Origin of the sequence: Rhizobacter sp. OV335 (assembly GCF_900142965.1) — a bacterium.
Classification (GTDB): Bacteria; Pseudomonadota; Gammaproteobacteria; order Burkholderiales; family Burkholderiaceae_C; genus Rhizobacter.
This window is the reverse complement of the sequence record NZ_FRCQ01000032.1, coordinates 1-87,730: the sequence shown is the minus strand read 5'-3', so window position 1 is coordinate 87,730 and position 87,730 is coordinate 1. Positions and strand designations below refer to the sequence as shown.

At 68.4% G+C, this 87,730-nt stretch carries 77 protein-coding genes; 53 read left to right on the top strand and 24 right to left on the bottom strand.

Features of this window, described 5'->3' with window-relative positions; translation table 11 throughout:
* The 25 genes from BUE42_RS26405 to BUE42_RS26285 all read left to right on the top strand — a co-directional run.
* On the top strand, positions 1-589 hold a 589-nt coding region (locus tag BUE42_RS26405), incomplete at its 5' end, for an ABC transporter permease subunit (protein WP_143171771.1).
* A gap of 21 nt (positions 590-610) precedes the next feature.
* Entirely contained in the window at positions 611-1,501 is an 891-nt protein-coding gene (gene malG, locus BUE42_RS26400; RefSeq protein ID WP_073468270.1) for a maltose ABC transporter permease MalG, read from the top strand.
* Between the two features lie 103 nt (positions 1,502-1,604).
* Entirely contained in the window at positions 1,605-3,320 is a 1,716-nt protein-coding gene (locus BUE42_RS26395) for a molecular chaperone HscC (RefSeq protein ID WP_073468269.1), read from the top strand.
* A 1-nt stretch (position 3,321) separates the two neighbouring features.
* On the top strand, positions 3,322-4,626 hold the full coding sequence (locus BUE42_RS26390; RefSeq protein ID WP_073468268.1) for a hypothetical protein: 1,305 nt from the start codon (positions 3,322-3,324) through the stop codon (positions 4,624-4,626).
* Positions 4,627-4,690: 64 nt separating this feature from the next.
* The gene (locus tag BUE42_RS26385; RefSeq protein ID WP_073468267.1) at positions 4,691-5,080 is read left to right on the top strand and encodes a DNA-binding protein; all 390 of its coding nucleotides are present in this window, start codon (positions 4,691-4,693) and stop codon (positions 5,078-5,080) included.
* Complete coding sequence (locus BUE42_RS26380) at positions 5,077-6,372, top strand: type II toxin-antitoxin system HipA family toxin (RefSeq protein ID WP_073468266.1); 1,296 nt, start codon at positions 5,077-5,079, stop codon at positions 6,370-6,372. The genes BUE42_RS26385 and BUE42_RS26380 overlap by 4 nt, the downstream gene beginning before the upstream one ends.
* A gap of 71 nt (positions 6,373-6,443) precedes the next feature.
* Positions 6,444-7,067, top strand: coding sequence for a helix-turn-helix transcriptional regulator (locus BUE42_RS26375; RefSeq protein WP_235002618.1), 624 nt, complete (start codon positions 6,444-6,446; stop codon positions 7,065-7,067).
* Positions 7,054-7,590: a DUF6036 family nucleotidyltransferase gene (locus BUE42_RS26370; RefSeq protein ID WP_073468265.1), complete on the top strand. Its 537-nt coding sequence runs from the start codon at positions 7,054-7,056 to the stop codon at positions 7,588-7,590. Before BUE42_RS26375 ends, BUE42_RS26370 begins: the two co-directional genes overlap by 14 nt.
* A 216-nt stretch (positions 7,591-7,806) precedes the next feature.
* A complete protein-coding gene (locus tag BUE42_RS26365; RefSeq protein ID WP_073468264.1) occupies positions 7,807-8,247 on the top strand; it encodes a division/cell wall cluster transcriptional repressor MraZ in 441 nt (146 codons plus the stop codon).
* 5 nt (positions 8,248-8,252) lie between these two features.
* Entirely contained in the window at positions 8,253-9,203 is a 951-nt protein-coding gene (gene rsmH / locus BUE42_RS26360; RefSeq protein ID WP_073468263.1) for a 16S rRNA (cytosine(1402)-N(4))-methyltransferase RsmH, read from the top strand.
* Entirely contained in the window at positions 9,200-9,487 is a 288-nt protein-coding gene (ftsL, locus tag BUE42_RS26355; protein ID WP_073468262.1) for a cell division protein FtsL, read from the top strand. The genes rsmH and ftsL overlap by 4 nt, the downstream gene beginning before the upstream one ends.
* Positions 9,484-11,307 (top strand): peptidoglycan D,D-transpeptidase FtsI family protein, encoded by a 1,824-nt coding sequence (locus BUE42_RS26350; protein ID WP_073468261.1) that lies wholly within the window; start codon positions 9,484-9,486, stop codon positions 11,305-11,307. The genes ftsL and BUE42_RS26350 overlap by 4 nt, the downstream gene beginning before the upstream one ends.
* Entirely contained in the window at positions 11,307-12,863 is a 1,557-nt protein-coding gene (locus BUE42_RS26345; protein WP_073468260.1) for a UDP-N-acetylmuramoyl-L-alanyl-D-glutamate--2,6-diaminopimelate ligase, read from the top strand. The genes BUE42_RS26350 and BUE42_RS26345 overlap by 1 nt, the downstream gene beginning before the upstream one ends.
* Positions 12,860-14,275 carry a UDP-N-acetylmuramoyl-tripeptide--D-alanyl-D-alanine ligase gene (murF, locus tag BUE42_RS26340; RefSeq protein ID WP_073468259.1) on the top strand — a complete coding sequence of 472 codons (1,416 nt, stop codon included), beginning with the start codon at positions 12,860-12,862 and terminating at the stop codon, positions 14,273-14,275. Before BUE42_RS26345 ends, murF begins: the two co-directional genes overlap by 4 nt.
* A complete protein-coding gene (mraY, locus tag BUE42_RS26335) occupies positions 14,265-15,446 on the top strand; it encodes a phospho-N-acetylmuramoyl-pentapeptide-transferase (RefSeq protein ID WP_073468258.1) in 1,182 nt (393 codons plus the stop codon). Before murF ends, mraY begins: the two co-directional genes overlap by 11 nt.
* A 7-nt stretch (positions 15,447-15,453) precedes the next feature.
* A complete protein-coding gene (murD, locus tag BUE42_RS26330; RefSeq protein WP_073468257.1) occupies positions 15,454-17,343 on the top strand; it encodes a UDP-N-acetylmuramoyl-L-alanine--D-glutamate ligase in 1,890 nt (629 codons plus the stop codon).
* Positions 17,340-18,599 carry a putative lipid II flippase FtsW gene (gene ftsW / locus BUE42_RS26325; protein ID WP_073468256.1) on the top strand — a complete coding sequence of 420 codons (1,260 nt, stop codon included), beginning with the start codon at positions 17,340-17,342 and terminating at the stop codon, positions 18,597-18,599. Before murD ends, ftsW begins: the two co-directional genes overlap by 4 nt.
* Positions 18,596-19,669 (top strand): undecaprenyldiphospho-muramoylpentapeptide beta-N-acetylglucosaminyltransferase, encoded by a 1,074-nt coding sequence (gene murG, locus BUE42_RS26320; protein WP_073468255.1) that lies wholly within the window; start codon positions 18,596-18,598, stop codon positions 19,667-19,669. The genes ftsW and murG overlap by 4 nt, the downstream gene beginning before the upstream one ends.
* Positions 19,666-21,084 (top strand): UDP-N-acetylmuramate--L-alanine ligase, encoded by a 1,419-nt coding sequence (gene murC, locus BUE42_RS26315; RefSeq protein ID WP_073468254.1) that lies wholly within the window; start codon positions 19,666-19,668, stop codon positions 21,082-21,084. Before murG ends, murC begins: the two co-directional genes overlap by 4 nt.
* A complete protein-coding gene (locus BUE42_RS26310; RefSeq protein ID WP_073468253.1) occupies positions 21,084-22,070 on the top strand; it encodes a D-alanine--D-alanine ligase in 987 nt (328 codons plus the stop codon). Before murC ends, BUE42_RS26310 begins: the two co-directional genes overlap by 1 nt.
* Before the next feature lie 14 nt (positions 22,071-22,084).
* Positions 22,085-22,897 (top strand): cell division protein FtsQ/DivIB, encoded by an 813-nt coding sequence (locus BUE42_RS26305; RefSeq protein ID WP_073468252.1) that lies wholly within the window; start codon positions 22,085-22,087, stop codon positions 22,895-22,897.
* Between the two features lie 16 nt (positions 22,898-22,913).
* Positions 22,914-24,143, top strand: coding sequence for a cell division protein FtsA (ftsA, locus tag BUE42_RS26300; RefSeq protein ID WP_073468251.1), 1,230 nt, complete (start codon positions 22,914-22,916; stop codon positions 24,141-24,143).
* Positions 24,144-24,311: 168 nt separating this feature from the next.
* Positions 24,312-25,511, top strand: coding sequence for a cell division protein FtsZ (gene ftsZ / locus BUE42_RS26295; protein WP_073468250.1), 1,200 nt, complete (start codon positions 24,312-24,314; stop codon positions 25,509-25,511).
* A gap of 81 nt (positions 25,512-25,592) precedes the next feature.
* Positions 25,593-26,528, top strand: a complete 936-nt coding sequence (gene lpxC / locus BUE42_RS26290; RefSeq protein ID WP_047505748.1) for a UDP-3-O-acyl-N-acetylglucosamine deacetylase — start codon at positions 25,593-25,595, stop codon at positions 26,526-26,528.
* A gap of 28 nt (positions 26,529-26,556) precedes the next feature.
* Positions 26,557-26,799 carry a hypothetical protein gene (locus tag BUE42_RS26285; protein ID WP_073468249.1) on the top strand — a complete coding sequence of 81 codons (243 nt, stop codon included), beginning with the start codon at positions 26,557-26,559 and terminating at the stop codon, positions 26,797-26,799.
* Between the two features lie 6 nt (positions 26,800-26,805).
* On the opposite strand, the gene BUE42_RS26280 is transcribed toward BUE42_RS26285, so the two are convergent.
* Genes BUE42_RS26280 through BUE42_RS26270 form a run of 3 tightly spaced genes read right to left on the bottom strand, consistent with a single transcriptional unit; the run spans position 26,806 to position 29,640 of the window.
* On the bottom strand, positions 26,806-28,080 hold the full coding sequence (locus BUE42_RS26280; RefSeq protein ID WP_073468248.1) for a type II toxin-antitoxin system HipA family toxin: 1,275 nt from the start codon (positions 28,078-28,080) through the stop codon (positions 26,806-26,808).
* A gap of 6 nt (positions 28,081-28,086) precedes the next feature.
* Positions 28,087-28,416 carry a helix-turn-helix transcriptional regulator gene (locus tag BUE42_RS26275; RefSeq protein WP_073468247.1) on the bottom strand — a complete coding sequence of 110 codons (330 nt, stop codon included), beginning with the start codon at positions 28,414-28,416 and terminating at the stop codon, positions 28,087-28,089.
* Between the two features lie 57 nt (positions 28,417-28,473).
* Positions 28,474-29,640 (bottom strand): MFS transporter, encoded by a 1,167-nt coding sequence (locus BUE42_RS26270; protein ID WP_073468246.1) that lies wholly within the window; start codon positions 29,638-29,640, stop codon positions 28,474-28,476.
* Positions 29,641-29,716: 76 nt separating this feature from the next.
* Between BUE42_RS26270 and BUE42_RS26265 the strand changes: the two genes are divergently transcribed.
* The 5 genes from BUE42_RS26265 (at position 29,717) to BUE42_RS26245 (ending at position 35,811) form a co-directional block, all read left to right on the top strand.
* Entirely contained in the window at positions 29,717-29,935 is a 219-nt protein-coding gene (locus BUE42_RS26265) for a SlyX family protein (protein WP_073468245.1), read from the top strand.
* Positions 29,936-30,092: 157 nt separating this feature from the next.
* Positions 30,093-30,554 (top strand): CesT family type III secretion system chaperone, encoded by a 462-nt coding sequence (locus BUE42_RS26260; RefSeq protein WP_073468244.1) that lies wholly within the window; start codon positions 30,093-30,095, stop codon positions 30,552-30,554.
* Between the two features lie 245 nt (positions 30,555-30,799).
* The gene (locus BUE42_RS26255; RefSeq protein ID WP_143171770.1) at positions 30,800-33,316 is read left to right on the top strand and encodes a hypothetical protein; all 2,517 of its coding nucleotides are present in this window, start codon (positions 30,800-30,802) and stop codon (positions 33,314-33,316) included.
* Positions 33,317-33,413: 97 nt separating this feature from the next.
* Positions 33,414-34,820, top strand: a complete 1,407-nt coding sequence (locus BUE42_RS26250) for a tetratricopeptide repeat protein (protein ID WP_073468242.1) — start codon at positions 33,414-33,416, stop codon at positions 34,818-34,820.
* Complete coding sequence (locus BUE42_RS26245; protein WP_073468241.1) at positions 34,783-35,811, top strand: cupin-like domain-containing protein; 1,029 nt, start codon at positions 34,783-34,785, stop codon at positions 35,809-35,811. Before BUE42_RS26250 ends, BUE42_RS26245 begins: the two co-directional genes overlap by 38 nt.
* A gap of 9 nt (positions 35,812-35,820) precedes the next feature.
* Here the strand turns inward: BUE42_RS26245 and BUE42_RS26240 are convergent, their stop codons facing one another.
* A complete protein-coding gene (locus tag BUE42_RS26240; protein WP_200799031.1) occupies positions 35,821-37,449 on the bottom strand; it encodes a sensor histidine kinase in 1,629 nt (542 codons plus the stop codon).
* A 119-nt stretch (positions 37,450-37,568) separates the two neighbouring features.
* Between BUE42_RS26240 and BUE42_RS26235 the strand changes: the two genes are divergently transcribed.
* Complete coding sequence (locus BUE42_RS26235) at positions 37,569-38,906, top strand: MFS transporter (protein ID WP_073468240.1); 1,338 nt, start codon at positions 37,569-37,571, stop codon at positions 38,904-38,906.
* On the opposite strand, the gene ugpQ is transcribed toward BUE42_RS26235, so the two are convergent.
* The 5 genes from ugpQ to ugpB all read right to left on the bottom strand — a co-directional run bounded on the left by ugpQ (position 38,880) and on the right by ugpB (position 43,870).
* Positions 38,880-39,629 (bottom strand): glycerophosphodiester phosphodiesterase, encoded by a 750-nt coding sequence (ugpQ, locus tag BUE42_RS26230; protein ID WP_073468239.1) that lies wholly within the window; start codon positions 39,627-39,629, stop codon positions 38,880-38,882. The two genes, BUE42_RS26235 and ugpQ, sit on opposite strands and share 27 nt — an antisense overlap.
* A complete protein-coding gene (locus BUE42_RS26225) occupies positions 39,626-40,702 on the bottom strand; it encodes a sn-glycerol-3-phosphate import ATP-binding protein UgpC (protein WP_073468238.1) in 1,077 nt (358 codons plus the stop codon). Before BUE42_RS26225 ends, ugpQ begins: the two co-directional genes overlap by 4 nt.
* Before the next feature lie 11 nt (positions 40,703-40,713).
* Positions 40,714-41,565: a sn-glycerol-3-phosphate ABC transporter permease UgpE gene (gene ugpE / locus BUE42_RS26220; protein ID WP_073468237.1), complete on the bottom strand. Its 852-nt coding sequence runs from the start codon at positions 41,563-41,565 to the stop codon at positions 40,714-40,716.
* A gap of 1 nt (position 41,566) precedes the next feature.
* Complete coding sequence (gene ugpA, locus BUE42_RS26215; protein WP_073468236.1) at positions 41,567-42,451, bottom strand: sn-glycerol-3-phosphate ABC transporter permease UgpA; 885 nt, start codon at positions 42,449-42,451, stop codon at positions 41,567-41,569.
* Between the two features lie 90 nt (positions 42,452-42,541).
* Positions 42,542-43,870 carry a sn-glycerol-3-phosphate ABC transporter substrate-binding protein UgpB gene (gene ugpB, locus BUE42_RS26210; RefSeq protein WP_073468235.1) on the bottom strand — a complete coding sequence of 443 codons (1,329 nt, stop codon included), beginning with the start codon at positions 43,868-43,870 and terminating at the stop codon, positions 42,542-42,544.
* A 519-nt stretch (positions 43,871-44,389) separates the two neighbouring features.
* Between ugpB and BUE42_RS26205 the strand changes: the two genes are divergently transcribed.
* Positions 44,390-48,298, top strand: a complete 3,909-nt coding sequence (locus BUE42_RS26205; protein ID WP_073468234.1) for a DUF3683 domain-containing protein — start codon at positions 44,390-44,392, stop codon at positions 48,296-48,298.
* Positions 48,299-48,497: 199 nt separating this feature from the next.
* Here the strand turns inward: BUE42_RS26205 and BUE42_RS26200 are convergent, their stop codons facing one another.
* Positions 48,498-49,478: a Bug family tripartite tricarboxylate transporter substrate binding protein gene (locus BUE42_RS26200; protein ID WP_073468233.1), complete on the bottom strand. Its 981-nt coding sequence runs from the start codon at positions 49,476-49,478 to the stop codon at positions 48,498-48,500.
* A 62-nt stretch (positions 49,479-49,540) separates the two neighbouring features.
* Between BUE42_RS26200 and BUE42_RS26195 the strand changes: the two genes are divergently transcribed.
* The 12 genes from BUE42_RS26195 to BUE42_RS33195 all read left to right on the top strand — a co-directional run bounded on the left by BUE42_RS26195 (position 49,541) and on the right by BUE42_RS33195 (position 63,282).
* On the top strand, positions 49,541-50,002 hold the full coding sequence (locus tag BUE42_RS26195; protein ID WP_073468232.1) for an HIT family protein: 462 nt from the start codon (positions 49,541-49,543) through the stop codon (positions 50,000-50,002).
* 23 nt (positions 50,003-50,025) lie between these two features.
* Positions 50,026-50,442, top strand: coding sequence for a gamma-butyrobetaine hydroxylase family protein (locus tag BUE42_RS26190; RefSeq protein WP_073468231.1), 417 nt, complete (start codon positions 50,026-50,028; stop codon positions 50,440-50,442).
* Positions 50,443-50,461: 19 nt separating this feature from the next.
* Complete coding sequence (ubiE, locus tag BUE42_RS26185) at positions 50,462-51,193, top strand: bifunctional demethylmenaquinone methyltransferase/2-methoxy-6-polyprenyl-1,4-benzoquinol methylase UbiE (protein WP_073468230.1); 732 nt, start codon at positions 50,462-50,464, stop codon at positions 51,191-51,193.
* A gap of 396 nt (positions 51,194-51,589) precedes the next feature.
* Positions 51,590-53,005 carry a TIGR03013 family XrtA/PEP-CTERM system glycosyltransferase gene (locus BUE42_RS26180; RefSeq protein ID WP_073468274.1) on the top strand — a complete coding sequence of 472 codons (1,416 nt, stop codon included), beginning with the start codon at positions 51,590-51,592 and terminating at the stop codon, positions 53,003-53,005.
* Between the two features lie 41 nt (positions 53,006-53,046).
* Positions 53,047-53,664 (top strand): XrtA/PEP-CTERM system exopolysaccharide export protein, encoded by a 618-nt coding sequence (locus BUE42_RS26175; RefSeq protein WP_073468229.1) that lies wholly within the window; start codon positions 53,047-53,049, stop codon positions 53,662-53,664.
* A gap of 117 nt (positions 53,665-53,781) precedes the next feature.
* Complete coding sequence (locus BUE42_RS26170) at positions 53,782-55,338, top strand: XrtA system polysaccharide chain length determinant (RefSeq protein WP_073468228.1); 1,557 nt, start codon at positions 53,782-53,784, stop codon at positions 55,336-55,338.
* A gap of 19 nt (positions 55,339-55,357) precedes the next feature.
* On the top strand, positions 55,358-56,350 hold the full coding sequence (locus BUE42_RS26165; RefSeq protein ID WP_073468227.1) for an XrtA-associated tyrosine autokinase: 993 nt from the start codon (positions 55,358-55,360) through the stop codon (positions 56,348-56,350).
* Positions 56,351-56,412: 62 nt separating this feature from the next.
* Positions 56,413-57,951, top strand: coding sequence for a TIGR03016 family PEP-CTERM system-associated outer membrane protein (locus tag BUE42_RS26160; protein WP_073468226.1), 1,539 nt, complete (start codon positions 56,413-56,415; stop codon positions 57,949-57,951).
* A 7-nt stretch (positions 57,952-57,958) separates the two neighbouring features.
* Positions 57,959-60,100, top strand: coding sequence for an XrtA/PEP-CTERM system-associated ATPase (locus BUE42_RS26155; RefSeq protein WP_073468225.1), 2,142 nt, complete (start codon positions 57,959-57,961; stop codon positions 60,098-60,100).
* 17 nt (positions 60,101-60,117) lie between these two features.
* Positions 60,118-60,975, top strand: coding sequence for an XrtA system polysaccharide deacetylase (locus BUE42_RS26150; protein ID WP_073468224.1), 858 nt, complete (start codon positions 60,118-60,120; stop codon positions 60,973-60,975).
* A gap of 164 nt (positions 60,976-61,139) precedes the next feature.
* A complete protein-coding gene (locus BUE42_RS26145) occupies positions 61,140-61,928 on the top strand; it encodes a YdcF family protein (protein ID WP_073468223.1) in 789 nt (262 codons plus the stop codon).
* A gap of 19 nt (positions 61,929-61,947) precedes the next feature.
* Positions 61,948-63,282: a right-handed parallel beta-helix repeat-containing protein gene (locus BUE42_RS33195; RefSeq protein ID WP_073468222.1), complete on the top strand. Its 1,335-nt coding sequence runs from the start codon at positions 61,948-61,950 to the stop codon at positions 63,280-63,282.
* 16 nt (positions 63,283-63,298) lie between these two features.
* On the opposite strand, the gene BUE42_RS26135 is transcribed toward BUE42_RS33195, so the two are convergent.
* The 4 genes from BUE42_RS26135 to BUE42_RS26120 form a co-directional block, all read right to left on the bottom strand.
* Positions 63,299-63,631 (bottom strand): hypothetical protein, encoded by a 333-nt coding sequence (locus BUE42_RS26135; protein ID WP_073468221.1) that lies wholly within the window; start codon positions 63,629-63,631, stop codon positions 63,299-63,301.
* A gap of 181 nt (positions 63,632-63,812) precedes the next feature.
* Entirely contained in the window at positions 63,813-64,262 is a 450-nt protein-coding gene (locus BUE42_RS26130) for a hypothetical protein (protein WP_143171769.1), read from the bottom strand.
* Positions 64,259-64,927, bottom strand: coding sequence for an RHS repeat-associated core domain-containing protein (locus BUE42_RS31780; RefSeq protein WP_235002616.1), 669 nt, complete (start codon positions 64,925-64,927; stop codon positions 64,259-64,261). Before BUE42_RS31780 ends, BUE42_RS26130 begins: the two co-directional genes overlap by 4 nt.
* A gap of 26 nt (positions 64,928-64,953) precedes the next feature.
* Positions 64,954-65,967 carry a transglutaminase family protein gene (locus tag BUE42_RS26120; protein WP_083614590.1) on the bottom strand — a complete coding sequence of 338 codons (1,014 nt, stop codon included), beginning with the start codon at positions 65,965-65,967 and terminating at the stop codon, positions 64,954-64,956.
* Positions 65,968-66,258: 291 nt separating this feature from the next.
* On the opposite strand from BUE42_RS26120, the gene BUE42_RS26115 reads away from it, so the two are divergent.
* Positions 66,259-66,546 (top strand): DUF1294 domain-containing protein, encoded by a 288-nt coding sequence (locus BUE42_RS26115; RefSeq protein ID WP_073468218.1) that lies wholly within the window; start codon positions 66,259-66,261, stop codon positions 66,544-66,546.
* Between the two features lie 14 nt (positions 66,547-66,560).
* Here the strand turns inward: BUE42_RS26115 and BUE42_RS26110 are convergent, their stop codons facing one another.
* Positions 66,561-66,875 (bottom strand): hypothetical protein, encoded by a 315-nt coding sequence (locus tag BUE42_RS26110; RefSeq protein WP_073468217.1) that lies wholly within the window; start codon positions 66,873-66,875, stop codon positions 66,561-66,563.
* Positions 66,876-66,886: 11 nt separating this feature from the next.
* A complete protein-coding gene (gene gnd / locus BUE42_RS26105; protein ID WP_073468216.1) occupies positions 66,887-68,302 on the bottom strand; it encodes a decarboxylating NADP(+)-dependent phosphogluconate dehydrogenase in 1,416 nt (471 codons plus the stop codon).
* A gap of 312 nt (positions 68,303-68,614) precedes the next feature.
* On the opposite strand from gnd, the gene BUE42_RS26100 reads away from it, so the two are divergent.
* The gene (locus BUE42_RS26100) at positions 68,615-70,420 is read left to right on the top strand and encodes a hypothetical protein (RefSeq protein WP_073468215.1); all 1,806 of its coding nucleotides are present in this window, start codon (positions 68,615-68,617) and stop codon (positions 70,418-70,420) included.
* A 48-nt stretch (positions 70,421-70,468) separates the two neighbouring features.
* Here the strand turns inward: BUE42_RS26100 and BUE42_RS33190 are convergent, their stop codons facing one another.
* The 5 genes from BUE42_RS33190 to BUE42_RS26075 form a co-directional block, all read right to left on the bottom strand.
* A complete protein-coding gene (locus BUE42_RS33190) occupies positions 70,469-73,207 on the bottom strand; it encodes a hypothetical protein (RefSeq protein WP_159445500.1) in 2,739 nt (912 codons plus the stop codon).
* Between the two features lie 219 nt (positions 73,208-73,426).
* A complete protein-coding gene (locus BUE42_RS26090) occupies positions 73,427-74,392 on the bottom strand; it encodes an FUSC family protein (protein ID WP_073468213.1) in 966 nt (321 codons plus the stop codon).
* The gene (locus BUE42_RS26085; RefSeq protein ID WP_073468212.1) at positions 74,389-74,862 is read right to left on the bottom strand and encodes a MarR family winged helix-turn-helix transcriptional regulator; all 474 of its coding nucleotides are present in this window, start codon (positions 74,860-74,862) and stop codon (positions 74,389-74,391) included. The genes BUE42_RS26090 and BUE42_RS26085 overlap by 4 nt, the downstream gene beginning before the upstream one ends.
* A gap of 28 nt (positions 74,863-74,890) precedes the next feature.
* Positions 74,891-75,775 carry a tRNA glutamyl-Q(34) synthetase GluQRS gene (gene gluQRS, locus BUE42_RS26080; RefSeq protein ID WP_073468211.1) on the bottom strand — a complete coding sequence of 295 codons (885 nt, stop codon included), beginning with the start codon at positions 75,773-75,775 and terminating at the stop codon, positions 74,891-74,893.
* A gap of 4 nt (positions 75,776-75,779) precedes the next feature.
* A complete protein-coding gene (locus BUE42_RS26075) occupies positions 75,780-76,787 on the bottom strand; it encodes a LysR family transcriptional regulator (protein WP_073468210.1) in 1,008 nt (335 codons plus the stop codon).
* Positions 76,788-76,913: 126 nt separating this feature from the next.
* Between BUE42_RS26075 and BUE42_RS26070 the strand changes: the two genes are divergently transcribed.
* The 4 genes from BUE42_RS26070 to BUE42_RS26055 are packed head-to-tail and all read left to right on the top strand — an operon-like array spanning position 76,914 to position 79,210.
* A complete protein-coding gene (locus tag BUE42_RS26070; protein ID WP_073468209.1) occupies positions 76,914-77,612 on the top strand; it encodes a pirin family protein in 699 nt (232 codons plus the stop codon).
* A gap of 30 nt (positions 77,613-77,642) precedes the next feature.
* A complete protein-coding gene (locus tag BUE42_RS26065; RefSeq protein ID WP_073468208.1) occupies positions 77,643-78,050 on the top strand; it encodes a DoxX family protein in 408 nt (135 codons plus the stop codon).
* Positions 78,050-78,472 (top strand): OsmC family protein, encoded by a 423-nt coding sequence (locus BUE42_RS26060; protein ID WP_083614588.1) that lies wholly within the window; start codon positions 78,050-78,052, stop codon positions 78,470-78,472. The genes BUE42_RS26065 and BUE42_RS26060 overlap by 1 nt, the downstream gene beginning before the upstream one ends.
* A gap of 18 nt (positions 78,473-78,490) precedes the next feature.
* Positions 78,491-79,210, top strand: coding sequence for a DUF599 domain-containing protein (locus BUE42_RS26055; protein WP_073468207.1), 720 nt, complete (start codon positions 78,491-78,493; stop codon positions 79,208-79,210).
* On the opposite strand, the gene BUE42_RS26050 is transcribed toward BUE42_RS26055, so the two are convergent.
* From BUE42_RS26050 to BUE42_RS26035, 3 genes are all read right to left on the bottom strand, one after another.
* Positions 79,176-79,937 carry an OTU domain-containing protein gene (locus BUE42_RS26050; protein ID WP_143171768.1) on the bottom strand — a complete coding sequence of 254 codons (762 nt, stop codon included), beginning with the start codon at positions 79,935-79,937 and terminating at the stop codon, positions 79,176-79,178. The two genes, BUE42_RS26055 and BUE42_RS26050, sit on opposite strands and share 35 nt — an antisense overlap.
* 90 nt (positions 79,938-80,027) lie before the next feature.
* A complete protein-coding gene (gene egtB, locus BUE42_RS26040; RefSeq protein WP_083614586.1) occupies positions 80,028-81,335 on the bottom strand; it encodes an ergothioneine biosynthesis protein EgtB in 1,308 nt (435 codons plus the stop codon).
* A 45-nt stretch (positions 81,336-81,380) separates the two neighbouring features.
* Positions 81,381-82,121, bottom strand: coding sequence for a sulfurtransferase (locus tag BUE42_RS26035; RefSeq protein ID WP_073468204.1), 741 nt, complete (start codon positions 82,119-82,121; stop codon positions 81,381-81,383).
* A 52-nt stretch (positions 82,122-82,173) separates the two neighbouring features.
* On the opposite strand from BUE42_RS26035, the gene dnaE reads away from it, so the two are divergent.
* The 3 genes from dnaE (at position 82,174) to BUE42_RS26020 (ending at position 87,509) form a co-directional block, all read left to right on the top strand.
* On the top strand, positions 82,174-85,677 hold the full coding sequence (dnaE, locus tag BUE42_RS26030) for a DNA polymerase III subunit alpha (protein WP_073468203.1): 3,504 nt from the start codon (positions 82,174-82,176) through the stop codon (positions 85,675-85,677).
* Between the two features lie 120 nt (positions 85,678-85,797).
* On the top strand, positions 85,798-86,244 hold the full coding sequence (locus BUE42_RS26025) for a hypothetical protein (protein ID WP_073468271.1): 447 nt from the start codon (positions 85,798-85,800) through the stop codon (positions 86,242-86,244).
* Between the two features lie 74 nt (positions 86,245-86,318).
* Positions 86,319-87,509 (top strand): patatin-like phospholipase family protein, encoded by a 1,191-nt coding sequence (locus BUE42_RS26020; protein ID WP_073468202.1) that lies wholly within the window; start codon positions 86,319-86,321, stop codon positions 87,507-87,509.
* Positions 87,510-87,730: the final 221 nt, after the last annotated feature.

Here is an 87,730-nt window from a genome sequence, read left to right as displayed (position 1 = left end):
GTTCCTGCCGTATGCGGTGCCGGGGTTCATTTCCATCCTGGTGTTCAAGGGCTTGTTCAACAACAACTTCGGCGAGATCAACCTGATCCTCGATGCGCTGTTCGGCATCAAGCCGGCGTGGTTCTCGGACCCGACGCTCGCGAAGGTGATGCTGTTGATCGTCAACGTGTGGCTGGGCTACCCGTACATGATGGTGATCTGCTCGGGGCTGATCAAGGCGATCCCCGCCGACCTGTACGAGGCCTCGGCGGTGGCCGGCGCCGGGCCGTTCACCAATTTCTGGCGCATCACGCTGCCGCTGATCCTGAAACCGCTGACGCCGCTGCTGATCTCGGCCTTCGCGTTCAACTTCAACAACTTCGTGCTGATCAGCCTGCTCACCGGCGGGCGCCCCGACTTCCTCGACACCAGCGTTCCGGCCGGCACCACCGACCTGCTGGTGAGCTACACCTACCGCATCGCGTTCCAGGACTCGGGCCAGCAGTTCGGGCTCGCGGCGGCGATCTCGACGGTGATCTTCGCGATGGTCGCGGCGATCTCGCTGGTGCAGATGCGCTTCACGAAGATCTCGCGCGATGAATCCCGATAGCGAAGCGAGGTAACCCGAGCCATGGCCATCGTCCTCGACAAGAGCCACCGGTGGCGCGTGCTCGCCGCGCACGCGTTCCTGATCGCGCTGGTGGCGGTCGTGATCTTCCCGTTCCTGATGATCCTGTCGATCTCGCTGCGCCCGGGCAACTTCGCCGCCGGCAGCCTGATCCCCGAGACCATCAGCTTCGAGCACTGGAAGCTCGCGCTCGGCATCTCGTACACCGCGCCCGACGGGCGGCTGGTCAAGCCCGACTTCCCGGTGCTGCTGTGGCTGTGGAACTCGGTCAAGGTGGCGAGCCTCACCGCGGCGATCACGCTGACGCTGTCGACCACCGCCGCCTACGCCTTCGCGCGCATGAAGTTCCGCGGCAAGCGCGTGGCGCTCGGCGGGCTGATGCTGATGCAGATGTTCCCGGCGGTGCTCGCGCTGGTGGCGATCTTCGCGATCTTCGACCGCATCGGCAGCGTCTTCCCGTTCTTCGGCATCGACAGCCATGCCTCGCTGCTGCTCGCGTACTCCGGCGGTATCGCGCTGCATGTGTGGACGATCAAGGGCTACTACGACACGATTCCGGTGGAGATCGAGGAGGCGGCCAAGGTCGATGGCGCGACACGCTGGCAGGCCTTCCGGCTGGTGCTGCTGCCGATGGCGGTGCCGATCCTGATGGTGGTGTTCCTGCTCGCCTTCATCGGGGCCATCATCGAGTACCCGGTCGCGTCGATCCTGCTGCATGAAGAGGCCAAGCTGACGCTGGCGGTCGGGTCGAAGCTGTTCCTGTACGACCAGAAATACCTGTGGGGCGACTTTGCGGCGGCGGCGATCCTGTCGGGGCTGCCGATCACGATCGTGTTCATCCTGGCGCAGAAGTGGATGATCTCGGGGCTCACCGCCGGGGGGATCAAGGGCTGAGAAGCAAGCTCCCGTCGATCCCCTTTCGGAGTGACCTCGCAGCCGCTACGATGCGCGCGGGACGAAAACATCCGACAGAAGAATTCGACGAGGAGGGCGCGACGTGATCGTCGGCATCGATCTGGGGACGACCAACAGCTTGGTGGCCGTCTGGAGGGAAGGGCAAGCGCAACTGATCCACAACGGCCTCGGCGAGGTGCTGACGCCGTCGTGCGTGAGCCTCGACGAGGACGGCTCGGTGCTGGTCGGCCGCGCCGCGCGGGAGCGGCTGCAGACGCACCCAGAACGCAGCGCCGCGCTGTTCAAGCGCTACATGGGCAGCAACAAGACCGTGCGGCTCGGCAAGCGCGAGTTCCGGCCGGAAGAGCTGTCGGCGCTGATCCTGAAAGCGCTGAAGGCCGATGCCGAGGCTTTTCTCGGCGAGCCGGTGACCGAGGCGATCATCACGGTGCCCGCGTACTTCTCCGACGCGCAGCGCAAGGCGACGCGCGCGGCCGGCCAGATCGCCGGGCTGCGCGTCGAGCGGCTGCTCAACGAGCCCACCGCCGCGGCGCTCGCCTGCGGCATCCACCTGCGCGGTGCCGAGACCCGCTTCCTGGTGTTCGACCTCGGCGGTGGCACCTTCGACGTCTCGATCCTCGATCTGTTCGAAGGCGTGATGGAGGTGCGTGCCTCGGCCGGCGACAACTTCCTCGGCGGCGAGGACTTCGTGCATGCGCTGCGCGACCTGTTCTTCCAACGACTGGCACTGCCCGAATCGCTGCGCCGCGACGAGGCCTTCATGCAGCGCCTGTCGGGCCAGGCCGAAGCCGCCAAGCGCGCGCTGAGCACGCAGCCGCGCGCGACCCTGCGGGTGCGCCGCGGCGATGACGAGCACGTGCTGGAGATCGACGAGGCCGCGCTGGAACAAGCCTGCGCACCGTTGCTCAAGCGCCTGCGCGCACCGGTGGAGCGCGCACTGCGCGATGCGAACCTGCGCAGCAGCGAACTCGACAACGTGGTGCTGGCCGGCGGCGCCACGCGCATGCCGCTGATCCGCCGGCTGGTGACGACGATGTTCGGCCGCTTCCCCGCGATCGACTTCAATCCGGACGAGGTGGTGGCACTCGGCGCGGCGGTGCAGGCCGGGCTGAAGGCGCGCGACAAGGCGCTCGACGAAGTGGTGATGACCGACGTCTCGCCCTATTCGCTCGGCGTGGAGGTCAGTGTGCGGCTGGACGATCGATCGTCGTCGCAGGGGCACTTCGATCCGGTGATCGAGCGCAACACGCCGGTGCCGGTGAGCCGCTCCAAGTCCTATATGCCGACCACCGAGGGCCAGTCGATGATCGACCTGGAGATCTACCAGGGCGAGTCGCGGATGGTGCGCGACAACATCCACCTCGGACGGCTGCGCGTGGCGCTGCCGCACGCGCCGCTGCAGGACTGCGCGGTCGACGTGCGCTTCACCTACGACGTGAACGGGCTGCTGCAGGTCGAGGCCATGGTGCGCAAGACGCAGGAGACGACGAGCCTCGTGATCGAGGGCAACCCGGGCCTGCTGTCGCCGGCCGAGGTGGCGCAGCGGTTGAAGTCGCTGGCCGAGCTGAAGATTCATCCGCGCGACAAGCTCGAGAACCGCACGCTGCTGGCGCGTGGCGAGCGGCTGTACGAGCAGCTGCGCGGTGAGCAGCGCGAGTGGCTCGGCATGCAGATCCTGCGCTTCGAGCAGCTGCTCTCGACGCAGGACGCCCGGATGATCGCAGCGGGCCGTCGCGAGTTCGAGTCGGTGCTGGAGCGCGTCGAGCGCGACAGCTACCTCGGCGACGCGCCGCAGTGACATGACGAACCCGACAACCGGTCGCAGCATCCCGTTCCTGCATGCGCTCGACCTCGATGACGAGGCTGACGAGCGTGCCGTGCGCCGCGCCTATGCGCAGCGCCTGAGGCGCATCGATCCCGAGCTCGACCCCGACGCCTTCCAGGTGCTGCGCGGGCACTACGAGAACGCGCTGCGCTGGGCGCAGAGGCGGCGCGAGGCGGTCGACGAAGGTGCCGGGGACGAGGTCGCGCTGGTTGCTGACGCCGCCGAGGCGCCAGAGACGCCACAGGCACCCGTCACGGCGTCGGCCGTGGTGGACGAGGACGCCCGTATGCGGGCCCTCGGCGATGAGGTGTTCGGCGGCTTCGCGCAGCTCGCGGCGGCCGGGTTCACCGACGAAGCGGCGTGCCGGCGGGCGCTGAGCGCGGCGCTCGACGACGAGCGGCTGATCAACCTGGAGGCCCGCACGTTCTTCGAATGGCGTGTCGCGTGCCTGCTGATGGAAGGCTGGCGGCCCGGGCACGAGTTCCTGTTCGGGCCGGCCTGCCAGGTCTTCAACTGGGGGGATGACCGGCGCCGGCTGTCGCTGTTCGGGCAACTGGGCGAGGCCCTCGATGCGGCGATCACCGAGAAGCTGATCTTCTTCGGCCAGCCGCCGCACGAGTTCGACGTGCAGCGCGACCTGATCCGCCGCCTGCGCGAGGCGAAGCAGCCGCCGTCGGCGACGCTGGTCGAGCAGGCGCCGCGCCTGCGGATGCTGGTGCAGCGCTATCCGCACTGGCTGCGCATCGTGACCTCGCGCGAGAACATCGCGCAGTGGCAGGCCTGGCGCGACGAACTGCCGCCCGGTGCCGTGGCAGCGCCGACGCCGCAGGCGGAGCGCCCTGTGCCGAATCGCGACAAGGAGCCGTCCTCGGGCCTGTCGTGGTGGCCGTTCGCGATCCTGATCTTCCTCGCGGTCCGGGCGTTGTCCTTCCTCGGTCAAAGCGCGGAGGTGAAGGCGTTCCATCCCTGGACGCCCTCCACGTCTTCCACGCAGTGGCGCGCGCCGGGAGCCCCGCAGCCATCGCTGATCCTGCCGGAGTCGCAGATCGCGCCGGCCCTGCCGGCTTCACCGGACACGTGGCCGCCCAAGGCCGTGCCGGCGGCATCTGCGCCGAAGTCTCGCGCGCGCGAGGTGCCCAAGCCGTCGCCTTACTCGCTCAGTTCGGGCAGCAAGGCAGTGGAAGACGCGGTGCCGGACTCGGCATGGAGCCAGCGCTCGAAGTACGAGCCGGTGCCTGAGGTCGATCCGCCGGTGGCGCCGATTCAGCGTTCCCGTTGACGGGTCTCTGTCATTGATAAACATATAGTTTACTGAAAACCTCGGTGGCGATAAACTATATGTAATGACCAAGGCTTCACCTGCGCTGTCCCAGTTGCCGCCCTCCACGGTGGCGGCGCTTGAGCGCCTGGGCGCCGACCTGGCGGTCGCACGGCTGCGTCGCAAGGAATCGTTGAAGACCTGGTCCAAGCGCATCGGCGTGAGCGTTCCGACGCTGCTGCGTCTGGAGGCCGGCGAGCCCGGCGTGAGCCTGGGCGTTCTCGCCACGGCACTTTGGTTGATCGGCCGCGACGGCGCGCTGGCCGAGTTGGCGACACCCGGGCAGGACCGTGGTGCGCTCGAACTCGACGTGCGGGCGGCTGAAACGCTGGGACAGGTGCGGGCCCAGGCCACGGCCCAGGCCAAGCTGCGGCGGGCATCGAAGCGACAGGACGAAGGAGGGTCGGACGCATGAGGCACGACGAACTGCACCTGTGGTTCCTCGCGGACCCGGCCGTTCCGCGTGCCGTGGGGCGGCTGCGCCTGGTGGACGCGGGCAAGGGGGTCTCGCTGCAGTATGGGTCCGACTGGCTGGCCGACGGTTTCCCGCTCAGCGAAGACCTGCCGCTCGTGGACATCGAGCACCTGCCGCGCTGGAAGGGCATGGCCGTCGGCGCCGTCGACGATGCGCGGCCCGATCGATGGGGCGAGCGCGTCATCCAGTACATCGACAAGCCGGCGCGCCTGTCGCTGATGGAGTACCTGTTCTACGCCGGCGACGACCGCTTCGGCGCGCTCGGCGTGTCGACCTCGGCGCAGGCCTACCTGCCGCGCGCGAAGAGCCCGGTGCCGCGGCTGGCGCAGGCGCAGGCGCTCAGCGAGGTCGTCCACAAGGTCAGCGACCGCGAGCCGCTCAACGCGATCGAGCGCGGCATGCTGGCCGCCGGTGGCAGCTTCGGCGGCGCCAAGCCGAAGGCGCTGATCGACATCGACGGCGAGCAGTGGGTCATCAAGTTCTTCAACAACGAGCCGGTCGACGTGCCGCTGATCGAGCATGCGTCGATGACGCTCGCGGCGCGGGCCGGCATCACGGGCGCCGAGACCCGCGTGCTGCGGCTGGCCGGCGAGAACGCGCTGGCGGTGCGCCGCTACGACCGCGACGGCGCGCTGCGCATCCACTGCATCTCCGCCGGCACGGCCTTGCGCGCGCAGGCGGTGGCCGGGCGCGAGCCGGAACTGGGCTACCCCGCGCTGGCGCAGCTGCTGCGCCGCGCCGGCGTGGCTGATGACGGCCTCAACCTGCTCGACATGCAGGAGCTGTTCCGCCGCATGGTCTTCAACATCCTGATCGACAACACCGACGACCACGAGAAGAACCACGCGCTGCGGGTGGTGGCGCCGGCGCGGCAGGGGCGCTACCGCCTCGCGCCGGCCTACGACGTGCTGCCGACGAACTCCGGGCAGGGCTTCCAGGAATTCATCGTCGGCGCGGCCCAGCGGGATTCGACGCTGGCGAACGCGATGTCGCAGAGCGAGCTGTTCGGCTACACGCCGGCGCAGGCCGCGGCCGAGGTCGTGCGCGTGATCGAGGTGGTCGATGGGTGGCGGGCGCACTTCGCGGCCTGCGGTGTCACGGAGGCTGATCTCGATAGCCTGGCGGAGCGGATCGATGGCGAGCCGTTGTTGGGTCAGAGGCGGGACTTCGACCCCGCCATGCATGCGACATCGGCACGACCGCCGCGGCGGCGAAGCCCGTTTACCCGGTAGCGATCGAAGCGAAAGAGCATTGTCTGTACGTGTTCAGTATTTTTGGCAGGAAACCGCTGTATTTGCCTAAAATGCTGAACATGCCAGCTCACTCGGAACTCAGCCTGCCTGTCGAGCGCCAATTGTTGACCCAGCTCGGGGAACGGCTGAGGCGCGCCCGCAAGTCGCGTGCGTTGTCCTCGGTGGAGTTGGCGCGGCAGGTGGGCATCTCTCGAACGACGCTCAGCGCTGTCGAGAGCGGCGATCCCTCGCCGGCATTCGGCACTTACGTGCGTGTGTTGTCCGCACTCGGCATGGTGGCCGACCTGGCCTTGGTGGCGACAAGCCATCCAGCACCTGGCGTTGAATCCGAACCGGTTGCACCGATGGATCTCCATCGTGCGCAGGACTTGCAGAGCTTGCTGATGCACGAGGAGGCCGTCAGATTGCTGCGCGCGGATCCTTCGCTGGTCGTGCGCCTGGAGCAGACGCTTTCACGGTGGTCGATGCGCGACGATCCCAACAGCCGGCCGTTGCTGCAACGATGGATCGACATCGTGGCCGCCCGCGATTGGGCCATGGCTACCGCTGATACACAAGAGGCTCGGCAGTTGCGACAGGCCTCACCGATGGCCACGCTGCTGCCCCAGGAAACGCGGCTGGACATCATCCGCAAGGTCAAGACCTTGAAGGAGCGCGCCCGTGCAGCGTCATGAACTCGAGCACCTGATCCGGGCCGCTGCGCGCATCACGGACGAGTATGAGTTCGTCGTTGTCGGCAGCCAGTCCATTCTGGGTTCCATGGAGCGGCCGCCTGCGGATTGCGTGCTGTCCAACGAGGCAGACATTTTCCCGATGCATGCGGAAGGCAAAGCGGACTTGATCGATGGCGCAATCGGAGAAGGCTCGCAGTTCCACGAGACCCATGGCTACTACGCCCAAGGCGTGGATTCGACGACCGCCAAGTTGCCGGCAGGTTGGCGCGGGCGGTTGGTGCGAGTCCAGTCCGAGCAGACGGAAGGTCGCGTGGGCTATTGCCTGGATGTGCTCGACCTGTTCCTGAGCAAGTGCGCAGCGAACCGCGAAAAGGACAGGGTGTTCAACCGGGCGTTGCTGGCACATAGGCATATCACCGTTGAAAAGGCCCTTGAGCGCCTTCCGGACATGCCGCTGGACGACAACCGCAAGGCGGCCATTGCCTCGTTGATTCAACGACTTGCGCGAGAAGCCGGCATCTGAGTCTCCGCCACTGCACGCCCCACCTCCTCACCCAAAGCTTTCACAGCCGCCCGCAAGTCCTTGCTTTTACAACTGTTTTCACTTGGCCTGATTTCACAGTCTGCTCTAAGTTCTTGATTTCATTGATTTTTTCTTACAAGTCTCATTGACCTTATCGAAACCATCCGCTAGAGTGGTGCAAAGTGCACTTTAGTGGGTTTTCGTGGGAAGGTCGGTGTGGCGGAATTTGGTTTTCAGGGCAGCTCAGCGTTGACGCTGGATGGGAAGGGGCGGATCACCGTCCCGGCCCGCCAGCGCGATGTCCTGCTCGCCGATGCCGGGCCGCAGCTCACCCTCACCAAGCACCCGGCCGGCTGCCTGCTGGTGTTTCCGCGCCCGGTGTGGCTGGCCTTCCGCGAGCGCCTCGTCGCGCTGCCGATGTCGGCCGACGGCTGGAAGCGCATCTTTCTCGGCAGCGCGATGGACGTCGACATCGACGCCTCCTCCCGCGTGCTGATCTCTCCCGAGCTGCGTGCCGCCGCCCGCCTGACCAAGGACGTGCTGCTGATGGGCATGGGCAGCCGGCTGGAACTGTGGGATCCGCTCGTCTACGCTGAACAGGAAGCCAAGGTCCTGCAGTCCGAGATGCCGGATTCGCTCCGGGACTTCCAAGGCTAGACGCCATGACCCGCAGTACCGACAGCTTCCAGCACCAGACCGTCCTGCTCGACGAGGCCGTCGACGGCGTGCTCACGCGCCCCGACGGCATCTACGTCGACGGCACCTTCGGCCGCGGCGGCCACTCGCGCCTGCTGCTCGGGCGGCTGGCCCCGCAAGGAAGGCTGGTGGCGATCGACCGCGATCCGGATGCCATCGCCGCTGCAGCGTCGGGCGCCACGCGGGTCGATGACCCGCGTTTTTCCATCCACCACGCGCCTTTCGGCGGCATGTCGGATGTGCTGGCCGAACTCGGCATCGCACAGGTCGATGGCGTGCTGCTGGACCTGGGCGTGTCGTCGCCCCAGATCGACAACCCCGAACGTGGCTTCAGCTTCCGCTTCGACGGACCGCTGGACATGCGCATGGACACGACCCGCGGCGAAAGCGCCGCGGATTTTCTGGCCCGCGCCGACGAGCGCCACATTGCAGAGGTGGTACGCGACTATGGGGAAGAACGGTTTGCTGTATCGGTTGCAAAGGCGCTTGTTGCTCGGCGCGAGAGCGGGCATCCAGTTCGCACCACCGCAGAGCTTTCCCACGTCGTGGCTGGTGCGGTCAAGACCCGCGAGCCGGGCCAGGATCCTGCAACGCGCACATTTCAAGCTCTTCGGATTTTCGTCAACGCCGAGCTTGAGGAACTCCAACAGGGGCTGAACGCGGCCCTCGGATTGCTGGCACCGGGCGGCAGGCTCGTCGTGATCAGCTTCCATTCGCTCGAAGACCGCATCGTGAAGAACTTCATCGCGCGCGAAAGCAAGAGCGAGTTCGACCGCCGCGCGCCGTTCGCACCCGAAAAGCCGAGCCGGCTGACGGCGATCGCCCGCGTGAAGCCCTCCGAGACCGAGGTGCGCGCCAACCCGCGCTCGCGCTCGGCCATCATGCGCATCGCCGAGCGCACCGAGGTGCCGGCATGACGCGCGTGAACCTGCTGCTGCTCGTCGCGCTGATCGCCAGCAGCATCTACCTGGTGCGCGTGTCGTACGACGCGCGCCGGCTGTTCGCCGAGGTCGACCGCGCCACCACCGAAGCGCACCAGCTCGAGATCGAGCACGAGCGCCTGCTGGCCGACAAGCAGTCGCAGGCGACGCCGCTGCGCGTCGAACGCGTCGCGCGCGACAAGCTCGCGATGCGCAACGCCACGCCCGCCGTCACGCAGTACGTCGCCTGGGCGCCCGCCGCGTCGGGAGTCGGCAAATGAGCTGGATCGACAAGATCCGCCAGCTCCGCGGCGACGCGCGGCCGAACCCGGCGCGCGCCGGCGCGGTCAATGTGCGCAGCGTGATGTATTCGACCAGCCCGCTGCTCGCGTCGAAGACGCCGCCGTGGCGCTCGAAGTTCCTGGTCGGCCTGGTCGGCCTGGGCTTCTGCGTGCTGGTCGGCCGCGCGGTCTACGTGCAGATCATCGGCAACGACTTCTTCCTGAAGCAGGGCGAGATCCGCTACGCGCGCACGCTCGACCTGTCGGCCAGCCGTGGCCGCATCATCGACCGCAACGGCATGATCCTCGCGTCCAGCGTGCCGGCGCCGTCGCTGTGGGTGATTCCGAAGGAGTTCGAGGCCGACAAGAAGCAGCGCGCCCAGCTCGCGAAGCTGCTCGGCTACACGCCGACCGAACTGGCCGGCAAGCTCGACGACAGCCCGAACTTCGTCTGGCTGCGCCGCCAGGTCGACGAACAGGTCGCGAAGGACGCGCTCGGGCTCGGCATCAAGGGCCTGTTCCAGGTGCGCGAGTTCAAGCGCAAGTACCCCGAGGGCGAAGCCGCGGCGCATGTCGTCGGCTTCACCAACGTCGAAGAGAACGGCCAGGAAGGCATCGAGCTCGCGTTCCAGAAGGAGCTGCAGGGCCGCAACGGCACGCGTCGCGTCGTGAAGGACCGGCTCGGCCGCGTCGTCGAGGACATCGGCGAGAGCGTCGCGCCGATCGACGGCCGCGACATCGAGCTGTCGATCGATTCGAAGGTGCAGTTCTACGCCTACCAGCGCATCCGCGACGCGGTGACCGAGAACAAGGCCAAGGCCGGCAGCGTGGTGGTGCTCGACGCGCAGACCGGCGAGGTGCTCGCGCTGTCGAACTTCCCGAGCTATGCACCCGGCGACCGCAAGAACCTCTCCGGTGCGCAGTTGCGCAACCGCGCGCTGACCGACACCTTCGAGCCCGGCTCGACGATGAAGCCGTTCATCGCCGCGTGGGCGCTCGAGACCGGCCGCGTGACGCCCGACACCGTGCTGCAGACCTCCCCCGGCCGCCTGAACTTCGCCGGCTCGGTGATCACCGATTCGCATGCGCACGGCGACCTGACGGTGTCGCAGACGATCCAGAAATCGAGCAACGTCGGCGCGGTGCGCATGGCGATGCAGTTCCAGCCGCGCGAGATGTGGGAGCTGTACTCGCAGGTCGGCTTCGGCCAGAAGCCGCAGATCGGCTTCCCCGGCGCGGTGACCGGCCGGCTGCGCCCGTACAAGTCGTGGCGGCCGATCGAGCAGGCGACGATGAGCTACGGCTACGGGCTGTCGGCCTCGCTGTTCCAGATCGCACGCGCCTACACGGTGTTCGCGCACGACGGCGAGCTGATTCCGGTCTCGCTGGTGAAGAACCGCCAGGTCGATACGCCGACGCCGGCCGGCATCCGCGTGATCTCGCCGAAGGTCGCCAGGCAGGTGCGCGAGATGATGCACCTGGTCACGCTCGAAGGCGGCACCGCCCCGAAGGCGCAGGTGCCGGGCTATTCGGTGGGCGGCAAGTCGGGCACCGCGTACAAGCAGGAAGGCAAGGGCTACGCGGAGAAGAAGTACCGCTCGTGGTTCGTCGGCCTTGCGCCGATCAGCAAGCCGCGCATCATCGTCGCGGTGATGGTCGACGAGCCGAGCAACGGCAAGTATTTCGGCGGCGACGTGGCCGCGCCGGTGTTCAGCGAAGTCGTTCAGCAAACCTTGCGCTCGATGGGGGAACCCCCCGACATCGAGGTGCGGCCGCAGATCGTGACCCACGCGCTGCAGGCCGAGGAAGAGAGTTTCTGATGAGCCAGGTTCCTGCCCTCATCCACCACGCGAGCGTCGAGTCGGCGCTCGCGTGGCTGCTTGCGCGCGGCGTGCGCGGGCTCGCGACCGACAGCCGCCGCGTGCGGCCGGGCGACGCCTTCATCGCGTGGCCGGGCTATGGCGTCGACGCGCGGCAGTTCGTGCCGCAGGCGCTGGCCGCCGGCGCGGTGGCCTGCCTGGTCGAGGCCGAGGGCGCGACCGCGTTCGAACTCGATGCCTCGAAGGTCTCGGCGATGCCCGACCTGAAGGCCGCCACCGGCGAGCTGGCGAGCGCCTTCTTCGACGCGCCGAGCGCGCGGCTGCGCGTGGTCGCGAGCACCGGCACCAACGGCAAGACCTCCACCGCGTGGTGGATGGCGCAGGCGCTGAGCCTGCTCGGCAAGCGCTGCGGCGTGATCGGCACGCTCGGCGTCGGCGAGCCGCCGTCGAGTGCGGTGCCCGATGCGCAGGTGGTGTCCACCGGCCTGACGACGCCCGACCCGGTGACGCTGCAGTCCGCGTTCCGGCAGTTCGCGGACGAGGGCTTCTCGGCTTGCGCGATCGAGGCCTCGTCGATCGGCGTCGTCGAGCAGCGGCTGGCCGGCACGCACGTCGAGGTCGCGCTGTTCACCAACTTCACGCGCGACCACCTCGACTACCACGGCACGATGGACGCCTACTGGGCCGCCAAGCGCCAGCTCTTCTCGTGGCCGGGGCTGCGCGCCGCGGTGCTGAACGTCGACGACGAGCAGGGCGCGTCGCTGGTCGGCGAGCTGGCCGGCGGCGGGCTCGACCTGTGGACCTACAGCGCGCGCGACGTGGCCCGGCTGCGCGCGCAGGACATTCATTACGCCGACGGCGGCCTCGTCTTCGCGCTGAAGGAAGGCGACGAGGCCATCGACGTGCACAGCCGCCTGATCGGCGACTACAACGTGTCGAACCTGCTGGCGGTGATCGGCGGGCTGCGGGCGATGGGCCACGCGCTGGCCGACATCGTCGCGGTGGTGCCCGAGCTGAGCGCGGTGCCGGGGCGCATGGAGCGCGTCGATGCCGAGCCGACCCAGCCGGTCGTGGTCGTCGACTACGCGCACACGCCCGACGCGCTCGAGAAGGCGCTGTATGCGCTGCGCCCGTTCGCCCGCGAGCGCGGCGGCCTGCTGTGGGTAGTGTTCGGCTGCGGCGGCAACCGCGATGCGACCAAGCGCCCGCTGATGGGTGGCATCGCCGAGCGGCTGGCCGACCGTGTCGTCGTGACCAGCGACAACCCGCGCAACGAATCGCCGGCGCAGATCCTGCGCGAGATCGTCGAAGGCATGGCGAACCCGCTGAACTCGACCGTGCTCGAAGACCGCCGCGCGGCGATCGCGCATGCGCTGCACCACGCCGGCGGGCGCGACGTGGTGCTGATCGCCGGCAAGGGCCACGAGGCCGAGCAGGAGATCGCCGGCGTCAAGCACCCGTTCTCCGATGTGCTGGAAGCGCAGGCCTTTCTGGCCGTCCTCGACCCCGAGCCGGCCCCGTCCGCGCCTGTCCCGCTGGAAGGGAGCGCGCCATGATGACGCTCACGCAAGCCCACGCGATGCTGCCCGGCTCGACGCTGGTCGGCGACGGCGCCGTGCCGATCGCGCGAGTGCATTCCGACACCCGCACGCTGCAGCCGGGCGACCTGTTCGTCGCGCTGCGCGGCGAGCGCTTCGATGCGCACGACTTCATCGCGCAGGCGCAGGCGGCCGGCGCGGTCGCGGCGATTGCCGAGCGCGGCCTGGCCGCCGACGGCGCCGGCCTGCCCGGCCTGCTGGTGGCCGACAGCAAGGCGGCCCTCGGCCAGCTCGCCGCCGCCTGGCGCGCGCATTGCGCGTTGCCGCTGATCGCAGTGACCGGCAGCAACGGCAAGACCACCGTCACGCAGATGCTGGCGTCGGTGCTGCGCGCCTGGCTCGGCGAGGCGGCGTTCTCGACGCAGGGCAACTTCAACAACGACATCGGCGTGCCGCTGACGCTGCTGCGGCTGCGCCAGGACGACACCTGCTGGCACCGCGCCGGCGTCGTCGAGCTCGGCATGAACCACCCGGGCGAGATCGCCGCGCTGGCCGCGATGACCGCGCCCACCGTCGCGCTCGTCAACAACGCGCAGCGCGAGCACCAGGAGTTCATGGCCACCGTCGAGGCGGTGGCGCGCGAGAACGGCACGGTGATCGAGGCGCTGCCGCCGACCGGCGTCGCGGTGTTCCCGGCCGACGACGACTACGCGCCGGTCTGGCATGCGCTGGCCGCGACGCGCCCGACGCTGACCTTCGCGCTGCACGGCGCGGCCGACGTGACCTGCGATGCCGAATGGCTCGACGACCACTGGTCGCTGATGCTGCACACGCCGGCCGGCTTCCACACCGTCGACCTGCGCATCGCCGGCCGCCACAACGTGAAGAACGCGCTGGCCGTCACCGCCTGCGCGCTGGCCGCCGGCTGCCCGCTGGAATCGATCGCCGAAGGGCTGGCGGCGTTCGAGCCGGTCAAGGGCCGTTCGCAGCTGAAGACGGCGCAGCTGCACGGCCAGCCGGTCACGCTGGTCGACGACACCTACAACGCGAACCCCGATTCGGCGCGCGCCGCGATCGAGGTGCTGGCGCAACTGCCCGGACCGCGCTGGCTGCTGCTGGGCGACATGGGCGAGGTCGGCGACCAGGGCCCGGCCTTCCACCGCGAGATCGGCGCGTTCGCGCAGTCGCGCGGCATCGAATCGCTGTGGACGGCCGGCACGCTGAGCCGCCATGCGGCCGAGGCCTTCGCCGGCGCGCGCCACTTCGACGAGGTGGCCGCGCTGATCGCCGCGCTGCCCGCGGCACCGGCCTGCGCCGCGGTGCTGGTGAAGGGCTCGCGCTTCATGAAGATGGAACAGGTGGTGGCCGCGTTGCAGCGCAGCGGCACCGATGTACCTGGCAACCCCAAAGGATCGAACGATGCTGCTTAGTCTTGCCCAGTGGTTGCAGGGTGCCTACCCCGACCAGCTCGGGTTCCTGCGGGTGTTCCAGTACCTGACGATGCGCGCGGTGCTGGCGGCGATGACCGCGCTGCTGATCGGCCTCGCGTTCGGGCCGATGGTGATCCGCCGGCTGAGCGCGCTGAAGATCGGCCAGCCGATCCGCGAGTACGGCGTGCAGTCGCACCTGAGCAAGAGCGGCACGCCGACGATGGGCGGCGTGCTGATCCTGCTGGGCATCGGCATCTCGACGCTGCTGTGGTTCGACTGGAGCAACCGCTTCGTCTGGATCGTGATGCTGGTGACGCTCGGCTTCGGCGCGATCGGCTGGGTCGACGACTGGCGCAAGGTGGTGCACAAGAACCCCGAGGGCATGCGCTCGCGTGAAAAGTATTTCTGGCAATCGCTGATCGGGCTGGTGGCGGCGCTGTACCTCGCGTTCAGCGTGTCCGAGACCTCGAACCTGCGCGTGCTGGAGCTGTTCCTGCGCTGGGTGCAGAGCGGCTTCTCGAACGACCTGCCACCCAAGGCCGACCTGATGGTGCCGTTCTTCAAGAGCATCAGCTACCCGCTGGGCGTGTTCGGCTTCATCATCCTGACCTACCTGGTGATCGTCGGCAGCAGCAACGCGGTGAACTTCACCGACGGGCTGGATGGCCTCGCGATCATGCCGGTCGTGATGGTCGGCTCGGCGCTGGGCGTGTTCGCCTACGTCACCGGCAGCTCGGTCTACTCGAAGTACCTGCTGTTCCCGTACATCCCGGGCTCGGGCGAGCTGCTGATCTTCTGCTCGGCGATGGCCGGCGCGGGGCTCGCGTTCCTGTGGTTCAACACCCACCCGGCGCAGGTCTTCATGGGCGACGTCGGCGCGCTGTCGCTGGGCGGCGCGCTCGGCACGATCGCGGTGATCACGCGCCAGGAGATCGTGCTCGCGATCATGGGCGGCATCTTCGTCGCCGAGGCGTTGTCGGTGATGCTGCAGGTGGTCTGGTTCAAGTACACGAAGAAGCGCTATGGCGAGGGCCGGCGCATCTTCAAGATGGCGCCGCTGCACCACCACTTCGAGAAGTCGGGCTGGAAGGAGACGCAGGTCGTCGTGCGCTTCTGGATCATCACGATGCTGCTGTGCCTGGTCGGGCTCGCGAGCCTGAAGCTGCGGTGAACGCCCGATGAACCATCTGAAAGACCTCCACGTGCTGGTGCTGGGCCTCGGTGAATCGGGGCTCGCGATGGCGCGCTGGTGCGCCCGCTTCGGTGCGCAGGTGCGGGTGTGGGATTCGCGCGAGGAGCCGCCGCATGCGGCGGCGCTGGCCGAGCACGTGCCCGGTGCGACGCTGCTCGCCGGCCCGCTCGGCACCGAGCAGCTGCAAGGCGTGCAACTGGTGCTGAAGAGCCCCGGCCTCGGGCCGCGCGATCCGCGCGTCGCGCCGCTGCTGACGCTGGCGTTCGAGACCGGCGTGCTGGTGCAGGGCGAGCTCGACCTGTTCGCGCGCGCACTCGCCGACCTGAAGGCCGAGCGCGGCTATGCGCCCGGCGTGATCGCGATCACCGGCACCAACGGCAAGACCACGACGACCGCGATGACCTCGCAGCTGATCGCCCGCACCGGCCGCCGCGTCGCGACCGCCGGCAACATCGGCCCGACGATGCTGCAGACGCTGGCCGAGGCGCTGGACGCCGAGCCGGCGCCGCTGGTCGAGCAGCTGCCGGACGAGGCGGCGCTCGACGACATCGCCGAGGCGCCGACGGATCCGGTCGGCGATGCGGTGATCGAGGACGCGGTCGAGGCGATCTCCGAGAACCTGCCCGAAGCGCTGCCGGCCGACGTGACCGGCGACGCCGTGGCGGCGGTGCAGCTCGGTCCGGAGCCGGTGCCCGAACCGGTGACCGAGCCGATCGGTGACGACGTGCTCGACGCCGCGGTCGAGGAGATCGCCGCCTTGCCGCCCGAGGTGCCGGACGAGGTCGAGACGCCGATGGGGGGCGGCCCGCCGCCGCACCTGATCCCGCCGCCGCCGCCCGGCCCGGTGTTCGAGGCGCTGCCCGAGGTCTGGGTGCTCGAACTGTCCAGCTTCCAGCTCGACGGTGTGCAGGGCTTCGAGCCCGGTGCCGCGACGGTGCTGAACGTCACGCAGGACCACCTCGACTGGCATGGCGACATGAAGGCCTATGCCGCGGCGAAGGCGCGCATCTTCGGCAAGACCGCGGTGATGGTGATCAACCGCGACGACCCGGCGGTCGAGGCGATGGTGCCGGCGCCCACGCCGGGGAAAGGCCGCTTCGCGAAGCCGGTCGAGCGCAGCGTCGTGCGCTTCGGCCTCGACGCACCGAAGCGCCCCGGCGACTTCGGCGTGCTCGACCAGAACGGCATGGCCTGGCTGGTGCGCGCGATGGAGGCCGACGAGACCGCCAAGCCCAAGGGCCGCGGCAAGGGCCCGGTCGAAGAGGAAGAGCTGCACATCCAGCGCCTGATGCCCGCTGATGCGCTGCGCGTGCGCGGCCGCCACAACGCGGCCAACGCGCTGGCGGCGCTGGCGCTCGCGACCGCCATCGGCTGCCCGCTCGCGCCGATGCTGCATGGCCTGCGCGAATACACCGGCGAGCCGCACCGCGTCGAGTTCGTCGCGCTGGTCGACGGCATCGAGGCCTACGACGACAGCAAGGGCACGAACGTCGGCGCGACGATCGCGGCGATCAACGGGCTGGGTGCGGACAAGGCGCCCGGCCAATTGGTGATGATCCTCGGCGGCGATGGCAAGGGGCAGGATTTCGGCCCGCTGCTCGCGCCGGTGCGCCAGCACGTGCGCGCGGTCGCGACCATCGGCCGCGATGCCGAGGCGATCGAGCAGGCGCTGCAGGGCGCCGGCATCACGGTCGAGCGTCACGAGACGCTGCAGGCCGCGACGCGCTGGGCCTTCACGCGCGCCCATGCCGGCGACGCGGTGCTGCTGAGCCCGGCCTGCGCGAGCCTCGACATGTTCCGCAACTACGCGCACCGCGCGCAGGTGTTCTGCGACGAGGTGCGGGCGATCGCCGCGGAAGGGGGCAGCGAGGCATGAGCAGCTTGAGCGTCCGCTCCGGTTTCGACGCGCTGAAGGAGCGCATGCAGGCGCTGTTCAAGCGCGACGCGTCGGTGCCGATCCGCGACTGGACCGGCGCGTCGGCCAACAAGCCAGTGCAACTGCAGGGCTTCGACCAGCCGCTGGTGTGGGTGGTGGTGGCGCTGCTCGCGCTCGGCATGGTGATGGTGTATTCGGCCTCGGTCGCGTTGCCCGACAACCCGAAGTTCACGCGCTATGCGCCGACGCATTTCCTGGTGCGGCACATCCTGTCGATCATCGTCGCGCTGGTCGCCGCGGTGGTCGTCGTGCAGCTGCCGGTCAGCCTGTGGGAGAAGTTCGCGCCGTGGCTGTTCGCCGCGTCGCTGCTGCTGCTGGTGCTGGTGCTGATCCCGCACATCGGCAAGGGCGTGAACGGCGCGCGGCGCTGGATCCCGCTGGTGTTCACGAACTTCCAGCCGTCGGAGCTGGCCAAGCTGGCCATCGCGCTCTATGCCGCCAACTACATGGTGCGCAAGATGGAGGTGAAGGAAAACTTCTTCCGCGCGGTGATGCCGATGGCGATCTCGGTCGCGGTGGTGGGCCTGCTGCTGCTGGCCGAGCCGGACATGGGCGCCTTCATGGTGATCGCGGCGATCGCGATGGGCATCCTGTTCCTCGGCGGCGTCAACGGGCGCATGTTCTTCCTGATCACCTCGGTGCTGGTGGGCGCGTTCGTGCTGATGATCACCTTCAGCGAATGGCGGCGCGAGCGCATCTTCGCGTACCTGAACCCGTGGGACGAGAAGTACACGCTGGGCAAGGCCTACCAGCTGTCGCATTCGCTGATCGCATTCGGCCGCGGCGAGGTGATGGGGCAGGGGCTGGGCTCCAGCGTCGAGAAGCTGCACTACCTGCCGGAGGCGCACACCGATTTCCTGCTCGCGGTGATCGGCGAGGAACTCGGCTTCATCGGCGTGGCCTGCGTGATCGCGGCCTTCTTCTGGCTGTCGCGCCGGGTGTTCCACATCGGGCGCCAGGCGGTCGCGCTCGACCGGGTGTTCGCCGGGCTGTTCGCGCAGGGCATCGGCATCTGGATGGGCGGGCAGGCCTTCATCAACATGGGCGTGAACCTGGGCGTGCTGCCGACCAAGGGGCTGACGCTGCCGCTGATGAGCTATGGCGGCTCGGCGATCCTGATGAACCTGATCGCGCTCGCGATCGTGGTGCGGGTCGACATCGAGAACCGGCAGATGATGCGCGGGGGACGGGCATGAGCAGGCACCTCGTCGTGATGGCAGCCGGCACCGGCGGCCACATCATCCCGGGCCTCGCGGTGGCGCGCGAGATGCAGCGCCGCGGCTGGACCATCAGCTGGCTCGGCACCACGCACGGCATGGAGAACAAGCTCGTGCCGCCGAGCGGCATCCCGATGGATGCGATCACCTTCAGCGGCCTGCGCGGCAAGGGCCTGCTGCACACGCTGACCGGCGGCTTCCGGCTGCTGATCGCGTTCTGGAACTGCCTGCAGATCCTGCGCCGGCGCCATGCGAGCGCGGTGCTCGGCATGGGCGGCTACGTCTGCTTCCCCGGCGGGCTGATGGCCTCGCTGCTCGGCAAGCCGCTGATGCTGGTCAATGCCGATGCCTCGCTGCTGATGAGCAACAAGAGCCTGCTGCCGGTGGCCGACCGCATCGCGTTCGGCTTCGACGGCGATGCGGCGCACAAGACGAAGCTCGGCGTCGTGACCGGCAACCCGGTGCGCGCCGAGATCGAGGCGCTGCCGGCCCCGGCCGAACGCTTCGCCGGCCGCAGCGGCCCGCTGCAGCTGCTGGTGGTCGGCGGCAGCCTTGGCGCGAAGGTGCTGAACGACACGCTGCCGCAGGCGCTTGCGCTGCTGCCGGCCGACGCCCGCCCGCGCGTCACGCACCAGACCGGCGCCGCGCAGCTCGACACGGTGCTGGCCGCCTATGCAACGGCCGGGCTCGATGCCGAGGTCCTGCCCTTCATCGACGACATGGCCACGCGCCTGGCCGCCTGCGACCTGATCGTCTGCCGCGCCGGCGCGGTGACGGTCAGCGAGCTGTGCGCCGCCGGCGTTGCCAGCGTGCTGGTGCCGCTGGTCGTCAGCACGACCAGCCACCAGCGCGACAACGCCGAATGGCTCGCGCAACACGGCGCGGGGCTGCACCTGCCGCAGTCCGAACTGAACCCGCAGCGCCTGGCCGACCTGTTGAAGGGCCTGACGCGCGATGCACTGAACACGATGGCGACGAAGGCGCGAGCCCTCGCCCGACCCCACGCCGCTGCGCGCGTGGCGAATGAACTCGAAAGGCTGGTGGCATGAAGCACGCCGTCAAGCACATCCATTTTGTAGGCGTCGGCGGGGCGGGGATGAGCGGCATCGCCGAGATCCTGCACAACCTCGGCTACACCGTCTCCGGCTCCGACCAGAGCGACAGCGCGACCACGCAGCGTCTCGCGTCGCTCGGCATCCGCGTGTTCATCGGCCACAGCGCCGAGCACATCGCCGGTGCCGAGGCGGTCGTCACCTCCACCGCGGTGAAGGGCGACAACCCCGAGGTGATCGCCGCGCGCAGCAAGCGCGTGCCGGTGGTGCCGCGCGCGGTGATGCTGGCCGAGCTGATGCGCCTGAAGCAGGGCATCGCGATCGCCGGCACGCACGGCAAGACGACGACCACCTCGCTGGTCACCAGCGTGCTGGCCGAGGCCGGCGTCGACCCGACCTTCGTGATCGGCGGCAAGCTGAACGCCGCCGGCGCGAACTCGCGGCTCGGCTCGGGCGACTACATCGTCGTCGAGGCCGATGAATCCGATGCGTCGTTCCTGAACCTGCTGCCGGTGCTGTCGGTCGTCACCAACATCGACGCCGACCACATGGACACCTACGGGCACGACTTCGCGAAGCTGAAGGCCGCGTTCGTCGAGTTCCTGCACCGCATGCCGTTCTACGGCGCGGCCATCCTGTGCGGCGACGACCCCGGCGTGCGCTCGATCATCCCGATGGTCTCGCGCCCCGTCATCACCTACGGGCTCGGCGCCGACGTGCAGGTGCGCGCGGTCGACGTGCAGGCCCTGCCCGGCGGGCAGATGCGCTTCACGGTGCAGCGCCGCAACGGCGTCGTGCTGCCCGACCTCGCGATCACGCTGAACCTGCCGGGCGAGCACAACGTGCTGAACGCGCTCGCGGCAGTGGCCGTCGCCACCGAGCTGGAGCTGCCGGACGCGCCGCTGGTGAAGGCGCTGGCCGAGTTCCGCGGCGTCGGCCGGCGCTTCCAGCGCTATGGGGACCCGGCCGTGCTGAGCGTCAACGGCGGTGGCAACTTCACGCTGATCGACGACTACGGCCACCACCCGGTCGAGATGGCCGCGGTGATCGCGGCGGCGCGTGGCGCCTTCCCGGGCCGGCGCCTGGTGATCGCGTTCCAGCCGCACCGCTACACCCGCACGCGCGACTGCTTCGAGGATTTCGTCAAGGTGATGGGCCGCGCCGATGCGGTGCTGCTGGCCGAGGTGTATGCCGCCGGCGAGGCGCCGATCGTCGCGGCCGATGGCCGCTCGCTGGCGCGCGCGCTGCGCGTGGCCGGCAAGGTCGATCCGATCTTCGTCGACGACATCACGCAGATGCCGCAGGCGATCGCCGCGCAGGCCCGCGACGGCGATGTCGTGATCGCGATGGGCGCCGGCAGCATCGGCGCCGTGCCGGGCCAGGTGCTCGAACTCTTGAAGGAGGGCGTGTGATGTCCAGCCCGTTGAATCCGCTTCGTTCCATCGATCCGAAGTCGCTCGGCAAGGTCGCCGTGCTGATGGGCGGCAGCTCCGCCGAGCGCGACATCTCGCTGCTGTCCGGCGGCGGCGTGCTGGCCGCGCTGCAATCGCAGGGCGTCGATGCGCACGCCTTCGATCCGTCCGGGCGCGAGCTCGCGGACCTGAAGCACGAAGGCTTCGCGCGCTGCTTCATCGCGCTGCATGGCCGCCACGGCGAAGACGGCACGGTGCAGGGCGCGCTCGAACTGCTGGGCGTGCCGTACACCGGCTCCGGCGTGATGGCCTCGGCGATCGCGATGGACAAGGTGATGACCAAGCGCATCTGGCTCGCCGAAGGCCTGCCGACGCCGCGCTACGTGTGGCTCGCGCCCGACCGCCAGGACCGCGCGCAGGTGCAGGCGGTGCCCGATGAACTCGGCCTGCCGCTGATCGTGAAGCCGCCGCGCGAAGGCTCGTCGATCGGCGTCAGCAAGGTGGCCGGCTACTCGCAGATGGCCGATGCGGTCGCGCTGTCGGCGAAGTACGACCCCGACGTGCTGTGCGAGGAGTTCATCGATGGCGCCGAGGTCACCTGCCCGGTGCTCGGCCACGGTGCCGGCGCGCAGGCGCTGCCGGTGATCCGCATCGCCGCGCCCGAAGGCGCCTACGACTACCAGAACAAGTACTTCACCGACGTCGTGAAGTACCACGTGCCGAGCGGGCTCGATGCCGCGCTGGAGGCCGAGATCCAGCGCATCGTCGTGCAGGCCTACCGCACGCTCGGCTGCCGCGGCTGGGGCCGCGCCGACCTGATGATCCGCAAGAGCGACAACAAGCCCTTCCTGCTCGAGATGAACACCTCGCCGGGCATGACCTCGCACTCGCTGGTGCCGATGTCGGCCAAGGCGGCCGGCATCAGCTACGAGCAGCTGTGCCTGCACCTGGCGTCGCTCGCGACGCTGGACAGCCTGCGGGCCTGAACGCCACCGAGACCATGCGCCACACCGCCGCACTCCACCGCACACCGGCCGCCGAGCTGCCGGTGGACGTGCGCCTGCTCAACGCCAGCGCATCGGCGCTGTTCCTGCTGGCCGCGGCGCTGTTCGCGGCGCTGGCGATGCTGTGGCTGTCGCGCCAGCCGGTGTTCGCGATCCGTGCGATCCGCGTCGAGGGCGACCTCGCGCGCAACAGCGTCTCGACGATCCGCGCCAACGCGCTGCCGCAGCTGGCCGGCAACTTCTTCACGCTCGACCTGGCGCGCGGGCAGCGCGCGTTCGAATCGGTGCCGTGGGTGCGCCACGCGATCGTGCGCCGTGTCTGGCCGAACCGGCTCGCGGTGTCGCTGCAGGAGCACCGCGCCGCGGCACTGTGGTCGCAGGACGAAGGCGGCGACAAGCTGGTCAACACCGAAGGCGAGGTGTTCGAGGCCAACCTCGGCGATGTCGAGGACGACGGGCTGCCGACGCTGTCGGGCCCGGACGGCAGCGCCGGCCAGGTGCTGTCGATGTACCGCCGGCTCGCGCCGCTGTTCAAGGGGCAGGAATTCGAGATGGACGCGCTGTCGCTGAGCGGGCGCGGCTCGTGGCGCGCCGAGTTCGACAGCGGCGCCGAGATCGAACTCGGCCGCGGCACCGACGACGAGATGCAGGCGCGCGTCGAGCGCTTCCTCGGCACGCTGCCGCAGGTGATCGCGCGCTACCAACGACCGCTGGTCTACGCCGACCTGCGCCACAACGAAGGCTATGCGGTGCGGCTCAAGGGCATCACCACGACGCTGGAGGCTCCGGCCTCCGGCAGACGGAAATGAGAGGGTGACACGGAACATGGCCAAGGAATACAAGGACCTGGTGGTCGGCCTCGACATCGGCACCGCGAAGGTGATGGCGGTGGTGGCCGAGGTGCTGCCCGACGGCGAGCTGCGTGTCGCCGGGCTCGGCATCGCCGCGGCCCATGGCCTGAAGCGCGGCGTGGTCGTCAACATCGACGCGACGGTGCAGAGCATCCAGCAGGCGCTGAAGGAGGCCGAGATGATGGCCGACTGCAAGATCACGCGCGTCTACACCGGCATCACCGGCAGCCACATCCGCGGCCAGAACTCGACCGGCATGGTGATCGTGCGCGACAAGGAGGTCACGCCGATCGACGTGGCGCGCGTGGTCGAGACCGCGAAGGCGATCAACATCCCGAACGACCAGCGGCTGCTGCTGGTCGAGCCGCAGGAGTTCGTGATCGACGGCCACGAGGTCAAGGAGCCGATCGGCATGAGCGGCGGCCGGCTCGAGGTGAAGGTGCACATCGTGACCGGCGCGCAGAGCGCGGCCGAGAACATCGTGAAGTGCGTGCGGCGCTGCGGGCTGGAGGTGGACCAGCTGGTGCTGAACCCGAGCGCGTCGAGCCATGCGGTGCTGACCGAGGACGAGAAGGACCTGGGCGTCGCGCTGGTCGACATCGGCGCCGGCACGACCGACGTCGCGATCTTCACCGACGGCGCGATCCGCCACACCGCGGTGATCCCGATCGCCGGCGACCTGATCACCAGCGACATCGCGATGGCGCTGCGCACGCCGACCAAGGATGCGGAAGAGATCAAGGTCGAGTACGGCGTCGCCAAGCAGCTGCTCGCCGACCCGAGCGAGAACCTGGAGGTGCCGGGCCTCGGCGACCGCCCGCCGCGCATGCTGAGCCGCCAGGCGCTGGCCGGCGTGATCGAGCCGCGCGTCGAGGAGATCTTCTCGCTGGTGCACCAGGTCATTCGCGAGAGCGGCTACGAGGAACTGCTGTCCAGCGGCATCGTGCTGACCGGCGGCGCGGCGGTGATGCCGGGCATGGTCGAGCTCGGCGAGGACATCTTCCTGAAGCCGGTGCGCAAGGGCATCCCGACCTACCACGGCTCGCTGCACGACATGGTGGCGAACCCCCGCTCGGCCACCGTGATGGGCCTGCTCGAGGAGGCCCGGCTCGGCCGTGCGCGCGGTATCAAGGCCGCGCAGCAGGCCGGCTCGGTGAAGACGCTTTTCGGTCGCGCCAAGGACTGGTTCCTCGGCAACTTCTGACACACCACGGAGAACGCGCATGAAGACACGCTCCCTTGCATGCCTCGGCCTCGAACTCCGTGGAAGCAGGTATCCCCCATGAAGAACAACAACACACCAGACGAGGCTCACGTGACTCACCAGAGCCCCACCTCAAAACGGCAACTGCAACAAGGATTGGAGAACACCATGGCCATTGAAATGATCGAAGACTTCGACCTGGGCACGCAGATCAAGGTGATCGGCGTCGGCGGCGGCGGCGGCAACGCGGTCGACCACATGATCGCGCGCGGCGTGCAGGGCGTGGAGTTCGTCTGCGCGAACACCGACGCGCAGGCACTGAACCGCTCGACGGCCCACCACCTGATCCAGCTCGGCACCACCGGGCTCGGCGCCGGCGCCAAGCCGGAGGCCGGTCGCGCCGCGGCGGAAGAAGCGGTCGACCGCATCCGCGAATCGATCAAGGGCGCGAACATGCTCTTCATCACCGCCGGCATGGGCGGCGGCACCGGCACCGGCGCCGCGCCGGTGATCGCGCGCGTCGCGAAGGAGATGGGCATCCTGACGGTCGGCGTGGTCACCAAGCCGTTCGACTTCGAAGGCAACCGCCGGCTGAAGGCGGCCGACGCCGGGCTGGCCGAGCTGGAAGCCAACGTCGATTCGCTGATCGTGATCCTGAACGACAAGCTGCTCGACGTGCTGGGCGACGACGTGACGCAGGACGAGGCCTTCGCGCATGCCAACGACGTGCTGAAGAACGCGGTCGGCGGCATCAGCGACATCATCCACATCCCGGGTCTCGTCAACGTCGACTTCGAGGACGTGAAGACGGTGATGAGCGAGCCCGGCAAGGCGATGATGGGCACGGCCACGGCCGGCGGCCCGGACCGCGCGCACAAGGCGGCCGAATCGGCGGTGGCCTGCCCGCTGCTGGAAGGCATCGACCTGTCGGGGGCGCGGGGCGTGCTGGTGCTGATCGCCGCGGGCAAGGGCAGCTTCAAGCTGAGCGAGAGCCGCAATGCGATGAACACCATCCGGCGCTATGCCGCGGACGATGCGCACGTGATCTACGGCACCGCCTACGACGAGAGCCTGGGCGACCAGCTGCGCGTCACGGTGATCGCCACCGGGCTGAGCCCGGCCAAGCGCGTCGCCGCGCCGATCAGCGTGGTCCACACGCAGGTCGCGCAGCGCACCGGCACCGACAACATCCCGGTGCTGACGCAGCCGGTCAACCCGCCGGGCGGCGCCTCGCACGACTACAGCAGCCTGAGCGTGCCGAGCGTCTGGCGCAACGGCCGCACGGCCGCGGCGAAGGTGGATGCGCTGGCGAGCAACGGGATGGACGAGATCGAGATCCCCGCGTTCCTGCGCAAGCAAGCTGATTGATCTGTTGCAGGTTGGCACTTGCTATCGAGGCGGTAAGGCGATCCAAGCGTGCTTGGGTCGCCCACTGAATAGAATCCGCGGATGCTTGCCCAACGCACCCTCAAGTCCCTGACGCGCGCCGTCGGCGTCGGCGTGCACGGCGGCCAGCGCGTCGAACTGACGCTGCGGCCGGCGCCGCCAGACACCGGCATCGTGTTCCGCCGGATCGACCTGCCGACGCCGGTCGACATCCCGGTGGCGGTGCTGTCGATCTCCGAGGCGCGGATGGCGACCACGCTGTCGCTGAATGGCGACCCGGGCGCGCCGAAGGTCAACACCATCGAGCACCTGCTGTCGGCCTGCGCCGGTCTCGGCATCGACAACCTGCGGGTCGACATCACCGCCGAAGAGGTGCCGATCCTCGACGGCTCGGCCGCGTCGTTCGTGTTCCTGCTGCAGTCGGCGGGCATCGAGCTGCAGGACGCGCCGAAGCGCTTCATGCGCATCCTGAAGCCGGTGGAGGTGCGCGAGGGCGAGGGGCCGAAGCTGAAGTGGGTACGGCTCGAGCCGTACAGCGGCTACCGGCTGACCTTCGAGATCGACTTCGACCACCCGGCGGTCAACCAGACCGGCCAGCGCGTGGTGTTCGACATGGGCTCCGGCCACTACAAGCGCGACATCGCGCGCGCCCGCACCTTCGGCTTCACGAAGGATGTGGAAATGATGCGTTCGCGCGGGCTGGGCCTGGGCGGCAGCATGGACAACGTGATCGTCGTCGACGACTACCGCGTGCTGAACTCCGACGGGTTGCGCTACGACGACGAGTTCGTCAAGCACAAGATCCTCGACGCGATCGGCGACATGCAGGTGGCCGGCCACCCGCTGATCGGCGCGTACACCGCGTACAAGTCGGGCCATGCGCTGAACAACAAGCTGCTGCGCGCGGTGCTGGCCGATGCGTCGAGCTACGAGATCGTCAGCTTCGAGGACGAACGCGAAGCGCCGGCGGGCCTCGCCGCGCTGGCCCCGGCGTGGTGACGCCTTTCAACCCCAACCTGCACGCCTGATGGCCATCTTCAGCTGGATCATGCTCGGCTTCGCGGCGCTGCTGCTGCTGGGCAGCGGCATCGCCTGGGGCCTGTTCCTCGCGATGGACGACAAGCACTGGCAGAAGCTCGGCATCAAGGTGTTCCGCATCGCGATGGTGGTGCTGCTGTTCTATGTGAACGCGATGGTCTACCTGCACATCGTGCGGGTGTTCCGCGGGGAGCCGCCGGTGGTCGAGGTGGCGTTGCCGAGCGACGATTAGGCGTGGTCACACTGCTTGTGCGGGCGCGTCGCGATGGAACGATGCCGGCAGCATCGCCTGCTCGAGCATCTCGATCGAACGGGCTTCGACGCCGCGTGCCGCGAAGAACTCGCGCCACCCGCTGACCACATCGAGCATCGCGCTGACGATCGCCTTCGCGTCGTCGGTGCCGAGCCCGAAGGCCTCGCACTGCGACAGCAGGTTGTAGAGGCTCGCCGCGCGGCCGAACCGCCCCGCTTCCAGCGCCAGGTCGCGGCGCTCCTGCGACACCATCGGCACCGGCACGATGTCGTAGGCCGGCGAGAGCCGCCAGCCACCCTGCAGCTGCAGCATCGCGTGGTTGCGCGGATGGTCGTCGTTGTTCGTGACCATCGCGTTGAACACCATCCGGCGGAACAGCTCCCGCCGGTCTTCGGCGCTCTTGACCGACCAGCGGCGCAGTTCGTCGGCCAGCAGCGGGTACGACCAGCGCTCGCGGCCGAAGTAGCCGTCTTCCGCATCGAGCACCGTGAGGCCGGACACCAGCCCGAAACGCGCGTAGGCCTGGGCCTGCGGATTCCACTCGCGGTCGAAGCGCTCCAGCATCAGGACATCGTGCGATCCCACCCGCTCGAGCCGGGTACCGCAGACCCGCAGGCCGGCGGCGTGGGCGAGTTCGAGCGTTGCGTATTCGATGCGCTGGGCGTTGTGCCGATCGCTTTTCTCGGGCAGCTTGGCAAGCCACACCTTGTGGTCGTCCTCGATCGTCACCTTGGGTCGTGCGCCACCCATGCTCGTGCCGGGTTCCAGCGCTTCCAGCACCTCGTGCGGCAAGCGGCCGTCGGCCTCCAGCGCCTGGGCCGCATCGATGAGGGCCTGGAGCTGGTGCGTGCGGTTGAAGGGGCGCCGGGGGGCAGGGGGCTGCACTGTGCGCCCGAAGCTCAGGTTGCCCGCACCATCATCGGGGCCGTTGAGCAGGTAGGCCATCTCCGGGATGGACGCCTCGGGTTGCGCCAGCTTCGCCTGGATGACGCGCCGACCCCAGGCATCCGGGCTCGCGTCGCGGACCGCGCCGGGAAGACCCTTGAGCTGGGTGAAGCGCTGCGGCCTCGTCGTCAGCGGCAGGTGGAACGGGTCGAGCGCGACCACGTCGCTGCGCTCCAGGTAGCGCCTGCCGTAGGTGAACGTCCCCTCGTGCGAACCAGCACCGAGGCTGCGCACCTTGAGCGACGCACAGGGCACCGTTTCCAGCGCGCCGGGCAGCTGGATGTAGACGTAGCAGGACTGCTCGTCGGCGGCCATGGGTGATCAGAAGTCGTTGTCGTCGGCGACCGGCTGGCGTGCGCGCTGAGGCCGGCGCGCCGCCTCGAGGATCTTGCCGTGCTCGTCGGCATCGGGGTCGGCTAGCGCTGTGGTCGTGCTCATCAGGCCCAGTTTCCAGAGCACCGAGAAGACCGTACCGATGGTCGTACGCGGATTGCCCTTCTCGAGCGCGTACAGCGTCTTGCGGGTGATGTCACAGGCCTGGGCCAATTCTTCCTGGCTCATGCGCCGGCGAATGCGGGCCAGCCGGATGTTCTGCCCCAGCTGCACGACAGCGCTGTCGACCTCAAGAGGTGTCGTGGTGGTGACGGCCATTCTGCTACCCAATAAGCGACTTATTGGGTAACACATTACCCATGTAAGCGGTGCTCGTCAAGCAACTTTCGCCGCCAGCCTCCGCGGCTTGTCCATCTGCGCCGACACCAGCACCACCCCGAGCGCCAGCATCGCGACGCCGGCGCCGAGCCAGCACAGGTCGGTGAGCGGCCGGTCGGCGGCGATCAGCAGGCCGCCGAGCCAGGCGCCGCCGGCGTTGCCGAGGTTGAACGCGCCCTGGTTCAGCGTCGACGCGAGGTTGGGCGCGCCGGTCGCGGTGTCGAGCACGCGCACCTGCGCGGCCGGGCCGATGGCGAACGAGACGATGCCCCACACGAACAGCGTCACCATCGCCGGCAGCGCGAACTGCGCGGTCCATGAGAAGGTCAGCTGCACCAGCGCGATGCAGGCGAACAGGCCGGCCATCGCCGGCATCAGCCGCCAGTCGGCCAGCCGCCCGCCGAGCAGCCCGCCCACCGTGATGCCGCCGCCGAACAGCATCAGCGCCCAGCTGATCTGGTCGGGCGAGAAGCCGGTGACGTCGCGCAGGAGGTAGGCGATGTAGGTCAGCACGCTGAACATGCTGACCGAGGCCAGCGTGCTGATCAGCAGCGCGCACTGCACCTGGAAGCGCGCGATCGCGCGGAACTCGCGCAGGATGCTGCCCTCCTGCGCCGGCAGCGCCGACGGCAGCCAGCGCCACAGCGCGGTGATCGCGACCAGCCCGATGCCGGTGACGGCCCAGAAGGTCGAGCGCCAGCCGGCGGCGTGGCCGAGCGCGGTGCCCAGCGGCACGCCGAGGATGTTGGCGACGGTGAGGCCGGTGAACACCAGCGAGACGGCCTGCGCGCGTTTCTCGTGCGGCACCAGCCCGGCGGCGACCACCGCGCCGATGCCGAAGAACGCGGCATGGCAGAACGCGGTGACGACGCGCGCGACCATCAGGAATTCGTAGTTCGGCGCGATCGCGCACAGCGCGTTGCCGAGGATGAACAAGCCCATCAGCGAAACCAGCGCCCGCTTGCGATGCCACTTGGCAGTGAGGATCGCGAGGATCGGCGCACCGATCGTCACGCCGAACGCATAGCCGGACACCAGCATGCCGGCCACCGGTGCGGTGACCCCGAAGTCGCGGGCGACGTCCGGCAGCAGGCCCATGATCACGAATTCGGTGGTGCCGATGCCGAAGGCGGCCGCGGCGAGGGCGAGCAGGGGGAGGTTCACAGGGGCGGATGGACAGCGGGGAGGAAGCCCGAACTCTACGGGATTACCCGCGGCCATGCTGAGGTCCAATACCGGAATGGACTTCCAACATGAAACAGACCAGCGCCTGACCGCCCTCGAGATCAAGGCCAGCTTCACCGAGGACCTGCTCGATGCGCTGAATGCCCTGGTGGCCCGCCAGCAGCAGCAGATCGAGCAGATGGCGTCGCAGATCGCGTTGCTGCGCCAACAAGGGGCCGGGCAGGACGCCGGTGCGTTCCGCAGCCTGCGCGACGAGTTGCCACCGCACTATTGAGCCTGGACCGTGAACAAGTACGGGGGAGACTGTCAACGATCGTGAGCCGGCTGGAACGAAGCGCCACGCCCTGACCACACAGCTCCCATCTGCGAAGGGCACGACCCATGCCCGGGGTGGATTGGTCAGGGAGGGAAACCCCACGAAGGGCGACCCGATGAGTCAAGAACGATTCGATGCGCTGCTGGCGCAGCTGTGCAAGGCCTTGCCACGCGATGCGGCGGCCGATGTGAGGGAACGCGGGCTGTTGAGTGTCGATGGCCACGATGTGCTGATCGACCACTGGCCCGACGACGCGTGCCGCATTCTGGTCGACCTGGGGCCGCCGCCGGGAGGCGCGGACAGCGGGTTCTACCGCCGCCTGCTGGCACTCAACCTCGAAGCCGAGAGCGACGCGGTGCCGGTGCTTGGCCTGGAGGCCGACAGCGGCCACATCGTCGCGATCATGCAGCAGCCTTTGGAGGTGCTCGAGCAGGAGAAGGACGGCCTGGCCGACCTGATCGTGCGGCAGTTGCCGGAGTGGATGCCCCACTGGCGTGCCCTGTTGGCGTCGCAAGCTGCCGATGTGCCGGCGGATGCTCACGCGATCGTCGCCGGATGGCTGGAGATGCGGCCATGATTGAATCACCCAGACCCAGCCCGCGTGGATCCATTGAAGGCAATGAGCCTTTGTCTCCATCCGGCCGCTTCAAACGCGCTAGGCGGAACTCGGTCTTCGAACAAAGACCATCGGGCCTCACAAGAACGTCATCCTCGGGCCGCCAGGGCCGGCCGGCCTTTCGAAAGAACGGGTGGTGCCTGCGTTCGAACTCCCTCGGGAGGGCCAAGCTCGCCTGCGTTCTGAAGCAAGGAAAAGAAGTCGAGTTGCTGCTGCCCACCTTGAAGCCGGGCGGGAATGGGGACGAGCCCAAGAATGCAAGCTTCCTCCCCCCGTTGTATGCCGTGTACAAGGAACGCGCGGGGGAGTATCTCAACAACGAGGGCGGCCTTCTGCGACCGACCCCCGACACCATCCACCCGGGTGATTCCGATCGGCTGGTGCTGTGCGGCCCGCCCATCGACGGTGCTTCGTTGGCCGCGTGGATCCGTTGCGAATGGGCATTGGGCAATGTCGTGGTGCTCTACGTCGCGCGTGCCACCCGCAAGGCGTTGAAAGCGGGCTGCATCGAGTTTGCCCAGGATGGCAGCCTGAAGCTCAAGGCGGACCGCCACGGCAAGATGCCGATCAGCCCCGCGAAGAAACAGCTGGAACAGTGTGGCAAGGTGGTCGACGGGGTGTTGCTGGCACCCGTCACGGCGGTGCAGAAAGCGCTGCCGCCCAGGAAGACGGGCCATACCCAGCGGCCGGCGGGGTCTCCGGTGCCTGCTGCGAATCGGACGAATCACCAGCTGGATTTCATGGCGATGTCGGGGGACCAGGCCTTCAAGACGGCGGTCCTCCCACTGCACGAGCAGCCCGTCGGCGACGGCTTCCCCGACATGTTCAATCTCCCGCTGTCGCTGTACAACGCCGCGAACATCTACAAGAACCGGCAGACGGCGGCCGACAAGGTGTCCACGGCGAAGCTCGAGGTGGTCCTGAACTTCAGGGGCTACATGGATTTCCTGACCAAGCTGGCCCTGAACAAGGAGGACCCCACGCCGGCCGACGCGGAAGCCTTCAGCCGTTGCCGGGAAGCGCTGTGCAATTGGAAGGACACCGCGGGCATCATCGCGGCGTACGCGAAGCGGAAGTCCGCAGACCCGGACAGCGACGAAGACATCCGGCTGCCGCATGCCAACTCCGCGGAGGCGAACGGCCACGCGTATCGAGGCGTCAACAGCGGCTTGATCAAGGACGTCGGGGTGGCACCCGTCTCCGCGACCGCGAACTTCGCCAAGGGCGTGGCCTACACCGCGGGCGCATCGGAGGTCACCAGCAGCCTCGGCACGGTGGTGGGTGCCGGCAGCCTGGGTACGGGCCTCATCGAGTCCTACCAGGCGCTGGCCGAACGGTCGGCCGCCCGCGCAGACATCGCCCGCTGCAAGCGCGCGATAGCTGCTTTGGATGCATTGATCGACGACGACGTGTTGACGAGCGATACGTCCGACGCGATCGCCCGGGCCTGCCAGGGGTTCTTCAAGGACCAGCTGAAACTCGCCCGGAAGAACAAGAATTTCGCGGTCGGCCGAGGAGTGAACAGCGTGTTGCGCGGTGGGGGCGGTGTCGCGTCGACCATGGCGTCGGCCCTGAGCATGACCGGTGTCATCACGGCAACGACGTCGGCTACCGTGGTTCCGGTGGTTGGGGCGTTCCCGGCCGCGGCGCTGGCGGGCTACTACGCAATGATGGGCTACAAGCTGCACGTCGTGCGCCGCGCGGCGCATCTGCAGAAGCGAGATCAGCAAGACGGTGCCAGCATTGTGCTGAACACGCCCGGGCTCAAGGCGCTCGAACGCGCATTCCTGGACGGCTTCGGTGTGGCCTACGGCGCCGGTGCGCCGATCGGCGGCGACGACGCGTTTGCAGGTGAGCGAGAGCATTTCCATGCCGCAGCCAGTTGCGTATCGCTGGCCGTCGAACTGCTGGCCAACGGCCTTCTCGACGCGGCGCAACAGGCCAGATCCGAGAACGAACTGAAGGCGAGTGACGCCGCCGCCATCCTGCAGGCGCTCGGCTTCGATCCGCTGCAACGCATCCAGCTCGGGATCAGACTCCACGAGAAGTTTGCGGGCAAAAAAACGCGCGGAGAGGCGCTCAGGCTGATCAAGGACGCGATTTCCCGCAGCACCGGGCTGCCGACGATCAAGACGGAGCACGCCCACATCGGCATGTACCGTCAAGGCTTCGAGGACAGTCTCAAGGCCATGGACGTCAGCTTCCAGGACGCCGATACCAGGACGCTGAGAGAGGTTTTCGCGAAGAATTGCCGCCTCGATGATTTTGAGCAAGCCGCAAGAGTCTCGCGCGCGGCGGTGTTCGATCCGACCCATGAGATCCGGCTCGACGGGCCGCTCATCGAGATGCTGGTGTTCGATGCGGATGTAGCGGCGCTGGCTTCACAGGAGGTGCAGCCGATACTGCCTCGCGTCCTGGGCGACCTGTTGAAAGCGCATTGGGGCAACTCGCTGGCGAAGAGTGACCCGCTGTACAAGCGTCATGAATCGCTGAAGGCCTTTCTGCATGCGTTTGCGACGGTCAGGTTTGAGCATATCGACGAACTGGTGGATGACTGGTCAAACAAGAAGGGACTTGTGCGACGCCGTGAGCTGCTCGACAACGTGACCTTGCTGCTTTGCTCGCGAGACCTGAATCGCGGCCAGCGTGCGACCTTGAAACTACTGCGGGCGAGCCTGCAGTTCGAAGTCATCAAGGTGCCACGTGACATGACCGAAGACTGAGTCCGGTCTTGCCGCAAGGCATGCAACGCCGAACAGGCCGGCTTTCGCGCCGCGATTCCGGCCTTTGCCGACGGGTGCTCCCGATTCAAATGGGCAGATGCCCTCCACGGCCGCCCAACGCTTCTTCGACGGCACCCGCCACCTCGCCGCGCAGGATGCCGCGAGCGCCGAAGCCTGCTTCCGCGAGGCCGTCTCGATCGAGCCCGAGCTGGGCGAAGCCCACGCCAACCTCGGCTGGCTGGCCGAAGCCGCCGGCCGCCTCGACGAGGCCGAGGCCTGCTACCGCCGCGCGCTCGCGCTGCGGCCGTCGCAACCCACCATCCACCTGAACCATGCCGCGCTGCTGGCACGGCTGAAGCGCTTCGACGAAGCGCTGGCCGGCTGCTGGACGGCCGTGCAGCTCGACCCCGAAGCCGCAGCCGGCTGGTCCAACCTCAGCGTGCTGCTGGTGCAGATGGGCCGGCACGACGACGCCGAAGCCTGCTGCCGGCGCAGCCTGTCGCTCGACCCGCACTACCCGAAGGCGCACATCAACCTCGCCTACCTGTGCCTGCGCGACGGGCGCTGGGATGAAGGCTGGTCGCACTACGCCTGGCGCGGCTGGCAGCTCGACCTGACCGGACGCGTCACCTGCCCGCGCTGGAACGGCGAGCCGATCGACGGCCGCAGCGTGCTGGTCGGCCTGGAAGGCGGCTACGGCGACATGATCCAGTTCGCCCGCTTCGCCACCACGCTGAAACAGGCCGGCGCGCGGCGGGTCACGCTGCTGTGCCCACCGCCGCTGCAGGTGCTGCTGGCGACGCTGGACGGCATCGACGAGCTGCTGCCCTCTGACGGCCTGCTGCCGCCCGCGCGCTGGGATTGCTGGACCTCGGCGACCAGCGTGCCGCGTCTCCTGAACACCCGGCCTGACACGATTCCTGCCGCGCAGCCCTACCTGCGGGCCGAGCCGGCGGCCGTCGCCCGCTGGCAGTTGCGCCTGCAGCAAGCATTGCCGGCGAAAGGATTGCGCGTCGGTCTGGTCTGGAAAGGCAACCCCGCCTTCGAGAACGACGACGAGCGCTCGCTGCCGTCGATCGACGTGCTGGCCCCGCTCGCCGCGCTGCCGGGCCTGCAGTTCATCAGCCTGCAGAAAGGCGCCGGCGAAGACGAGGCCACGCGCGGGCCGGTCGCGCTGCACCTGGGCGGCGAGATCGAGAGCTTCGCCGACACCGCCGCGATCGTGCAGGCGCTCGACCTGGTGATCTGCGTCGACACCGCCGTCGCCCACCTCGCCGGCGCGCTCGGCAAGCCCTGCTGGGTGCTGCTGCCGCACCAGATGACCGACTGGCGCTGGCTCACCGGCCGCGACGATTCGCCGTGGTACCCGGGCGCGCTGCGCCTGTTCCGGCAGGCCCGGCGCGGTGACTGGGCACCGGTCATTGCGGCGCTGGGCGAGGCATTGCGTGGGCTATCCTCGCGGGACCATGCCGTCCCAGCCGATCACCAGCACACCGATCCCTGAAGTCGTCGACCTCGACGACGAGACGCTGCGCCGCGAGGTGCTCGGCAGCGCCCGCCCGACCATCCTGCGCGGCCTGGTGAAGCACTGGCCCGCGGTGCGCCACGGCCTGGCCTCGCCGCTGGCGATCGCGCAGTACCTGGCCGACCACGACAACGGCAGCCAGGTGCAGGCGGTGATGACGCCGCCCGACCAGCATGGGCGCCTCTTCTACAACGCCGACATGAGCGGCTTCAACTTCATGCGCAACCAGCTGCCGCTGTCGACGGTGCTGGAGCAGGTGCTGCGCTATTCGGCCTTCCCGAACCCGCCGGCGGTCGCGGTGCAGAGCTCGCCGATCCCCGACTGCCTGCCCGGTTTCGTCGACGAGAACCCGCTGCCGCTGCTCGGTGGGCGGATCGTGCCGCGCATCTGGCTCGGCAACGCGATCACGACGCCGGCGCACTTCGACGAATCGAGCAACATCGCCTGCGTGGTGGCCGGCCGGCGCCGTTTCACGCTGTTCCCGCCGGAGCAGATCGGCAACCTGTACATCGGCCCGCTCGACCACGCACCGACCGGCACGCCGATCAGCCTGGTGAACTTCGCGGCGCCCGATTTCGAACGCTTCCCGAAATTCCGCGACGCGATGGCCGCCGCGCAGGTGGCCGAACTCGCGCCGGGCGATGCGATCCACATCCCGGCGCTGTGGTGGCACCAGGTCGAATCGCTGGCCGGTTTCAACATGCTGGTGAACTACTGGTGGCGCGGCGCGCTGGCGGTCGACGACCCGCTGCCGTCGGCGCTCGACAGCCTGCTGCATGCGCTGCTGTGCCTGAAGTCCTTGCCGGCCGAAGAGCGCCGCGGATGGGGCGCGATCTTCGAGCACTACGTGTTCGATGCGCAGCGCGACGCGGCGGCGCACATCCCGCCGAACCGCCGCGGGTCCCTCGGCGAGATGACGCCCGAGCTGCGCGAGCGGCTGCGGGCGCTGCTGAAGGAACGGCTGCGCTGAGCCGGGCCGTCAGCGCCCGGTGCCGCGCGCCCGCAGCGTGAAGAAGAAGCTCGCGCCCTTGTCCTTCTCGGCCGCGACCCAGATCTCGCCGCCGTGCTTCTGGACCACGCGCCGCACGATCGCGAGGCCGACGCCGGTGCCGGGAAACTCCGACTCCCGGTGCAGCCGGCGGAACGGCTCGAACAGCTGCTGCACGTAGGCCATGTCGAAGCCGGCGCCGTTGTCGCGCACGCAGTAGACGAGGTGGCCGTCCTTCTGCGCCTCGGCGCTGAACGAGACCGTCGCGTCGCTGCGCTTGCTGGTGAACTTCCAGGCGTTCGACAACAGGTTCTCGAGCGCGAGCCGCAGCAGGCCGGCGTCGCCGTCGGCCATCAGGCTCGTGTCGATGTCGACGCGCACGCTGCGCTGCGGCCACGCCGTCTGCAGCGTGTTCAGGATGTCGCGGGCCATCGCGCCGACGTGCACCGACTGCACGCGCACCTGGGCGCGCGTCACCTTCGACAGGCCGAGCAGGTCCTCGATCAGCGTGTTCATGCGCTGCGCCGCGACCAGGATGTTCTGCGCGAACAGCAGCGGCTGGCCCTGCAGCGGCGGCACCGTGTCGGCCAGCAGCATCTCGCTGTAGCCCTGCACCGCCCGCAGCGGTGAGCGCAGGTCGTGCGAGACCGAGTAGCTGAAGGCCTCGAGCTCGCTGTTGGCCTCCTGCAGCTCGGCGGTGCGCTGCTGCACGCGGCGTTCCAGGTTCTCGTAGACCGCGACGTTCTCGAACGCCAGCGAGCTGCAGTCGGCCAGCGCCTGGATCAGCTGCACCTCGTCGGGCGTCGCCTCGTGGGCGTCCGCCCAGTAGTTGCCGATCACGCCGATCGGCGCCTCGGCCCGGATCGGCACCATCACCAGGCTCTTCACGAAGGTCGGCCGGTAGGCATCGTGCGGAATGCGAGGGTCCTGGTAGATGTCGGGAATCGCGACCGACTGCCGGTTCAGCATCGCCCAGCCGCTGATGCAGGAGTCGAGCGGGAAGCGGCTGCCCTTCCAGAGCGGGCCGATCGCGTCTTCGTCGACGTAGTGGCAGAAGTCGCCTTCGCGCATCACGACGGTGGCGCCGTCGGCCTGGTTCAGCTCGCGTGCGCCGCGCCGCACGATGCGCACGATGGCGTCGGTGCTGCGCGCGAGCGACAACTCCTTCACCAGGTCGACCAGCAGCGCGCGCCCGCGCGTCAGCGCCGCCAGCCGCTCGGCCTCGCGCGCATCGTGCAGCCGGCGCAGCGCGCTCGGCAGGCGGAACAGCTGGTCCTTCGGGACGTAGTCGGTGGCGCCGGCTTCCAGGCAGTGCTCGGCCCAGCGCGGATCGGTGTTGCCGCTGACGAAGATGAACGGCATGCCGGGGCGGCGCTGTCGGGCGACCTCGAGGGCCTGCAGGCCTTCGATGCCGGGCACGCGGTTGTCGGAGAGGATCGCGTCGAAGCGGGTGTTCTCGATCGCGTCGAAGAACTGCTCGCTCGAACTGACGGTGACCCAGTGGGACTGGATGTCCAGCCGCGCCACCTCGCGGTGCACCAGCTCCGCGTCGAGCGTGTCGTCCTCCAGGTGAAGGATCTGCAAGCCTTCCATGTCATGCACCTCCGTGATGTGCTGCATTCATTCGACAGGCGGGGAGCTTTGCGCTTCCTCCAGCCTTGCTGCCGGATGGTAGCGAACCACGGCACACTGTGCGGTTCGGGATCAGACCCATACCGCATAAATATGAGAGGGAATCGATGATTCGCTGGCCCGCGCGCCTGACCCTGCCGCCCGGCGACCTGCTGCACGACGCCACCTACCGCCGGCTCTGGACCTCGATCCTGATCAGCTCGTTCGGCGGCCAGGTCACGATGCTCGCGCTGCCGCTGACCGCCGCGCTGCTGCTGCACGCGTCGCCCACGCAGATGGGGCTGCTGACGATGATGGAGACACTGCCCTTCGTGCTGTTCTCGCTGCCGGCCGGTGTCTGGCTCGACCGGGTGCGCAAGCTGCCGATCTACATCCTCGGCGAATCCAGCCTCGCGGTGGTCGTCGCGAGCGTGCCCTTCGCGTGGTGGATGGGCTGGCTGACGATGCCGTGGATGTACGTCGTCGCGTTCGTGATCGGCACGGTCTACACGACCGCCGGCACCGCCGCGCAGATCGTGCTGACCCAGGTGGTGGCGCGCGAGCGGCTGGTGGAGGCACATGCGAAGAACGCCTTGGCCACCTCGGGCGCCGAGGTGGCCGGGCCGGGGCTGGCCGGTGCGCTGATCAAGCTGGTGGGCGCGCCGCTCGCGCTGCTGGTCGATGCGGCCTTGCTGCTGCTGTCGGCCGGCATCCTGCGCGGCATCCGCATCGTCGAGATCCGCCGGCCGCGCGCCGATGCGCATTTCTGGCGCGACCTGCAGGCCGGCGTGCGCTTCGTGCGCAGCCAGCGGCTGCTGATCGCGCTGGCGGTCGCGGTCGGCCTGTGGCAGATGTGCCACCACGCGGCGCTGGTGGTGCAGATCCTGTTCGCGACCCGCACGCTGGGCCTGGGCGAGCAGGCGATCGGGCTCAGCTACATAGGCATGGGCGGCGGCACCATCCTCGCGAGCGTGTACGGCAACCGCATCAGCCGGCGCTACGGGCCCGGGCCGTGCCTGGTGCTGGGCTTCGTGATCTGCGGCGTCGGCTGGCTGGTGCTGGCGGTGGCGCCGGCCAACTCCTGGGGCGTTGCGGCCTTCGCGGCGATGCTGCTGTGCTTCTCGGCCGGCGCGGTGCTGATCTTCATCAACTTCCTCGGGCTGCGGCAGGCGGTGACGCCCGAGCCGCTGCTGGGTCGGATGACGGCGACGATGCGCTGGCTGATCCTGATCCCGGCCGGGCCGGGGGCGTTGCTCGGCGGCTGGCTGGGCGAGCATGTGGGGCTGCGCGCCTCGCTGGTGTTTGCCGGCAGCTTTGCGCTGCTGGTGGCCGCGGTGGCGGGGCGCCATCCGGTGATCCGCAACGTGCGCGAGCTGCCGAAGCTGGAGAACGTCGAGGATTGGGTGGGGGCGGAGGCGGATGTGCGGCCCGGGCCGTCCTCAGTCGTGGATGGCGGCGCCCGGTGAGAAGCGGTTGACGGCGTCGGTGATGATGCCGTCGATGCCCAGCGCCACCAGACGGCGCGCCTCGGCCGGGTCGTTCACGGTGTAGACCAGCGCACGCAGCCCGACACCGTGCACGCGTGCCAGCACCGCGGCGTCGATCAGGCCGTAGTGCGTCACGACGGCAACGCAGCCGAGCGACTGCGCTTCTTCCAGCCAGCCGTCGCGCAGGCCGTCGAGCAGCAGCGCGCGCGGCAGCGCCGGCGCACTGTCGCGGGCGGCGGCCAGCGCATCGGGCTTGAACGAGCTGAGCAGCGGCTGCACCGCCTCGCCGGCCCACAGCCGGGCGGCCTCGCGCGCGACGACGCGGCCGGTCTCGGCCTCGTCGCCCGGCGTCGGCTTGATCTCGATGTTCAGCGCGAAGCCGTTGCGCAGGCAGTAGCGGGCGATCGCCTCGAAGCTCGGGATCGGCTCGCCAGTGAAGCCGCGGCTGTGCCAGCCGCCGGCGTCCAGCCGCGACAGCTGGTCCCAGCTGCGCTCCGATGCCTTGCCGCGCTCGGGCGTGGTGCGCTGCAGCGTCGCGTCGTGCAGCAGGAAGGGCACACCGTCGGCGCTCAGCTTCACGTCGCATTCGAACGCGCGGTAGCCGTGGCTCGCGCCGACGCGGAACGCGGCCAGCGTGTTCTCGGGTGCCAGCAGCCCGGCCCCCCGGTGCGCCACCCACAGCGGATACGGCCAGGCCGTCATGCGACGACCCGCTTGCCGGTGGCCGCATCGAACCAGTGCAGGTGGTCGGCCGACGGCTGCAGGTGCAGCGTGCTGCCGGGCGCCGGCGGCACCAGCGTGCCGTCGATGCGCAGCGTGAACCCGTGGTCGGCGATGCGGCCGTGCACCAGGCGCTCGGCACCGAGCATCTCGACCATCTCGATCGCGAGCGGCCAGCCGCCGTCGTGCGCGATGCTCGCGTGGCCCAGGTGCTCCGGGCGCACGCCGAGGATCAGCTCGCCGTCGCGCGGCGCAGCGGCCGGCAGCGGCAGGTCGACGCCGCCGAACGCGAAGCGCGTGCCCTGCGCGCGGCCGGTCAGCAGGTTCATCGGCGGCGAGCCGATGAAGCTCGCGACGAAGGTGGTGGCCGGGCGGGCGTACACCTCTTCCGGTGTGCCGATCTGCTCCATGTGGCCGGCGTTCATCACGATCATGCGCTGCGCGAGCGTCATCGCCTCGACCTGGTCGTGCGTGACGAACAGCGAGGTGACGCCGAGTTCGGCGTGCAGCTTGCGGATCTCCAGGCGCGTCTGGCCGCGCAGCTTCGCGTCGAGGTTGGACAGCGGCTCGTCGAACAGGAAGACCTGCGGCTGGCGCACGATCGCGCGGCCCATCGCGACGCGCTGGCGCTGCCCGCCCGACAGCTCGCGCGGCTTGCGCTGCAGCAGCGCGCCGAGCTCGAGGATCTTCGCGGCCTTGTCGACGCGGGTCTTGATGTCGGCGACCGGCACTTTCGCGATCTTCAGCCCGTAGGCCATGTTGTCGAACACGCTCATGTGCGGGTAGAGCGCGTAGTTCTGGAACACCATCGCGATGTCGCGCTCGGACGGCTCGACGTCGTTGACGACGCGCCCGCCGATCGAGATCTCGCCGTCGGAGACCTCTTCGAGGCCCGCGACCATGCGCAGCAGCGTGCTCTTGCCGCAGCCCGACGGGCCGACGATGACGATGAACTCGCCGTCGCCGATCTCGGCATTGACGCCGTGGATGACCTGGTTGGCCTTCGGGCCGATGCCGTAGCGCTTGACGACGTTCTTGAGGGAAATGGCTGCCATGGTGTTGTTCTTTACTTCTCGGTGTCCACGAGGCCCTTGACGAACCAGCGCTGCATCAGGATCACGACGATCGCCGGCGGCAGCATCGCGAGGATGGCGGTCGCCATCACGATGTTCCATTCGTTGCCGGAGTCGCCACCGGCAATCATCATCCGGATGCCGACCACCACCGGGTACATCTGCTCGCCGGTGGTGGCGATCAGCGGCCACAGGTACTGGTTCCAGCCGTAGATGAACTGGATCACGAACAGCGCCGCGATCGAGGTCTTCGACAGCGGCAGCAGGATGTCCTTGAAGAAGCGCATCGGGCCGGCGCCGTCGATGCGCGCGGCCTCGACCAACTCGTCCGGCACGGTCAGGAAGAACTGCCGGAACAGGAAGGTCGCGGTGGCCGACGCGATCAGCGGCACCGTGAGGCCGGCATAGGTGTTCAGCAGGCCCAGGTCGGACACCACCTTGTAGGTCGGGCTGATGCGCACCTCGACCGGCAGCATCAGCGTGACGAAGATCGCCCAGAACACCAGGCCGCGCAGCGGGAAGCGGAAGTACACCAGCGCGAACGCCGACAGCAGCGAGATCGCGATCTTGCCGAAGGTGATCACCAGCGCGGTGACCAGGCTCACCCACATCATGCGGGCGACCGGCGCGTTCGAGCCGGCACCGCCGCCGTGGCCGTTCAGCGCCGCGAGGTAGTTCTCCCAGAAGTGCCCGCCGGGCGACAGCGGCATCGGCACCTGCAGGATGGCCTGCGAGGTGTGCGTCGACGCGATGAACGCGATGTACAGCGGGAACGCGACGATCAGCACGCCGAGGATCATCACGGCGTGGGCGAGGATGCCCAGGGTGGAGCGGCGCTCGACCATGTCAGTACTGCACTTTCTTTTCGACGTAGCGGAACTGCAGCACCGTCAGCGTGATGACGATCAGCATCAGCACCGTCGACTGCGCGGCCGAGCCGCCGAGGTCGCCGCCCTTGAAGCCGTCTTGATAGACCTTGTAGACCAGGATCGCGGTGTCGCGGCCCGGGCCGCCGTGGGTGGTGGCATCGATGATCGCGAAGGTGTCGAAGAACGCGTACACCATGTTGATCACGAGCAGGAAGAAGGTGGTCGGCGACAGCAGCGGGAACTGGATGGTCCAGAAGCGCCGCCACGGCCGCGCGCCGTCGATGGCCGCGGCCTCGATCAGCGATTTCGGGATCGACTGCAGGCCGGCCAGGAAGAACAGGAAGTTGTACGAGATCTGCTTCCAGACCGCCGCGGTGACGATCATCGTCATCGCGTGCGTGCTGTTGAGCAGGTGGTTCCATTGGAAGCCGAAGACGTGGTCCAGCCCGTAGACCACCACGCCGATCGACGGCGAGAACATGAACACCCACAGCACGCCGGTCACCACCGGTGCCACCGCATACGGGATGATCAGCATCGTCTTGTAGAACAGCGCGCCGCGCACCACGCGGTCGGCAAAGATCGCCAGCATCAGCGACAGCGCGATGCCCAGCACCGCCACCAGCAGTGAGAACACCGCGGTGACCTTGAAGGATTCGAGGTAGGCCGAATCGCCGAACAGCGTCTTGAAGTTCTCCAGCCCGACCCATTCGGTCGACAGGCCGAAGCTGTCCTGCACCTGCATCGACTGCAGCAGCGCCTGGGCGGCCGGCCAGAAGAAGAAGACGGCGCAGATCGCCAGCTGGGGTGCGACAAGCATCCACGGCAACACCTGCGAATCGAACCTAACTCGCTTTTCCATGGGGTTCAGAATGAGTAAGGCGGCCGGGGTGGCCGCCTTTTTGGGGCAGCCGCGTCGCGCGCATTGTGCCGCGACGCGACCCCGTTCAGATCAAGGCGCGGGCGCCTTGTTCGCTTTTTCGAAGCGCTCCAGCTGCTCGTTGCCGCGCTTCACCGCGTCGTCCAGCGCCGTCTTCGCGTCCTTCTTGCCCGACCAGATCTGCTCGGTTTCCTCGTCGATGATGGTGCGGATCTGCACGAAGTTGCCGAGGCGGATGCCGCGCGACTTGTCGGTCGTCTTGCGGATCATCTGCGTCACCGCGACGTCGGTGCCCGGCTTTTCCTTGTAGAAGCCCGACTTCTCGGTCTGCTCGTAGGCCGCCGTCGTGATCGGCAGGTAGCCGGTGCGCTTGTGGCTGGCCGACTGCACGTCCGGGCTCGACAGGTACTTGAAGAACTCGGCGACGGCCTTGTACTCGGCCGGCTTCTTGCCTGCCATCACCCACAGGCTCGCACCGCCGATCGCGGTGTTCTGCGGCGCACCCGGCACATCCTGGTAGTACGGCAGCGGGGCCAGCCCGTACGCGAACTTCGCGCCCTTGCTGACATCGGCGTACGAGCCCGACGAACCGGTGAACATCGCGCATTCACCCGACACGAACGACGGCACCGCGACGCTCGCGCGGCCCTTGTAGACGAACAGGCCCTGCTTGGACATGTTGGCCAGGTTCTCGAAGTGGCGCAGGTGCAGCGGCGAGTTGAAGGCCAGGCGGGCGCTCGGGCCGCCGAAGCCGTTGTTCTGCGTCGCGAACAGCGTGTTGTGCCAGGTCGAGAAGCTCTCCAGGTGCACCCAGCTCATCCAGCTGGTGGTGTACGGGCACTTCGAGCCGTTGGCCTTCAGCTTCGCGGCGGCCAGCGTCACTTCCGGCCAGGTGGTCGGCGGCTTGTTCGGGTCGAGCCCGGCGGCCTTGAAGGCGTCCTTGTTGTAATAGAAGATCGTCGTCGAGCTGTTGAACGGGAACGACAGCATCTCGCCGTTCGGCGCGGTGTAGTAGCCCGAGACCGCCGGCACGTAGGCCTTCGGGTCGAAGCTGACGCCGCTCTGCTTCATCACTTCGCCGACCGGCTTGATCGCGCCCTTGGCCGACATCATCGTCGCGGTACCGACCTCGAACACCTGCAGGATGTGCGGTGCGTTGCCAGCACGGAAGGCGGCCACCGCGGCGGTCATCGACTCGTCGTAGTTGCCCTTGAAGGTCGGGACGACCTTGTAGTCTTTCTGGCTGTTGTTGAACTGCGTGGCCAGGTCGTTGACCCATTCGTTCAGGCCGCCGGTCATCGAATGCCACCACTGCACTTCGACCTGGGCCTGGGCGGGGCCGGCGAGCGCCAGCGCGGCGAAGCCGGCGGCGGCGAGGGCGGCGTATCTTTTCGTTGTCATGTACTTCTCCGGAAAATGACGGGTTGGTTTTTGACCAGCCGCGCAGTGTGCTACGAGTTTGTGACAGTCCGTTTATGTCGCGGTTGGGGGGCTGCGGCAACTGTGGAATACCCCTCTGGGCTCTTTCGTGTGCGGGCGCGGGGTGCTGGGGTACTCACGGACTGGACTGTCCCCCGCCCTCGAGCCGCCTCCCGGCGGCCCGAGGGCTCCTCCTTTACGTCCTGTCCGCGAGCACCCCAGCACCCCGCGCCGGAAACGTTCCCTCCTGCGCGCGTTCCGCAGCGTGTGGGTGGGGGAGGGTGTGTGTTCCAAGTTCCTCGCGCGAGGCAACCCGGGCGCAGGGTGGTGGGGGCTCCGGGGAGGGACGTAAAGGAGGAGCCGGTGGACTGCCGCGAGGCAGTCCACCGGCGGGGGACAGTCCCGCCCCGGAGCGCCCGCCGTCCTGCGCCAGCGAACACAATCCCCTGAGGTACCATTTGCGACCAAGTGCCCCACAGGCGAGCAGGCTGCCTGGCCCCCATGAACGCACCCATCCCGCTGAACCAGATCGCCGCGGCGACTGCCGCGCACAAGGCACCCCGCCTGCGCGAGATTCCGTACAACTACACCTCGTTCTCCGACCGCGAGATCGTGATCCGGATCCTGGGGTCGCGGGCCTGGGAACTGCTGGACCGCCTGCGCGACGAACGCCAGACCGGCCGCTCGGCCCGCATGCTCTACGAGGTGCTGGGCGACATCTGGGTGGTGCAGCGCAACCCCTACCTGCAGGACGACCTGCTCGACAACCCGCGCCGCCGCCGCCTGCTGATCGAGGCGCTGAACCACCGGCTGCGCGAGGTGCAGGCGCGGCGGACCCCTGACGGCGACGCCCAGCGCGACGCCTCGGTCGGCGAGCTGCTGGACGCTGCCCACCAAGCCGTGCAGGCCTTCGCCGACCAGTTCGACGCGATGGACGCGCTGCGCCGCAAGGCCACCCGCGCGCTCGGCCGCCACACCGCGAAGGACAACATCAAGTACGACGGTCTGTCCCGCGTGTCGCACGTGACCGACGCGACCGACTGGCGCGTCGAATACCCGTTCGTCGTGCTGACCCCCGACACCGAGGCCGAGATGGCCGCGCTGGTGAAGGCGTGCATCGAGCTGGGCCTGACGATCATCCCGCGCGGGGGCGGCACCGGCTACACCGGCGGCGCCGTGCCGCTGACCTGGAACAGCGCGGTCATCAACACCGAGAAGCTCGAGGCGATGACCGAGGTCGAGGTGATGCGCCTGCCCGGCATGGACCGCGACGTGGCCACCATCTGGACCGAGGCCGGCGTCGTCACGCAGCGCGTGGCCGATGCGGCCGAGCGCGCCGGCTTCGTGTTCGCGGTCGACCCGACCTCGGCCGAGGCCTCGTGCATCGGCGGCAACATCGCGATGAACGCCGGCGGCAAGAAGGCCGTGCTGTGGGGCACCGCGCTCGACAACCTGGCCTCGTGGCGCATGGTCACGCCCGACGCCAAGTGGCTGGAGGTGGTGCGGCTCGACCACAACATGGGCAAGATCCATGACGTCGACGTGGCCCGCTTCGAGCTGAAGTACTTCGACGCGACCGGCAAGGTGCTCGAACGCACCGAGCAGCTCGACGTGCCGGGCCGCACCTTCCGCAAGGAAGGCCTGGGCAAGGATGTCACCGACAAGTTCCTCGCCGGGCTGCCCGGCATCCAGAAGGAAGGCTGCGACGGCCTGATCACCAGCGCGCGCTGGGTGGTGCACAAGATGCCGGCGCACACCCGCACGGTGTGCCTCGAATTCTTCGGCAACGCGAAGGACGCGGTGCCGTCGATCGTCGAGATCAAGGATTTCATGTTCGCCGAGCAGAAGAAGCCCGGCGGCGCGATCCTGGCGGGGCTGGAGCACCTGGACGACCGGTATCTCAAGGCGGTGGGCTACGCGACCAAGAGCAAGCGCGGCGGCTTGCCGAAGATGGTGCTGGTCGGCGACATCGCCGGCGAGGACCCGGATGCCGTGGCGCGGGCCACCAGCGAGGTGGTGCGGCTGGCCAACGGCCGCGCCGGCGAGGGCTTCGTCGCGGTCAGCGCCGAGGCGCGCAAGAAGTTCTGGCTCGACCGCAAGCGCACTGCGGCGATCAGCCGGCACACCAACGCGTTCAAGGTGAATGAAGACGTGGTGATCCCGCTGCCGCGCATGGGCGAGTACACCAACGGCATCGAGCGCATCAACATCGAGCTGAGCCTGCGCAACAAGCTGGCGCTGGTCGACGCGCTGGAAGATTTCTTCGTCGCCGGCCAACTGCCGCTCGGCAAGAGCGACGACGCGAACCAGATCGCATCGGCCGAGCTGCTCGAAGACCGTGTGCAGCAGGCGCTGGCGCTGCTGCGCGACGTGCGCGGGCTGTGGTCGCACTGGCTGTCGAACCTCGACCAGGTGCAGGCGGATCGCGGTGTCAGCTTCTTCGACGACCTGCAGGACCACACGCTGCGCGCGTCGTGGAAGGCGCAGATCCGCGCGCCGCTGCAGGGCATCTTCGCCGGGGCCACGCTGTCGCCGATCGTCGACGCCTGCCAGAAGATCCACGCCGACGTGCTGCGCGGCCGCGTGTGGGTGGCGCTGCACATGCATGCCGGCGACGGCAATGTGCACACCAACATCCCCGTCAACAGCGACAACTACGAGATGCTGCAGACGGCGCACGAGGCGGTGGCGCGCATCATGAAGCTGGCGCGCTCGCTCGACGGCGTGATCTCCGGCGAGCACGGCATCGGCATCACCAAGCTCGAGTTCCTCACCGACGAGGAGCTGGCCGGCTTCACCGCGTACAAGCAGCGCGTCGACCCCGAGGGCCGCTTCAACAAGGGCAAGCTGCTGCGCGATGCGAGCTTCGATGGCGTGCGCCTGAAGGCCGACCTGACCAACGCCTACACGCCGAGCTTCGGGCTGATGGGGCACGAGTCGCTGATCATGCAGCAGAGCGACATCGGCGAGATCGCCGCGTCGGTGAAGGATTGCCTGCGCTGCGGCAAGTGCAAGCCGGTGTGCGCGACGCACGTGCCGCGCGCCAACCTGCTGTACAGCCCGCGCAACAAGATCCTCGCGACCTCGCTGCTGGTCGAGGCCTTCCTGTACGAGGAGCAGACGCGCCGCGGCGTCAGCATCAAGCACTGGGAGGAGTTCGAGGACGTGGCCGACCACTGCACGGTGTGCCACAAGTGCCTGAGCCCGTGCCCGGTGAAGATCGACTTCGGCGACGTGTCGATGAACATGCGCAACCTGCTGCGCAAGATGGGCAAGAAGAGCTTCCGCCCCGGCAACAAGATGGCGATGATGATGCTCAATGCCACCAACCCGGAGACGATCAAGCTGCTGCGCAGCGCGATGGTCGACGTGGGCTTCAAGGCGCAGCGCATGGCCAACAACCTGCTGCGCGGCCTCGCGAAGAAGCAGACGGCCGCGCCGCGTTCGACGGTGGGCACCGCGCCGATCAAGGAGCAGGTGATCCACTTCATCAACAAGAAGCTGCCGGGCGGGCTGCCGAAGAAGACGGCGCGGGCGCTGCTCGACATCGAGGACAAGAACTACGTCCCGATCATCCGCAACCCGAAGGCGACGACGGCCGAGACCGAGGCGGTGTTCTATTTCCCCGGCTGCGGCTCGGAGCGGCTGTTCTCGCAGGTGGGTCTGGCCACGCAGGCGATGCTGTGGCATGCCGGCGTGCAGACGGTGCTGCCGCCGGGCTACCTGTGCTGCGGGTATCCGCAGCGCGGCTCGGGACAGTTCGACAAGGCCGACAAGATCATCACCGACAACCGGGTGCTGTTCCACCGCGTGGCGAACACGCTGAACTACCTCGACATCAAGACGGTGGTGGTGAGCTGCGGCACCTGCTACGACCAGCTGCAGGGCTACCAGTTCGACAAGATCTTCCCGGGCTGCCGGATCATCGACATCCACGAGTACCTGCTGGAGAAGGGCATCACGCTCGACACGACGCAGGGGGCCGGGTACCTGTACCACGACCCGTGCCATACGCCGATGAAGCTGCAGGAGCCGATGAAGACGGTGAAGGCGCTGATGGGCGACAACGTGTTGAAGAGCGAGCGCTGCTGCGGCGAGAGCGGCACGCTGGGCGTCACGCGGCCCGACATCTCGACGCAGGTGCGCTTCCGCAAGGAAGAAGAACTGCGCCGCGACGAGGCGACGCTGCGCGCGACCGGCGCGGTGGCCGCCGAGGGCCCGGTGAAGATCCTGACGTCTTGCCCGAGCTGTTTGCAGGGGTTGTCGCGCTACGGCAATGACCTGCAGAACGGGCTGCTGGAGGCCGACTACATCGTCGTCGAGATGGCCAACAAGATCCTCGGGGCGGACTGGATGCCGGAGTATGTGGAGATGGCGAATGACGGCGGGATCGAGCGCGTGTTGGTGTGACGTCTGATGCCCGTCCCGCTCCGTTCGGGCTGAGCCCGTCGAAGCCGGCGATGTGAGACCCCGCTGCTCCGTTCGCGTTGAGCTTGTCGAAACGCCCGTGCCACTCGCCGGCTTCGACAGGCTCAGCCCGACCCTTCGACAGGCTCAGGGCGAACGGAGTTCAGGCTTCGACAGGCTCAGCCCGAACGGTTCAGGCGCCTCAATCGGCGCTCAGCTTGCGCTCCTTGATCAGCGCATGCCAGAACCTCGTCTCCTGTTGAACGAAGGCGGCCAGCGCCGGCCCGTCGGTCGGTGCGACATCCAGCCCGAACTCCTCCAGCCGCGCCTTCACCTCCGGCGTCGTGATCGCCTTGTGCATCTCCTGCGTCAGTCGCGCGACGATCTCGGCCGGCGTGCCGTGCGGCACGAACAGCCCTTGCCACGCCGTCACCTCGAAGCCCTTGATGCCCAGCTCGTCGAGCGTCGGCACATCCGGCAATGACGCGATGCGCTTCTTCGACATCACCGCGAGTGCGCGCACCTTGCCGCCCTTGATCTGCGGCAGCCCGGCCGCGGTGTCCAGCACCATCATCGGCACCTGGCCCGAGATGACATCCTGCACCGCGAGCGCCGTGCCGCGGTACGGCACGTGCACGACGAAGCTGCCGGTGCGGTCCTTCAGCAGCTCCATCGCCAAATGGTGCGGGCTGCCGATGCCGGGCGATGCGTAGCTGTACTTGCCCGGGTTCTTCTTGATCGCGTCCAGCAGCTGCTGCGCGCTCGTGAAGCCGGCATTCGGGTTCACCGCGAGGATCAGCGGGAAGCGCGCCATGAAGCCGACCGGCGCCAGGTCCTTCGGGTCGTACGGCACCTTCTTGTACATCGCCGAGTTGAAGACCATCGCGCCGTTGTCGCCGGTCACGATCGTGTAGCCGTCCGGCGGCGACTTGGCCGCGTTGTCGGTGCCGATCATGCCGGCCGCGCCCGGGCGGTTGTCGATGATGATCGTCTGGCCGAGCTGCTTGCCCAGCTGCGGCGCGAGCTGCCGCGCGAGGAAGTCCGAGCCGCCGCCGGCCGGGTAGGCCACCACCCAGCGGATCGGCTTCGACGGCCAGGCGTCGGCACCGTAGGCCGTGCCTGCGGACGCGAGCGCACCAGCGAGGGCGATGTTGAAGTGGCGGCGTGTGAGCGCAGAGGTCATGACGGCGTGTCCCGTTCTTGGAAGGAAGCGCCGATGTTATCGGCGCCGCCGATAATGCGCGGATGCCTGCAGACTTCCTCCGCCCCGACCACCCCGCCCCCGGCTGCGAGCTGTGCCGCGAGAGCGGCGGCGCGCTGGTGTGGCAGGACGACGCCTGGCGCGTGATCCGCATCGCCGATGCGAACTTCCCCGGCTTCTACCGCGTCGTCTCGCGCCAGCACCTGGCCGAGTTCTCCGACCTCGATGCCACCGCCCGCGCTCACGCGATGACGCTGGTGGCCAGCGTCGAGCGCGTGCTGCGCGAGGCCCTCTCGCCGACCAAGATCAACCTCGCGGCGCTGGGCAACATGGTGCCGCACCTGCACTGGCACGTCATCGCGCGCTTCGACTGGGACAGCCACTTCCCGCAGCCCATCTGGGGCACGCGCCAGCGCGACGTGCAGCCCCCCGCGGCCGAACGCCTGGCGCAGCATCTGACAGGCCTCGACGAACGCGTCGCCGCCGCGCTGTCGCACGCGGCCTGAACCCTCCTACACTCGGAATCCCCATGGCCGGCCTCACTGCCCAGACCCCGCAACCCACCGCGATCACGGTGCACGAGCAATCGCGCGTGCTCGAGGTGGCCTTCGCCGACGGACGCAGCTTCCGCATCCCGTTCGAGCTGATGCGGGTCTACTCGCCATCGGCCGAGGTCAAGGGCCACGGCCCGGGCCAGGAGACGCTGCAGACCGGCAAGCGCGAGGTCACGCTGACGGCGCTCGAGCCGGTCGGCAACTACGCGGTGCAGCCGACCTTCTCCGACGGCCACCAGACCGGCATCTTCTCGTGGGACTACCTCTACTTCCTCGGCTCGCAAGAGGCCGACCTGTGGCAGCAGTACGAGGCGCGGCTGCAGGCGGTGGGCGCCACGCGCGACACGCCGATGCCCGACAAGGCCGCATCGGCCTGCGGGCACCACCATTGACGACGACGGGACGGACCCCATGAGCAATACCCATTTCGGCTACGAGACCGTCGACGAGACCCGCAAGGCCGAGCGCGTGCGCGGCGTGTTCGATTCGGTCGCGTCGAAGTACGACCTGATGAACGACGTGATGTCGATGGGCATGCACCGGGCCTGGAAGGCCTACACGGTGGCCGTCGCCAACCTGCGCGAGGGCGATTCGGTGCTCGACATCGCCGGCGGCACCGGCGACCTGGCCGGCGCGTTCGCGAAGAAGGTCGGCGAGCGCGGCACGGTCGTGCACACCGACATCAACGAGGCGATGCTGCGCCAGGGCCGCGACCGCATGCTCGACCAGGGCCTGGTGCTGCCGACGGCGATCTGCGATGCCGAGGTGCTGCCGTTTGCGAGCGATCGCTTCGATCTGGTCAGCGTCGCCTTCGGCCTGCGCAACATGACCCACAAGGACCGCGCGCTGGCCGAGATGTGCCGCGTGCTGCGCCCGGGCGGCCGGCTGCTGGTGCTGGAGTTCTCGAAGGTGGCCAAGCCGCTGGAGAAGTTCTACGACTGGTATTCGTTCAAGGCGCTGCCGCGCATCGGCAAGCTGGTGGCCGGCGACGCAGGCAGTTACCGCTACCTGGCCGAATCGATCCGCATGCACCCCGACCAGCAGACGCTGAAGGCGATGATGAAGACCGCCGGGTTCGGCCACGTCGACGTTCATAACTTGAGCGCCGGCATCGTGGCGTTGCACGTCGGGATCAAGTGTTGACCCCCCGAAGCGCTGACGCGCCTCCCCCCGGGGGGCGCCGCCAGCGGCCCGGCAAAGCCGGTTCCGCGGCGTCCGCTTGGATTGACAGGCGCTTCGCGCTGTCGTCAAGCGCGCATTCCCTGTCGGTTTCCCGCGACACAGTCGTTGAACAAAACGAGCCCAAGACCCAGCGGACGCCGCGGAACCGGCTTTGCCGGGCCGCTGGCGGCGCCCCCTTGAGGGGGAGGCGCGCAGCGCCTCGGGGGTGGGCCCCTTATTCACGGGGGTAGGCCCTCGTTTAGAGGATTGGGCCCTGGTCCACCTGTACTGACAATCCGCGCCATCTGCTTGCATCCCGTGCAGCACGCCGAAGTGATCGGCGGCACCCCCGGGAGGCAGTTCTGAAGGATGAGCGTCATGTTGAAGGTGTTTCAGTTGCATGTCTCGGTGGCCACCCTGTTCGGGATGATCGCTGACGGTTTGCTGTGCTTCTTCGCCATCGTGCTGGCCGCCTCGTCGGTCCACATCCTGCCCGGCGCGCAGGACGCGCCGGCCGGCCTGACGGTTCCCCACCTGTTCCTGTTCGCCAGCGGCTTCGCGATGGTGATGTCGCTGCTGTACGCCTTCGCCGGCCTGTACCGCCCGACCCCGATCGGCTTCGCCGCGATGCTGCGCCGCACGCTGGCCGCGCTGGTCGTCGGTGCCTACGTGACCTACCTGGTGCTCGACAGCATGGCCAACGGCGGCTATGCGGTGCAGATCATGACCAAGGCCGTGCTGTACCTGCTGGTCGGCCTGGTGCTGGTGCGTGGTGCGATGTTCCTGATGAGCCGCCTGGCCACCATCCCGAAGGTGCTGATCGTCGGCAACGGCGCCGAAGCGCAAAGCGTCGCCAGCGACCTGATGACGATGAAGCGCCTGCGCCGCAACGTCGCCGGCTTCTTCCCGACCGAAGCTGACGCGGCGCCGGGCCTGCAGGTCGCGAGCCTGCGCGGCCACCGCGTGTTCTCGCGCGAGCTGTCGATCGAGGACATCGTGCGCGACCACCACATCGATGAAGTGATCGTCGCGGTGCGCGAGCAGCGCGGCGGCGGCGTCCCGATGGACCAGCTGCTCGCCTGCCGCATCCGCGGCGTGCCGATCGTCGACCTGGCCGGCTTCTACGAGCGCGCCAAGTCCGAGGTGCCGATCGACAGCCTGAAGGCCAGCTGGCTGGTCTACGGCCAGGGCTTCGTGCAGGGCCGCCTGCGCATGATCCTGAAGCGCACGTTCGACATCGCGAGCTCGTCGTTCCTGCTGCTGCTCGCCTCGCCGGTGATGCTGCTGGCGGTGCTGGCGATCCGCCTCGAGGGCCGCGGCCCCATCATCTACAAGCAGGAACGCGTCGGCCTCGGCGGCAAGATCTTCATGTGCATGAAGTTCCGCAGCATGCGCACCGATGCCGAGAAAGACGGCGTCGCGGTCTGGGCCACCAAGAATGATTCGCGCGTGACCCGCGTCGGCGCCTTCATGCGCAAGACCCGCATCGACGAACTGCCGCAGCTGCTGTCGGTGCTGCGCGGCGAGATGAGCATGGTCGGCCCGCGCCCGGAGCGCCCGAGCTTCGTCAAGCAGCTGAAGGAACAGATCCCGTTCTACGACGTGCGCCACAGCATCAAGCCGGGCGTGACCGGCTGGGCCCAGGTGCGCTACAGCTACGGCGCGTCGGTCGACGATGCACGCCGCAAGCACCAGTTCGACCTGTACTACGTGAAGAACAACTCGCTGATGCTGGACCTGCTGGTCCTGATCGAGACCGTCAGCGTCGTGCTGTTCCGCGAAGGCGCGCACTGAATTCGCGCCGCACCACCGCAGAGACAAAAGGGAACTCCAGAATGAACGTCAAGAAACTGTTGGGATGGGTCGGTGCAGTCGCAACGGCCGTGGTGCTGTCGGCCTGCGGCAGCTTCAGCGGCCTGCCGCCGGCGCCGAAGGTGGCCGAGACGCCGGACCACCGCTACCTGATCGGTGCGCTCGACAGCATCAACATCGTCGTGTGGCGCAATGCCGACCTGTCGTCCACCGTCACCGTGCGCCCGGACGGCCGCATCTCGACGCCGCTGGTCGAGGACGTGCTTGCCGCCGGCCGCAGCCCGGCCGACCTGGCGCGCGACATCGAGGCCAAGCTCGGCAAGTACATCCGCGACCCGGTCGTCACCGTCGTCGTCAACAACTTCCAGGGCTCGTTCTCGGAACAGATCCGCATCATCGGCGAGGCCACCCGCCCGCAGTCGGTGCCGTACCGCCAGAACATGACGCTGCTCGACGTGATGATCCAGGCCGGCGGCCTGACCGAGTTCGCCGACGGCAATGCCGCCGTGCTGGTGCGCGGCACCGAGCAGGGCAAGCAGTACAGCGTGCGGCTCAAGGACCTGATCAAGCGCGGCGACATCTCGGCCAACGTCGACGTGAAACCGGGCGACGTGATCATCGTCCCGCAAAGCTGGTTCTGAACCAGGCGGCCACGCCCGATGCCGATCGCCCACCGCGCATCGCACGGGCCCGGCCCCACCACCCCCTGTTGAGACGGTCGGCATCCGCGTGTCGTCGACCCATCCAGAAGCCTCAAGATGAATGAGTTGACCCGTCAGATCTCGATCGTGCTGCGCACGATCTGGCAGCGCCGCTGGCTGGCGATGGCCGTGGCCTGGGCCACCGCCGTCGTGCTGGCCTTGATGGTGTGGGTGATCCCCAACCGCTACGAAGCCACCGCCAAGCTGTTCGTCGACACCCAGTCGGTGCTGAAGCCGCTGATGGCCGGCCTCGCGTTCCAGCCCGACCTCGACCAGCAGGTGCGCATGCTTGCGAAGACGCTGCTGTCGCGCCCGAACATCGAGCGCCTGATGGGCGACCCGGGCGTCGGCCTGGGCACGCTGACCGACCTGAAGCGCGAACAGGCGATCGACCGCCTGACCGCCCGCATCAAGGTCGAGCACAGCGGCGGCAACCTCTACCTGATCAGCTACCGCGACGGCGACCCGAACCGCGCGAAGGCGGTCGTCGACGGGCTGGTGAACCTGTTCATCGATTCCGGCAACGACAGCAAGCAGCGCGACTCGCAGGACGCGAGCCGCTTCATCGACGAGCAGATCAAGGCCTACGAGGTCAAGCTGGTCGAGGCCGAGAACCGCGTGAAGGAATTCAAGCTGCGCAACTTCGGCGTCTCCGGCGTGTCGGGCCAGGATTACTTCGCCCGCATGTCGGTGCTGACCGACGAGGTCGGCAAGCTGCGCATGACGCTGGCCGCGGCCGAGCAATCGCGCGATGCCTTGAAGCGCGAGCTGTCGAGCGAAGAGCCGAACGTGGCGGTCGACGCCCCGGCACCGGCGGTGCCGATGGCGATGCAGACCGAGATCGATTCGCGCCTGGATGCGCAGCGCCGCTCGCTGGACGACCTGCTGCGCCGCTACACCGACGCGCACCCCGACGTGATCGCGGCGCGCCGGATGATCGGCCAGTTGGAAACGCAGAAGCGCCAGCAGGAGGCCGACCGCGCGAAGGCGGCGGCCAAGAGCGGCGGCCGCGTCGCGTCGTCGAACCCGGTGTACCAGCGCCTGCGCATCGCGCTGGCCGAGGCCGAGGCCAATGTCGCGTCGCTGCGCAGCCAGCTCGGCGGCCAGCAGGAGCGCCTCGACCAGGTCAAGGCCACCGCCAGCCGCGTGCCGCAGGCCGAGGCCGAACTCGCGCAGCTGAACCGCGACTACGACATCATGCGCAAGCAGTACGACATGCTGGTCTCGCGCCGCGAGGCGGCCTCGCTCGGCCTGAAGATCGACCAGTCGAAGAGCATGGCCGAGTACCGCCTGGTCGAGCCGCCGCGCGTGCCGGCCAAGGCCGCGTTCCCGGACCGCACCGCGTTGGCCGTGGTCGCGATGATCCTCGCGCTGGCGGCCGGTGGCGGTGCCGCGTTCGGCATGGGCAAGCTCTACCCGACCTTCGACACGCAGGAGGCCTTGCAGGCCTTCGCGAAGCGCCCGGTGCTGGGAACCGTGTCGCGGCACCTCTCGATGGCGGCCGAGCGCGCGCAGCGCTTCGACCTCATCCGCCTGAGCGGCGCGATGGTGGTGTTCATGGCCTTGAACGTGACCTGGATCGCGCTCTTGTCCAACGGCATCCAGCCCCACTGAACCTGTCCGCAGCCCGATCATGAGCATCATCGAACAAGCCACCCGCCGCCTCGAGGAACTGCGTCGCGCCGGCATCGACGTGCCGAGCTGGGCGCCGACCGCCACCGAGCCCGGCTTCGGCCCGGTCACCGGCGGTTCCGCCGGTGCGGCCACGCTGCCGGCGGGGCTCGCGCCCGCGACACCGATGGCACGCGCCGCGGTCGCCGACGACATCGCACTCGCGCCGCGCACCATCGCCCGCCCGACGCGCGCCGACCGCGCCCCCACCAACGCCCGCTCGCGCGAGGTGCAGATCGACCTGCGCCGCCTCGCGGCCGAGGGCTACCTGACGCCGGACGATCCGCGCATGGGCCTCGCCGAGGAGCTGCGCGCCGTCAAGCGGCCGATCATCGAGCACGCACAGGCGGCACGCGAGGCCGGCAAGACCGGTGGCAACCTGATCTTCGTGACCAGCGCGCTGCCGGGCGAGGGCAAGACCTACAACGCGATCAACCTCGCGATGAGCATCGCGATGGAAGTCGACCATTCGGTGCTGCTGGTCGATGCCGACGTGGTGCGCCCGTCGGTGATGGCGCGGCTGGGCGTCGAGGCCGAGCTCGGCATGCTGGACGTGCTGACCAAGCCCTCGCTCGACCTGTCCGAGGTGCTGATGCGCACCAACATCCCGAAGCTGTCGCTGCTGCCGGCCGGCCGGCCGACCGACCAGTCGACCGAGCTGCTGGCCAGCGTCGCGATGGAGCGGCTGCTGGCCGACCTGGCCGAGCGCTACGCCGACCGCATCGTGATCTTCGACGGCCCGCCGCTGCTGGCCACCAGCGAATCGCGCGTGCTGGCCGCCCGCATGGGCCAGGTGCTGATGGTGGTGCAGGCGCAGAAGACCGCGCAGAGCTCGGTCGCGCGCGCGTTCGCCGACATCGAGGCCTGCGAGACCGTGTGGTGCGTGCTGAACAAGGCCACCAGCCAGCGTGCATCGTCCGGCTACGAACGCTACCCGCAATACCGCCGGACTTGAACGACGTGCGCACAAGCCGACGGACCCTTCGCCCCACCTGCCTGGCCCGTGCACTGCTGGCCGTGCCCTTGCTGGGATGCGGCTTCGGCGCCTGGGGCCAGTACTCCGGCGCACCGGCGGCGACCCCTGGCACGCCGGCCGCCCCCGGCACCGGCACCGGCGCGTTCGGCAGCATTTCCGCCCCCTCGGCCGCGGCGGCTGCTTCTGCCCCGGCCGGCCCGCCGCCGGCCACCCACGTCGTGTTCGCCATCGATTCGCGGCTGGTCCACACCGACAACGCGACGCCCGACCTCGGCATCAAGCAGAGCGACACCGTGCTCGAGGTGCAGCCGTCGGTGGTGTTCGAGCGGCGCGGGCCGCGCATCACGCTGAGCGGCAATGCGGCCGTCAGCGGGCTGACCTACCTGAGCGACAGCCAGCCGGCGCGCCTGCTGCCGCGCGCCCGCATCGACCTCGCGTCGAAGGTGGTCGAGGACTGGGCCTACTTCGACGCCTGGTACCGGATCGACCCGACCTTCGACGACCCGTATGCGACGCGCCCCGAGGCCGCCACCTCGTACAAGCTGGAGCCGCGCCGCCGCTACCAGCTGAGCCCGTACCTGATGCACCGCTTCAACGAGCTCGATTCGATGCTGGCGCGCGTCGATTACTCGCACGCGCGCATCACCGACTTCCTGACCAAGCAGACGCGCACCACCAAGGCCCTGGACAAGATCGTCTCGTACGAGCGCGCGCCGCGCAGCTTCGGCCTGCAGATCGAGGTGAAGGCGCACGACGAGAGCGACGACTTCACGCAGGGCCAGACGCTCAGCACGCGCGAGGCGCGGCTGTGGCTGAACTGGCAGCCGCAGCCGCAGCTGGTGCTGGGCATCGTCGGCGGGCGCGAGCAGACCTCTCTGCTGGCCGACACGCCGACCGACACGCTGTACGGCGGGCGCGTGACCTGGCGGCCCGACGAGCGCAGCAACCTGCGCGTGACGGTCGAGCACCGCTACTTCGGCAACGCCTGGGACGCGGTCTACGCGCACAACTCGGCCACCACGACGATCGGGCTGCAGGCGAGCCGCACGGTGTCGAGCCAGGGCATCCCCGACAACAGCGTGCTGCCGCCCGGCAGCGCGTCGCCGGTGCCGGTGGGCGGCGGCATCAACCCGGCCGCGCTGTACTCGGTGGTGGCGCAGCTGCGCGAGAGCGTCGGCTTCCAGGCCGCGCTGCAGGGCCGGCGCAACCGCATCTACCTGCAGGTCGGCTACCTGAAGCAGCAGGCGTTGCAGATGACGGGCCAGACCAACATTCCCGACCCGTCGTACGACACCGAGCAGAAATCGGCCTCGCTCGGCTGGGACTACAAGCTCGGGCCGCTGACCACGCTGACCGTGATCGGCGACGGCTCGCGCATCGAAGGCCTCGGCGGCACCAACCTCGGCCGCTACACGACGCAGTATTCGCTGCGCGTCGAGGGCTCGCGCACGCTGTCGCCGCACACCACGGTCACCCTCGGCGCGCGCCGCCTCACCGTCAAATCCAACAGCGCGTCGTTGAACTCCGTCGACCTCGAAGGCGAGAAGGCCCTCTACGCCGGGCTGCGCTACAAATTCTGAATCCGTCATGTACGAGTCCCACTTCGGCCTGAGCGGCCCGCCTTTCCAGCTGAACCCGGATCCGGCGTTCTATTTCGACAGCCGCGGCCACAGCAATGCGCTGGCCTACCTGAAGTTCGGCGTGCACCAGGGCGAGGGCTTCATCATCGTCACCGGCGAGATCGGTGCCGGCAAGACCACGCTGGTGCGCACGCTGCTCGAAGGGCTGGACGCCGAGAAGGTGGTGGCCGCGCAGGTGGTCAGCACCCAGCTCGAATCGGGCGACCTGCTGCGCGCGATCCTCACCGCCTACGGCGTGCCGACCGCGGGCGCGTCGAAGGCGCACCTGATCGCGAGCCTCGAAGGCTTCCTGACCGCGCTGGCCGCGAAGGGCCGGCGCGCGCTGCTGATCGTCGACGAGGCGCAGAACCTGAAGCACGAGGCGGTCGAAGAGCTGCGCATGCTGTCGAACTTCCAGCTCGGCAACCATGCGCTGCTGCAGAGCTTCCTGATCGGCCAGCCCGAGTTGCGCACGCTGCTGCAATCGAAGTCGATGGAGCAGCTGCGCCAGCGCGTGATCGCGTCGTGCCACCTCGGGCCGCTCGACCAGACCGAGACGCGCGCCTACATCGAGCACCGGCTGCACCGCGTCGGCTGGAAGGATTCGCCGTCGTTCAGCGACGACTCGTTCGATGCGATCCACCGCTGGACCGGCGGCGTGCCGCGCCGCATCAACCGGCTGTGCAACCGGCTCTTCCTCGCGGCCTTCCTGTCGGGCAAGGACGCGATCTCGGCCGAGACGGTCGACCAGACCGCCGGCGAGCTGCGCAGCGAGATCGGCGAGCTGGCCGACGTGCCGATGCTGATGTCGAACGCAGGTCATGCGGCGCGGCCTGACGTCACGATCCCGCCGAACCCGATGCTGCCGGTGCTGGATGCGGCGGTGGACATCGGCACGGGCGTCGGCTCGAACGCCAGTCTCGGCGTCGTGCAGCGCTCGCGCAGCGGCAGCAAGCTGCAGCGCCCGCTGCTGTGCGTGGTCGACACCCGCACCGATTTCCTGAAGGTCGGCGCGCTGTCGCGGGTGCTCGAGGAGTATGGCGACCTGCCGCCGGTGATGGCGGTGCAGCCGGGCACCGAAGAGGGCCTGGCGATCGGCGCGGCCGGTGCCGCGGTGCTGCCGCTGCCGAAGATGGAGATCCACCTCGGCATCGGCGCGATCGGCGTGGCGCATGGTTCGGCCGCGGCGCTGACGCGCTTCGACGAGGTGCTGGCCGAGTTCATGCCGAGCGCGGTGCTGGCGGTCGGCAAATCGGATGCGGTGCTGATGTGCACGCTGCTCGCCAACAAGCGCGGCGTACCGGTGCTGCGGCTCGACGCCGGCCAGCGCAACACCGGCGGCAGCGCCAGCGCCGAGATGAACGGCGTGCTGATCGACCGCCTGGCCGATGCGCTGTACACGAACAAGCTGCTGACCTACTACACGCTGTACCGCGAGGGCATCCCGTCGGACCGGGTGCATTGCGTCGGCAGCCTGGCGGCCAACCTGCTGCATTTCGGGCTGCCGCACGCGGTGCCGCCGCTCGAATCGTTCGCGCGCGCCAAGCTCTCGCCGGCGGTGCTGAATGATCCGCGCGGCTTCGGGCTGGTGAGCCTGGCGCTGCAGCCGAAGGCGATGGACGAGCTGCTGCCGATGCTCGCGACGCTGGGCCGCGAGCTGCCGCTGGTGTGGCCGCTGCGCGAGGAGGCGCTGGTCGCGCTGAAATCCACCGGGCAGGAGGCGCGGCTCGCCGATTCCGGCGTCATCGTGATGCCGGCGCAGGGCTACCTCGAAGAGATCGGGCTGCTTCAGCAGGCGCGCTGCCTGATCGCCGGCAGCGAAGGCGAGCTGGTCGAGGAGGCGGTGACGCTCGGGGTGCGCAGCATCACGCTCGGCAACGACCGCAGCGGCACGCCGGTGGCCGATCCGTCGAGCATCGTCGTCGGCCGCAACGTCGAGCAGGCGCTGAAGGCGGTGCGCGAGATTCTGCTGACCGAATCCGCGCGCGTCGACGTGCCTGAATACTGGGATGGCGGCACCGCCAGCCGCATCGCGAAGCACCTGCGCAGCTGGCTGCCGGCGTCGATGCGCGTTTCCTCCACCGCGCGCGCCGCCGAATCCGTTCGCTGAATTTGTCCCGTGAACCCATGAGCACCAAGAACCCGATCACCAACGCGCTGACGGTCGACGTCGAAGACTACTTCCAGGTCTCGGCGCTGGCGCCGTTCATCGCGCGCGACCGCTGGGATTCGATCCCGTGCCGCGTCGAGGCGAACGTCGACAGGCTGCTGAAGCGCTTCGACGAGAACGGTGCGAAGGCCACCTTCTTCACGCTCGGCTGGATCGCCGAGCGCTACCCGCAGGTGGTGCGCCGCATCGTCGCCGACGGGCACGAGCTGGCGAGCCACGGCTACGGGCACCAGCGGGCCAGCGAGCTGTCGCGCGCGGCGTTCAGCGACGACGTGACGCGTGCGAAGCGCATCCTCGAAGACATCGCCGGCGTGCCGGTGATCGGCTACCGCGCGCCGAGCTTCTCGATCGGCGCCGACAACCTGTGGGCCTTCGACGTGCTGAAGGAAGCGGGCTACGTGTACAGCTCCAGCGTCTACCCGGTGCAGCACGACCACTACGGCATGCCGGATGCGCCGCGCTTTCCGTACCAGGTGCGCGACGGGCTGACCGAGCTGCCGATCACGACGGTGCGCGCGCTCGGGCGCAACCTGCCGGCGGGTGGTGGTGGGTACTTTCGCTTTGCGCCGTATGGCGTGTCGCGCTGGGCAATCGATCGCTTCAACCGCGACGAGCAGGCGCCGGCGATCTTCTACATGCACCCGTGGGAGATCGACCCCTTGCAGCCGCGCGTGCCCGGCCCGGGACTGAAGACGCGCTTCCGGCATTACGTGAACCTGCACCGCACCGAAAGCCGGCTGGAGCGCCTGCTCGGCGATTTCCGCTGGGGGCGGATGGATCGAGTGTTCGGCATCGAGAATCCCCGTTCGCCCTGAGCGAAACAGGTCCCGGAAGGAACCCGGCCGTCGCAAAGAATCCCGCTCGCCCTGAGCCTGTCGAAGGGTCGGACTGAGCTTGTCGAAGGCCATGCGCGCGTCGGACACAACCCTTCGACAGGCTCAGGGCGAACGGGAATGTGCCGCTTCTTGAGGTTGACACCATGCGCTCCGTCCTGACCGATCTGGTGCACCTGCTGCTGGCGATGCCGCTGTACGTGCTGCTCGGCCTTGCGTGGCTGAGCGTGCGCGCGTGGCGCGCGAAGGCCGGGCGGCTGCACCGCTGGCGACATGGCTTCGCGCTGCTCGGCGTGGCGGTCTACATCATCTCGATCCCCGCGACCGCGAACACGCTGCTCGCGCAGCTGGAGGGCTGGTGGCCGGTGCCGACCGATGCGCAACTGAAGGCACTGCCCGGCCCGGATGGCCCGCGCATGCTCGTGCTCACCGCCGGCTGGTTCCGCAAGACCGACACCGGCTACACCGTCGTGATGGGCGCGCCGAGCTGGGAGCGCACCGAGAAGGCCGTCGAGCTGCAGCAGCGCTTCGGCGGGCGGCTGATGTTCACCGGCGCGCCGCTGCCCGACGGCTCCGATTCGGTCGCGCAGCACATGGCCTCGGCCGCGCAGCGGCTGGGCGTGCCGGCGTCGGCGATCGGTGTCGAGACGCGCTCGATCAACACGCACGAGAACCTGCTGTTCAGCGAGCGCCAGTTCGGCTTGCGCGCGCAGGGGCGCGTGCTGCTGCTGACCAGCGCGATCCACCTGCCGCGTTCGGCGGCCGCGGCGCGTGGCGTCGGGCTGGACGTGCTGCCGTATCCCTGCGATTTCCGCGCCGACACGGCGCTGAAGTGGCAGCATTTTGTGCCCAGCAACGAGGCGCCCGGTGCGCTCGAGGAGGTGCTGCATGAGTGGCTTGGTCTGGCGATGTATTCGCTTCGCGGCTGGGTGTAGACGCAACCGCGGTCGTCTGGTGGCCGCTGCGCTGATCGCCGCCGCGGCGGCCGTCTCGGCGCAGCCGCGCACCTTCGTCGTCGCACCCGACGGCACCGACCGCGCGGTCGGCACGCTCGAGGCGCCGCTGCGCACGCTGGATGCCGCGGTGCAGCGCGTGAAGCCCGGCGACATCGTCGAGTTGCGCGCCGGAACCTACGACGGCGCGGTCATCCGCAACCCCGGCGCGGCCGACGCGTGGATCACGCTGCGCGCATACGCGAAGGAGCGTGCGGTGATCCAGGGCACGGGTCGGGGGCCGTCGATCTACTTCTACCACCGCACCTGCGACGAAGAGGCGCCGAAGGGCACGGTGTGCCAGCCGATGTACTGGGAAGTGCGCGGGCTGGAGGTGCGCGGCAGCGCCGACGGGCAGGAGGAGGGCTACGCAATCAAGATCGACACGCCGCGCGTGCGCCTGGTCGACAACGACCTGTGCTGCTCGCGGGTCGACGTGGTGAAGCTGGTACGCACCGCCGACGACGTCGAGATCATCCACAACCGCATCCACCACCCGAACGCGAAGATCGGCGACAACGCGCAGGGCATCGACATCGTCGGCGCGGACCGCACGCGCGTGGCCTTCAACCACGTGCACGACATCCCGTCGATCGGCCTCTATGCCAAGGGCAATTCGCGCAACACGGTGTTCGAGTTCAACCGCGTCGAACGCACCTGGTCGAACGCGATCATGTTGGGTCAGGAAACCGACGACGACCGGCTGGTCGACGGGCCGTACGAGACCTACGACGGCGTGATCCGCGACAACGTGATCAGCGAGGTGGGCTGGGCTTGTCTTGCGACCTCGTCGTCGTGGCGGCCGCGCATCCACAACAACACCTGCTGGAACACCGGGCTGCTGACGCACGGGTCGGTGCTGGTGTCGAACGAGTCGGAGATCCACCAGGGCGGCACCGACGTGGCGATCACCAACAACCTGATCGTCGGCGGCTCGAAGCTGCCGTTCATCCGCATCACGTCGGACGCGATGAGCGATCCGCGCACGCTGGTGATCGACCGCAACGTGTATGCGATGCGCAGCGGCGCGCCGGGGCTGTTCAGCTGGGAGGACAAGCGCGTCGAGCGGGTCGGGCTGGAGCGCTGGCGCGAGGCGACCGGGCTGGACCGGCACAGCGTGGTGCTGCCGTCGGCGGAGGGGTTGTTCGTCGACACGAACTCGCTGCAGCCGAAGGCGGGCGGGGTGGCGTGGGATCAGCGGCTGGTGGCGGAGCCGGCGCTGGCAGGGTGTCCACCGAGGCCGGTGGTGGGGGCGAGAGCGGCGTGCCCGGTGGAGGGGGTGGGGCGGCGGCCGTGACATCGCCTGGTGTGTTTCAGGCGGGAGGTGGCACGGTCTTGATCACATGGCCCAGGATCAGTCGATCGTTCAAGACGGTCGTGAAGCTCCAGGCCGACTCGAGCCCGTCGAGAAGGGAGAGTCGTGCCGCGTCCGCTTCATGTTCGATTTCTTCGGCCAGGCGGTAGGAGTCCGGTCCGAAATCCTTGTCGATGCGGATCGTCTTGCACCAGGACGACAGCGCTGATTCCTTGCTGGGGGCGCGGGTTTGCGAGACATAGGTTCCGCCGCCGAATTCGAGAATGATGGTGTAGAGGCTGATCTCTCGAGCTTCATCGGGGACCGCGGTCGCAGGCGTTGTCGTCTTCATGGGATGGGTCGCGTGGGTGGGGGATCGATGCCCGCCTTCACACCCTCTCTACGACCAAGGACGACTGCTTCGACGACGTGGCCGGCGGATTACACGTGATGCATGACGCCGTGCCAAGAGGGTTCTGCCTCTGAGATCGCTTGCAGGGACATCTGTATCGAGGCGCTGAGCTGAAATCTCATCAGAACGTTCGGCGCATGACCGGCAGCCCGGCAATTCCGCAGAACACCAGGGCAATGATCATTGCGGCCAGTGCACCGAGAGCGGACAGCGCCAGTCGGGCCGACAGCGGCGTATGGCTGCCAGGCGGGCCAGAGAACCAGAACGTCGTGCAGAGACCGAGGACGGCACCGATCAGCGCGGCGACCAGGACGCATCGCCAGGTGGTCAGGCGGTGGATTCGCTGAAGAACCAGCACGACGGGTGTCCCGATGCAGAGACTCAGAAAGTAGCTCGGCGGCAGAAGCGCGAGCAGGAACTCGTCCACCAGTTTCCCTGCATGTCCCGGACCGGATGCGGGGTAGCCGGACCACGCGAATGTGGCAAGAACGTACAGCAATGGCGCGCTCATCGGAGCCAACAGCGCAGCCAGTACGAGACGAGGTCTTCGCATCACGAACGTTGAGTTCACCGGGGTGTCCTGCGCCAGACCACCACAGCCTGGCCGGCTCGATAGCCCCAATCGTTGTTCACGACGCCGCCGTTGACGCCCGTGCCGGCGACGTAGGGCATTGCTGCCGACACCGTGCCGGGTGACCCGTCCGGCAGTGCGGAGAACACGCCCACGTGCGAGCCATTGCCAATGATGTCGCCGGGAGCCGGCTCACTGCCCGCAGGCAGTGGCGCATAGCCGGAGATGGGACTGGATGGATTGCCCCACTCGGACGCAGACGGGATGCGGCCGTCCGGCATGCGGCCAGCGGGAGCACCACCGTTTCGAGTGGCATCCCAGACAAACGCATTGCACTTCTCGGATGGAATCCCACCCGTCCATTCGCGAACACGACCCCTGGCCTCCGGATTCGGATCCCAGTATCCGTAACCCGGCTTTCCGACGTGTTCCATTGCCCAGCCGCATACGCCACTCCAGCAGGGGCCGTATGGGCCCATGCCCGGATTGTCGAGACCTCGGGGGTCGACGTAGCTGAGCGGGTTGTTCGCAACGTAGCTGTAGGTGTTGACACCGCCCGCCAGTCCAATGGGGTCGCTTTGCGTGTAGTGCGCAGTTGCGCCTCCGTGCAGAGAGGTCAGGGCCAGCATGATCACCAAAGGCTTGAGATCGATTCGATTGAGCATCTTCTGTTCCTCCAGATGGCTGTTGTCTACAAAGACTTCCTGGCTTCCTCGACCCGCCTGAGATAGGCGGACTCGGCTTCCGGATTGCTGGGGCGCCATCCGAGCGCCTGTGCGCGTTGCTCCCATTCCATGACCTGCTGACTCAGTTCGCGGTACTTGAGCCGCTCCTTCAAGGGCATCCGCGGATCAGGGCTGTTGTAGTCGAGCATGTAGGAGACTTCGGCCATCCAACCGTAGGCCGCTGCGAGGTGCAGCATGCCGTTGACATGCTTCGGCGCGTAGCCCAGTAAGAGCAGCGCCAAGTCCACGCGAGGTTGCAGAACGCCGTTCGCTGCATAGAACTCGAGCAAGGTGTCGACCATCTCGACTGCGGCTTCCTTCTTCGAAAGCGGCCGCATGTAGATGCCGGTTCGCAGCGACAAGTCGGTCATCTCGTACAGCTGCCGCATCCAGACGTCGCGCGCGAATCCTCCGCCGCTTGTTGCCTCGATGTTGTAGAGCTGCCCGCTCTCGTCGCGGTACTTGACGAAGATGTGCCTGGGGACTGTCGCCAGCGTCACGTCCAAGCCGATCCTTTGACCGAGGACGACGAACAAGCTCGGCATCGAAACGCAATTCCCCTTGTGGCTGTCGAGATAGCTGGACAGAAGCTTGTTGCGAAGGTTCTTGCCGAGCGGGTCATCGAGGTCGTACTGGAAGGGGCGGTTGTCGTTCCAGGGGCCAGCCATGTACAGATACTTCTTCAGGGCCTCCACTTTCACCCTGCTGTTCGCCATGATGGGGAACGTTGCTCTGATGTCCCTTGCCATGCCGTCGAGCCGCTGGAGGTTGCTGGCAACGTCGATGCTCGGATCGATCATTCGTTGCACGGAGAGAGTGAATTCGCCGAGGTTCAGCGCCTCATCTGGCTTCTCGAGTTCTGCCCTGATCGATTGCAAGTGCGCTGCGAATGCCACAGGCTTGGGCAGGGGAGTGTGTTGAGCAAAGGCGGCTGCGCAACTGAGCAGCAGCGCAGCAAGACTGAGTGAGAGGGTCTTCATGATCTTTCCGCATGCTGAATGCGAGCGCGCCAGCCGGCCACACGCAATGAACCTCGCCGTGCACTGACTCGAGTCAGTTGCACCGCAAGCGCTGATACATCGTGGATGTCGGGCGCAAAGAACTTGCGCTGACGGGCTGTGCCGACCGTGTGGCGAGCATGCCGCTGAGGCTGCGCCCAGTGAGGCGCTGAAAGTGACGGCAATCTACCCGTAAGGCGGCGTCGTCGTCAATACCGGGGCAGGCGGCTGTCCCCGCAGTACGATCCCGCGTCGCAGTCTCCGCCATCAACGATGAACATCCGCTGGCCTTTGCTCTTGATCGCCGCGGCCTACGCCGGCTTGAGCGTGATCACGTTCGTCGTCTATGCGATCGACAAGTCCGCAGCACGTCGCAAGGGGCGGCGCACCCCGGAACGCACGCTGCACCTGCTGTCGCTCGCCGGTGGCTGGCCGGGCGCACTGCTCGCGCAGCGGTGGCTGCGCCACAAGTCTGCCAAGGCATCGTTCCGCAGGGTGTTCTGGGTCACGGTCGTCGTCAACCTGCTGGGCTTCGCGATGCTGTCGACCAGCTTCCGCTGATCACTCACTGCGAGTCAGTCGCTCGAAGACGCCGGCTTCGCCGACGACTGCAGCTTCTCGCCGCCCCGCTTCATCACTTCGCCCGTCTTCTCGACACCCTTGCGCACGACCTCGCCGGTCTTCTCTGCGCCTTTCTGAATCGCGGCACCGGTGACCTCAGCCGCGTGCTTCACCGCACTGCCGGTCTTGGTGGCTGCGGTCGATGCCGCATGACCGACAGCCGAAGCCGCACGGTCGATCTTTGAAGGCTCTTCGTCGGCCCGGGCCGCGCCCGCGGCACCGGCCAGAACGACCGCCAACAACAAGGTGATGCGCAAGGTGTGCTTCATGCCGCTGCTCCTCAGCCGATCACTTCCGGCCATTCCGTATGGAACATCGTCCCCTCCGGCTTGTCGATGCGCTCGTAGGTGTGCGCTCCGAAGAAGTCGCGCTGCGCCTGCAGCAGGTTGGCCGACAGCCGCTCCGAGCGGTAGCTGTCGTAGTAGCCCAGCGACGCGCTGAACGCCGGCACCGGGATGCCGTTCGCCACCGCCAGCGCCACGGTTTCGCGCCAGTTCTGCTGCGTGCGGTTCAGCAGGTCCTTGAAGAACGGGTCGAGCATCAGGTTCGTCAGCTGCGGGTTGCTGCGGTAGGCGTCGGTGATGCGGTTCAGGAAGCGCGCGCGGATGATGCAGCCGCCGCGCCAGATCGCCGCGATGCGGCCGAGGTCGAGCCCCCAGCCCTTCTTCTCGCCCATCGTCTTCATCAGGTCCAGCCCCTGCGCGTAGCTGATCACCTTCGACGCATACAGCGCGTCGTGCACCTTGGCCACCAGCTGCGCCTTCACCGGCGACAGGTCGACCTTCGGGCCCTGCAGTTGCTTGCTGGCCGCCACGCGCTGCTTCTTCTGCGACGACAGCACGCGTGCCTCGACGGCCGCGTTGATCGTGCTGATCACCACCGCGTTCTCGGCCGCGTTCAGCAGCGTCCACTGGCCGGTGCCCTTCTGGCCGGCCTTGTCGAGGATCAGCTCGACGATCGGCTTGCCGGTCTCGGCATCAATTTGTTCCAGCGCCTTGCCGGTGATCTGGATCAGGTAGCTCTGCAGCTCGCCTTCGTTCCACTGGTTGAAGATCGCCGCCATCTCCTGCGTCGTGAAGCCGGCCGCCTTGAACAGGCTGTAGGCCTCGCAGATCAGCTGCATGTCGCCGTACTCGATCCCGTTGTGGATCATCTTCACGTAGTGGCCGGCACCGCCCGGGCCGATGTGGATCACGCACGGCTCGCCGTCCACCTTGGCCGAGATGGCCTCGAAGATCGGTTGCATCACCTCCCAGGTGGACGCTGGCCCGCCCGGCATGATCGACGGGCCTTTGCGCGCACCCTCTTCACCGCCCGAAACACCGGCGCCGATGTAGCGCAGGCCCTTGCTGGTGAGGTACGCGTCACGGCGCTCGGTGTCGGTGTAGAGGCTGTTGCCGCCGTCGATCACGATGTCGCCGGGCGACAGCAGCGGGATCAGCTGCTCGATCACCGCATCGACCGGCGCGCCGGCCTTCACCATGATCTGGATCTTGCGCGGGGTGGACAGGCTCTCCACGAAGGCCTCGAGCGTGGCCGCGCCCACCAGCTTCTTGCCCGGGTGGCGGGCGACGAATTCGTCGGTGACGGCCGTCGTGCGGTTGAACACGCTGACCTGGAAGCCGTGGCTCTCCACGTTCAGCACCAGGTTCTGGCCCATCACGGCCAGGCCGATCAATCCGAAATCGCTTTTCATGGTGACGGGGGGGAAACGTTGGAATGCCGGCTATTTTGACGGCATTCGGTCCCGCGCGCCGGCGGTTCCCTGCCGCCCTGGTGACAGCAGACGGAAACACATGGCAGGGGAACCCAGGTCGCCGTAGTTGTTACTCATCGGGTCCGACCGCCGGGTCACAAGCACTCCGATGTCATCTACCTCATGATTCAAACCAACCTGCAAAGAACCGCCAGCCGCTCACCGTCACCATCTCGTTCCGAGTCGGGTGCGCCAACCGATCCAGGGACAGCGCGGCGGATCAACGGCGCCCGGCACCGAGCGGACCGAACCTTGAGCAACAGCTCGCCGCCCGATTCCACGAGCAGCGCGGTGCTTCATCGGGAGAGGAATGGAAGCCTCGCCACGCTGAAGGCCGATCGATCAAAGATCAAGCGGAGCATCGAGCAAGCGCGAAAGGACTACCTCGCCGCAGATGGCGACACTGCTGCCACCGAAAGGCATCGGCTGGCGCAGTGCCTGACGGACTGGCTGGCGGATGCTTTCGACGTTGGCGACCTGCCGATTGCTCAGCAGGTGCTCGACACGTTGGAGTGCCTGGCCGGCATGGCCTGTGATGCTGACAGCGCTGCAGCCGAAGCGGCGAGCGTGTGCAAGACGCGCGCTCAGGAGTACACGACGCGGGTCAAGATCGACAGGGAGTTGCAGGTCGATGAAGCCGTCCGCCAACTGGCCGAACAGGACTTCACCTTCGACGTGTTCTTCGATTCGAACTCGGAGGGGGGCCTGAAGGTGGTGCCCACACAGAACTCGGAATTCGACCCTGATCGCCATGCCGCCTTGTTCCTGGAGTACTTGGTGTGCCGTGAGGCCGCAGAACCTGAATGCACCGACCGACTCTTCTTGGCCTTGGCCAAGTTCTTGGTCGATCACCAGGGCGTCTCAAACGTTCCGCCAGCTGGCACTTGGCTGCTTCAATGGTGCATACGGGCTGCACGAGATGAGGGTCGGTTTGACTCGCCCAGCGTCGCAAAGATGCTCGGCGAGATCGCAATGCAGGACAGTGGCGGAAAAGTCCTGCCATTGCTCTGCATCTTGCACGCCGCGGTCGATCAACGCGTGCCGTCCGCCGAAGCGCGTTGTCTCGCCACGGCCGTGTACGACTGCTGCATGACGGGTCCTGAGGCGCACGTCTGGCTGCATGGCGCACCGCTCCTGCAGTCTTCGCAACTGGGTTTGTTGCAGCGTCAGGCTTTGACAATGCGTCTTCTCCGCGCACTACCGCGTCACGCTGGAGGAACTTTCGAATTTGCATCTCGACGCAGGGATCTGCTCCGCTGGGCGCTGACCTTGAGTGCCAGCGGATACACGGATGCGGTGGAGGCCTTTTCTGCCAAGTTCTTGAAACCTGGTGGCAGCGTCGCCGTGCTGGTGTCCGGCGTGGGGAGAATCCGCGATGCGGAGGGCTTCGATCGCCTGATCGCATCGCTGCCGACATCGGCGGACAGATTGTCGGAGCAGGGGCTTCGCCCGCTGGTCGCAGGCCAATTGCTCGGTGAGGCGTTGGGAAAGAGCGGAGATCGGTGGAATTTTTCCGAAACCGAATCCATCGTGCCTTTGCTGCTGTCGTTGATCCCACAGTGTCCACAGTCACGGCGTTTCATGTTGGTGGCTGTATCGCACGCCTTTGACAAGAACGGGGCCGCGCTCCGGGAGTTCCTGACGCGTCTTCGGAGTCCGGCTCTGCGAAGAAGTCATGTTCGATGCGACGAAGTGATCGCGGCTTGTTTTGCAGCGCTGGAGGGGCCAGAGTGCTTCGTGGGTTTCACGGACGCAGACAAGGCTGTGGAAATCGATTCAGCCATCTTGCGGGCCGATCACATCTTGCGATTTGAAAGCGACTACGAGCGACGTCGTGCATCCAGATTCATCGCGCAGGCCGTCGATGCGTACTGGCGTCCTCTCGGCGATGAGACAGCGACCACGTTGACCGAAGCGGCCATTGTCCGATGGCGTGAGTTCGTCATGCGCTTGGCCGCTGGGGCAGGTGCTGACCCGCACGCCGCTGAAGCGCTGACCAGGGCGAGGCGCGACAGCGGCAAATGGGCGTGGGAGATGCTCATGAACGGGCCCCGTTGATTCTGCCGCCGATGCGGTCTCGTGGAACCCGGGTGGGGCACCTCCGGCTCACGGTTTCGGCCACATCCGGTCGATCCAGTCCGACCAGGTCTTCAGCCGCGCCGGGTCGGCCCCCATCTGCGTCGCCTTCCACAACCCGTACTGCTCGGTCTGCTCGGTGGTCGCGCGATAGTTCACCTGGTTCATGAAGTAGCTGCCGTCCACCGCCTGGCCGAGCGGCGTGCGCTGCGCATCCAGGCAGTAGCGGAAGCCGGCCCACGGTTCGGGCTCGCCCAGCTGGCTGTTGTTCGGGTCGCAGCGCCGCCAGGCGGTGGCCGCCGTCTGCGAATACAGCATGTTGAACTGGCGGATCGCGCCGTTGACCACGCGCGGGTACAGCCCCGGCGACAGCTCGTCGAGGAAGCGGTACTTCGACGTGCCCTTGCCGTTGTTCGACGCGGTGTCGATGAAGTTCGTCACCGACAGGTGCTTGGCGACCTGGCCGCGCCCGTAGCGGCCGCGGTTGGCGAACAGGTCGGGCTGCGCCGGGTCGTACAGCACGATCTCGTTGTTGACGTACTGCGCCGACTTGATGCGCGCCTGCAGCAGCCGCACGTAGTGCGTGTCGTTGGCGGCCTTGGCGGCCGGCGTCGCGGTGCCGACCTTCATGCCCAGGTAGTCGTCGAAGGCCGTCAGGTACGGCCAGTCCATCGAGAAGTTCACCCAGTCGCTCTGGCCGCCCGGGTTCACCGACATCTGCAGCTGGTACCACTGGTTGGTGCGGTAGTAGGAGCCGACGATGTTGCCGGCCTCCCACGCGTCATACCACTCGCGGGTGATCTTGCCGGTGCCGTCGGTGTCCTGCTGGTACACCATGTGCGGCGCCAGGAAGAACAGGCTGACGCTGTTGAACGGCCAGCCGTGCGCCTCGCCGCGACCCTTCCAGGCGCCGGTGGCGGCGTCCTTGTCGCCGATGAACCACTGCTGGTTGCCTTCGAGGCCGTACACCTGGGCCATCTCCCACTGCTTCACCGCGTTCCAGTGCAGCATGCTCGCCACCGAGCGCTCGATGAACGCGTTGGTCGTGAAGGCGGCAGGGTTGGTCGCGGTGGTCGTGGCCGACGCCAGCTTCTGCAGGTTGGCCGCGCCGACCTGCGCGCCGTACTGGCCGCTCGCCGCGATGTGGTTGCCGCGGCCGCCGCCCAGGTAGTTGTAGCCCTCCCAGCCGGCCTGCGTGAACATGGCCTTGATCTGCACGCGCTCGTCCACCTTCAGGTGGCTCCAGTCGCCATGCACGCCGTTCGGGTTCTGGTGCGCGGTCAGCCACGCGAGCAGCGCCTTGTACTTGCCGTTCGGGTCCTTCTTGCCGTCGGCGGCGCTGAACTTGGCACCGGCCTCGAACGATCCCTCGGTGGTGGTCGGCCACACGTCGTACGGGTGGGTGGTCGGCAGCCAGGCGTTCCAGTCGGGAAACTGCATCGGGATCTGCATCTCGCGCGTGTTCATCGTCGCGCTTGGGTCCATCACCTTGTCGACCTCGGCCTGCGTGACGCTCAGCGCGCCGCTCAGCGGCTTGCCGAACAGCGCCTTGGTGGCGTCGGTGGCGCTGTCGAGCACCGCCTCCAGCCCGGCGCCGGCGGCCCACTGCGTCTCGCAGCCGATGCCGCTGCAGTCGAGGCCCGGGCCCGGCTGGTACGGCGGGTTCCACGGGCGCGCCTTCGGGGCGTGCGGCACGCCCTGCAGCGTGTAGCGCAGGAAGGCGGCGATCTGCTTGCCCTGCGCCTCGCTCAGGCCGTGGTAGCGGCTGCGTTGCACGATCGAGTTGTTCGAGTAGTTGAAGTACTGCAGGTCGCGGCCGTCCTCGGCATGGCACGACGAGCACGCCGCCTGCAGCTTGCGGCTGACGAGCGGCGACTTGGCGAGCGCACCGCGCGCGCTCCACAGCGCGCGGCCGAGTTCGACGTCGCCGGTCAGCGTCTTGCCGGCGTTCTTCTCGACCAGCGGGTCGACGCGCGCCACCGCGTTGCTCGCGAGACTGGTGCCGGCGTCATCGCGCAACTGCAGCTCGAGCACGCGGAAGCCGTTGGTCTCGCCGTCGGTGCCGTTGAAGCGGAACTGGATGCGGTTGCCCTTCGGCCACGCGACCAGGCGTGCGCGCGCCGCGGTGTCGAGCGCGAGCGTGATGCGCGTCGTGAAGAAGCCGCCGTTGACGCCGCCGTGGACGCGCTCGTTGTCGGCCAGCGTGACGGTCTGGTCGGTGATGTCGATCCAGGGCACCTGGGCCTCGCCGGCGCTGTCGGTGCCGCCGAGCACGCGCAGGCTGGCCTTGACCTTCGGCGGCGTGGCGGCCAGCGCTTCGAACTCGGGGGCGCCGTAGTAGCCGCAGCGGTGGCACAGCAGGTACAGCTTGGTGACTGACGCGAGCTTGCTGCTGTCGAGGTCGAGGCGGGTTTCGACGACCAGCGGGGCTTTCGGCGAGCCGTCGCCGAGCACTTCGATCGGCAGCGTCAGCGCGGCGGGTTGCGGCGCCGGGGCGGGCGAGGGCGCAGGCGCGGGGGACGGTGCCGGTGCGGGAGCCGGTGCCGGCGCAGGAGAGGGGGCCGGTGAAGGCGCGGGTGCAGGGGCCGGAGCCGGCGCTGGCGCTGGCGCTGGCGCTGGCGCAGGACTCGGGGAAGGCGCTGGAGCGGGCGCCGGCGAAGGTGCCGACCCGACCGGTGCCGGCGCGGGCGTGCCACCGTCATCCGACCCGGCGCCGCAGCCGCCCAGCAGCAGCATCGACAGGAAAAGGGTGGAAACGGTTCCGCCCACACGTGCGGCTCGGCTGCTTCGGATCATCATGCTTGGGGTGGGAGACGTATCGCAATCGCCGATGGATGACGCGGTGCGGCTGACGGGATGCGTCAGTCCGGCTTCACTTCGCGTCGGTTCCTGCCGGGAAAGGCGGCGTGTGCCTGCGGTTGTTCTGGATGCAGGGCGTGAAGCAGTTCGCATGCCGCGGCCGGGCCGCGCTTGCGATTGGATGCAATTTCAACGCGCCGGCGCGGCGTGCAGGCTCTCGAAGCGGTGCGCGAGCGCGCGCAGGTCGTGTGCGAGCAGGCCGACCGGGCCGGCGATGCGGGCGGCCGGGCGCGGCGACGCGAGCATCGAGAGGTCGGGCGTCGCCCGCGCGCGCAGCGCCTGGGCCGCGCCGCGCAGGGCCTGGGCGATCGCCGCGGCCGGGGCCGCCGCGTCGGGCTGCAGACCGGGCAGCAGACGGGCGATCACGGCGCTGTCCTGGTGGACCCGAGAGACCATGCGCGCAAGCTGCACGTGCGCGTCGCGCTCGACGGGCCGTCTGCGAAGGCGCGCGATCCACGCGCGCTCGCGATCGGCCTGCACCGCGATCACGGCAAGCTCCCGCAGGCGGCTGCGCACGGTGCTGTCGGGTACCGCATCAGCTTCCTCGTCCAGCGGGCGGGCGAATGCCTCGAGCAGGTCGGCGCAGGCACCGGCGAAGCGCGCACCGGCGCGCGCGGCCCGCAGCAGCAGCGACACGCCGAGCCCGACCAGCACGCCGATGCCGACCTCGGCGCCGCGCAGCCACGCGACCTGCAGCGCCGAATGCCCCGGCATGCTGCCGCTCGACAGGATGATCAGCGCCGCGACCGGTGCACTGGCGATCAGCGGCAGCGTGGCACTCGCGAACGCGAGGGCGGCGACGATCAGCAGCGTGGCAGGTGCCGCATCGACGCCGTGGTGCCGCAGCCAGACGCCGCCGACTCCGCACAGCGTGCCGAGCACGGTGCCGCCGAGCCGAGCGCCGCCGGCGCCCACGCTCGCACCGGCATTCGGCCGCACGACGATCAGTGCCGACATCACCGCCCACAAGCTCTCGGGCAGGTGCAACGCGCTCGACACCGCATAGGCCGCGACGACGGCCACCGCGAGCTGTGCGCCGTGCCACAGGCGCCCGTCGGCGCGTGCGTGCGCCACGCGTGCGGCGAGTGAGGTCATGTCATGTTCCTCTGCACCGACGCCGCGGTACCGCCGAGCCGCACGGCCAGTGCCTCCATCAGCGCGCACGCCTGCAGCAGCGTCGCGCGGTCGGACGCGTCCAGCGTGTCGGCAATCGCATCGGCGAGCGAGGCTTCACGCCGGTGCACGTCGGCCTTCAGCTGTTGCAGTCCGGTCCGGGTCAGCGACAGCACGCTCTGGCGACCGTCATGCGCGTGCGGCGCGCGCGCCAGCCAGCCGTCGGCCTCCAGCTCGGCGAGCAGGCGTGTCAGGGTCTGCAGCTTCACGCGCTCGTGGGCCGCGAGTTCGCTCGGCGACATCGGCCCGCGCCGGTACAGCGCACCCATTGCGCTGAGCTTGGCGACGCTGATGCCCTCGGGCGGCAGCGCGTGGCGCAGCTGGCGCGTCAGGTCGGACAGCGCGGCGCGCAGCCGCACGGCGCATTGCCGTGGCTCGGTGTCGGTGGGCATGCGATGATCATAAGATCAATCTTAGTTTCTACGCAAATCGGTGCTGTCGCCACTGCGCGACGCAGTCGGCGAGCAGTGCGGCGCGGCTGGTGGACGACGGCTGCAGGCCGAGGGTCGTCGCGGCGGCATGCAGCGCGTGCGCCGGGTCGGCCAGATCGAGCGCCGCCGCGCCGTTCTGCTTCGACAGCTTCTCGCCATTCGCACCCAGCACCAGCGGCGTGTGCAGGTACTGCGGCAGCGGCAGGCCGATCAGCCGCTGCAGGTGGACCTGGCGCGGCGTGTTGTCGGCGAGGTCTTCGCCGCGCACGACGTGGGTGATGCCTTGCAGCGCGTCGTCGACGACCACCGCGAGCTGGTAGGCCCACAGCCCGTCGGCGCGGTGCAGCACGAAATCGCCGACCGCCTGCGTCAGGTTCTGCCGTTGCGCGCCGAGGCGGCGGTCGTGCCAGTCGATCACGATGTCGGTTTCGTCCGCGTTGCAGCTCAGCACCCGCGTCGCGCGCGCCGGCTTGCCGTTCAATCCGTGTCGGCAGGTGCCGGGGTAGACCAGCTCGCCGTGCCGCGGCTTGCCCTGGCCCGACGCTTCGAGCGCGAGCGCGATGTCGCGCCGCGTGCAGCCGCAGGGGTAGACCTGCCCAGCGGAGCGCAGCGCTTCGAGCGCCGCTTCGTAGTGCGCGCCGCGCCGCGACTGCCACACGGGAGGCTCGTCCGGCAGCAGTCCGCACTGCGCGAGCTGCGCCAGGATCTGCGCATCGGCGCCCGCCACGCAGCGCGGCGTGTCGACATCCTCGATGCGCACCAGCCACGCACCGCCGTGCGCCCGCGCATCGAGCCAGCTCGCGAGCGCCGCGACCAGCGAGCCGGCGTGCAGCACGCCGGTCGGCGACGGCGCGAAGCGTCCGCGGTAGCCCATGCGCTCAGGCGCCTCCGAGCGGCAGCAGCCCGCTGTGCCGCTCGATCAGCGCGCTGCGCGTGGCCGGGCTCTCCAGCTGCGACAGCCACCAGCGCAGCGCCAGCCCCAGCTGCGGCTTGCGCGTCGCGCTGCCGGCCGGCACGCTGCGCCAGGCGTAGCCCAGGCGCGCGACCTGCGTCGGCCGCTGCACCGCCTTGACGACCAGCCGGCCGGCGGCGATGTGCTCGCGCACCAGCGGTTCGGGCAGGAACCCGCAGCCCAGGCAGCGCAGCTGCGCCTCGATCTTGTTCTGCATCGTCGCGACGGTCAGCACGTCCTGCCCGGGCAGCAGGTTCACCGTCAGCGGCGCCATGCGCTGCGCCGAATCGGCGACCGCCACCGCGCGGTGGTGGATCAGGTCGGCATCGCTCAGCACACCCTCGGCGTGGGCCAGCGGATGGTGCGGCGCGATCGCGAACACGAAGTCGATGCTGCCCAGCGGCTGCATCTGGATGCCGGGCGGCATCGTGCGGTCCACGCCGACGCCGATCGCCAGGTCGGCCTGCCCGCTGACCAGTGCCTCCCAGGTGCCGGCCAGCACCTCGGTGCGCAGCCGCAGCCGCGTGCCCGGCCCGCCGCTGGTGGCGCCCGGGCTCTCGGGGCTCAGCGCATAGAAGGCCTCGCACAGCTCGAACAGCGTGGCACGCGACATGATGCCGTCGACCGCGACCGTCAGCTGCGTCTCCCAGCCGGTCGCGACGCGCTTGACGCGGTTGGCCACCGCATCCATCTCCTCCAGCAGGCGGCGGCCCTCGTGCAGCAGCTCCTCGCCGGCGGCCGTCAGCTTGGCCTGGCGCGAGCGGCGGTCGAACAGCAGCACGTCGAGCGCGTCCTCGAGCTGGCGCACGTTGTAGGTCAGCGCCGATGGCACCTTGCCCAGCTCGCGGGCCGCCGCGGCAAAGCTGCCGGTGCGGGCGATGACGTCCATCATCGCGAGCGCTTCGGGGGTCAGGACGTTGCGGGGACTGGTCATGGCGGGGACGTCGGAGTTTCGTTCATCTTATTTGAATGAACGCTTCAACGCGCAGCCCGTGATGGGCCGGGGGGCGGCGCCTACAGTCTCTTCACACCCGAGAGATCACCACCGAAAGGACACGACATGCTCACCCTGCGCAAATCGACTGAACGTGGCTACGCCGACCACGGCTGGCTGAAGTCGTTCCACAGCTTCTCGTTCGCCGACTATTTCGACCCGAAGCACATGGGCTTCGGCAACCTGCGCGTGATCAACGAAGACCGCATCGCCCCCGGCACCGGCTTCGGCACGCACGGCCACCGCGACATGGAGATCGTGTCGTACGTGCTGTCGGGCGCGCTCGGCCACAAGGACAGCATCGGCAACGGCGCGCAGATCGTGCCCGGCGACGTGCAGCGCATGAGCGCCGGCCGCGGCATCCAGCACAGCGAATACAACCACGCGGCAGCGGACACGACGCACTTCCTGCAGATCTGGATCGAGCCCAACGTGCGCGGCATCGAGCCGGGCTACGAGCAGAAGCACTTCGACGAAGCGCAGAAGCGCGGCACACTGCGCCTGGTCGCGAGCCCTGATGGCCGCGAGGACTCGGTGAAGCTGCACGCCAATGCGACGCTGTATGCCGGGCTGTTCGACGGCGACGAGCGCGCCGAGCTCGCGCTGCCGGCCAACCGCAAGGCCTATGTGCACGTAGTGCGCGGCAGCGTCGAGGTGAACGGCCAGGCCTTGTCCGCGGGCGACGCGGCGATGCTGGACAACGAACCGGCGCTGCAGATCGGCGCCGGGCGCGATGCTGAAGTGCTGGTCTTCGATCTGCAGTGATTTCTCAACCGCAACCAAGGACGACCCATCATGTTTGAACGCCTTCAAAACCCGCTCGCGCTGGCTGCGCGCATCCTGCTGGCTCTCATGTTCGTGCTGGCCGGCTTCAGCAAGCTGACCGGCTTCGAGGGCACGGTGGGCTACATCGCGTCGAAGGGCCTGCCGTTGCCGCAGGTCGGCGCGGTGATCGCGCTGCTGGTCGAGATCGTCGGCGGCATCGCGTTGATCGTCGGCTGGAACGCGCGCTGGGCGGCTGCCGTGCTGGCGGTGTTCACCGCGGCCGCGACCGTGATCTTCCACAACTTCTGGGCGGTGCCGGCCGACCAGGCGATGGTGCAGAACCTGATGTTCATGAAGAACGTCTCGGTGATCGGCGGCCTGCTCGCGATCGTGGCCTTCGGCGCCGGCGCGCTGAGCCTGGATGCGAAGCGCCGCTGATGACCATCGACGCCCACCTGCATCGGCGGCCCGCCGCGGCTGACCAACCGGCCAGCGCGCTGACGTTACTCACCAATGGCCGCCATGCGTGGGCCGCCGACCTGGACCGCACGCTCGGCGGTGCAGACGCCGCGCCGAGCCCGCACGACCTGCTCGACTCGGCGCTGGCCGCCTGCACCACGCTGACGCTGGAGCTCTACATCCGCCGCAAGGCGCTGGCGGTGCGCTCGCTGCACGTGCAGGTGGACCATGTCGAGACGCGTGGCGACGACGGCGGCGTGCGCTACCAGATGCAGCGCCGCATCCACATCGACGGCGACCTGGCCGAGGCCGACCGCGCCCGGCTGCTCGAAATCGCCGGCAAATGCCCGATCCACCGGGTGCTCGAAGGGCAGACGCGCATCGAGACCACGATGGTCTAGCTTGCTACAGTCGCCGCCATGGACATCATCCTGAAGCTCGTGGCGGTGCTGCCCTGGACGGACTGGGCGGCCCTGGTGGCGTTCTTCTGCGCCTGGGCCGGCTACATCTGGTTCGCGCACCGCCGCGCGCTGACGCAGCCGTCGATCCTTGCGTCGACCAACCGGGTGCGGCGCGAATGGATGCTGCAGACCACCTACCGCGAGGTGCGCGTGATCGACGGCGTCGTGCTGCAGAACCTGTCGACCAGCCCGTCCTTCTTCGCGTCGACCACCATCCTGATCATCGGCGGCCTGCTCGCCGTGCTGGGCACCAGCGACAAGGCCACCGAGATCGTGCGCGACCTGCCGTTCGCGGCCCGCACTTCGGTGCTGGTGTTCGACCTGAAGGTGGTGTTGCTGCTCGGCATCTTCGTCTACGCGTTCTTCCGCTTCACCTGGTCGATGCGGCAGTACACCTTCGGCGCGCTGCTGATCGCCGCGGCGCCGGAGGCCACGCAGTTGCTCGAACAGGGCGCGGACGGCGAGGCGCGCCGGCAGGCGTTCGCGAAGAAGGCGGGCGGCGTGGTCAGCATGGCGGCCGAGACCTTCAACGACGGGCTGCGGGCGTACTACCTGTCGTTCGCTGCGGTGGCCTGGTTCTTCTCGCCGCTGATCTTCATGCTCGCGACGGCCGGCGTGGTGTACGTGCTGTACCAGCGCGAGTTCAGGTCGGACGTGCTGGCGGTGTTGAACACCTGATCACCGGCTCGTAGTGCGCGTCCTTGCGGCGCAGCACCAGCAGCGGCAGGTCGGGATCAGCAGGCCCGAACACCAGCCGGTGCTCGTGGTCGGTGTACGGCGTGATGACCTCGATCCGCACGTTGAACGTGACGGCGGCGATGGCCACGTACAGGTCGCCCATCTCGTGGTGCCAGCTGCCCGGCGTGCCGAGCTGGTCGAGCATCCGGCCGCGCTCGTGGTCGTCACGCGGCAGGACCGCGAGGTACTGCTTCTCGTCCGGGAGATTGCTCGCCGGCGTATCGCGCCAAGCCGCGTATTCGCGTTCGACGTGCGCCACCATCTGCTGGCGCATTTCGGTCGATGTGCGCGGAAAGCCGGCCGCCGCACTACCGCCCAGGTCCTCGGCAGCGACGAGGATCGAATTGAAGGCACAGTTGCCGTCTGGCGCGATGGGTCGGGTCTTCGCATTGGCGAAGGAGATGGGGACTGCGGCCGCGTGCTCGTCGACCTTCTGCCAATAGACCTGCTCCACGGTCTTCAGGTCTTCACGAAAGCATTGCTCGATGCCTTCGACGCCGACCATGTTGAAGAAGGCGTCCTGGCCTGCGTTGGTGTTCAGGTCAGGGAAGGTGGCGCAGGTTTTCTTCGCCTCCAGGCGGGCCTTCTTCGTCGCCGGTTTGCGGCTCGCGACCGGGACAGCCTCCTCCCGCGCCCTCTTGTTTCCTGTCGACGGTCCCACGTTCATGCTCTGGCTCCCGCAGCCAGATCCACCTGGCGCGAGCACTTGGTAACGCCACGGCCGAAGCCGTTCCGTCGCCGGTTCAATTGACCCGCATCAGCCCCGGTCCCGCGCCAGCCGCAGCCCGCTGAACTGCCACTGCACCTCCGGCGGAAAGAAATTCCGGTAGCTGGCCCGCGCATGCCCGGCCGGCGTGGCGCACGAGCCGCCGCGCAGCACCATCTGCTGGCTCATGAACTTGCCGTTGTACTCGCCGACCGCGCCGGGCAACACCTTGTAGCCGGGGTAGGGCAGGTAGCTCGATTGCGTCCATTCCCAGACGTCGCCGAACAGCTGCGAGGGCGCATCGGTCGGCGCATCGGCGACCGGCATCGGGTGGAAGGCGCCGCTGTCGGCGAAATTGGCCCGCGCCTGCGGCCGGGCCTGCCGCGCGGCGCATTCCCATTCGGCCTCGGTCGGCAGCCGCGCGCCGGCCCAGCGCGCATAGGCGTCGGCCTCGAAGTAGCTCAGGTGGCAGGCCGGCGTGTGCGGGTCGACGGCCATCTCGCCATGCAGCGTGTGCGTGAACCATGCGTCGTCATCGCGCCGCCAGTACAGCGGTGCCTGATGGCCGCCGTTGCGCACCCAGTCCCAGCCGAGCGACAGCCACAGCTCCGGCCGCCGGTAGCCGCCGTCGTCGATGAAGGCCATCCATTCGCCATGGCTCACCGGCCGCGAGGCCAGCTCGAACGGCGCGATGAATGTGCGGTGCCGCGGCGTCTCGTTGTCGAAGCAGAACGCGCCATCGCGCTCGGGGTCGTGGCCCAGCTCGAACAGCCCGCCGTCGTAGCCGAACCAGCGCAGCGCCTGCGGCTGCACCGCGCTGATCGGCCAGCGCTTGCCATAGCCGGGGTGGTTGGGGCTGAACGACAGCGCGTGCTTGATGTCGGTCAGCAGCAGCTCCTGGTGCTGCTGCTCGTGGTGCAGCCCGAGCGTGACCAGCGCCGCCAGTTCGGCATCGCCGGCCCGCTGCGCGAGCAGCGCCTGCATGCGCGCATCGACATCGGCGCGGTAGCGCAGCACGTCGGCCAGCGCCGGCCGCGTCACCAGCCCGCGCTTCGCCCGCGGGTACTGGTCGCCGATGCCGTTGTAGTAGCTGTTGTAGAGCACGCGGAAGCGCGCGTCGTGCGGCTGGAAATCGCGCTCGAAGCGCTCCAGCAGGAAGGTCTCGAAGAACCAGGTGACGTGCGCCAGGTGCCATTTGGTCGGGCTCGCGTCGGGCATCGACTGCACCTGGCAGTCTTCGGGCGACAGCGGCGCGGCCAGCGCGAGACTGGTCTCGCGGACCTGGGCATACCGATTGCCGAGCGGACTGTTCGGCTGGAGGGGAAGGTTGCCGCTGCGGGGCAGGCTGTGGGACTGCATCGGTGTCTCCTGCGTGGCGCCTTCGTCGCGCCGATCCGCGGCACCTTACACCGATCTCGTCGGCAGCAGCGCCGCGTCGACGGATTCCCTTTCGTCGAACACGAAACAGTGGCCGTCGAAGTGCTTGCCGCCGGCGTCTTCGAAGTACTTCAGGATGCCGCCCTCGAGCTGCAGCACGTTCTGCACGCCGGCCTCGGCCATGAACAGCGCCGCCTTCTCGCAGCGGATGCCGCCGGTGCAGTAGCTCACCACCGTCTTGCCGTGTAGTTCGGCAGCATGGTCGCGCAGCGCCTGCGGGAACTCGGTGAACTTCTCGATGCGCCAGTCGAGCGCGTTCTCGAAGCGGCCGTGGTCGACCTCGAAGGCGTTGCGGGTGTCGAGCATCACGACCTCGCGGCCGGCATCGTCGTGGCCGGCATCGAGCCAGCGCGACAGGGTCTGCGCGTCGACGGCCGGCGCGCGCCCCGCCTCGGGCCGGAACTGCGGGTGGTTCATGCGGATGATCTCGGGCTTGACCTTCACCAGCAGCTTGCCGAAGGGCACCGCATCCGACAGGCTCTCCTTCGGCGCCAGCGCCGCGAAGCGCGCATCGCGGCGCAGCCAGGCCACGAAGCCGCGCACCGCGTCGGGCGCGCCGGCCAGGAACAGGTTGATGCCCTCCTCGGCGAGCAGCACCGTGCCCTTCAGGTGGTGTGCGGCCGCTTGTGAGCGAATGCTCTCGCGCAGCGCCTGCGTGTCCGTCAGGGTCACGAACAGGTAGGCAGAGATGTTGAGGATGGGTTTCATATTCGTGCGAAGCCCGGCATTTTACGGAGCCCACGCTCCCTAGAATGCCCGGATGGCCTTCATCCACCTGCGCACCCACACCGAGTTTTCCGTCGTCGATGGCACCCTGAGGATCGACGAGCTGGTGGATGCGGCGGCGCAAGACCACCAGCCGGCGCTCGCGATCACCGACCTGTCGAACCTGTTCGGCGCGGTCAAGTTCTACAGCGCGGCCCGCAAGAAGGGCGTGCAGCCGATTGTCGGCGCCGACATCTGGCTCGAGCCCGACACCACCGTCGGCGAAAAGAACCCGAGCCGCCTGCTGCTGCTGGTGCAGAACGTCGCGGGCTACCACAACCTGTGCGAGCTGCTGTCGCGCGGCTGGGTGCTGAACGCGCAGCGCGCGCAGGCCTGGCACAAGCTCGAGTGGCTGCAGGAACTCAATGGCGGGCTGATCGCGCTGTCGGGCGCCGAGATGGGCTCGATCGGCCAGGCCCTGATGGCGCAGGACACCGCGCGCGCCACCGCCGCGGCGCAGAAGCTCGCAGCCATCTTCGACAAGCGCTTCTACCTCGAGCTGCAGCGGGCCGGCCAGCCGACCAACGAGGCCCATGTGCGCGCCGCGGTGCCGCTGGCCGCCGCGCTGCGCCTGCCGGTGGTGGCAACACACCCGGTGCAGTTCCAGACGCCGGACGATTTCGAGGCCCACGAGGCCCGCACCTGCATCGCCGAAGGCGAGACGCTCACCAACCCGCGCCGCGTCAAGCGCTTCACGCGCGAGCAGTACTTCAAGTCGCAGGCGCAGATGGAGGCGCTGTTCGCCGACCTGCCGAGCGCGCTCGCCAACAGCGTCGAGATCGCGAAGCGCTGCAGCCTGACGCTGGTGCTGGGCAAGCCGCAGCTGCCCGATTTCCCGACGCCCGAGGTCAACGGCGAGCGCATGCTGCCCGAGGCCTACTTCCGCTACGCCTCGCACGAAGGCCTGCAGGAGCGGATGCTCCACCTGTACCCGAACGAGGCCGACCGGGCGCGCGAGATGGCGCGCTATGTCGACCGCCTCGACTTCGAGATCAACACGATCCTGAAGATGGGCTTCCCCGGCTACTTCCTGATCGTGGCCGACTTCATCATCTGGGCCAAGACCCATGGCTGCCCGGTCGGCCCGGGCCGCGGCTCGGGCGCCGGCTCGCTGGTGGCCTATGCGCTGAAGATCACCGACCTCGACCCGCTGCGCTACAACCTGCTGTTCGAGCGCTTCCTGAACCCCGAGCGGGTGTCGATGCCCGACTTCGACATCGACTTCTGCCAGGGCAACCGCGACCGCGTCATCGACTACGTGAAGGACAAGTACGGCCGCGAGGCCGTCAGCCAGATCGCGACCTTCGGCACCATGGCGGCCAAGGCCGCGCTGCGCGACGTGGGCCGCGTGCTCGGCATGGGCTACGGCCACGTCGACGGCATCGCGAAGCTGGTGCCGGCACCGCCCGGCAAGACCGTCACGCTGAAGCGCCCCGGCGACAAGCCCGACAGCGGCATCATCTACGCGCGCACCGAGGCGCCCGAGATCGAGGAGCGCGAGAAGAACGAGGAAGAGGTGGCCGAGCTGCTCGCGCTGGCCGAGCGCGTCGAGGGCATGGTGCGCAACATCGGCATGCACGCCGGCGGCGTGCTGATCGCGCCCGGCAAGATCACCGACTTCTGCCCGCTGTACATGCAGCCCGGCAGCAACAGCGCGGTCAGCCAGTTCGACAAGGACGACGTCGAGGCGATCGGCCTGGTGAAGTTCGACTTCCTGGGCCTCGCGACGCTGACCATCCTCGAGATGGCGAAAGACTTCATCGTCGCGCGCCACCCCTCGCGCAAGGATTTCGCGTTCGACAAGATCCCGCTGAACGACCGCGGCGCCTACCAGCTGATGAGCGAGGGCAAGACGGTTGCCGTGTTCCAGCTGGAATCGTCCGGCATGCAGCGCATGCTGAAGGACGCGAAGCCGAGCGTCTTCGAGGACATCATCGCGCTGGTGGCGCTGTACCGGCCGGGCCCGATGGACCTGATCCCGAGCTTCTGCGCGCGCAAGCACGGCCGCGAGGAGGTCGAGTACCCGCACCCGCTGATGAAGGAGGTGCTGGAAGAGACCTACGGGATCATGGTCTACCAGGAGCAGGTGATGCAGGTCGCCCAGCGCCTGGGTGGCTACTCGCTCGGCGGCGCCGACCTGCTGCGCCGCGCGATGGGCAAGAAGAAGCTCGAGGAGATGGTGGCGCACCGCGCGACCTTCGCCGAGGGCGCGGCCGGCAACGGCATCGCCGAGCCGCTGGCCAACGAGATCTTCGACCTGATGGAGAAGTTCGCGGGCTACGGCTTCAACAAGTCGCACGCCGCCGCCTACGCGCTGCTCGCGTACCACACGGCCTGGTTGAAGGTGCACTACCTGGCCGAGTTCACCGCGGCCAACATGAGCGTCGCGCTGGACGACACCGACAAGCTCAAGATCTTCCACGACGACGCGGTGATGCTGGGCATCACCTTCGAGCCGCCGAACATCAACACCGGCACGCACCGCTTCGAGCCGGTGGCCGACGACGTGGTGCGCTACGGCCTGGGTGCCATCAAGGGCACCGGCCAGAGCGCGATCGAGGCGATCGTGCAGGCACGCACCGAAGGCGGCCCGTTCAAGAGCCTGTTCGATTTCTGCGCGCGGGTCGACCGCAGCCGCATCAACAAGCGCACCGTCGAGGCGCTGATCAAGGCCGGCGCCTTCGACCTGCTGCACCCGGAGCGTTCGCTGCTGGTGGCGAGCATCGGGCTCGCGTTCGAATACGCCGACACGCAGGCGGCGCATGCCGACCAGGGCGGGCTGTTCGATTTCGGCGATTCCCATGCAGCGTCGACGCAGGAGCCGGCGCTGGTGCAGGTGCCGCCGTGGGACATCAAGGAGCGGCTCAGCTTCGAGAAGGTCGCGCTCGGCTTCTACCTGTCGGGTCACCTGTTCGACCAGAGCGGCGACGAGGTGCGGCGCTTCGCGAAGCGCAAGATCGCCGACGTGATCGACAGCCGCGAGCCGCAGATGCTGGCCGGCATCGTCGGCGACCTGCGCGTGATCAACGGCCAGCGCGGCCGCGTCGCGATCTTCAAGCTCGACGACAAGAGCGAGGCGATCGAGGCGGTGGCGAACGAGGAGCTGCTGAACGCCAACAAGGACCTGCTGAAGGACGACGAGCTGATCATCGTCTCGGGCAAGGTGCAGCCCGACCGCTTCTCGGGCGGCATGCGGCTGAACGTGCTGCAGGTCTGGGACCTCGCGACCGCTCGCTGCCGCTTCGGCAAGTACCTGCGCGTCGAGGTCAACGGCAGCGTGCCGCCGGTGGCCGAGGTGCTGCGCGATTTCCCGAGCCGGCGCGTGCAGACCGACCAGGGCACGACGACGCAGGGCCTGGCAGTGCGGCTGGTGGTGCAGCGCGATGCGGCCGTCGGCGAGCTCGACCTGGGCGAGGAGGGCCGCTTCTTTCCGAGCGATGCGGCGCTCGCGCGCTGGCTCGAAAGCGCGCACGGACGCGCGAACGTGGTCTACGAATAGCTCTGCTTGCGAGCATCTGGTTACGAATGGTCACCAGTTGACTGTTCGTGAGTCGGCACTGAACGCTGCAGAAACGTTTTGAAGTCATCATCAGCGAGAAGTCACTCGCAGGAGATGTTCATGAAACAAGCCATCACCCTCATCGCACTGGCCGTTGCCGGTGTGTCCTCGTTCGCGGGACCCAACGTCGGCGTGTCGGTCAGCGTCAACCAGCCTGGCGTCTACGGCCGCATCGACATCGGCAATGCGCCGCCGCCGATCGTCATCAACCCGCAGCCGATCATCATCCAGCAGCCGCCGGCCGTGGTGGTGGAGCGCCGTCCGATCTACCTGCGCGTGCCCCCGGGCCACCAGAAGAACTGGGGCCGCTACTGCGGCCAGTACGCGGCCTGCGGCCAGCCGGTCTACTTCGTGCGCGAGGACTGGTACCAGGACCACTGGCGCCGCGAGCACGAGCATGACCACGATCATGACCGCCACGACGACCGTGGCCGTGGCCATGGCCGCGGGCACGACAAGCATGACAAGCACGACGACCACGACCGCGACGACCATCGGGGTCGTTGAGATCGATGTGAGGCCGGCCGCTTCGGGCTGAACCCGATCCGCCGGGGCGTGTGGCCTGACTACACTCAGGCCCCATGCCGACACCACCCACCACGGGCCTGATCCTCACCGGAGGCGGGGCCCGTGCCGCCTACCAGGTCGGCGTCCTGAAGGCCCTCGCGCAGATCCGCCGCGAGGTCTCGCCCGACGACCGCAGCAATCCCTTTCCCGTGATCACCGGCACCTCGGCCGGCGCGATCAATGCGGCCGCGCTGGCCAGCCATTGCGACGACTTCGACGCGGCCGTCGCGGCGCTGTGCGAGGTGTGGGAGAACTTCCGCGCCGAGCAGGTGTACCGCTCCGACTCGTTCGGCGTGATCCGCACCGGCGCGCGCTGGCTGACGATGATGTCGATCGGCTGGGTGATCGCGCGCTGGCGCCGTGCGCGCCCGCGCTCGCTGCTCGACAACTCGCCGCTGGAGGCGCTGCTGAAGCAGATGGTGTCGGTGGGCCGGCTGCGCGAGCTGATGGGCGCCGGCCACCTGCAGGCGCTGGCGGTCACTGCGTCGAGCTACAGCTCGGGCACGCACGTGACCTTCTACGACTCGGTGCAGGACATCGTGCCGTGGACGCGCTCGCAGCGCGTCGCGGTGCGCGACGAGATCACGGTGCCGCACCTGCTGGCCTCGGCCGCGATCCCGTTCGTGTTCCCGGCCGTGCCGTTGAACTTCGACGGCATGGTCGAGTACTTCGGCGACGGCTCGATGCGGCAATCGGCGCCGATCTCGCCGGCGGTGCACCTGGGCGCGAGCCGCATCCTGGTGGTGGGCGCCGGCCGCATGCACGAGCCGCCGGGGCGTCGGCAGGTGAACGGCGACTATCCGAACATCGCGCAGATCGCGGGCCATGCGCTGTCGAACATCTTTCTCGATGCGCTGGCGGTGGACGTGGAGCGGCTGCAGCGGGTCAACAACACGCTGTCGCTGCTGCCGCCCGAAGCGCTCGCGCGCACCAGCCTGCGGCCGATCGACGTGCTGGTGATCGCGCCGAGCGAGCGGCTGGATGACCTTGCGGCCAAGCACCTGGCGAGCCTGCCGGCACCGGTGCGCGCGCTGCTGCGCGGCGTGGGGGTCTCGGGGCGAGGTACCGACACGCGCGGCGCGGCGTTGGCGAGCTACCTGCTGTTCGAGGCACCGTACACGCGGGAGCTGGTCGCGTTGGGGGTTGCCGATACCTTGAAGCGGCGCGAGGAAGTGGCGCGCTTCTTTGGCTGGGGTGTTCGCTGAGGTCGGCGCTGCAAAGGCGCTGACGGGGAGTCCGTGGCTCGCCGGACGGGCCGGTCTTCGCCCCTTGCGGGGCGAAGACTTCCCTCCGCTGACTGGCTTCATGGCCCGTCGCCGAAACTCCCGTCACTCACTTCGTTCGTTGTGGTCAAACAGTCGGCGACAGTCAGTTCACGAAGCGTGCTGCGCACGCGGGCCATGAAACCAGCCAGCTCCGGCGCCCC

Coding starts and splice junctions, on each gene's coding strand:
- BUE42_RS26135 (WP_073468221.1), bottom strand. CDS start 63,631: ATGAAGACGACAACGCCTGCGACCGCGGTCCCCGATGAAGCTCGAGAG.
- BUE42_RS26285 (WP_073468249.1), top strand. CDS start 26,557: ATGGCCATCTTCAGCTGGATCATGCTCGGCTTCGCGGCGCTGCTGCTG.
- BUE42_RS26050 (WP_143171768.1), bottom strand. CDS start 79,937: ATGAACGTGGGACCGTCGACAGGAAACAAGAGGGCGCGGGAGGAGGCT.
- ftsL (WP_073468262.1), top strand. CDS start 9,200: ATGACGCGCGTGAACCTGCTGCTGCTCGTCGCGCTGATCGCCAGCAGC.
- dnaE (WP_073468203.1), top strand. CDS start 82,174: ATGGCCTTCATCCACCTGCGCACCCACACCGAGTTTTCCGTCGTCGAT.
- BUE42_RS26070 (WP_073468209.1), top strand. CDS start 76,914: ATGCTCACCCTGCGCAAATCGACTGAACGTGGCTACGCCGACCACGGC.
- BUE42_RS26055 (WP_073468207.1), top strand. CDS start 78,491: ATGGACATCATCCTGAAGCTCGTGGCGGTGCTGCCCTGGACGGACTGG.
- BUE42_RS26350 (WP_073468261.1), top strand. CDS start 9,484: ATGAGCTGGATCGACAAGATCCGCCAGCTCCGCGGCGACGCGCGGCCG.
- BUE42_RS26035 (WP_073468204.1), bottom strand. CDS start 82,121: ATGAAACCCATCCTCAACATCTCTGCCTACCTGTTCGTGACCCTGACG.
- ubiE (WP_073468230.1), top strand. CDS start 50,462: ATGAGCAATACCCATTTCGGCTACGAGACCGTCGACGAGACCCGCAAG.
- BUE42_RS26115 (WP_073468218.1), top strand. CDS start 66,259: ATGAACATCCGCTGGCCTTTGCTCTTGATCGCCGCGGCCTACGCCGGC.
- BUE42_RS26305 (WP_073468252.1), top strand. CDS start 22,085: ATGCGCCACACCGCCGCACTCCACCGCACACCGGCCGCCGAGCTGCCG.
- BUE42_RS26375 (WP_235002618.1), top strand. CDS start 6,444: ATGCTGAACATGCCAGCTCACTCGGAACTCAGCCTGCCTGTCGAGCGC.
- BUE42_RS26190 (WP_073468231.1), top strand. CDS start 50,026: ATGGCCGGCCTCACTGCCCAGACCCCGCAACCCACCGCGATCACGGTG.
- BUE42_RS26275 (WP_073468247.1), bottom strand. CDS start 28,416: ATGGCCGTCACCACCACGACACCTCTTGAGGTCGACAGCGCTGTCGTG.
- malG (WP_073468270.1), top strand. CDS start 611: ATGGCCATCGTCCTCGACAAGAGCCACCGGTGGCGCGTGCTCGCCGCG.
- egtB (WP_083614586.1), bottom strand. CDS start 81,335: ATGCAGTCCCACAGCCTGCCCCGCAGCGGCAACCTTCCCCTCCAGCCG.
- BUE42_RS26380 (WP_073468266.1), top strand. CDS start 5,077: ATGAGGCACGACGAACTGCACCTGTGGTTCCTCGCGGACCCGGCCGTT.
- BUE42_RS26385 (WP_073468267.1), top strand. CDS start 4,691: ATGACCAAGGCTTCACCTGCGCTGTCCCAGTTGCCGCCCTCCACGGTG.
- murC (WP_073468254.1), top strand. CDS start 19,666: ATGAAGCACGCCGTCAAGCACATCCATTTTGTAGGCGTCGGCGGGGCG.
- BUE42_RS26310 (WP_073468253.1), top strand. CDS start 21,084: ATGTCCAGCCCGTTGAATCCGCTTCGTTCCATCGATCCGAAGTCGCTC.
- murD (WP_073468257.1), top strand. CDS start 15,454: ATGAACCATCTGAAAGACCTCCACGTGCTGGTGCTGGGCCTCGGTGAA.
- lpxC (WP_047505748.1), top strand. CDS start 25,593: ATGCTTGCCCAACGCACCCTCAAGTCCCTGACGCGCGCCGTCGGCGTC.
- ugpQ (WP_073468239.1), bottom strand. CDS start 39,629: ATGACGGCCTGGCCGTATCCGCTGTGGGTGGCGCACCGGGGGGCCGGG.
- BUE42_RS26200 (WP_073468233.1), bottom strand. CDS start 49,478: ATGACCTCTGCGCTCACACGCCGCCACTTCAACATCGCCCTCGCTGGT.
- BUE42_RS26175 (WP_073468229.1), top strand. CDS start 53,047: ATGAACGTCAAGAAACTGTTGGGATGGGTCGGTGCAGTCGCAACGGCC.
- BUE42_RS26165 (WP_073468227.1), top strand. CDS start 55,358: ATGAGCATCATCGAACAAGCCACCCGCCGCCTCGAGGAACTGCGTCGC.
- ftsZ (WP_073468250.1), top strand. CDS start 24,312: ATGGCCATTGAAATGATCGAAGACTTCGACCTGGGCACGCAGATCAAG.
- BUE42_RS26150 (WP_073468224.1), top strand. CDS start 60,118: ATGAGCACCAAGAACCCGATCACCAACGCGCTGACGGTCGACGTCGAA.
- BUE42_RS26205 (WP_073468234.1), top strand. CDS start 44,390: ATGAACGCACCCATCCCGCTGAACCAGATCGCCGCGGCGACTGCCGCG.
- ftsA (WP_073468251.1), top strand. CDS start 22,914: ATGGCCAAGGAATACAAGGACCTGGTGGTCGGCCTCGACATCGGCACC.
- BUE42_RS26025 (WP_073468271.1), top strand. CDS start 85,798: ATGAAACAAGCCATCACCCTCATCGCACTGGCCGTTGCCGGTGTGTCC.
- BUE42_RS26110 (WP_073468217.1), bottom strand. CDS start 66,875: ATGAAGCACACCTTGCGCATCACCTTGTTGTTGGCGGTCGTTCTGGCC.
- BUE42_RS26020 (WP_073468202.1), top strand. CDS start 86,319: ATGCCGACACCACCCACCACGGGCCTGATCCTCACCGGAGGCGGGGCC.
- BUE42_RS26155 (WP_073468225.1), top strand. CDS start 57,959: ATGTACGAGTCCCACTTCGGCCTGAGCGGCCCGCCTTTCCAGCTGAAC.
- ftsW (WP_073468256.1), top strand. CDS start 17,340: ATGAGCAGCTTGAGCGTCCGCTCCGGTTTCGACGCGCTGAAGGAGCGC.
- BUE42_RS26345 (WP_073468260.1), top strand. CDS start 11,307: ATGAGCCAGGTTCCTGCCCTCATCCACCACGCGAGCGTCGAGTCGGCG.
- BUE42_RS26120 (WP_083614590.1), bottom strand. CDS start 65,967: ATGAAGACCCTCTCACTCAGTCTTGCTGCGCTGCTGCTCAGTTGCGCA.
- ugpE (WP_073468237.1), bottom strand. CDS start 41,565: ATGGTCGAGCGCCGCTCCACCCTGGGCATCCTCGCCCACGCCGTGATG.
- BUE42_RS26065 (WP_073468208.1), top strand. CDS start 77,643: ATGTTTGAACGCCTTCAAAACCCGCTCGCGCTGGCTGCGCGCATCCTG.
- BUE42_RS26060 (WP_083614588.1), top strand. CDS start 78,050: ATGACCATCGACGCCCACCTGCATCGGCGGCCCGCCGCGGCTGACCAA.
- BUE42_RS26260 (WP_073468244.1), top strand. CDS start 30,093: ATGAGTCAAGAACGATTCGATGCGCTGCTGGCGCAGCTGTGCAAGGCC.
- ugpB (WP_073468235.1), bottom strand. CDS start 43,870: ATGACAACGAAAAGATACGCCGCCCTCGCCGCCGCCGGCTTCGCCGCG.
- BUE42_RS26075 (WP_073468210.1), bottom strand. CDS start 76,787: ATGACCAGTCCCCGCAACGTCCTGACCCCCGAAGCGCTCGCGATGATG.
- mraY (WP_073468258.1), top strand. CDS start 14,265: ATGCTGCTTAGTCTTGCCCAGTGGTTGCAGGGTGCCTACCCCGACCAG.
- BUE42_RS26180 (WP_073468274.1), top strand. CDS start 51,590: ATGTTGAAGGTGTTTCAGTTGCATGTCTCGGTGGCCACCCTGTTCGGG.
- BUE42_RS26170 (WP_073468228.1), top strand. CDS start 53,782: ATGAATGAGTTGACCCGTCAGATCTCGATCGTGCTGCGCACGATCTGG.
- BUE42_RS26390 (WP_073468268.1), top strand. CDS start 3,322: ATGACGAACCCGACAACCGGTCGCAGCATCCCGTTCCTGCATGCGCTC.
- BUE42_RS26090 (WP_073468213.1), bottom strand. CDS start 74,392: ATGACCTCACTCGCCGCACGCGTGGCGCACGCACGCGCCGACGGGCGC.
- BUE42_RS26250 (WP_073468242.1), top strand. CDS start 33,414: ATGCCCTCCACGGCCGCCCAACGCTTCTTCGACGGCACCCGCCACCTC.
- gluQRS (WP_073468211.1), bottom strand. CDS start 75,775: ATGGGCTACCGCGGACGCTTCGCGCCGTCGCCGACCGGCGTGCTGCAC.
- BUE42_RS26280 (WP_073468248.1), bottom strand. CDS start 28,080: ATGGCCGCCGACGAGCAGTCCTGCTACGTCTACATCCAGCTGCCCGGC.
- BUE42_RS26145 (WP_073468223.1), top strand. CDS start 61,140: ATGCGCTCCGTCCTGACCGATCTGGTGCACCTGCTGCTGGCGATGCCG.
- BUE42_RS26235 (WP_073468240.1), top strand. CDS start 37,569: ATGATTCGCTGGCCCGCGCGCCTGACCCTGCCGCCCGGCGACCTGCTG.
- BUE42_RS26195 (WP_073468232.1), top strand. CDS start 49,541: ATGCCTGCAGACTTCCTCCGCCCCGACCACCCCGCCCCCGGCTGCGAG.
- BUE42_RS26225 (WP_073468238.1), bottom strand. CDS start 40,702: ATGGCAGCCATTTCCCTCAAGAACGTCGTCAAGCGCTACGGCATCGGC.
- gnd (WP_073468216.1), bottom strand. CDS start 68,302: ATGAAAAGCGATTTCGGATTGATCGGCCTGGCCGTGATGGGCCAGAAC.
- BUE42_RS31780 (WP_235002616.1), bottom strand. CDS start 64,927: ATGCTCAATCGAATCGATCTCAAGCCTTTGGTGATCATGCTGGCCCTG.
- BUE42_RS26085 (WP_073468212.1), bottom strand. CDS start 74,862: ATGCCCACCGACACCGAGCCACGGCAATGCGCCGTGCGGCTGCGCGCC.
- BUE42_RS26240 (WP_200799031.1), bottom strand. CDS start 37,449: ATGCAGCACATCACGGAGGTGCATGACATGGAAGGCTTGCAGATCCTT.
- BUE42_RS26245 (WP_073468241.1), top strand. CDS start 34,783: ATGCCGTCCCAGCCGATCACCAGCACACCGATCCCTGAAGTCGTCGAC.
- murF (WP_073468259.1), top strand. CDS start 12,860: ATGATGACGCTCACGCAAGCCCACGCGATGCTGCCCGGCTCGACGCTG.
- rsmH (WP_073468263.1), top strand. CDS start 8,253: ATGACCCGCAGTACCGACAGCTTCCAGCACCAGACCGTCCTGCTCGAC.
- BUE42_RS26265 (WP_073468245.1), top strand. CDS start 29,717: ATGGACTTCCAACATGAAACAGACCAGCGCCTGACCGCCCTCGAGATC.
- murG (WP_073468255.1), top strand. CDS start 18,596: ATGAGCAGGCACCTCGTCGTGATGGCAGCCGGCACCGGCGGCCACATC.
- ugpA (WP_073468236.1), bottom strand. CDS start 42,451: ATGGAAAAGCGAGTTAGGTTCGATTCGCAGGTGTTGCCGTGGATGCTT.